This window comes from Arthrobacter sp. MYb221 (genome assembly GCF_002979835.1).
Lineage (GTDB): Bacteria > Actinomycetota > Actinomycetes > Actinomycetales > Micrococcaceae > Glutamicibacter.
The window spans coordinates 1-115343 of sequence record NZ_PCPW01000014.1 but is presented as its reverse complement, the minus strand read 5'-3'; the positions used below and the strand labels follow the sequence as shown (position 1 = coordinate 115343).

The window sequence follows — 115343 nt, the reverse complement described above, 5'->3', positions numbered from 1 at the left end:
AGCGCGTCGTCAATATTCAGCGGTTCGTGACGGGCAGCACGCCCGGAAATCAGTTCGATCGCACGGTGCAGCACCAACGCGGCCCGCAATTCTTCGGCGTTGAGCAACGCATTGCGGCTGGACAGCGCCAGCCCTTCGGGGCTCCTTACGATCGGCACCGAGCGCAGTAGCACCGGGTAGTCCAAATCTGCGACCATCCGCCGGATGAGCGCCAACTGCTGAGCGTCCTTCTGCCCGAAATAGGCGCGGTATTCGCCTTGCCGCGGATCTGCCAGGTGAAGCAGCTTGGCCACCACCGCCAGCATCCCGTCGAAATGCCCCGGGCGGGAGGCCCCCTCGTACATTTCGCCCAGCACCCCGCTGTTCAGCCGGATCAACGGCATCCCCGCGTGGTAAATTTCCTCGGCGCGCGGCGCGAAGACGATATCGACCCCGGCCTGCGCGGCCAATTGCACATCGGCATCTAGGTCACGCGGGTAATTGGCATAGTCCTGTGCATCATTGAATTGCAGCTCATTGACGAAGACCGAACTGACCACCAACTCGTTTTCGGTACGCGCCTTGGCAAAAAGTCGCGCGTGCCCCTCATGCAATGCCCCCATGGTGGGAACAAAGCCCAGAGTTTGCGGGTTGGCCTGAGCGATCGCTGTCTTCAGCTCATCGCGGGTTTGAACAATCATCGGGGTCTTCACGCCCTCTATTCTAGAACCTGCAGCAGTTCTTGAAGTGTTCCCGGCGAGATCCGCCCGAGTGCCGCCGCGCGTTGCGCGGTAGCCCGCGAGAGGCTGCGGTAGCTGTCCACGGTCTCGGTTTGGTCCTTGGCCATCGCGGCCAGATGCGCCCTGACGGTTCCCACGTCGCCCCGGGCTACCGGCCCGGTCAAGGCTCCGGCTCCCGAACGCAAGGCGTTGTCCAGGCTTGCGCCCATCAACGCACGCAGCGTAGCCGCCGGATCTTGCACCCCGATCCGGCGTAGCATATCGGCCGACTGCGCGGTAATGGTGTTCAGATGATTTGACGCATGGGCCAGCGCCGCGTGATAGCTCACGCGGTCTGCCTCGGCGATCACCACCGGCTCTCCGCGCATCTCCACCACGAGCGCCTGAGCCACGGGGAGCATGATTTCATCCGCGGTGACGGCGAAAACGCAGTCGGTAAGCCGTTGCAGATCCAAGCTCATCCCGGTAAAGGTCATTGCCGGGTGGATGGCCAGCGGGAAGGTTCCGGCGGCTCGCGCGGGCTCCAGGATCCCGGTGCCGTACCGTCCGGCGGTGTGGGCAACCAGCTGGCCGGTCACAAAGTGCCCAGCGGCGGCCAAGCCCTGGACCAGTTCGCCGAGCACATCATCTGGGACCGCGAAGAGCACCAGCTCGCTGCGCCGCAGGATTTCGGCCGGATCCAGGATCTCCACGCCGGGCAGCAACACCTCGGCACGGTCCCGCGACGCTTCGGAGACTGCATGCACGCCGGTGATCCGGTGTCCGGCGGCCGCCAACGCGGCCCCGAGGACCGCTCCGACCTTGCCGGCGGAGATGATTCCAATGCCTAAGCGGGGTGCCTCCATGGATCTACCTCTCAACCTGTCGCCGCGCTTGCGCCGCAAAAAATTCTGTCGCTACCTGCTCATCGAGCTGATGCATGTAGCCCATGATCGAGCCACCGGCGCTGTACAGGCGGATCCCCGCCAACTCCCGGCGACGCTCCCAGGGGCCCTGCTGCAGCACCATCCCCTGGATCCGCCGATGCGGCACGAAGGCCGCGCTGCGCGAAAGCCAACCGAAGCGGGTGATCACGCAACTGCCGGTGCTCAAAAACGCCTGATGCTTCCAGGCCCCCGGAGACAAGGCCTTGGCACGGGCCGGTGAGCTGGTGAAACCGTGGTCGGTTCCGCTGGTGATGGCGGTATGCAGCACCGCGCGCTGGTTCTCGACCCCCAACTCGGGCAGCAAGATCCCCATCACCTGGGTGACCGCTTCGAAGTCCCCGACGGGCAGCACCAGCAGATTCGACATTTCTTCTTCACCGACACCGAGCGCGTTGACCTCCACCCGGTACCAGCCGAGCAGCCGCCAAAAGGCCGGCGAACTGATCTGGATCGACTGCACCCGGCCGGCCGGCAACGACTGCTGCTTGGTATCGGCCAGCCCGTGGCTGATCCGCAGGCCGGTATCCGTGGCGCTCGCACTGAAGTTCCATGAGTTGTTCAGTTCCTTGTAGAACCAGCCGCCGAAGCCGAGCAGCATCGGCACCAGGCCGGCAACCAGCACGCCAACCCCCGAGAGGCTCAGGATGCCCAGAACCAACGCCAAGAGCACGCCAATCACCGTGGGAAGCCGCAGGAACATGGAGGCGAGCAGGCGTCCGGCTGGCACCTTGGCCATCAGCGGAACCGGCTGCGCGGCTTCTTCCTGCACCGGGATCTCGCCTTGGGCCAGCGCCAGGATCTCGGCACGCAGCTGGTGGGCGTGCGCCTTGCGCAGGAAGGACAGGCGCATGACCGAAGCCGAACCGTCGGCCACATCGAAGCGCAGTTCGGCCAAGCCGAGCAGCCGGGCCACCAGGGGCTGGGCGATGTCGATGCCCTGCACCCGGTCGATGCGCGCCTGCTTTTGGCTGCGGAAGACCATTCCGGCGTTCACATAAACGTGGGTTTCGCTGATCCGGTAGCGGGTGAAATACCAGGACAGCGCGTAGAAGATGAGCACCAGCGCCAGCGCCGCCGAGCCGATGCCCACGGTCCAGGCCAGCCGGCTGCCGGTGAAACGTTCCGCCCAGGAAATGTCATCGGTATTCTGCCAGTACACCCAGGCCAAACCGACGATGGCCAGCCAGCCGTGCACAAAGGGGCTGGCCGGGTGGACCCGCTGCCATTCGTTCACAGCAGGTTCGCTTCGCCGGCCGCGACCAAGCGTTCGCGCAACGCCTGCCCGGTGTCTTCGCGCAGCCCGGGGATGACCGCGGTGGCAGACCCGGCGGCGGTGTTCAGCGTCAGCTTGCACAACCCATAGCGGCGTTCCAGCGGCCCGCTGGTGACCTCGACATATTGCATCCGCCCGTAGGGGATGACAAGTTGCTTGCGCCAGAGCACCCCGGAACGCACCAGCAGGTCTTCTTCGCGTTCCCGGTAGCCCAGCGCCCGCACCTGGCGGCGCAGCATGCGCAGGATCGGCAAGGCCAGGCCGAGGACCAGCACCGGCGGGAGGATGACCAACCACCAGGGCACGGGGAGGCCGAACAGGCGCAGGATCAACGGCAGCAGCGCCACCAGCAGGTAGCTGCCGGTCTGGATCAGCCAGGTGGCCAGCTTGACCTTAAAATAGTCGGGGTCCACCGCGGTGAAGTTATTCGGTGACGATTCCATCGGTATTTTCATCGGTGTCCTCGGGCGGTAGTTTGCAAAGGTGCTGGACAAGGTAGCCGATGACCACCATCAGGATCCCGGCGCCGGTGAGGACCATCGCGCGGGTGAGCGTGGGGCTCGAGCCGGAGGCGAACAGCAAGGTCAGCAGCGGGGCCAGATGCCAGCCGGTAATCAGTGCGCCGGCGTAGGCGGCCGCCTGCGCGAGCACCAGCGTGCGCGCGGCGGCGATCGGGTCGATATGGCCGCGGCCCAGGGTTGAACGCTTGACCCGGATGCCGAGGAAGAGGACCACCGCGCACACCGCGCCCAGGGAGAACAATGCGGCGTAGTCGAGCACCGGGGAGAACCTGCCGGCGGCCGTGAGCAGGCGCAAGGCAACCCAACCGGTCACGCCGCCAAGCAGCGTGCACCAGATGAGCGTGCGCAGCTTGAGCCGGTTCATAGCCTGATGATGTCCGCGGTGTCCGCCGCTTCGGCCGCCAGCCGGGATACCAGCTGTCCGTTGAGCACCGCGTCGGCATCCATCCAGCTCCACGGGGCGAGCACGAACCCGCGGGTGTGGGCGCGCGGATGCGGCAGGGTCAGCAGTTCCTCGTCCAGGCGCAGCTGGTCGAAGGTGATCAGATCCAGGTCCAGCGTGCGCGCCTCCCAGCGCACCTCGCGGGTGCGCTCGTGGTTGGCCTCGATGCTTTGGCACAGCTCAAGCAGCTCGTACGGGCCCAGCGTGGTGCGCACCTCGATGACCTGGTTGGTGTAATCGGGCTGTTCGGGCGGGCCGCCCACCGGCTTGGTGAGCGCTACCGGGGAGGTCCGCAGCACCTCGAGGTGCTCGCGCAGTTCCGCGATGGCCGAGCGCAGCGTCGCGGCGCTGTCCCCGAGGTTGGCACCCAGCGCGATAATCGCGGTATGCACGCTCTGCTGCCGGGTCAGCGAGATGCTCACATCGGAAAAAGGCACCGGAATCGGAGCCTGCGGCTTGTGCACCATCACCTCCACGGTGGCCACCGAGCGCCAGGCGGCGAGGATCGCCTCGGCGATCTGCGCTCCGAGCTTTTCGATCAGGTCCCAGGGTCCGGCCTGGATCTGATCGACCACCAGCTGGCTGACGGCCCCGTAGTCCACGGTGTCAGCCACGTCATCGCTCAGCGCGGCCCGGGTGATGTCCACATGCAGCACCACGTCGATGCGGAATTCCTGGCCTTCGCGCTTCTCGTGGTCGAAGACCCCGTGATAGCCGGTGGCGGAAATCCCCTGGATGCTAATGCGATCCATAGGCCTGCACGACTTCCAACGCGTCGCGGCTGGCCGCCACATCGTGCACGCGCACCGCCCAGGCGTTGTCCCGGGCGGCGAGCACGGTGGTCGCGGCGGTGGCCACGTCGCGGCCCAGCGGTTCGCGCGGGTCCTTGCCGTCGGCCAGCAGTTCGCCGAGGAAACGCTTGCGGCTGGTGCCGACCAGCACCGGGTGGCCCAGCGCCGCGAAGGCCGCCAGGTTGGCCAGCAGCGCCCAGTTGTGCTCGGCATTCTTCGCGAAGCCCAGGCCCGGGTCGAGGATCAGCTGTTCGGGCTTCACGCCCTTGGCCAGGAACTCGTCGCGCAGGGTGCGCAGCTCGGCGAGCACCTCGGCCACCGGGTCCCCGTAGTTCGCCTCGTGCACCATATTCGCGGCGGTGCCGCGGCGGTGCATCAGCACGTAGGGGACCCCGGTTTCGGCGATCAGTTCCGCCATGCCCTGCTCATAGGTCAGCCCGGAGACGTCGTTGACCAGCTGCGCCCCGGCGGCGATGGCCGCGCGGGCGGTGGACACGTGCATGGTGTCCACGGAGATCACCGCGCCGGCCTTAGCCAGCGCCTCGATCACCGGGATGATGCGCGCCTGCTCCAGGGCGGGATCCACGTCCTTGGCTCCGGGACGGGTGGATTCCCCGCCCACGTCGATGATGTCGGCTCCGGCGTAGAGCAGCTTCAGCCCGTGGTCCAGCGCCTTGTCGGTGCCCAGGAACTCGCCGCCGTCGGAGAAGGAGTCCTCGGTGACGTTCAGGATCCCCATCACCAGGGTGCGCCCGGTGGGCAGGTCCGCGAAGCTCTTCCGCTTCGACTTGCGGATCACGGTCAGCGGGCTGGTGGCCGGGCCGGTGCCCGGGATGGCTCCAAGTGACATAATTGCTACCTTCCGAGGATCAGGCTCATGGCTTCGGCACGGGTTGCGGTCTCGCGCAGCTGTCCGCGCACCGCACTGGTGACGGTCTTCGCGCCGGGCTTGCGCACCCCGCGCATCGACATGCACATGTGCTCGCATTCGATCACGACGATCGCGCCGGTGGGTTCGAGGTGTTCGACGAGCGCATCGACGATCTGGGTGGTCAAGCGCTCTTGCACCTGCGGGCGGCGGGCGAAGACCTCGACCAGGCGCGCCAGCTTGCTCAGACCGGTGACCTTGCCGCCGCGGCCCGGAATGTAGCCGATATGCGCGGTGCCGTAGAACGGGACCAGGTGGTGTTCGCAGGTGGAATAGAACGGGATGTCCTTGACCAGCACCAGTTCGTCATGTTCGATGTCGAAAGTGGTGGACAGGTGTTCGGCGGCATCCTGATGCAAACCGGCGAAGAATTCGGCGTAGGCCTTGGCTACCCGCTTCGGGGTGTCCAGCAGGCCATCGCGGTCCGGATCTTCGCCGATCGCTTCGAGGATTTCGCGGACCGCCGCGGCAATGCGCGGCTGGTCGATCTCATTGACTTCAATCACGACTTCGATCCTAGTCGGTCGAACGCGCCGCGCGCTCCTTGGGGCTTAATACCGGGCCTTGTTCGTGGACCGGACGCTCGTCGTTGCTCAGCCACACGTCGCGCTTGTCGCGCTTGACCAGATCGACGAAGAGCTCGGCGATTTCCTTCTGGTTCAGCGTTTCGTGCTCCAGCAGGGCCAGCGCGAGGCGGTCCAGCACGTGGCGGTTGGCGGTCAGCGCCCAGTAGGCGTCGTCGTGCGCCTGCTCGATGAGCGTGCGCACCTCCTCGTCGACCAGGTGGGCCATCTCATCGGAGTAGTCCCGGCTCCCGGTGCCCATGCCCTGTGCGGCGGCCGAGGAGGCCAGGCGCACCGCGCCGATCTTCTCGCTCATGCCGTATTCGGTGACCATCTTGCGTGCGGTGTCGGTGGCCTTCTCGATGTCGTTGGACGCGCCGGTGGAGGGATCGTGGAAGACGATCTCCTCGGCCACGCGGCCGCCCATGGCGTAGGCCATCTGGTCCAGCAGTTCGTTGCGGGTGATCGAGTACTTATCGGACTCCGGGACCACCATGGTGTAGCCCAGGGCGCGGCCGCGGGGCAGGATGGTGATCTTGGTGACCGGTGCGGTCTGGTTCATCGCCGCGGCCACCAGCGCGTGGCCGCCCTCGTGGTAGGCGGTGACCTTGCGCTCGTGCTCGTCCATCAGCCGGGTGCGCTTCTGCGGCCCGGCCATCACCCGGTCGATCGCTTCGTCCAGCGCGCGGTCATCGATCAGGTTGGCGTTCGAGCGGGCGGTGAGCAGCGCGGCCTCGTTGAGCACGTTGGCCAAATCCGCGCCGGTGTAGCCCGGGGTCTTCTTCGCCACCGCGTTCAGATCCACCGTGGCGTCCATCGGCTTGCCGGCCACGTGGACCTTCAGGATCTGTTCGCGGCCCTTCAGATCCGGTGCCTCCACCGGGATCTGCCGGTCGAAGCGTCCCGGGCGCAGCAGCGCCGGGTCCAGCACGTCCGGACGGTTGGTCGCGGCGATCAGGATGACGTTGGTGGAGGCGTCGAAGCCGTCCATCTCGACCAGCAGCTGGTTCAGCGTCTGCTCGCGTTCGTCGTTGCCGCCGCCGATTCCGGCGCCGCGGTGCCGGCCCACGGCGTCGATCTCATCAACGAAGATGATCGCCGGGGAATTGGTCTTGGCCTGTTCGAACAGGTCGCGCACGCGCGAGGCACCCACGCCGACGAACATCTCGACGAAGTCGGAACCCGAAATCGAGTAGAACGGGACCGCCGCCTCGCCGGCCACGGCCTTGGCCAGCAGCGTCTTGCCGGTGCCCGGAGGGCCGTAGAGCAGAACGCCCTTGGGAATCTTCGCGCCCACGGCCTGGAATTTGGCGGGCTCCTGCAGGAACTCCTTGATTTCGTGCAGTTCCTCCACCGCCTCTTCGGCGCCGGCCACGTCCACGAAGGTCACCTGCGGCATATCCTTGGTGATCAGTTTCGCCTTGGACTTGCCGAACTGCATCACCTTCGAACCGCCACCCTGGCTGCGCGCCAGGATGAACCAGAAGATGCCTGCAATCAGGATGAAGGGGATAATGATGCCGAGCATCGAGAGCAGCCAGTTGTTTTCCACCGGCTGATCGGTGAACTTGCTCAGCTGCGCGTCGTTCATCGCGTCGACCACCTGGTCGGCGCGGGGTACGGAGTAGTAGAAGGAAATCTTCTTTCCCTTGTCCACTCCGTCGACGTTCAGCGCGTCGCGCAGGGTCAGGTCTACTCGTTGATCTCCGTCGAAGATCTTCGCTTCGGTGGCGTTACCGCTGGTGAGTTGGTTCAGGCCCACGGAGGTATCCACTTGTGCCGAACCGTTGCCGAATACCATCGGCAGGAACAACACCATCGCGGTCACACCGACCAGGACCCAAATGATCCAGCTGTTAAAAATCTTCTTAGTTTTCATCGACCCGAAAGGTCCCGTACCTTTCGCATCCCCCTCACGCGTTCTGCCGGCGTCCGGGCAACGCCACCTTCGATTCAGTTCAACGCCTAAGCGGCGTTAAAAGTTCCCTACTCGTAGATGTGCGGAGCCAAGGTGCCCACGCAGTCCAGGTTGCGGTACTTTTCCGCGTAGTCCAAGCCGTAGCCGACAACAAATTCGTTGGGAATGTCCATGCCGACGTATTTCACGTCGATTTCCACCTTCGCCGCTTCCGGCTTGCGCAGCAGGGTGCAGATTTCCACCGAGGCCGGGCCGCGGGATTCCAGGTTGGCCTTCAACCAGGACAGGGTCAGGCCCGAGTCGATGATGTCTTCGACGATGAGCACATGCTTGCCCATCAAATCGGTGTCCAGGTCCTTGAGAATACGCACCACGCCGGAAGACTGGGTTCCGGAACCGTAGGAGGAGACCGCCATCCAGTCCATGGACAGGTGGGACTTCAGCGCGCGGACCAGATCCGCCATGACCATCACCGCACCCTTGAGCACGCCGACAACGAGGATGTCGCGTCCCTCGTAATCCTTGTCGATCTGTGCGGCCAGGTCATCGATGCGAGCCTGGATTTCTTCCTTGGTATACAGTACGTGCGCGAGATCGGCCTTGACTGTGTTCGAATCCACGAGGGTTCTCCTGATTCTCAGAGGTGGGGTACTCAACTAGAGTGCCACATTTAGTTTAGTGTTGTTGAGCTTGTGGTCGTGAAAACTATCACCGAGGAGCGCCGCAACGCACTGATCTTGCCTTCGAGCTGCACCGGACCGGCCGAACGGGACTTGCTCGCCCCCACCCCGGCCAGCGCGCACAGGGCCGCCGTGCGCTCGCTGCCCAGATTCTGCGCCCCGGCCTCGGCGGCGGCCAGGCGCAGCACCCTGGAGGCGATGGCTTCGGGAAAAGTGGCAAGAATCCGCAAGTCCACCCCGGCGGCGCTGCGCGCCTGCGCCCACGCCCGCCCGGCCCAGGAGTCCAGCGCGTCTGCGTCCGCCGCCGCCAGCGCCGCGGTGCGGGCCAGCGCCTCGGTCAGGTGCCCGCCGAGCTGCGCACGCAAAAACGGGAGCACCTCGTGGCGGATGTGGTTGCGTCGGTAGGCGGTGTCCGCATTGCTCGGGTCTTCCCAGTACTCGACGCCGGCCCGCGCGCAGATGTGCTCGGTGTCTTGGCGGGTCAGCTCCAGCAGCGGGCGGGCGTAGGGGCCGCGCGAGACGGGTATTCCAGCCAAGGACCTGGTGCCCGAACCGCGCAGGATCCCCAGCAGCACCTGTTCGGCCTGATCGTCTTTGGTGTGCGCGAGCAGCAGGCGTTGCGCCCCGGTCTGCTCCATGGCCTGCTCGAAGGCCGCATATCGGGCGGCCCGGGCGGAGGCCTCGTCCCCGGCGGTGTGCACCGTCTTGAGCAGCACCTCCTCCAGGCCCAGCGCCTGGCATTGCGCGGCGGCGCGCGCCGCCACCGCGGCGCTGCCCGCTTGCAGGCCATGGTCCACGATCACCACGGCGAAGCGGATCCGCTCGCGCAGCTGGCTGGCGGCAACGGCCAGCGCCAGGGAGTCGGCCCCGCCCGAAACGCCGAGCAGCGCGAATTCTCCGGCCTGCGCCGCCACCGCGTTGCGGGCCAGGTCGATCGGCCGGCTCATCGGGTGCGGGCCAGCCAGCGTGCGGGGTTGTCGAGTTCCGCGGAGCTGGGGAACAGTTCCCGGTCGGTGAAGATCTCGTTGAAGCCGGCATAGCCGATCTCGTCCACCAGGTGGCGCACGAACTTCGCGCCGCGCTCGTACTGGCGGGCCTTGGCGTCCATGCCCAACAGCTTGCCGATCCAGCTGGCCCAGGGCGAACGGTTCTTGCCGCGGGCGGCGAAGCGGTTGCGGATGGTCTTGATCGTGCGGATCGAGCTGACATCGTTCATCACGACCATTGCGTGGCCTTCGAGCACCGACATGATGCTGGTCAGCTCGCCGACCTCGCTGCGCATGGTTTTGATCCGCGCCCCGATGTCGTTCATCGAGTTGGTCTTCCCGCCCAGCGGCTCGAAGACCTCGGCCAGGGTCTGCTTCATCACCCCAGGGATCCATGGCGCATGTTCGAACTGCAGCCGGTGGGTCTGCTCGTGGGTGGCGATCCACAGGTAGAAGTCCCGCGCGTTCAGGTTCAGCTCGCCGCGGATCTGGGTGATCGTCGGGGCGTTGAGCAGCAGCCGGGGGCCGGCGAACGGGTCGAATTGCCCCAGCACCCGGGGGCCGAGCACCGAAAGCACCGCACCGAGTTCCGCCCCGGCGATCAGCGGCAGGGCGGTGGGGGTTTTGGGCAGCTCGGGAAGCATTGCGGCGAAGTTCTGGCTGACCGCCTTGGCCCATCCGGCGCGGTCCACCACCAGGGTTTCGGAGGGTGCGGTGGAGGTCAGCTGCGAGATCCGTTCGGCCTCGGTGAGCCCCTGCCCGCCGGCGATGCGCAGTTCTTCCACGATCCGCACCGCCTGTTTGCCGCTCAGCGCCGGCCCGGCGGGCATCAGCGTTTTTGCGGTGCTTACGGCGAGATCCCAATCGATGAACTGGCTCATGTAATTCTCCTACCGGCACCCACAGCCGCGCAGGGCGGTGACTGCCTGGTCGATGGTTGGTTTATGTGGTGCCAGCGCCCCGTTGGGCTGTGCGGCAAAGATGCTGAAAGCGATCAGCCGCCCGTCTTCGGTCAGCGTCATCCCGGTCAGCGTGGCCACCCCGGTCAGCGAGCCGGTTTTCGCCCGCACCAGCCCGAGGGTAGCGGCCGCATCGAGCCGGTTCATCAGGGTGCCGTTGTATCCGGCGACGGGCAGCGAGTAGACCAGTTCGCGCAGTTCGGGTTTTCCGCTAGTGGCCGCGGCGCGCAGCAGCGTGGTCAAAGCGGCCGGTGAAATTTGGTTGGCTGCGGCCAGCCCGCTGGTATCCACCAAGGATATGCCGGTGGCGCCATATGTTTGTGCAACCTGCTGCACGGCCAATCCGGCCTGCTTCGGGTCCAGGCCCTGGCGCACCGCTACCAGCCGGCCCATGGCTTCGGTCAGGTAGTTGTCCGAGACCAGCAGCATGTGCTTGATCTGCACGCGCAGCGGGGCGGAGAGCACCTCGGTGAGCTGTTCCCCGCCCTCGTAGGCGCCGCGTCCGCCCGTGCTGACCTTCACCTGCTTGCCCAGCTCGGCGGCGAAAACCTTGCGCACCTGCTGGGCGGGGTCTGACTGATAGGCCGAGCGGGTGCTTTCGGCGGCGCGTCCGGCGTAGTGCGCGATCGGGTATACCGCGCCGATGTTATTCGAGGTGAACAACGACTTATCCCAGGCCGGGTTGACCTGCGCATCGCCGAAGAGCGAATCGTCGAGCCAGAGCTCCACCTCGCCGATGCCGCGATCCTCCAGCGCCTTCGCGGTTTGCGCCGCGAGAGTGGCTAGGCCCGCGTAGCCCTTGGGGTGCGCGGGGTCGGACTCGCCGTCGCCCAGCAGCACATCCCCGCCGCCGCGCAATACCAGGGTGTTACCGTCTAGCCACACGCTGGTGGACAGTTGGTGCTCCCCGCCGAGGGTATCCAGCGCGGCCAGCGCAGTGGCCACCTTCAGGCTTGAGGCCGGAGTTCCGGGAGTTTGCGCATTCTTGTCGTAGAGCACCTTGCCGCTGGCCACGTCGACCACCTGGGCATTGAAGGAGGTCTGATCCCCCTTGGTGCCCAGGATCGCATCCAGTTGCGCGGCGAGCACCGCGCTATCGGGCAGGGGAGCTTCGGGATCCAGATCCTTGACGGTGACCGGCGCGGCGTCCGGAGCGGTTGCGCTGGCACGGACGTAGTGCGCCTGCGGTTCACCGGTGAAGCTGCGCGGCGCGCTGAACATCGCCACGGCCATGCCCACCACTGCCAACAGCGCCACCGCAAGCGTCAGCACGCGTCTTACGGCAGTGTTCATGTGAGCATGTTCCTCTCGCGGGTTTAGCTACTTATGCCCCCGGGGGCGATACGCTTATTAGCGGATATCCCTAAGACTAGTTTAGGAGTGTGCTTTTTATGAGCCACGACGTGACCATCGAGATCCCAACCGGATCACGCGTCAAGTACGAAATCGACCACGAGACCCATCGCTTGCGCCTGGATCGAGTGCTCTTCACCTCCATGCAGTACCCGACCCACTACGGCTACTTCGACGACACCCTGGGCGAAGACGGCGATCCATTGGACGCCATGGTTTACATCCCGGGTGTCGATTTGATCCCGGGCGTCATCGTCGAGTCCCGCCCCATCGGCGTTTTCAACATGACCGACGATGGCGGTGGCGACGCGAAGCTGCTGTGCGTGCCGACCGACAAGCGCTTCGACCACATCAAGGAACTCGAAGACATCGATCAGTGGCTGATCAAGGAAATCGAGCACTTCTTCACCCGCTACAAGGACCTGGAACCGGGCAAGTGGGTCAAGGCCGAGGGCTGGGAGGGCCGCGCGGCCGCCGAGGCCGAACTGGCTCGCTCCATCGAGCGCTTCAAGGCCTAGTTCTCCACCGGTGTTGCCGCTTCGGCGGCAATGGGGTCCGATTCATCGCTTCCAAGCGGTGGCCGGGCCCCATTTCCGCTTAAGCCGGCAAGTGCCCGGGCTTCCGCGCCGCGTAACGCACCTCAGGCCACCGTCTTCCAGGCTTCGACCAACTGCGGCACAGCCCGAGCCAGGCTTTCGCCATCGAGGGCGTAGGGCACGCGCAGCCAGTGGTCCAGGCCGTGGTCCTGAACGGCGAAGGTGGCCCCGGGACTCAGCAGCAATCCCGCCTTCCGGGCCTGCGCCGCCAGGGCCGCGGACCTGGGCGCCGGGAGATTGCACCACAGCGACATTCCGCCGCCGGGTTTCTGGATCTTCCACTCGGGCAGTTCGGCTCCCAAGGATCCGTGGAGCCAGTCACGGCTGGCGCGCAGACTGGCGCGCGTCGGCTCGTCTAGGCCCGCCCGTTCGGTGATGAGCATGCTCAGCACCAGCTGTTCCAGCACCGGTGCGCCGAGGTCGATGGTGGCCCGGACCTGGTTGATGGCCCCCACCAGCGCTCGCGGCGCCCTGATCCAGCCCAGCCGCAGGCCGCCCCAGTAGGTTTTGCTGGCGCTGCCCACGGTAATCAGGTTCTCGCCGAACTTCGCCATCGGAAATACCGGCGGCCGCTCGTCCAGCCACAGCTCGGCGTTCGTCTCGTCGATGATCCCCTGGACGCCGTGGCGGGCCAACGCCCGGGCCCAGCGCTCGCGTCCCTCATTCTCCAGCAGGGTACCGGTCGGGTTGTGGAAGTCCGGCAGGCACAGCATGGCGCCGATCCCGCCGCGGGCCAGAGCGGCTTCGATGCCCGCCACGTCGCTGCCCTCGGGTCCGATGGGCATCGCGAGCATGCGCGCTCCGTGCTGCCGCAGGGAGTTCACGGAGTTCGGGTAGCTGGGGCTTTCGGCCAGCACCCGGGCTGAGCGGGCCAGCACCGTCCGGGCGGCGGTGGCCACCCCCGACAGCGCGCCGGCGGTCACGATGATCTGCTCGGGGCCGGTGGGCAGGCCGCGGCGGGCGTAGTCTTCGGCGATCGCCTCGCGCAGCAACGGAAGGCCCAGCGGGTAGTAGCCCATCCCGCCGATGTAGCCGGGCAGCTGATCGAGGGCGCGTTGGTAGTAGCTGGCCAGGCCCAACGGAGCAGTAGGCGCCCCGCAGGTGAGGTCGATTCCACCGGGCGGAAGCGTTTCCTGCACGCCCACCGCCAACGGCTCGGCGCCTCCCCCGATCTCCCCGCCGGGAATCCGGATCCTGGTCCCCGAGCCCTGCCGGGCCTCGGCGAAGCCGCGTTCGCGGAGCTCCTGATAGGCGCGCGTGATTGTGGTGCGGCTCATTCCGAGCTCGGCCACCAGCTCGCGCTCGCTGGGCAGCATGGTTCCATGAAGCACCCGGCCGTTGACCACCAGTTGCCGGATTCCCTCCGAGAGCCAGCTGTAGGCCGATTGCTCGCCCGCCCGCTGTCCGAGCATCCCGCTCAATCGCCGGGCGGGCAGATGGCGTTGGTTCACTGTCATAGGTCCAGTGTGCACTAATTGGCACTTTTTTTGAATGCCATTTGCCGAGATGATTGATTCATGGCAACTTTCAGCTCCCCCAAATTGGCCCGCCTGACACCCCTGGCGCAGCTTCGCGCCGGGCGGCTTCCGCGGCGCCTCATCCAGCTCTTCGTGGGCCTGACCCTTTTTGGCCTGGCCATGGCGGGCTTTGTCCGTTCGGGACTGGGCCTGGCCCCATGGGATGTGCTCCATTACGGCGTGACCCTGCACACCGGCCTCAGCCTGGGCACAGTGGTGATCCTCTTCGGCTTCCTCGTGCTGCTGCTCTGGATCCCGCTGCGCCAGATGCCCGGCCTGGGCACCATCGCCAACGTCATCTGGATCGGCGTGGCCGCCGACATCGGACTGGCCGTGATTCCGCAGGCAGATTCCCTCCCCACGCAGCTGGCCCTGTTCGCCGGCTCCCTGCTGGTGAACGGGTTCGGCGGCGGGCTCTATATCGGCAGCCAGCTTGGCCCGGGGCCGCGCGACGGACTGATGACCGGGCTGCATGCGCGCACCGGAGTCAGCCTGCGCCTGGCGCGCACCGGAGTCGAAGTCAGCGTGCTGGCCATCGGCTGGCTGCTGGGCGGCATCGTCGGCTTCGGAACCGTTTTGTATGCGGTGGCCATCGGACCGGTCACCCAGCTCTTCCTGCGCTTCTGCATCGTCGAGCTGCGCGCGGAGCACCCCGCCGAGGAAGCGCCCACGCCCGCCGCTTAGCGGGAGGTGACCGGAGTTTCGCTGCATACTTGGGATTGTGAATCGCCTACCCTGGATCGGCGCGGCGGTTCGGCCCCTGATTTCTTGAAAGGTTACCCATGCTCGCCACGCTCGACCTGCCCACGCCGCTGAACTCCGAGGTGCTGCTGCGCCGCGCCGAACCGGCCGACCTTCCGGCAATGCGCCAGCTCTTGGCCGACGATGCGCTTGGCGCCGCGCGCGAAGCGACGGCCGATTCCGCGGGCTATGCGCAGGCCCTGGAGCGGCTGCTGGCCGATCCGGGCAACGATCTGGTGCTCGGCGAACGCGCCGGCGAGGTGATCGCGATGCTGCAGTTGACTTCCATCCCCGGGATCTCCCGGGGCGGATCCGTCAGGCTGAACGTGGAGGCGGTCCGCGTGCGCTCCGATTCCCGCTCGACGGGCCTGGGCTCGGCGATGCTGCGCTGGGTGATCGACGCGGCGGCGCCGGCCTGCGCCGCCGGGCTGGTCCAGCTCACCTCGGATGCCTCGCGGGCAGAGGCGCACCGCTTCTACGAGCGGCTGGGCTTCACCGCCTCGCATCTCGGATTCAAGCTGCGGCTGGACCGCTAGCGCCCGAGCGCCTGCTCCAAAACCGGCTCTTCGGGCAGGCTTTGGACATCCTTCAACCTGCGTTCCACCGCCCGGGTTCGGGTTCCGGCTTCCTTGACCGTGTTCTGCGCGGTGCTCAACTGCTTCTCCAGCTTGTCCCATACGTCCCCGTACTTGCGGAACTCCGCCTTCGCCGCGGACAGCACCTGCCAGACCTCGCTGCTGCGCTTTTCGATGGCCAGGGTCCGGAAGCCCATCTGCAGCGAATTGAGCAGGCTCATCAGCGTCGTCGGGCCGGTGACCAGCACCCGGTGTTCGGTTTGCAGCCGGCTGGCAAGTCCCGGGCGGCGCACCACCTCGGCGAAGAGCCCCTCGGTGGGCAGGTACATGATCGCGAAGTCAGTGCTGTGCGGCGGTTCGATGTACTTCTCGGCGATCTTCTTCGCCTGGATGGTGATGGCCCTATCCAGCGCCTTGCTCGCCGCATCGAGCTGCAGCTTGTCGCCCGATTCCTGGGCGTCCAAAAGCCGCTCGTAGTCTTCCTGCGGCAGCTTCGAGTCGATCGGCAGATACACCGGCTTCTCCTCACGCCCGGGCATGATCACCGCGAACTCGACGCTGTCGCGGCTCTCGGGCCGAATCACCACGTTCTGCGCATACTGCTCCGGGGTGAGCAGGTCTTCCAATTGGCGCGAGAGCTGCACCTCACCCCAGGTGCCGCGGCTCTTCACATTCGTCAGCACGCGCTTGAGCCCGCCGACGTCCGCGGCCAGATTCTGCATTTCGCCCAGCCCCTTTTGCACCTGCTCCAAGCGCTGGCTGACAAGCTCAAAGGATTCACCGAGCCGCTTCTCCAAGGTCCCTTGCAGCTTCTCGTCGACCGTCTCGCGCATCTTCTCGAGCTTCGACTCGTTGCCCACGCGCAAGCGCTCTAGTTCTTCGCGCAGCGCACTGTGCAGCTGGCGGTGCATGTGCTGGTTCGATTCGTTCAACGCGGTGATCTTCGCGTCCACGGTGGCGCGGATCGTTTCCAGCCGCTGCTCGCTGTCCCGGCGCACCTCGTGCAGCGAATCGCGCAGTTCGGCGCGTTGCGCACCCAGGTCCTGGCGCAGCTCGCCATGGGTTGCGCGCACCGCCGCGGCAATCTGCGCCTGGTCGTTCGAACCGGTCCGCCGCACGATCAGCAAGAGCGCGCCGACAACGAGCAGGATATTGAGTAGCACAAGCACCAACAGCACAATAGTCATAGCTCAAGAGCTATCAGCACCATCGGACATAATAGGCCGCAACCGGCCTCAGCGCTGGCTTTCAAGAGCTTTGAATAATTCGGATTCCACGCCCATGATGATTCGATCTCCCGGGTGCGTATCGCGTAGAAATTTCTCCACCGTAGCCAGATCCGTGGAGATGCAACCCCAGGTTTCGCGCAGTCCCGCATGGAGGAATATCGCGAAGCTCCGCCCGTGCACCGGCCGAGCGTCGGGCGCTCGGTTGTAGTTGACAACGGCTGCCTGCTGGTAGTCCCCGGCCTGCATATATCGCCAGAGCGGTTCGTCGGGAAACTCGCCCGCTCCCTCAAAATAGCTGTTAAAGCGCCGCCCCTCGCGCCCACTCCAATAGGAATCCTCGGTGAGCTTCCGGTAGCCAAGGTTCGTTCCCGGATTGCTTCGACCAAACGCTTCGGTGACGCTATAGGACCCGGTTGGTGTCTGCAGCGAATTGACATACACGGGACCGGGTCTGGCAAAACCGGCCCTGCCGGCAAAGCCCCGGGCATTCCACTGCTGCGTGTAACCATCGCGGCCGAGCAGACAATTGGTGATGGTTACCTCGGTTTGTCCATAGGCCGGTGCCAGCACGAAGGTGACGCGCTGGCTCAGTTCAAGTTCCGGCTTCAACCGGTGGATCGATGCGCAGGGCTCGCTTTGGGCCGGCGACCGGTCCGGCAAATCGCGGTGAGGAGCCCCGGCTGCCAGCGCAAGCATGCCGACCAGCAGGGCACTCATCAACCGTTGTTGTAGCTTCATGCAATGATCTTCGCAGAACCAGGGGCCATGCTGTGCACGTAGCGGCCGCTGTCGAATTTGGAGGAACTTCTCAGCTCTGCTGGCCACCAAAAGGAAATATTCATCTCACTAGTACGGATGGCCTAGGGTGAATGCCTGCTGATCGAAATTATTTGAATGCTCAGCCGCTCCGAAGCCCGCCGCGAGCGCGCCGAGTTGACGCACGCGGCAAATAATTGCAATGATTTTATTTAGTGGCTCACGCCAGTGGAGGCTCCTGACCATGGGGATGGGCAGGAAGAGTTCCACGCGGCGCGAGTTGGCTTCGCAGAGTTTAACCACCGGCGAAGCGCGATTGCTGGGGAGCAATCGCCCGGAGCCATTCCGGTTCACAACATAACAATGATCCTTGGGGGAAAATTGATCGATTGGGACTATTCCGCGCGCTCCGGCGCCTCGTCGGACGTTATTCCGGCAGCACACAAATTTGACTCCTCGATAGTCGAGAATCCGGCGGACAGCGAAACAGCACTCTTTGCGAGCACCGCACCGGCTCCCGCGCGGACCCTGGTCGATATCATCACCACGACCATGGAGGTCTACCCTTCGGCGCTGGCCCTCGACGACGGAACCTGTGCGCTGAGCTACGCCCAGTTGCGTGTTGAAACCGAAGAATTAGCCAAACGACTGTGGGCCATGGACATCGGCGCCGGGGACCGCGTCGGGGTGCGGGTGCCTTCGGGTTCCAAGAATCTCTACGTCGCCATTTTGGGCACCCTCTTCGCCGGGGCGGCCTACGTCCCGGTAGACGCCGACGAGCCCGAGGATCGCGCCACCACGGTGTGGGAGGAAGCCGGAGTCTGCGTGGTCATCGGCGAGAACCTGGCCATCACCCACCGCGCGGGAGTGCGCACGCAAGGTTATAGCCCGTTTCCCACCCCGGTCGATGACGCGTGGATCATCTTCACCTCCGGTTCCACCGGAAAGCCCAAGGGCGTGGCCATCACCCACCGATCGGCGGCCGCCTGGGCCGATGCGGAGGCCGAGATGTTCCTCCAGGATGCCCCGCTGACCCGCGGGGACCGGGTGCTGGCCGGACTTTCTGTCGCCTTTGACGCCTCCTGCGAGGAAATGTGGCTCGCCTGGCGCCACGGGGCCTGCCTGGTTCCGGCGCCGCGGGACATCGTGCGCTCCGGCGCCGACCTCGGCGACTGGCTCGGCGAGCGCAAGGTCACCGTGGTCTCCACCGTTCCCACGCTCGCAGCCCTGTGGCCGGCGGAAACCCTGGAGAATATCCGCCTGCTGATTTTCGGCGGCGAAGCGCTCCCGCCGGAGCTGGTCGAGCGCCTGGCCGGTCCGACCCGCGAGGTTTGGAACACCTACGGGCCGACCGAAGCCACGGTGATCGCCTGCGGAGCGCCCGTGGCTGGCGGTGGTCCGGTCAGCATCGGCTTGCCGCTGCGCGGCTGGGACCTGGCCGTGGTTGACGCCGAAGGCTTTCCGGTGCCCTGGGGCTCGGAGGGTGAGCTGATCATCGGCGGCGTGGGCCTGGGACGCTACCTCGACCCGCAGAAGGACGCGCAGAAGTTTGCCCCGATGCCGACCCTGGGCTGGGAGCGGGCCTACCGTAGCGGGGATATGGTCCGCGCCGAGCGCGACGGGCTGCTTTTTGTGGGCCGCGCCGACGAGCAGGTCAAGCTCGGCGGGCGCCGCGTGGAACTCGGCGAGATCGACGAGGCGTTGGCGGCGCTGCCCGGCGTGGCCCAAGCGGCCGCGGCGGTGCAGTCCACCCCGAGCGGAAATAAGGTGCTGGCCGGCTATCTGGTTCCCGACGCCGGCGCCGCCCTCGACCTGGCGGCCTGCCGATCCCGGCTCGCCGAATTCCTGCCCGCCCAGCTGGTCCCCGCGCTGGGGCAGGTCGCCGAGCTGCCGCTGAAAACCTCCGGCAAGGTGGACCGCAAGGGGTTGCCCTGGCCGCTCCATGGCGCCACGGAAGAACCGATTGGGCATCGGCTCACCGGCACCGAAGGCTGGGTTGCCGAGATCTGGACCGAGCGGCTCGGCCCGGTGGCTTTGGATGCGGACAGCGACTTCTTCGCCGCAGGCGGCGCCAGCGTGGCGGCGGCCCAACTGGTTGGCGTGCTGCGCACCCGCCACCGGCAGGCGTCCATCGCCGATATCTATAACCGGCCCACCCTCGGCGCGCTGGCGGCACATCTGGATGCCCAGGGAACCACCGAGGCAACGGTCCGCGAACAGCGGCCAACCGGATGGTGGATCGGGTTGGTGCAGGCACCAGTCATCGGTGCCCTGTACTCGATCATCGGTTTGCGCTACGTCACCGGCATGGCATTGGTGTGCTGGATCCTGTTCAACTTCATGGATGCCAGCTGGGTTCCCAACCCGCCGCTGATCCCGCTCCTGGCGGCCTGGGTGGTGCTCTACACCTTGCCCTTCCGGGTGCTGCTGGTCGTGGTTTCGGCCCGCCTGCTGCTCGCCGGGGTGCACGCCGGTGCATACCGGCGCGGCGGCGGCGTGCATCTGCGCCTTTGGGCGGTGGAGCGCATCGTGACCTTCGCAAAAGTCGAAGCGCTGATGGGCACGCCGCTGGCACCGTGGTACGCCCGCGCCCTGGGCAATAAGATCGGCAAGAATGTGCACCTCGACGCCATGCCTCCCGTCACCGGGCTGGCCCGCATCGGCTCGGACACGGCCATCGAATACGAGGTTGACCTCGCCGGGCATTGGCTCGACGGGGACACTCTGCGCATCGGGCAGATCGACATCGGCCAGCGGGTGCGCATCGGCACCCGTTCAACTATTAACCCCGGCGCGCGGATCGGCAACGGGGCGGAGATCGAGGGCGGCAGCAGCGTGGACGGAACGGTTGGGCCCAATGAGCTCGTCTCGGGCTCCCCGCTGGAATATGCAGGCGTCGCAGGCGATAGCTGGCCGCAGGCCGAGCCCCGCGCACCGCGCCACGGCTTCCGCGTCGGCCTCGGCGGGCTCTACGCGCTGGGCCTGGGCTATCTGGCCCTGCTCCCGATGCTCTCGGTGCTGCCCGGCGGGCTGCTCCTGTTCTCGCTGATCGATGGCGGCTCCGCGCTGGGCGAAGTGCTCTGGCAGCTGGCCGCTTGGGCACCGGTGTTCATCGTGCTGATGGTGCTCAGCTTCGCCGGCCTCACCGCGCTCAGCGTCCGGCTGCTGGCCCGCTTGCTGACTCCCGGCTTCCACAGCGCCCACGGCCTCACCGCCTGGGCCTGCTGGCTGAGCAACCTGCTGCTGGCCAAGTCGCTGATGTCCCTGTACCCGATCTACGCAAGCATCATCACCCCGCTGTGGCTGCGGATGCTCGGCGCCAAGGTCGGGGCGCACACCGAAATCTCCACCCTGGAAACCATCCCGCACCTGACCACGCTGGGCGACCGCTGCTTCATGGCCGATCACTCGTTGGCCTCCCATCGGCGAGTTCGCGGCCAGTGGCTGCAGCTGGGGCAGGCAACGGTCGGGGCGAAGTCCTTTGTGGGCAACTCGGCCATCGTCGGGCCGGACACCGTGGTGCCGGCCGATTCGCTGATCGCCGTGCTCTCGTCGGCTCCGCAGGACATGCCGGTCGCGTCAAACTGGTTTGGCCGCCCGGCCATGGAACTGCCCCGCCCGATAGACAACGCCGAATCCGCGCTGACCTACAATCCATCGCGAGGGCTGATGGCCGCCCGCGCCCTGGTCGAGCTTTGCCGCATCTTGCCGATGCTCATCACCAGCTGGCTGGCGCTGGGCACCGTCTGGATACTCTCGGAGATCTTCGACCGGTCCGGGCTGGCACTCACCTTGCTGCTGTCCGGTCCGGTGCTGCTGGGCTCGGCGAGCATCGCCGCATTGACCGCACTCATCGCCAAGTGGGCGCTGGTCGGCCGTTTCCGGGCCGAGGAACATCCGCTGTGGACCTCGTTCATCTGGCGCAACGAGCTGGCAGACGTATTCAGCGAGTCGCTGGCCGTGGCGGGAGTGGTGCGCATGAGCCTGGGCACCCCGATGCTCAATTTATGGTTTCGCCTGCTCGGCGCGCGCATTGGCCGCCGAGTCTGGTGCGAAACCTGGTGGCTGCCGGAGCAGGACCTGATCAGCATCGGCGACGGAGCAAGCATCAACCGCGGCACCGTGCTGCAGACCCATCTCTTCCATGACCGCATTATGCGCCTGGAGGAGGTGCACCTCGGCGCGCAGGCAACATTGGCACCGAACGGGGTGATCCTGCCCGGTAGCCGGATTGGCGATGCGGCGGCAATCGGCCCCTGCTCGCTGGTGATGCGCTCGGAACAGGTTCCCGCCAACGGGCGTTGGCGCGGCAACCCGATCCGCAGCTGGTCCTGAACCGCTTCCCCACATCGAATTTGGAGAGTTATCACATGCACCAGCAGATCGAGCGCGCCCCGAACCCGGCGCCGCAGTCGCGGCTCGCGGGGATCGACGCGGCCCGCGGCCTAGCCCTGTTGGGCATGATCGCCATCCACGTGCTGCCAGCCAGCAGCGAAGCCTTCGAACCCACGCTGATCTGGCGGATCGCCGCGGGCACCTCCGCGGCCCTGTTCGCGCTGCTAGCCGGGGTCGGCCTGAGCCTGGGCGCAAGAACTGCGGGCCAATCGGCGCTCGAACTGGCCGGGGCGCGGGCCGCGCTAGCTACCCGCGCGGCATTCATGCTCTGTTTGGGCCTGCTGCTGGCGCTCATCGATATGCCTGCGTTCATCATCCTCGGCTATTACGGGGTGATGTTTGCCCTGGCCATCCCGTGGGTCTCACGCAGCGCGGCAACCCTCGGCTTCGCGTGCCTGGGCTTTGCTACCCTAGGCACCATTTTCACTTGGCAGCTGGGCGCTTCGCTGCCCCACCTGGATGGCATCGATCCGTCGCTGACCACACTCTTCACCGAACCCGGGGCGACGCTCAGCGCACTGCTGTTCACCGGAACCTACCCGGCGGTGCCGTGGATGAGCTATATCTGCGCCGGCATGGCACTAGGCACGCTGAACTTACGCTCCAAGGATCTGCAACTGCGCCTGCTGCTGACCGGGCTGGGCCTCTGGCTAGCAACCTGGGCCAGCTCGGCGCTGCTGCTCGGCCCCTTGGGCGGCAGGTCTGCGCTGATCAAGTCGACCGAAGGTTGGCTGAGCGCCGCCGAGGTCGATGAATCACTGAGCTTCGGGCTGCCCTCAGGGGTTCCGCTAGATTCCGCCTGGTGGCAGGTGGCGCTCGCCCCGCACTCGAATATGCTCTTCGAAACGCTCAACACCCTTGGCGTCGCGCTGCTGGTTTTCGCCGTCGCCCTGATGCTCGGCCAACGAGTCGCCTGGCTGCTGCGCCCGCTGGGCATCCTCGGCTCGATGACGCTCACGCTCTACACGCTGCACCTGCTGTTGCTGGCCACCGGCTTGGGCGCGCAGCATCCGGCGATCTCCTGCTCCCTGCAGATCGGCGGCGCACTGCTGTTCGCGGTACTTTGGAAGAACGTTTCGGGGCTCGCCCAGGGCCCCTTGGAGCACCTGGTCGGTTCACTGGCCCGAAACGCTCGCTCCCGGGCGCGCCGACGCCGGCGCGTGGCTCCGTAGCGAAGACGCGCAACGTGTCAAGGATTGCACCGCACCGTGCGGGTAGGCGATACTCGGAGCCGTGGATACCGAACGCGAGCTCGCCGGCCAGGCACTGTATGAAAGCCGGCTCAAGACACTGAACGGGCTGATGATGCCCGATGCCCCGGCCTGGCAGGAACTGAGCGACGAGGTCCGCGAACGCTGGTGTTCCTACGCGGATGCCGGGCAGAGCTGAACGGCAACCCATGCGCATCCTGGTCACCGGCTTTGAGCCCTTCGGAACCGACACCCACAACGCCAGCGCCGAGATCGTGCGCCGGCTGCCGGCCACGGCCGGCGAACACCAGATCGTGACCGGACTCCTGCCGGTGTCCTTCTCCCGCGCATTCCCGACCCTGGGCGAGTTACTTCGCACACACCAGCCCGACGCGCTGGTGCTGCTCGGCGAGGCCGGCGGACGCACCGAGATCAATCTGGAGCGCTGGGCGGTCAACGAGAACAATGCGCGCATCGCCGATAACGACGGCCACCAACCGGCCGGCGAGCGCATTGCCCCCAACGGTGCACACCGCCGCGAAGCAACGCTGGAAACACCTAGTCAACTTCGGGTCAGCGAGGATGCCGGCAGGTTCTTGTGCAACCATATCGCCTACCACGCCTACGGTTTGGGGATCCCGGCGCAATTTATCCACGTCCCCGCATGGCGCCCCGGCAACGCGCGGGCGCTGGTTGGCGCGGAGACCGATGACGCCGCCGGGCAGCGCAGCGCTCTGGGCCTGGCGGAGCTGGTCGAGTCGCTCACCGAGTACTTGTTGGGCCTCCGCTTTCGCGGCTAGGCCCGGCACTGGCTACCGTTGAGCCTATGAGCTTGACGAACCTATCCCCGCGCCAGCAGTTTGCCGCCGGCCGGGTCCCGCTGCGCCTGGCGAACCTGTTCGGCGGGCTGCTGCTCTTCGCGTTGGCGATGGCGCTGATGGTGCGCGCCGATCTGGGCGTGGACCCGTGGAACGTCTTCCACCTGGGCATCACCCACCACGTACCGCTGTCCTTGGGCACCGTGGTGATCCTCGTGGGCGTTCTGATGCTGCTGACCTGGATCCCGATGAAGCAGTGGCCGGGGATCGGCACCGTGGCCAATGTCTTTGTCATCGGCCTGGCCCTGGACCTCTTTCTGCTCATCCTTCCGCAGGTCTCCGGGCTGGGCTGGCAGATCCTCACGCTGCTCGGCGCGATCGCAATCAACGGGCTGGGCGGTGCGATGTACATCGGCAGCCACTTCGGCGCCGGGCCGCGCGACGGGTTGATGACCGGGCTGCACCTGCGCACCGGGTTGAGCATCCGGCTGGTGCGCACCAGCATCGAGCTGCTGGTGCTGGGCATCGGCTGGCTGCTCGGCGGCCCGGTGGGCCTGGGCACGGTGGCCTATGCGCTGCTCATCGGTCCCGCCACGCAGTTCTTCTTCCGCTTCACCATCATCAAGCTAGGCGCCACCGGCGCGCGGATCTGAGGCCAGTTCGCCCAGCGCCGCGATGACCATGGCTTCCACGCCGCGGGCCAGGGTCGGCTCGATCAGCGGGGCGAAATGCGGCGAATGGTTCGCCGCCGCCTTGCCTTCCGCGTAGGCCTGCGGGTCCATTCCGCCGAGCAGCCAGTAGCTGTAGGGCACGCCGAACGCGTCGGGGATCCGGCTGAAGTCCTCCGAGGCGCTCTGCCGGCTGGCGTTGCCCACGTGGCCGAAATACGCTTCGAAGGCCGCGCTCACCCGCGCGGTGACCGCCTCGTCGTTGGCGGTCAGCGGGAACTGGTCGTAGTACTCGAACTCGGGTTCCACCGGGGAGCCGGCCGCCGCGCACTCCCCGCGGACGATCCGCTCCACCGCGGCGATCAGCGTTTCGCGCACCGCGTTGTCGTAGCTGCGCAGGTTCAGCAGCAGCGTTGCCTTGTCCGCGATGATATTGGACTTCGTGCCCACCTGCACCGAGCCGATGGTCAGCACCGCGAATTCGCCGGGCTGCACCTCGCGGGAGACCACCGACTGCAGGCGCAGCACGATCGCCGCGGCCAGCACCACCGGGTCAACCGACAGCTGCGGCATCGAACCGTGTGCCCCCTGGCCGTGCACGGTGATGCGGATCGAGTCCCCGGCCGAAAGCACCGGACCGGCGATGGTCTGCAGCGTCCCGGCCGGCTGCGCCATCACATGCTGGGCGAAGGCCACATCGGGGGCGGGGATCTTGTCCGCCAACCCGTCGGCGAGCATCGCCGCGGAGCCCTGCGCGGTCTCCTCGGCCGGCTGGAAGAGCGCAAGGTACGTGCCGGCCCACTGTTCGCGGTGGTCGGCCAGCAGCTTCGCGGCGCCCAGCAGGGCCGCGACGTGCACATCGTGCCCGCAGGCGTGCATCACCCCGTCATTTTCCGAGGCGTAGTCCAGCCCGGTGGCCTCGCGCACCGGCAGTGCATCCATCTCCGCGCGGGCCAGCACGGTGCGCCCGGGGCCGTTGTCCAGCACGCCGACCACCCCGGTGCCGCCCACCCGATGCACCCGGTAGCCGAACTCTTCCAGCTTGCGGACCACCAGCGCCGAGGTGCGGGTTTCCTCCAGGCTCAATTCCGGATGCCGATGCAGGTCACGATAGGTCTCATGGATCCATTCCAGTTCCGGGTCGAGTTCGGCCAATACCTTGCGTGCGGCGTCCATGGGGCTCCCTTTCAGCAGACAAGACCCAATATATGCCCCGCGGCGACCCTGCGGAAAGCATATGTCGCGCTCCCCGGTTGCACTGCAAAACCACCAACTCAAGCAATGCTTGAACCATGTACTCCGATTCGGCTCGTCCCGTCGAGGTCAAGCACTACAAGGTCCACGTGGCCGGCGGCCAGCGCCTCGCGATCGTCATTTTCGCCGGTTGCACGACAAAACCACCGGCTCAGGCAATACTTGAATCATGTTTGTCCTTGCGCTCAGCCCGAAGCCGCGCTCCGTCACCGACGTGCAGGCGGCCGCCGAACTCCTCTGGGACCAACTAGAGCACGTGCACGCCCATGCACCGTTCATGGCGCTCAGCGGCCAGCTCTTGCTTGGAGTGCCGCATGACGCACAGTCGGCTATCGACGCGATCATGCGTTGCGCCCGGTTGAATTTCTGCCACATCGGCCTAGGGATAGGCACGCTCTATGAGCCGGTCCCGGACCAAGCCGACCTCATTGAGGGCATCGCCCAGCGCCGCGCCCTGGGTGCGCTGGAGGCCGCCACGCACCGCGGGGAACGCGTGCCGATCAGCGTCTCCTGCGGCGATCCGGACCTGGACCTCGAGCTCGAAGGCCTGCTGCGCCTGCTCGGCCATTCGGTGCGCACCCGCACCGAGGCCGAATGGGCGGTGGTCGACCTGCTGACCCCCGGTGTGCGCGGCCAGCAGAAGGCCATCGCCGAGGTCCTGGACATCACCCCGCAGGCGGTCTCCGCCGCGATCGTGCGCTCCGGCTACCACGATGAGATCGACGCCCGTGGTGGCATCGCAAGGCTGCTGGAGCTCGCCGATCAGCATTAAAACCACTATATTCGAAGACATTTTCGAACTAATGCGGTAGAATTATAGTATGTCCGAAGCAATGGTGCGACGACATCGCCCACCAACACCGGCGCTGCATCAGGATCTCGAATCGCTGATGGGTCGGCTGCAGAGCAAACTGGCGTGGATCGAAGAACACGGCAGCGAAGCGGAATGCGCCCAAGCCATTGAGGAACTCGAAGAGCTCATCTCCAGCTACCGCTATCACCAGGCGGCCCTCTCGCACCAAGTCGAAAAGGAAGTTGTGCGCCAGCATGAGTTCCAGGGAACCTGCTCCGCCGATCTCACCCGGGGAGCGGCCAGTACGATCGCCTTGGCCCGGAAGCAGTCACCCAACGGATACCGCAGTTATCTGGTCAACTGCCGGATCTTGGCCGAAGATACCCCCTACCTCGCAGAGTGCTTCTCTCGCGGCGAACTCACCGAAGCCCAAGTCCTGGCGGTTCTTACGCCCCTGCAAGAGGTCAAAGCCGAACGCCGGACCGAATTCGACGCCACCTTCCGTGACAACCCGGACATGTTCGAGTCCCAAGGCCCCAAACAGCTCACCGACACGGTGCAACGCTTCACCTTGGCCCATGCCTCAGATGATCAGTGCCGGAAAATGAAGCAAGCGGACACCAAACGCCATGTCCGCTTCTCCAAAGGAAAGAACTGCGTACGCATCAGCGGCACCTTGCCCGTCGTCGCCGGCACAGCACTGCAAATGCATCTGCGCCAAGAGTCATTCCGTCTGAAGAAACAAGGCGATCTGCGTACCAGGGAGCAGATCAAAGCCGACCTGCTCTGCACCTACTTGCTGGCCGGCCGGCCGGAGAAGTTGCCGTTGCAACTGCACGTCGGGCTGATCATGACCGATAAGACCCTCCTCCTCGGCGAACGCGAACCGGCCTATATGGAAGGCTACGGATACGTTCCGCCGCAATACGCGCGGGAACTAATCGCCGGAAATTCCATTGGCAATGAGCAGAGTTTCGCCGAAATGGAATCCGCCAAAGCTCAGGAGCATCTGGATCGCCTAGAGACCCTGGTCGACGTGACGCGACTCTACACCGCCCCAGGGGACGGGGAATTGATCGCAATGGACTCCAAGGCCCGCGCCTTCCCCGAAAAGCTTCGCCGCTTCGTGAGGATTCGAGACCGGCACTGCCGCACCCCATTCTGCGATGGGCTGGTCGAAGAGACCGACCACGTACTTCAGCATCACCTAGGCGGCCCTACGGATAGCGACAATGCGGCAGGGCGCTGCCCGACCTGCAATAAGGCCAAAGAAAAACCCGGTTGGCTTGAAGTCGTAGCGCTCAAGGGACCGCACACCATGCGAGTGAACCCGGGCTCCTCGATGATGTATCTATCGACGGCCCCGCCGGCGACCGGATACCTGCACAAACCATTTCCGCAACTACTGCGTGATTCAAAATGGGTGCGAGGCGTCAAGCTCCGGCTGATAAATCAGGAATCCAGCGGTCCCGGACCATAGCCCACGCTCCGTAGGCAGTGCTTACTCCCAGCTAGCGCTGCAACAGCCGTTCTAGAACGATCGCCAAACCATCTTCGTCCACCGAAGCGGTTACCTCGTCTGCGACGATTTTGACCTCGTCGGGGGCTTGGCCCATCGCGACCCCGAGGCCGGCCCACTGGAGCATCTCAATGTCGTTACGACCATCGCCCACAGCGATTGATTGAGCCGATTCGAACTTCAGCTCGGTGCGCAACCGCTCAAGCCCACTGGCCTTGGTGACACCCTCGGCGGCGATATCCAACCATGCGGTCCAACCCACCGAGTAGGTGACGCCGGAAAGGCCCAGACCGTGCACGGCCTGGCCGAAGTCTTCGGCCGTCGCATCGGTGGAGAAGACCACCACGCGGACAGCCCTGCTGCGTAGCAATTCGTCAAAGTCAACGACCTTGGATTCGGCACCAAAACTCGCATCGGTAAAAACATCGCTGGACAAGAATTCACCGCGTTCATTCTCCACCGCATATTTCGCGTTCGGCAGCTGACGCATCAACGCCGCCAGTGCGAGCGACGGGTCAAAGACCTCGCGGTGCAGTACTTCTACCTTCTCGCCCTGCACGCGGGCGAGCACGCCACCGTTGCTGGCCACGACAAAGCCGTGGTCGATGCCTAGCTCGCTCATAATAGGCAGTGCCGCACCGAGCGAACGCCCGGTGGAGATCACGACCTCATGCCCGGCGGACACCACCGCGCGGGCAACGTCGCGCACCCGGGCGCTCATCAAACCTTGGTGATTGACGATCGTCCCGTCGACATCCAGGCAAATCATCAACTTTTCGTTCTGCAGCCGGTCGTCGTTGCCGGTCTTAGTCAAAATAGTCATGATTCAAGTGAACCACCGCTGCGTGGATATTGCGATGATCCACGGCACAATGGCAGGTGAACTGCGGATTAAAAGACAATCGACCGGCCTTTGCGGGGCCGGTCGATTAGCTTACTTCAGGACTTCAAGCCCACCCAGGTAGGGTTGCAGCGCCTTAGGCACGTTGACCGTGCCATCCGCGTTCTGGTGGTTTTCCAGAATCGCAACGATCCAACGGGTCGTGGCGAGTGTGCCGTTCAGGGTGGCTACCGCGCGGGTCTTGCCAGGCTTGCCGTCGACGATCTCGCGTTCGCGGATATTCAACCGGCGGGACTGGAAGGTCGTGCAGTTCGAGGTCGAGGTCAGCTCGCGGAAGGTCTCCTGCGATGGCACCCAAGCCTCGCAGTCAAACTTACGCGCCGCACTCATCCCCAGATCCCCGGCGGCGGTGTCGATGACACGGTATGGAAGCTCCATGCGCTTGAGCATTTCCTCCTCCATCGCCAGCAGACGCTCGTGTTCCGCCTCGGCCTGGTCAACCGTGGTGTAAATGAACATTTCGAGCTTATTGAACTGGTGCACGCGGATGATGCCACGGGTGTCCTTGCCCGCGGAACCGGCCTCGCGGCGGTAACAAGTCGACCAGCCGGCGTAGCGAATCGAGCCTTCGGTCAGGTCCATGATCTCGTTGGCATGGTAACCGGCCAGCGCGACCTCTGAAGTGCCGACCAGATACAGGTCGTCACGTTCCAGCTTGTAGATCTCATCGTCGTGTTCGACGTCGAAGCCGGTACCCTGCATGGTTTCCGGGCGGACTAGGGTCGGGGTGATCATTGGAATGAATTCGCGTTCGACCGCGAGCTCCAGCGCCATGTTCATCATCGCGATTTCCAGGCGCGCGCCGATGCCCTTCAGGAAGTAGAAGCGTGATCCGGAGACCTTCGCACCGCGTTCCATGTCGATCGCGCCGAGCTTCTCGGCGATCTGCAGATGGTCCAGCGGTTCGAAGCCTTCGGCGGCGAAGTCGCGCGGGGTGCCGACGGTCTTCACCAGGGCGAAGTCGTCTTCACCGCCGGCTGGGATACCGTCGATGATCAGGTTTGGGATGGAGCGCTGCAAGGAGGTGCAGGTAGCGGCCGCTTCGTCGGAGGAAGCCTGGGCAGCCTTGACGGCCACCGCAAGCTCCTTGACCTCCGCAAGCAGTGCTGCACGTTCCTCGCCCTTGGCGGCGCCAACCTTCTTGGAGAACGCATTCTGCTCTGCGCGCAGGCGTTCGTAGGTGGCTATGGTTTCGCGACGCGCCGAGTCAGCCTCAATCAGCTGGTCAATCAGCGCTTCGTCGGCACCGCGCGCGCGTTGCGAGGCGCGGTACTTATCCGGATTATCGGTGAGCATTTTCAGGTCGATCACATCTTAAGCGTAGCAATCTTGAGTACGATGAGAGCACTATGCAGAGAAACCGCGTGATCTTATTATCCGTAGCCGGTGCCGCAGCTGTGCTCGCGGCCGTAACCGGGTATTCCGTGCGTAAGCTTTCTCAGGACGGGAAACCGATGAGCCAGCACCCTTCGGCGAAGGAGCAATCCGAGTCGAAGAAGGTTGGGCTGGTCATCAATCCATCCAAGTCAGGTGCCGACGAAGCGCGTGATGCGGTGGCCCACGTGTGTGCCGAGGCCGGCCTCGAAGAGCCGCTGGTTTTCGAAACGACACCGGAGAACGCGGGTCAAGAAGCCGCCCAAAATGCGCTCGATGCCGGATGCGACACAATTATTGCCGCCGGTGGCGACGGCACGATTCGCGCCGTCGCAGAAGTACTCGAAGGCACCGAAACGACTCTCGGGTTGCTGCCGCTGGGCACCGGCAACCTGCTGGCCCGAAACGTCGAGGTGCCGCTCGACGACCTGCACACCGCGGCGCTGGTCGCCGTGCGCGGCATGGTGCGACGCATCGACGTGGGCCATATGAAGCTGAAACTGCTGGATGGCAGCAGCGCGGACCACGCGTTCTTGGTGATCGCCGGGGTGGGTACCGACGCGGACCTGTTCGACGACACCGACGAGGAGCTGAAATCCAAGGTCGGCTGGCTTGCCTACTCGGAGGCCGGGCTGCGCCAGCTGCCCGGGCGGCGCAAAAAGGTCGAGATCAAGCTCTCCAACGACGACGCCTGGCAGACCCGTAAGGTCCGCTCGGTGCTCTTCGCCAACTGCGGCAAGCTGCAGGGCGTGGACTTTGTCCCGGATGCGAAGATCGACGACGGGGTGCTCGACGCGGTGGTGCTCTCGCCGCGTTCGGCCGCCGGGTGGGGCTGGATCCTGTTGAAGACCGCATTCCGCTCGCGCAACAAGATCCCGGTGATGAGCTTCTACCAGAGCACCGACATCTCATTGCGCTGCGTGGAACCGATGAACACGCAGATCGACGGGGATCCAACCGGCCAGGTCAACGAGCTGCAGGTCTCGGTCAACCCGTCCTCGCTGCGCATTCGCACGCCCTAGAGGCGGGCCTTCAGCTTGAGCACCCAGTCCCGGGCATCGCTGAACGCACCGTCTGAATTGTGCGTGTCGATGAACGGGCGGGTGCCCTGCGCCGCCGGGTAGGACCCCAAGAAGCGCAGCTCCGGGCAGAGCCGGTGCAACCCGGCAAGGGCCGCGGAGACGCGCTCTTCGGCGATGTGCCCCTCGACGTCGACGGAGAAGAAGTAGCGCCCCAGGCCCGCGCCGGTGGGGCGGGATTCGATGCGCGAGAGGTTGACCCCGCGCGCGGTGAATTGCTCCAGAATTCCCATCAACGCGCCCGGCCGGTCCTCGGAAAGCGGCAGAATCAGCGTCGACTTATCCACACCCGTCGGCGCCGGGATCGCCCCCGGCGAGGTGACCAGGATAAAACGGGTGACCGCCCCGGCGTTGTCTTCCACGCCACGCACCAGCACCTTCAGGCCGCGCGCCTCGGCAACCAGCGGTGAGCAGATCGCCGCGTCGTGGTGCTGCTCCGGGTCCAGCAGTCCCAGCGCGCCGGCGGCCGTGGAAGCAGCCGGGGTGAAAACCGCGGCCGGGATATTCGCTTCGGCCCACAACCGGCATTGCGCCCAAGCGTGCCCGTGCGTGGAAATTTCGCGGATCTGCTCCAGCGCGCCGATATTCGCCCGGACCGCCAGCACGAAGCTGATCGGCACCAGCACCTCGGCGACGATCTGCAGGGATTCTCCGGCGGCGATGGCGTCCAGGGTGGCCGACACGCCGCCCTCCACCGAGTTCTCGATCGGCACCATCGCGGCGTCGGCACTGCCCTCGCGGACCATCGCCAATGCGCTATTAACGCTGCTGGCCGGAATGCGCTCGGAATCGAGCGCCCCGGGAACCTGCAAAAGTGCCGCCTCGGTGAAAGTTCCGGCAGGGCCTAAATAGGCGTATTTCATCGAACGGTGGGTTCCTGACCGTTATCCGCTTCCATCGGGAGCTTGGCTTCGAGCCACGCGTCCGAGCCACCGGCGATGTTGAACGCCGTGTAGCCCAGGCCGGTCAGCCAGGCCGCCGCCTGCGCCGAGCGTCCACCGGTGCGGCAGATGACGTAGGTGTCAACATCCGGGTCCAGCTCTTCCACGCGGGTCGGCAGCTCGCCGAGCACGATGTGCTTGGCTCCAACGGCGCGGCCGGCCTCCCACTCGAAGTCCTCGCGCACGTCGAGAATCAACGCGTCCTTCGGTACGTCGGTGACCTGAACAGTCTCAAAGTCGCTCATGGTTGGCATTCCTCTCTGGTTGGGTGTTTGCTTATAAGACTAGTCATTCCCCGCCTCGAAAGCAGATATGAAGACGAGATCCGCCCTGAAATTGCGTGATGAGCTGGCCAGTGGAGAGCGTTCCAGCCGCGAGGTGACCGAACACTATCTGCGTCGCATCGATGAGCTCGACTCGCTTGGCGCATTTGTGTACGTGTCTCCCGACGCGATGGATGCGGCGGCGGCGGCCGATGAGAAGCAGGTGCGCGGGCAGATCGGCCGGTTGCACGGGCTGCCTTCGGCATTCAAGGACCTGAACGAGGTGGCCGGCATGCCCACCACCTACGGATCCGCCGCTATGGAGCACCAGCTCGCGACGGCGGATCACCCGCTGGTCGCGCGGTTGCGCTCCGAGGGCGTGGTGATCACCGGCAAGACGCAGGTTCCGGAATTCGGACTGAGCAGCTACTCGGAAAATCTCGTCGCTCCGCCCTCGCGCAATCCCCTGGATCCGCGGCTGACCTCAGGGGGTTCCTCCGGCGGCCAGGCGGCGGCGGTCGCCGCCGGGATGATTCCCGTAGGCCCGGGCTCCGATGGCGGCGGGTCGGTGCGGATCCCCGCCGCAGCCTGCGGCCTGGTGGGGCTCAAGCCCTCGCTGGGCCGGGTGCCCAGCGACGTGGTCGACGGCTACCTGGACGCGTTCGGCGCACCGAAGATGACGGTTTCCGGACCGTTGGCCCACGATGCCTTGGATGCGGCGATGCTGCTCGATGCGATGCGCGGCAGCGACCACTTTCTGCCGCTGCTGCGCGGCAGCTACCCCGAAAGGCTCAAGGGGTTGCGCATCGGCTACAGCACCCTCTCCCCCTTCGAAAGCGCCTACCCGATCACCCTGCAGGCGCCCGCGCGCGAGGCCTTCGAACGCGCCAAGCGGCTGCTGGAGGCCAGGCACCGGGTGGAACCGGCGGATCTTCACTACGCGGGCGACTACCCGGAAACCTTCGCCCGGGTGTGGACCAATGGATTGCGCAATATTCCGGTCGACGATGAGAGCCTGCTCGGCGAGTTGGCCAGAGACTTCCGCCGGCGCTCCACCGCGCGCAGCCTCGAGGTGAGCCTGCAGGCGGCATCCCGGCTGAAGCAGATCGCTGCGGATTTTGTGCGACAATGGTCCGCCCATGACGTGATCCTCACCCCGGCGATGGCTTCGACTCCGCCGGAGATTGGCTATTTCACCCGCAAGGATGCGGATACCGACTATATGCTGCAGTGCCAGTACACCCCCTATACCTCGATGGTGAACGTCTCCTCGGTCGCCGCAATCACGGTTCCGATCACGAATTCGAGCTCCGGAATGCCGATGAGCGTCCAGCTGATCTCGCCGCGCGCCGATGAGGGACTGCTTTTGGCGTTGGCCAAACAATTGGGCAAGTGAGCCGGGAAATTTACCGTTACCAGCAGTATGGGTAACATGTGAAATAGATCGCAAAAGTGGGCACTTGCCCAAGGAAAAGCGAAAAATGTTACGCATGTCTACTGTTACTTCGAGCACCCCGGGTACCAATAAAACTTTCTTTGGCCATCCGCGTGCGCTCGCAAACCTCTTTAGTGTCGAAATGTGGGAGCGCTTCTCCTTCTACGGCATGCAGGCTCTGCTGGCCTACTACATGTACTACTCGGTCACCGATGGTGGCCTGGGCATGGATCAAAGCTTGGCGCTGTCGCTCGTCGGCGCCTACGGCGGCGCCGTCTACCTGTCCACAATTCTTGGCGCCTGGCTCTCGGACCGCCTCTTCGGCTCCGAACGGGTGCTGTTCTTCTCGGCGATCGGCATTATGGCCGGCCACGTCGCCCTGGCGCTGCTGCCGGGCTACCTTGGACTGACCTTGGGCCTGATCCTGGTGGCCGTCGGCTCCGGCGGATTGAAGGCCAACGCGGTGGCCTTGGTCGGTTCGCTGTACTCCAAGGAAGACTCGCGCATCGACGCGGGCTTCTCGCTGTTCTACATGGGCGTGAACATCGGCGGTCTGCTCGGCCCGCTGCTGACCGGCCTGCTGCACCAGAAGCTCGGCTTCCATTACGGTTTTGGCGCCGCGGCCGTCGGCATGGCCCTCGGACTGATTATCTACACCAAGGGGCGCAAGAACCTCCCGGACACCGCGGGGCAGGTGGCCAACCCGCTGCCGGCCAACGAGCGCAAGCGCTACGCGGGCATCTTCGCGGGGATCTTGGCGGTGATCGTGCTCGTCTTCGCGCTGAAGATCGTCACCCCGGCAAACCTTGCAAGCACCATCGCCTACGTGGTGATCGCCGCCAGCGTGGTGTACTTCGTATTGATCCTGCGCAGCAAGAAGGTCAGCGCCGTCGAACGCAAGCACGTCTGGGCGTTCATCCCGTTCTACATCGGCTCGGCGGCCTTCTGGGCGCTGTTCCAGCAGCAGTTCACCTTCATCGCGGCCTACTCCGATAGCCGCTTGGATCGCACCCTGGGCGGCTGGGAGATGCCGGCGAGCTGGGTGCAGTCGATCAACCCGGTATTCATCATCTTGCTAGCCAGCGTGTTCGCCGCCATGTGGACCAAGCTGGGCAAGCGCCAGCCGCGCACCTCGGTGAAATTCGGCCTGGCTCTGGTCGTCGTGGGTGCCGCGTTCTTGTGCTTCATCCCGCTCGAATCCCTGGAGATGACTCCGCTGCTTGCGATGGTCGGCATCCTGTTGCTGTGCACCATCGCCGAGCTGCTGCTCTCCCCGATCGGGCAGGCGGTTGCCACCAAGCTGGCTCCGGCGGCGTTCGGGACGCAGATGATCGCGCTGTTCTTCCTCTCGGTATCCCTGGGCACCACGCTTTCGGGCGTGCTGGCAGGCTACTATGTTGCGGGCAACGAAATCCCGTACTTCCTCGCGATGGGCGGCACCGCCATCGTGCTGGGCGTGGCAATGATCGCGGCCACCCCGGCGCTGAAGAAGCTCATGGGCTCGGTGCTCTAAGCTCCGAATTTTTGGCAGGCCTCCGCATCCATGCGGGGGCCTGCCTTCGTTTTAAGCCAAGACCAGCAGTTCGCCGATCTCGCAGTCGAGCGCTTGGCAGATCGCGACGAGAGTGGAGTAGCGGATCGCCTTCGCTCGGTCATTCTTGAGAATCGATAGATTCACCACCGAGACATCGACGAGCTCACTGAGCCGTGCGAGGGTCATCCCTCGCTCCGCGAGCAAGTCACCAAGCCTGCAATGCACGCTGCCCATGGGCCTACACCAGCCCATCTGTATCTGCTTGGAGACGCTGGTTCTGCGTAGTCAGCGTCAGGCCAACGGTGACGAGCTCGGCGACCACCAGAATGCCCAGAGCCAAGAACAGCGCACCGAATTCGAAGTAGATCGCGAAGGTCGGTTCGGGCCAGGGGGTGGCGGCGCTAAATTCTTGAGCCGCGCTGGTGAATCCGTCGATCCGCAGGGTTTCTTCACCGGCAAGGCTACTGCCAAAGCCATTCAAGAATTGCCCGAGGGTATTGCCCAGGGCAAGGATCGCCGCTACTAGCCAGCCGGCGCGGCGCAACCGCGGGGTAAACGCCACCCCGGCGCGAAGCCGGTTGCATAACAGGATCACCGCGAGAATCACCGCGCAGCCGGCCAGCCCCTCGAAGATGGCCCCGGAGGCGAGCAGCAGGCGGACACCCAGGCTCAGGTTGCTCGCGGTCACCAGCACTTCGTTGATTTCCGCGGCGACAGCTTCGCCGTGTTCCGGAGTCACGTCCGTGACGTTTGGGTATTCCGGCCAATATGGCACCACCGGAACCAAGACTTCAACCGGGCCGCCGAAGATCAAGACGGCAGCTGACGCGATCGTGGTTACCCCGACTCCGACAAGTCCGATGATCGCTACGATGCGGGTGAAAGCAACAACCGAGGGCCCACGCTTCGAGCCGAAAACCACGATGAGCAGCAGGGCGAGAGCCCCAATAGCGAGGACTGCTGCGAGTCCGAAGGCTGAGCCCAACATGGCCGATCCTATCGATAGTCGTTAACAACGAATATCGTTATGCTAACTCGGAAGCTTGATGAATACCAGCGGCCTAGGCGAACTCGCTCAGGCCCGAATAGTCGACTTCGTAGTTCTCGATCACCCCGACGGAGAAAACAACCAACCAGATGATGAACGCATAAAGCAATACCGCGATCACCAGGCCGACCCACGAGGTAATCAAGCCGGCCAAACTCAGCCCGCGGCTTGACGGTTCACGGCGCTGGGCCAGATGGCCGGTGATTACCCCGGCCAAGGGAACTAGGATGATTATGCAGAAGCCGAGCATCGAGAGGATGCCCAGCACGAGCGAAGCCGTCGAAAGCCCTGCGGGCTCTCGCGGTTGCTGATACGGATTATTCGGATAGTAAGTCATCGATTTCGATTATTCTATGAACCCGGCCAAAATGCACGAAGACAAGAGGGACCACATGGCACACGAACGAGCCGGAGCGCCTGCGCGCGAGGCAGATCTCATCGACCTGGACGCGGTACTCGACGCGTACGCCTCGATCCTCCCCTCGCCGGAGAACCCGGACCAGGCGGTCATCTTCGGCACCTCCGGGCACCGGGGAAGCTCGCTGAACGGAACGTTCAACGAGCTCCACATCGCGGCCATCACCCAGGCGGTCGTGGATTACCGCAAGTCCGTGGGAATCACCGGGCCGATGTATGTGGGCAAGGACAGCCACGCGCTCTCCGAACCCGCCTATTACACCGCTCTGGAGGTCTTGGCGGGCAATGGCGTGCGGGTTCTCGCCGATGCCGGCCTGACCCCCACCCCGGCGGTCAGCCACGCGATCCTGGTCCACAATGCCGCGGCCGGCGAGCTTGCCGACGGACTGATCATCACCCCTTCGCATAATCCACCGGCCGAGGGCGGCATCAAGTACAACCCACCGCACGGCGGGCCGGCGGAATCCGAAATCACCGGACCGATCGCGGCTCGGGCCAATGAACTGATGGGCAGCGGGGAGATCCTGCGCGGGGTCGCGAACGCGGAGGACTTCGACTTCCGCGAGCTGTACATTGCGGATTTGGCCCAGGTGATCGACTTCGAGGCGATCGCCGCCTCGGGGATCTCGATCGGCGCGGATCCGCTCGGCGGCGCCTCGGTGCACTACTGGGGTGAGATCTCACGGCGCTACGGGCTGAACCTGAGCGTGGTGAACGAAGAGGTGGATCCGCGCTTTGGCTTCATGACGCTGGATAAGGATGGCAAGATCCGCATGGACTGCTCCTCGCCGCATGCGATGGCCTCGCTGGTCGCGAACCGGGATAAATACGATATCGCCACGGGCAACGATGCGGACGCCGACCGGCACGGAATCGTCACCCCGGATGGCGGCTTGATGAACCCGAACCATTTTCTGGCCGTGGCCATCGACTATCTGCTCACGCACCGCCCGCAGTGGCCCGCCGACGCGCAGATCGGCAAGACGCTGGTCTCTTCGGTGCTGATCGACAAGGTGGTCGCGGCGCATGGGCGCGAACTACGCGAGGTGCCGGTGGGCTTCAAATACTTCGTCGAACCACTGGCCTCCGGCAAGGTGGCCTTCTGCGGTGAAGAATCGGCCGGGGCGAGCTTCCTGGACTTCAACGGACGGGCGTTCAGCACCGACAAGGACGGGCTGATGCTCGCGCTGCTTGCCAGTGAAATCCGCGCGGTGACCGGCAAGAGCCCGAGTCAGCGGCATGCGGAGCTGGTCGCCACGCACGGGCAAAGTTTCTATGACCGCTTCGATGCCCCGGCAACCCGGGCGCAGAAGGCCGTGCTGGGCAAGCTGGACCCGCAGGCGGTCACCGCGACCGAGCTCGCCGCGGATCCGATCACCGCGAAGCTCACCGAGGCCTCGGGATTCGCCATTGGCGGGCTGAAGGTTTCCAGCGAACACGCGTGGTTTGCCGCACGCCCCTCGGGGACCGAGGACATCTACAAGATCTACGCCGAATCCACCCGCTCGGCCGAGCACCTCGCGCAGGTATTGCGCGAGGCCCAGCTCATAGTTAATGCCGCACTGGCCGCCTAGCGCAGGTTCCAGGGGTCGATTTTGACCTCCGGCTGCTTGCGCGTCTTCCACCAGTGGCCCGCCCAGAGCAGCAGGAAGAGCGGCAGCCCGATATAGCTGGAGAGCACCTCCAGCACCCGGCCCTGGATCACCGCCTCGTAGTTCTGCCCGGCGATCACCACGATCAAGATCACGAAGGCGAGGATCGGGCCCAGCGGGAAAAGCGGCGCCCGGTAGGGAAGCTTGGCCAGGTCCTGCCCGCTGGCGATGTATGCCTTGCGGAACTTGTAGTGGCTGACCGCGATGCCCACCCAGGCGATAAATCCGGACAGGCCCGAGACGTTCAGCAGCCAGGTGTAGGCCGAGCCTTGCCCGATGAGGGCAGTGAGGAATCCGAAAAGGCCCACCGAGGCGGTTAAAAGCATGGCCGGCACGGGCACTCCGCGGCGGTTGAGGCGACCGAAGATCTTCGGCGCCTTGCCGTCGCGGGCCATCGAATAAAGCATGCGCGCAGAGGCATACAGTCCGGAGTTGCCCGCCGAAAGAATCGCGGAGAGGATCACCGCGTTCATCAGTGCCGCGGCGAAGGCAATGCCGGCGCGCTCGAAGACCATGGTGAATGGCGAATTGGCGATATCCGACTCACCGCTGGCGAGCAGGGTTGGGTCGGTATATGGCAGCAGGGTGCCGATGATGAAGATTGCGCCCACGTAGAAGAGCATGATGCGCCAGAAGATCGCCTTGATCGCCTTGGGGATATCGCGCTGCGGATTCTCCGCTTCGCCGGCGGCCACACCCACCAGCTCGGTGCCCTGGAAGGAGAAGCCGGCGATCATGAACACCGAGACCACCGAGAGCCACCCGCCGACGAACGGCGCGTCTCCGGTTGACCAGTTGCTGAAGCCCGGGGAGTTGCCGCCCATAATGCCCAGCACCATGGCTACGCCGCAGATGAGGAACACGATCACCGTGATGACCTTGATCATCGCCAGCCAATATTCGCTTTCGCCGAAGGCCTTGGTGGACAGCGCGTTCAGCGCGGTGAGCAAGAGCAGGAAGATCCCGGCCCAGATCCAACCGGGGACATCCGGCAGCCAGTAGGACATCACGATGCCCGCGGCAACCAGTTCCGCGGCTACGGTAATGGCCCAATTGAACCAGTAGTTCCAGCCGATAGCGAAGCCGAAGTGGCGGTTGACGAAGACCGAGGCATAGGTCTGGAAGGATCCTGCCACCGGCAAACGTGCGCTCATTTCGCCCAAGGACTGCATCAGGAGCAAGACCATCAGGCCGATCAGCCCGTAGGCGAGCAGCGAACCGCCCGGGCCTGCCTGGGCGATCGTGCCGCCGGAGGCGACAAAGAGTCCGGTGCCAATCGACCCGCCGATGGCGATCATCTGCATATGGCGCGCTTTGAGGCCACGCTTCAAACCATCGGTGGACGGTGCGGGCTCGGTCATGCAAATGCTCCTGAAGTAAGGTTTTTGGGCCTTAACAATCATTCCACTTGGAAAGCTTCAGCAGCTATGAACCGCGCTACAGTAAGCGATCAATAATCTTTCGCTTAGCCCATGTATATGGAGGATATATTGCGCTCAAGGTGTCAATGACCGTCGTTTTGCTGAGTTCTGAGCGGATTTGCGAAAGCCGATCGAAGCCATACTTGCCGTGATAGGACCCCATTCCACTGGCCCCCACCCCGCCGAAGGGCAGGGACGGGACTACCGTCTGGGCCATGGGCGCATTGTGCACAATCGCGCCGGCGCGCACTCGATCCGAGAAGATCGACTGCAGCCGCGGGGACTCGCTCATCAGGTAGGCGGCCAACGGGGAGGGGCGCGAGGCGATGAATTCAAGCGCCTCGTCGAAGGAGGCCACCTCGATGACCGGAAGGATCGGACCGAAGATTTCTTCCTGCATCAGCTTCGAGCCGAGGTCGACATGGCGCATGATGGTCGGGGCGATGCGCAAGGTGTCCGCGTCGTAGTCGCCGCCGTGGACCACCTCACCCGAATCGAGCATGCCCACCAGCCGGTCGAAATGCTTCCGGCTGACGATTCGGCCATAATCCGGGTGGTTGATCGGGTCTTTGCCGTAGAAGCCGGCAATTGCCTGGCCAAGCCGTGAAATTAGCGCGTCGGTGTCCCCGAAAGAGAGCACATAGTCCGGGGCCACGCAGGTCTGTCCGGTATTCATGAACTTCGCATAGGCCAGGCGCTTGGCGGTGGGCAACGAGTGGTTGTCTACCACCGCCGGGCTTTTGCCGCCGAGTTCCAGGGTGGTGGGCGTCAGCTGCTTGGCGGCCGCTTCGGCGACCACCCGCGCGACCTGCTGTCCACCGGTGAAGAAGATGTGGTCCCAGCGTGCGGCGAGCAGCTCGGTGGCGGTGTCGACGCCGCCCTCGATGACCGCGTAGACCCGGGCGTCCAGGTACATCGGGAGCAGTTTCGCCAGCACCCCCGAGGTGGCCGGTGCGAGCTCCGAAGGCTTGAGCACCGCGGCGTTTCCGGCGGCGATCGCGGCGACCAGTGGAGCCAGCATCAACTGCAAGGGATAGTTCCACGGCCCGATGATCAGCACGACCCCCAGCGGCCGGGGTTCGACCTTGGCCATGGCCGGCTGCAGCGCGAGGGGAACCTTGACGGCGGTTGAATCCATCCACTCCGAGAGATGCCGTTGGGCATGGTCGATTTCGGAACGGACCACGTCGATTTCGCTGAATTTCGCCTCGGTGGCGCTCTTGCCAAGGTCCTCGGCGAGCGCGTCGAGGAATTCTCCCGTGCGTTCGGCCAGCATCTTTTCCAGGGCACGCAGCTGCTGGGCGCGAAAGCGCCGCGGGTGCGTAATGCGGGTGTCGGCGGAGCGGCGCAGGTGCCCGAGGACCTCGGTGATGCGCGAGGGGTGCTCGTCTACCGGCGGTGCGGCGTCGCCGACGGGATCTGGAAGCGGATTTGAGGTAAAGAGACCCATGGCTCGATGCTACTTCATTGATTCCCCGGGATATTCCATTTGTATCAGGTGTTTGATACATTAGTTTTTCAACTTACGGAGGTAATTATGGATCAACTCTCCACCGCCGCGTTCAGCATGGCGATCGGCGCAGCCCTGATCTACGCGTGGCTGCGCACGGTTGCCCGTCAAGACAACAGGCCCGCACTGCTGCGGGCGAGATCCCACTCCTTCTGGTGCGCGTTGATTGCCTTCTTCGTAAGCAGTTCCGGCGGGGTGAGCAACCAGCAAGCGGTCAACGCCGACGCCGGCGAATCCCTGTGGGCCAGCGACCTGCTCGCCGCCACCGGTCCGGCACTCTGGCTGCTGTCGATCTATCTGATCGGCCTCTACTCCTGGCCGTCGTCGGTGGCGAATGTGCGCGCGGCCTCCCTGGAACCTCGCTCGGTGATGACGCCGTTGCCTAAGGCCTTGAGTGCCGTGGCCGCGCTGGTACTCCTCGGCGCCGGTCTTACCCTGTGGATGATCCGCGACGTCACCGGGGTCCCCCCGCAATATGCGGTTGCCTCGTCGGACGCCTACGGAAGCACCTGGGTTTCGCAGTCCGCGACCGACGGGCTGCGTGCGGCGGACCAGATGCTGGCCCTGTTTGCCATCAACCTGGCCTCCCTGGCGCTGGCCCTGCTCATCGCGATGCTCTTCATTTTGCTGCGCAAACCGCTTGGTTCGCTCAGCCCCCACGATAACCAGGTATTGCGCGAAGTCTGGCTCAACCGGCTGCTGCGCACCTCGACCCTGGCCTTTGCGTCCGTTGGAGCCTCGGCGCTGCATTACAAGGCCTCGTGGCTTATGTCGCTGGATCGCACCATGTATCAACCCTGGCAAAACACCGCTAACGTGGCCATGCTCATCACCTTCATCGCCATGGCATTGTGGAAGCCACCGGAAAATTTTGCCAGAACCACTAGCCCAAAGCCAGCCTCCTCTTTTTTGCGGATGCGCGAAAATTTGCTTGCCATTGGATTCCTCACCACCGCACTCACACTCATCGCACTGGCCTGCTCCTCCTCGCTTGTGCAGACCGAGTACGCGGACAATGCGCGCCCCGGTGAGAACGCCCCGCAGGCAATTGTGTCGCTCCTGGTGGTAGCCCTCTTGTTCTTGGTGCTCAATGCCGGGTTCCTGGGCTACCTGCACCTGAAGTCCAGGGGAACCCATTCACTGGCTCGGCACAGCGCAGACCTGCCGCGCTATGTCTATGTGCTCGCCGGGCTCTTGCTCATCGGCGCCACATACCTGCTGATCAATCCACCATTCGAATATTTTTGGGGTCTAGTTCCGGTCAAACCGGTCTTCGCGCTGGGTGCGCTCCTCGCGTTGCTTGCCGCTACCGCCTGCCACATCTGGTGGGTTCGGCGTGCGGCCTTGCCTTGGGATGTCACCGTGGAGCAAGAAATTTGGTACCGCCAAGTCCACGAACTACGCGCCCTCCGCGTAGTCACCGCGGCGGCCGTCACCATGCTGGCCTGGGGTTACGAGGCAGGTCCCTACGTTTCGGCCGTGGGGATCATCGTCTTCTGCTGCCCGGCAGTGATCATTTTGGCCCGCCCAGAAGCTCGGGTGCCGCAGCGCGTATGAGCCACCATATTTTCGTGGACCTGGACGCGGCGGTCCCGCCCTATGAACAGATCCGCACACAAATCTCATCGCTGATTTCCTTGGGCGAGCTGCCGGCGGGAAGCAAGCTGCCTACGGTGCGCGCACTGGCCACCGATTTGGGGGTCGCTTCCGGGACGGTGGCCCGCGCCTACAAGGAACTCGAGGCCACCGGCCTGGTTTCCTCCCGACGGCGTGCCGGAACGGTGGTGAACGCCGGAGCGGATATGGAGAAATCCTCCGGTGATCTGGTTCAAGCGGTGGATCGGGTGTGGGAATTAGCCCGAGCTCAGGGAATCGACGAGGCCACCGTCAGGGCGCTGGTGCAACGCCGCGCACGGCAATAATTTGTTCTTCCGCGGCTTTGGTGAGTACGCTCTAGCCAGTGACACGGGGTGTCGGATTCACCGACTGAGATGAGACCCGTCGAACCTGAACTAGTTCAAACTAGCGGAGGGATGTCGCATGACCCTGACTTCCGTTGCCCGGAATTATCGGCAACAATCCCCTTTGGTGTTTTGCCTGACCAATACCGTGGTCGCCAACTTCACCGCGAATGCACTGCTGGCCTCCGGGGCGGCTCCGGCGATGACCAACCTGCCCGGCGAAGCCGGGCCATTTGCCGCGGTGGCCTCCGCGGTCCTGGTGAACCTGGGCACCCCGAGCACCGAACAGCTGCGCGCCATGGACGAAGCGGTCCATGGTGCGAACCAGGCCGGCACCCCCTGGGTGCTGGACCCGGTGGCCGTGGGCGCATTGCCGGTACGCACTGACTTCGCGCGAAATATCGTGGCCCAGCGCCCCACCCTGATCCGCGGCAATGCCTCGGAGATTCTGGCGCTGGCCGGGCGCAGCTCGACCGGGCGCGGAGTGGACGCGCAGGACACCGTGCACGCGGCCATCGAGGCTGGACGCGAGTTGGCCATCGAATATGGTTCGGTGGTCGCGATCTCCGGAGCGGCCGATGCGATCATCGATGCCAAGCGCACCACGCTGGTGCACAGCAACGGGATCGGCTTGACCGGGATTACCGGCGGCGGCTGCGCCCTGGGTGCAATCTGCGCCGGGATGCTCGCGGTGAGCGAAGACCCGTTCGACGCGGCCATCGCAGCCCACGGCCTGTACGGACTGGCCGCCGAAAAGGCCCTGGCCATCGGCCGCGGCCCGGGTAGTTTCGCCGCGGCCTTCCTCGACGAACTCTCGCTGCTGGACCCCGACGAATTGCACAACCTGCGCCTTGAGGAGGCAAATAATGCGTGATCTGGGAATCTACCTGGTAGCCAACACCGAAAGCTGCCAGCCGCGCAGCACCCTGGAAGTCATCGAAGGCGCGGTGGCCGCGGGAGTGCAGTGGGTGCAGCTGCGGGCCAAGAACGAGACGGCCCGCGAATTCTTCGAACTGACCTGCGCGGCGGCGGAACTCACCGCCGGCAAGGCCGAGCTGTTGGTCAACGACCGCATCGACGTATTCCTCGCCGCACGCGCCGCGGGGGCCGCGGTCACCGGCATCCATATCGGGCAGAAGGATATTGCGGTGCGCTACGCCCGCGAAATCATCGGCGAGGGAATTATCGGGCTCAGCGCGTCCACCGATGAACAGCTGGCCGGGGCCAACGCCGACGCGAAATACCTCGATTACCTGGGGGTCGGGGCGATCCGCGCGACGCCCACGAAGAAGGACCATCCCACCCCGCTGGGCATCGATGGATTCCTGCGGGCCAATCGGCTCACCGAGCTGCCCTGCGTGGCCATCGGCTCGCTGACCGCCGCGGACGCCGCGGCGCTGCGCGGCGGCGGGGCCGCCGGCATGGCGGTGGTCCGCGCAATCTGCGCCGCGGAGGATCCACAGGCGGCGAGCGCCGAACTGCGCAATCTCTGGGAAGGCGCCAAATGAGTCCCAACATTCTTTCGATCGCCGGCTCCGACCCCTCGGGAGGTGCGGGAATCCAGGCAGACCTGAAGGCCATCGGCGCCAACGGCGGCTACGGCATGGCCGTGATTACCGCGCTCACCGCGCAGAATACCCTCGGCGTGGATGCGGTGCAGGCCGTCGACGCGGGGTTCGTGGCCAAGCAGCTGGAATCGGTGTCCGCAGATGTGCGCATCGACGCGATCAAGATCGGCATGCTGGCCAATTCACAGATCATCACCGCGGTGTCCCGGTGGCTGGAAACGGTGCACGCTCCGGTGGTGCTGGACCCGGTGATGATCTCGACCAGCGGGGACCGGCTGCTGGCCGATGGTTCGGCGTTGGACGCACTGCTTTCCCGGGCGGATGTGCTCACCCCGAATACCGCAGAGCTTGCGGCCCTGCTCGGCGAGCAACCGGTGCGTGGCTGGGAGGAACTGCTCGAACAGGCCCAACGCCTGGCGGCCAAATACGAGGTGCTGGTGATCGCCAAGGGCGGCCACCTGCCCACCGAACGCTGCCCCGACGCGCTGGTGGGCCCGGCCGGGGTGATCGCCGGCTATGACGGCCCACGCCACGCCACCGCCAACACCCACGGCACCGGTTGCACGCTATCCAGCGCGCTGGCCACGCACTATGCCCGCGGCGGGGATTGGGCCACCGCCCTGGGCGCGGCGAAGGAGTACCTCTTCGCGGCGATTGCCGCGGCCGATGAATTGCAGGTGGGCAGCGGGCACGGACCGGTGAACCACTTTGCCGGGCTCTTCGCGGGGCACAGCGCGGATCCGATGGCCGATTGGTGGGAGCGGATCGCCGAGTTGCGCGGTGGAATCGATGAGCTTCAGTTCATCCTCGAGCTCTCCGCGGGCACGCTGGAGCGCGAACGCTTCGAGTACTACCTGGCCCAGGACGCCCTGTATCTGCAGCGCTATGCGCAGGTGCTCGCGCGGGCCAGCGCGCTGGCCCCGCAGCTCGAGGCGCAACGCTTCTGGGCCAAGGGCGCGGAAGGAATCCTGGAGGGTGAGCTGAAGCTGCACCGCAGCGAGCTACTGGACCTGGCCCCCGAGCCGAGCGCCACCACGTTGAACTACGTCAACCACCTCAGCTCCTGCGCATCCAGCTATCCGGAGCTGATCGCCGCGATCCTGCCCTGCTATTGGATCTATCAGGACATCGGCAATCGGCTGAGCGCCGCGAATCATGCCGGGCACCGGTATGAGAGCTGGCTGGCCACCTACAGTTCGGCGGAGTTCGACGAGGCCACCGCGGCGGCCATCGAGCTGGTCGCCGCCGCCTGGCGGCTCGCGGATCCGGCGCTGCGCGAGCGGATGTGGGATGCATTCCGGCGTTCGGCCGAGCACGAGCTGTCTTTCTTCGCCCAAGCGCACGCGAAGGGCGTAGACTTCTCTACGGCCTAAACGCGGGGCCAGGAATTCTGGAGGAACGCATGAATTGGAGCATTCACGGCAACGGGAAGACCATCACCGAAGGTGAGGTCGTTGCCCCGGATGAGCGGCTGCATTGGCCGCAGACCATTTCCATCGGAGCCCAGCATATTCTGGCGATGTTCGGCGCCAGCATCCTGGTCCCGACGCTGACCGGTTTCCCGGTGACCACCACGCTGCTGTTCACCGGCGTCGCGACGATCATCTTCTTGCTGATCACGAAGAACAAGGTGCCCAGCTACCTGGGGTCCTCCTTCGCGCTGATCGCCCCGGTGATGGCCTCGAAGGTCGGCGACGACTTCTCCGCGGCGCTGGGCGGCATCGCGATGACCGGCGCGGCGCTGTTCATCGTCGGCGCGATCGTGGCGAAGACCGGCACCCGGTGGATCCACGCGTTGATGCCGCCGGTGGTTATGGGCACCATCGTCGCGCTGATCGGCTTGAACCTCGCCAGCGCCACGCTGGCTCCGATGCGCGATTTCCCGGCGACGACCTTCCTCACGGTGCTCGCCGTGGTGCTGTCCACCGTCGCGTTCAAGGGGCTGCTCGGGCGCCTGTCGATCCTGGTGGGCCTGGTGATCGGCTACGCGATTGCGCTCCTCCAGGGCCAGGTGGACTTTGCCGCCGTGGGTCAGGCGGGCTGGATTGGGCTGCCGCAGTTCCATGCCCCCAGCTTTGACTTCAACGTGGCGTTGATGTTCCTGCCGGCGGTATTCGTGCTGATCGCGGAGAATATCGGCCATGTGCGTACCGTGGGCATCATGACCGGCAAGGACCTCTCCGAATTCAATGGGCGGGCGCTGATGGCCGATGGCGTCGGAACCCTGGTGGCCGGCATGGGCGGCGGCTCGGCGACGACCACCTATGCGGAGAATATCGGCGTGATGGCCGCCTCGCGCGTCTACTCCACCGCGGCCTATTGGGTCGCGGCGATTGCCGCGATAGCGCTGGCCTTCCTGCCGAAATTCGGGGCCTTGATCAATACCATTCCGGCCGGGGTGATCGGCGGGCTGGGGATCGTCCTGTACGGAATGATCGGCATTATCGGTGCCCGGTTGTGGATCGAGGCGAAGGTGGATTTCCAGAACCCGGTGAACCTGATGACCGCCGGAACCGGACTGATTATCGCGATTGCGGTCACCACCGATCTGACCTTCGGCCAGTTCCAGGTGGGCGGCATCGCGCTGGGCACCATTGCGACCCTTGTGGTTTACCACCTGATGAATACCGTGGCCAAGCTGCGCAATAGCACCCTTGAACCGGTTGAGCGCTAAGCCAAGACCGAAGAACCAGCCGGCATTGTGACGAAGCTCACGATGCCGGTTTTCTTTTGCCCTCCTGGAGAGGCCCGGCCTCGGCACCTTACCCGATTTGCGCGGGATTTCGGGGCTGGGTTGCGCGGATCCCCGAACCGCCCGAACACCTATTGTAAGGATTCTTTCCAAATTATGGCCAAGGTCGCATAAGCCGGCGGCCCGCGCGGGCATAAAACCCGCTGGAAATGTTTTGCGCCCCAGCCCAATCCGATAGCATGGCTCCTTGTGACTGCGACTACATCTGACGGAAAGATATCCGCTCGACTCATCCTGATCGCCCTCGGGGCTGCCCTGGGTGGGTTCGTTTTTGGATATGACTCATCAATCGTTAACGGCACCGTGGACGCTGTCGAGCACGAGTTCGGGCTCAACGCGCTAACCATCGGTTTCACCGTTTCCTGCGCCCTGCTTGGCGCTGCGCTCGGCGCCTGGATCGCCGGAATGGTCTCCGAACGCATAGGCCGCGTGCGCACCATGGTGATCGCCTCCGCGATGCTGCTGATCTCCGCGCTGGGCTGCGGATTGTGCTTCGGCGCGTTCGACCTCATCATCTGGCGCATCGTCGGCGGCATCGGCGTCGGCTTCGCCTCGGTGATCGCCCCGGCCTACATCGCCGAGGTATCCCCCGCCAAGCACCGCGGACGCCTGGGCTCCATGCAGCAGATGGCCATCGTGCTCGGTATCTTCGTCGCCTTCCTGGTCAGCGCGCTGCTGGTCTTCGTGATGGGTTCGGCCGACGCCATCGGCTGGTTCGGCCTTTCGGCCTGGCGCTGGATGTACCTCTCGCTGGCCATCCCGGCGATCCTCTATGGCGTGCTGGCTATGCGCCTGCCGGAATCCCCGCGCTATCTGGTCGAGCGGGGCCGCTACGTCGAGGCGGCAACCGTACTGACCCGCGATATGGGCATGGTCCCGGGGGCCGAAACCGAAGCCAAGATCGAGGAAATCCGCAACACGGTCCACGTCGAGCGCCGCCAGGTGTTCAAGGACCTGCTCGGGCGCTTCGGCTTCCACCCGCTGGTGTGGGTGGGCATCCTGCTCTCGGTCTTCCAGCAGTTCGTGGGCATCAACGTAATCTTCTACTACTCCACGACGCTGTGGAAGTCTGTCGGCTTTGCCGAATCCGATTCCTTCACCATCTCGCTGATCACCTCGATCACCAACGTGGTGGCCACGATCGTTGCGGTGCTGCTGATCGACGTGCTCGGCCGCAAGCTGCTGCTGTTGATCGGCTCGTCCATCATGACCGTGTCATTGGGCATGATGGCCATCGCCTTCGCCCAGTCGGTCACCATCGACGGCGCAGTTTCACTGCCCGGCAGCTGGGGCATCGTGGCGCTGGTCTCCGCGAACCTGTTTGTGGTTGGCTTCGGCGCGACCTGGGGTCCAGCCGTCTGGGTGCTGCTCGGCGAAATCTTCCCGAACTCCATCCGCGCGCTGGCGCTCGGCGTTGCCGCCTCCGCCCAGTGGATCGCCAACTTCGCCGTCTCCACCACCTTCCCGACCCTCGCCGAGGCAGGCCTGGCGCTGGCCTACGGCATCTACGCGTTCTTCGCGCTGCTTTCGCTGATCTTCGTGATCTTCATGGTGCGCGAAACCAAGGGACGCCAGCTCGAGGAGATGAGCCTCTAGGACGCAGGAAACCTTCCACCGCTAAGGACGTCGGGCGGGCACCCAGTGGGTGCCCGCCCGACGTGTCTTGGCTACCAGGGCTTGTTAGGCACCTCGGCACCGGCCTCTCGTTGCAGCGAGAGCACATGCTCCAGGCTCGGACGCCCGGAGAGCTGCGGCCCCTGATCGCGCAGGGCCACCCGGTGGCGCTGGCCGGTCTGCAGCACGATCTCCTCCCCGCGCACCCAGAGACTTTGCGGCTCCCGGCCGGTGAGCGAGAATTCGATTCCGCTGGCATCGAGCAGCACCTTGATCACCGAACCGTTATAGGCCAGCTGGAATCGCAGGGATCTGAAGCGCTCGGGCAGCCGCGGGTCGAAATGCAACCGTTGGTCATCGTCGCGCAGCCCGGCGAAGCCGTTGACCAGCGCGGCCCACACGCCACCGGTGGACGCCACATGCACCCCGTCGGCGGTATTTCCATGGAGGTTTTCCAGGTCGACATTCAACGCATGTTCGAAGTAGTCGAAGGCCAGGTCACGGTAGCCGACCTCGGCCGCAAGGATTGACTGCACGGTGGCCGAAAGCGTCGAGTCCCCAGTGGTCAATGGGTCATAGTAGTTGAAATCGGCGAGTTTCTGCTCGGCCGTGAAATCGCTGGAGCGCAGCCACAGCGCCAGCACCGTATCGGCCTGCTTGATGACCTGGAAGCGGTAAATCACCAACGGGTGGTAATGCAGCAGCAGCGGACGTTTATCCGGGCCGCTGGCCTCGAGATCCCAGACCTCGCGATTCAGGAAATGCTCGTCCTGCGGGTGGATTCCCACGGCCTTCGAATACGGGATATGGATTCGTTCGGCCGCCAGCTGCCAGGTGGAGATCTCCGCTGAATCTATCCCCATCCGCTCGGCCAGCTCGGCATAGAACTGCGGGCGCCGGGCGGCCAGCTCGCGGATCAGCTGCGCCGAACGACGCAGGTTGAAGCGCGCCATCACATTGGTGTAGGTATTGTCGTTGACCACCGCGGTGTACTCATCCGGCCCGGTTACCCCGTGGATGTGGAAGCTCCGCTGATCCCCGGAACCGCGCCAGAAGCCCAAAGAGGCCCACATCCGGGCGGTTCCGACAAGAATTTCTGCGGCGCCCGCCTCGAGGAACTCGTCATCGCAGGCGGCATCGAGGTAGCGGTTGAGCGAATACACCACGTCGGCGTTGATGTGATATTGCGCGGTACCCGCCGGGTAGTACGCGCTGGCTTCCTCGCCGTTAATGGTGCGCCAAGGGAAAAGCAGCCCCTCCTCGTTCATGATGCGTGCCCGGCGCGTCGCCGCCGGGATCGTCGAGATCCGCGCGCGGAGCGTATTTCTGGCCCACTGCTGGTTCGTGTAGGTCAAAAACGGCATCACATAGATTTCGGTATCCCAGAAGTAGTGTCCGGAATATCCGTTGCCGCTGACTCCCTTGGCGCTGATCCCCAAACCGTCTGCGCGGGCCGAGGCCTGGGCGAGCTGGAAGAGGTTCCAGCGGATCTTGCGCTGCAGGCTCGGATCGTCGCTGTCCACCAAGACGTCGCTGCGTTGCCAGTAATCCTTCATAAATGCGCGCTGCTCCCGGAAGTGCTCGTCGATCCCCCGGGGCACCAGATGATTCAGCGCGCGGCTCGAACGCTGCAGCATTTCTTTGGCCGGGTGCCGGCGCGAGGAGTGGTAGGCCGCGAACTTGGCCACGCGCAGCCCCTGTCCCGCTTCGAGGTTCGCGCTTGAAACCTCGTCGGCACGATCGGGCTTCGCCGAACGCTCCGTTTGAATCTGGGCGCTGGCACCACCGGTGGTATTCACCAGGTGTTCCACGACTGCCGACACGGACATATTGGATCCCGCCACGGTGTAGGAAAGCCCAAGACGGGTTCCTTCCGCTATCTGGCCGGCCGGGTGCAAAGGATTATCCGAGGACTCGTCGGACTTGCGCGGGTCCTGGCCCGCGTCGAGATCGGCCGGAGAAGACACCTCCGGTTCGGAGCGATAGCCGATCACCGAGGACTGGACCAGCACATGTGCCGGTCCGTCGAGCAGGCGCACATGCAGATCTTGGAGCGCCAGATGCCGGTCGCTGAAGGAAATCATGGTCCGTGCCGTGACCGCCACCCGATGGCCTTCTGCGGTGCGCCACAGGGTCTGTGAAATCAACGTCCCCTCGCGGAAGTCCAAGCGCAAGTCATCGCGGAGCATTTCGGTTCGCCCCACCTCCAGCGCCTCGTCGTTGATGAACACACGCAGGGTCCGGAAATCTGGGGCGCTGATCATCGTCTGCCCGGTTTCGGCAAGCCCGAACGCGCTTTCTGCGTGGCGGATCTGCCAGGTTTCGTGCAGCCCGTTGAGGAAAGTCCCGGCGACTTGCTCGCCCAGGCCCACCTGGGCCGAACGAGCGCCAAGGAAGCCGTTGCCCAGGGCGAAGACCGTGTCTTGGGCGCCCGTCTCATCGCGTTCGGCTTCCCGAGTGATGGACCAGGGGTCAAAGTTCCAGGCCTGAACCGCGGAGGCTGAAACCAACTCGCTGAGGTCCTGGACCACAAAGAGCGCACCGGCATCCAATAGCTGCTGCTCATTGTCTTCACGTGCCACCCCGACGACCATGAAGCCGCCTTCCTGGGCGGCTTGCACGCCGCTGGTGGCATCCTCGATGACCACGCACTCTTCGGGGCGCCAACCGAGGTCCTTGGCGGTCGCCAAGAACGTGGCGGGCGATGGCTTGCCAGGCAGCTCGCGTGCCGCTGCCTCGTGCCCGCCCATGATGGTGGTGAAGAACCTGTCCAGCCCCGCGGCTTCCAGTACCGAGCGGGCATTGCGTGATGAGGAGACCACGGCTACATCCAGCCCTGCCTCCAGGACCTGTTGCAGGTAGTTGCTGGACCCGGAATAGGGCGCAATCCCATCACGCTCCAGCACCGTGGTGAAAACCGAATTCTTCAGATTTCCCAGCGCGCACACCGAGGTGTATCCCGCAGGGTCCTTCGGGTCTCCCCAGGGCAGCGCTATTCTCCGGGACTCGAGTACGGCGCCGACGCCCTCATAGCGTGGCCTGCCGTCGAGTAACTCGAAATAGTCCGGATCGGTATAGGGCGGCACGCCCGGGTGTTCTTGAGCGAAGAATCCGGTAAATAATTCTTTCCAAGCCGCACGGTGCAATAGCGCGGTAGGTGTGAGAACACCATCCAAATCAAAAAGGACGGCCTTGAAATCACGGTGGCGGTACGTCGGGCGTGTAGCGTTCACGATCGAAATCCTTCGTCGAGGAGCAATTATTGGCCGTAGACCCAACGGTAGCAAGTGATCCCGCTTGCATCGACATACTACGATTGGGATTGTGGCTCAGTGGATAGATGAATGGAATAGCGACCAATGGCGTGAGTCTGCCGCCTATTGGATCGATGAGGCCTGCGCGGCCTACGGCATCGAGCGTGTCGCGGGACCGGATTTTTGGCCGGCCTCCTTGGACCAGGTTTCGGCGCTGGTTGGGACCGACGCAGCCGATCTGGTGTTTAAGGCGAATGCGCCGGGATTGGCAGCTGAGGCAGCGGTGACGATTACCGCCGGCGGACTGCAGCCCGAACGTGTGGTGATGCCGCTGGCAATCGACCGCATGGCCGGCTATATGCTCTCCCCTGATTTTGGTCACACCCTGGCGGATTTGGGCGACAGCGCCGAGAACTGGCAGCTGGCGCTTGCCTCGCTCGGCTCCTTCCAGGTGGCTTTGATGGGCAACGAAGAGGCCTTCTTCGACGTCGGCATGCCGGTGGTGGATCCGCAGTTCCTCCCAGAACAGTTTGAGCAGGCATTGACCATGCATGTTTCTCTCGAGGCAAACCATCCGTTGCATTTGGACCCGCAACAGGCCGACGCTTTGCATGGCCAACTAAAGACCCTTTCCGACGCCTGCGAAGCCTTGCATCGCGGTCCCATCCCGCTGAGCCTGGAACATGGCGCCTTCGATTTGGCGCAGACGGTGGTGCCCTCGGAAAAGGGCCAGCATGCGCGGATCACGAACTTTGCGACGGCCCACTGGGCTCATCCGTTTTCTTCGCTGGCGGCCCCACTGGCGGCAATGACCCAGTCGTGGAAATGCCGGACCGACGACGAGCGTGTTATGCGTGCCCTGGGCGCCTACCTAGGTGAGTTCGCCGCATACGGCAGCGCCGACGAGCTCTATGACTTAGTCGCCCCCGCATGCCTAGTGGCTCCGCTATCCCAGCATGAGACTTGGTTGCGGCTGCTGCTTGACGCGGACGATGAGCATCTGCAGGAAAACGCCGCATCTGTCTTGGACACACTGTTTATAAACTAAAAAGCCTGGCAGGGAATTAAACATTCCCCGCCAGACTTATATTCAGATCAAACCGTGTGTTTGCTATTCAACGGCAGAGCGCATCTCGTTCAACGCGTTGGTTGCCGCATCTTGCGGCGACTGCCGCTTGAAGAAGATTTCCATCTCGTAGCGGTACAAAATGTCTTGGATCTTGCTAAATCCCATGGGTGGAATTGGTTCAGACCCTGCCAGCTCAGTTTCAATTCCGGTGACGAACTCCGCTGAAGCGGCCTCGATTGGCTCAAGGTCGGACACTACCAAGTCGCGAATCTCAGTGTTGGCCGGCAGCCCGCGGTCCATTTTGTTCAGCTCGCCAGCTTCTTCGGAATTCACCATGAAGTCAATGAACTTCTTGACCTCTTCGGGATGCTTGGACTTGCTGTACCCGGACATCATCATCGATGACTTGTACCAAAGCCCGTTGTCTTCGGCTTCGCCCGTGGAGCTAGGCAGGCGCAGGGGCACCAGGTCAACACCGGCCGCTGCGGAAAGTGAACCGAGCTGGTTACTCCACCACATGCCAAAGGCCGAAGTGCCGGTACCGGTCATGGAACGATCAGGCCCGGCATTCTGATTCTCGGCTAGAACTGAGGCCACTGGATAGGATCCGCTATCCAGTAAGTCCTGGTGGTGCTGGAAATAGCCGGCCAGATCCTCAACGGTCAATCCAAGCTCTCCGGATTCAGTGGTTAAGTGCTTATCCGATTGCCTCAGCCAGGACTGCAATCCAGCGGGTTCATTCGGCGCCTCGGAACCGTATTTCCCTTCGGCTTTTTCGCTAACGGTTTTGGTGATTTCGCGATAATCGTCCCATGTCCAAGTCTTGTCGTCCGGGATATCCAGCCCAGCTTCCTTCAAAACCTTGGGGTTTGCGGTCAATGTAAACGAGTTAATTCCCGTCGTGATGCCAACCAATCCATCTTCGGTGGTGCCGTTGGAAACGGAAACCTCTTCAAAGTTGGAGACGTCAACACCGTCAAGATCGAGAAGCGCGCCGCGGTCGGCGTATTCGCGAAGGTACTTGTCGTCCATCTGGATAATATCCGGGGCATCATTCGAGGCAACTTGGGTAGCGAGCTTGTCCCAATATCCGCTCCAGTCCGAATACTCGCCCTGTACGTCGATATTTGGATTCTCTGCCTCGAAGGCCTCGATGATCTCGTTGGTAGCCTGCGCCCTTGAGTCCGAACCCCACCAGGCGAATCGCAAACTCACCTTTCCATCGGCGCTGTCAGCCGCGTTCCCGCCTCCGCCGCACCCCGTCAATGCCAGCGCTGCGACTGCGGCTATGGCAAGGGACTTGGTTAGTCGCTGACCGGCAATGCGACGTATGCCTTCGGACCGTTGTTGATAGTTCATGGACTCCTCCTTGGATGGGCGAGAACTCGCGAGGGTTTACTCAGTGTCGAGACATCTGTGCGCCGACGCGAATGGAAAGCGCTTCCCAAGTAATCTAGATGTGATTCAGCTCACGAGTCAAGATCGAAGTGGGAATATGTCGATGACACCTTTGAATCGAATGATTCCAAAAAGGTATCGACGGATCAACGGCTCTCGGTGCTTTCCCGCAAAACCGGGGTTCCCGAAACAACCAGCAGCTTCGAATCACTATGCGCGAGAACCATCTCGCCGGCCATGCGGCCCATTTCTTCGAGCGGAAGGCGGGCGGTAGACACCGACGGGGTGACATCAATCAGCGTTGGGATGTCGTCGAAGCCGGCAATCGCAATATCGTCGGGAATCCGCAAGCCGTGCTCGCGAATTGCGCGAATCGCCCCCAGCGCCATGACGTCAGATACGCAGAAGACGCAGACCGGATCGGTGTTTTCGGTGGATTGATACCCTCGCAAGTAGTCGCTCATGACCAAATAACCCCCCTCGCGCGAGAAAGCTCCGTGGAGCACTTCCTCAACCGGCACGCCGGAGCGCTCAAGCTTGGACACAAACCCGTCGGCACGATGTTTCGCGGTCACCAAGTTCGGGTTGCCGGCCAAAACGACAAAACGGCGATGACCGGCTTTGAGCAGTTCCCCGGCCAGGTCGCTAGCGGTCCCGGCGTTATCGACCTGAATTCCGCCCGTTGCGGGAAAGGTTTGCCCAATCATCGCCACTTGGCCACCGTTGCTCTGGTAGCTTTCCAGCAATTCCATGAGCTCCTGATCGCCGCTCAAGCGCCGGGTTCCAGAAATGATAATAGCGTCGGTCCGGTGTGACATGAAGGCGCGAACGGCAGCTATTTCCCGGTCATGTTCCGCGCCAGTACTAGTCAGCAGCAGTTGGATGCCACTGGCGTCCAGCCCGCGCTGCACCCCGCGGGCAATGGACGAGAAATACGGGTCGGCAATGTCGTGCACCACGAGGCCCACCAGCTTAGTCGAGGATCGGGCAAGCGCTTGCGCCTGAGCGTTGGGGAAATATCCCAATTTCTCTGCCGCCGCACGAACTCGGAGGGAGATTTCCTCGGCAGGCTTGCGCGCCGACCCGTTCAGTACGCGCGATGCGGTTGCCAATGAAACTCCGGCTTCATTAGCCACGTCAGTTAGTCGAATAGCCACATGAAATCCTTATCACCCATTGCAATTTTGAACAAGCTTATCTCCCTGAACGGAGATGGTTGACACACTAATTGGGCAACACTATCGTGGAAAGCGCATTCCCAATTCCTTTCTTAACAATCCCTTGCACGAGGAGCACCCCCATGACAGAACCACGAGTACTTCGCATCGCCATGAGTGGCATCACCGGCCGCATGGGCTATCGGCAGCACCTGCTCCGCTCCATCCTGCCGATCCGTGATCAGGGAGGAATTACCTTGCCCGACGGTTCCAAGGTGACCGTCGAGCCAATTCTCGTTGGCCGCAACGAGGCGAAACTCAAGGAACTGGCCCAGCTCCACAACGTTGAGCACTACTCCACCGACCTCGACTCGCTAATCAACGACGACTCCGTCGACATCGTCTTTGACGCCTCGATGACGTCGCTGCGCTACGACACCCTGTCCAAGGCCATCACAGCCGGTAAGCACATCTTCACCGAAAAACCGACCGCCGAAACCCTTACCGAAGCGGTAGACCTGGCGCGCCAAGCCAAGAGCAAGGGCATTACCGCCGGCGTAGTGCACGACAAGTTGTACCTGCCAGGCTTGGTCAAACTGCGCCGGCTTGTCGACGAGGGCTTCTTTGGCCGGATCCTGTCCCTGCGCGGAGAATTCGGTTACTGGGTCTTCGAAGGCGAAATCCAGGAAGCCCAACGTCCGTCATGGAACTACCGGCTGGCCGATGGCGGATCGATGACCACCGACATGTACTGCCACTGGAACTACGTCCTCGAAGGCATCATCGGCAAGGTCAAATCAGTTACCTCCAAAACCGCAACTCACATCCCCACCCGGTGGGATGAAAAGGGTGCGCCCTACGAGGCAACCGCGGACGACGCAGCCTACGGAATCTTTGAACTTGAAACTCCTGCCGGAGATCAAGTTGTTGCCCAGATCAACTCCTCCTGGGCGGTGCGTGTCTATCGCGACGAGCTCGTTGAGTTCCAGATCGACGGAACTCACGGATCCGCGGTGGCAGGTCTGAACAAATGCGTCGCCCAACAGCGAGCCAACACACCCAAGCCGGTCTGGAACCCGGACCTTCCGGTCACCGAATCCTTCCGCGATCAGTGGCTGGAAGTGCCGGCCAACGCGGATCTGGACAACGGGTTCAAATTGCAGTGGGAAGAATTCCTGGCCGATGTCGTGGCCGGCCGCGAACACCGCTACGGCTTGCTGTCGGCCGCTCGTGGCGTGCAGCTTGCCGAGCTGGGCCTGCAGTCCAGCGCCGAACGGCGCACCATCGACATCCCGGAGATCACCCTGTGAGCCAGCAACAAACACAACCGACAATCATCCTGCCCAACGAGCACGGGGAACCCTACAGCTACACGCTCTCCGGCCCCGGAGATTTTCGCCGCCCCACCGCACCGATCAGCACACGCAAGGTCTACGCTGCGGCCCACGTAATTCCGCTGATGACCGCCGATAACACCCCGGGGGCACCGGCCTCCTTGGACTGGGAAGCAACCTTGGCTTACCGCCACGAACTGTGGTCCTACGGTTTAGGCGTCGCCGATGCCATGGACACCGCTCAACGTGGCATGGGCCTGGACTACGCGGCGACCAGGGAACTCATTCAACGTTCCGCCGCCGAAGCGGCAAGGGTAGTTGCCAGCAATAGCTATCCGGCGCTGACCGGGCGTAGCGTGCGAGACCTGCTGGCCTGCGGAGTCGGCACCGACCAGCTGGATCCGCTCAGCGTGCAGGCCGGCGACCTGGCCCGGGTCACAGACTCCTATTTGGAGATGCTGGGACTCGTCGAAGAGTCCGGGGCGAAGGTCATTTTGATGTGTTCGCGGGCGCTGGTCCGCGCCGCCGAATCGTCCGAAGACTACCTGAACGTCTACGGCACCCTGCTGGAAGCCGCCACCAAACCGGTGATTCTGCATTGGCTCGGGGAAATGTTTGATCCCGCGCTGGCTGGCTACTGGGGGGACACCGATATCGAGACGGCAACCGCCACCTTCGCCAGCCTGGTGGAGAACCATGCGGCCAAGATCGATGGCGTCAAGGTTTCGCTTTTGGATGCCGAGCATGAAAAGTATTTGCGCGCACGGCTGCCACAGGGTGTCCGGCTCTACACCGGTGACGACTTCAACTACCCGGAACTTATCCAAGGCGACGGCACCAGGCACTCCGATGCCCTGCTAGGCATCTTCGCTGCAATCTATCCGGCGGCCTCGACCGCGCTTCAGGCCTTCGACGCGGGAGATGGACAGCGGGCACGCACCATCCTGGATTCCACTCGGGATCTGGGACTGCATATTTTTTCCGCACCGACGTTCTACTACAAGACCGGAATCGCCTTCCTTTCCTGGCTCAACGGGCACCAAGCCGGTTTCCAAATGGTCGGCGGACTGCATGCCGGCCGCTCGATTCTCCATCTGGTGCGCACGTTTGTCCTGGCCGATCAGGCCGGTCTGTTGCTGAATCCCGAGCTAGCCGCTGAACGCCTGAATCAGCTATTGGAAATTAATGGCGTGTTCTCCCCCGTCCCAACTCTGACTGGAGTCGCATGAGCTTCGAACTGGCGCTGAACACCGGCACTACCCCTCGGCTGAATCTGCGCGAAGCAGTGCAGGCAGCGGCCGAGGCGGGCCTGAGCCATATTGGTCCCTGGCGCCACCTCATTAGCGACGTGGGCGGGGCAGAACCGGCGGCGAAGATCATCGGCGGCGCCGGGTTGAAGGCAAGCACGCTGTGCCGCGGCGGTTTCCTGACCAGCAATTCGGCTGCGGGGCGAAGCGAAGCGTTGGAATCGAACCGCGAAGCGATCCGCGAGGCTGCCATCATCGGCGCCAACGAGCTGATCATGGTTGTGGGCGGGCTTCCCGCCGCCGCGCATATCCTCGGTGGCCAGGGGGACGGGGCCGACAAAAACATTGTTGCGGCCCGCGACCGCGTCGCCAAGGCCCTGGGGGAATTGGTTCCCTACGCCGCCGAACATGGCGTGCGTCTGGTTCTCGAAGCCCTGCACCCCATGTACGTGGCCGACCGCGCGGTGCTCTCCACCTTGGGCCAGGCCCTAGACTTGGCCACTCCCTACCCGACTTCGGCCGTGGGTGTCGTGGTGGATACCTTCCACGTATTCTGGGATCCGCAGCTTCAAGCTCAAATTCAGCGGGCCGGTCACGAGGGTCGACTGGCAAGTTACCAGATCTGCGACTTCAACCTCCCGATCGCCCGCGATGCCCTGCAGTCACGGGGCATGATGGGCGATGGATACATTGAGTTCGCTTCCATTTCCCGCTGGGTCGCCCAAGCCGGATACCGCGGTCCCGTTGAGGTGGAGATCTTCAACGAAGAAGTTAATAATCAAGCCGCGGAGCTGACCATTCGCACCATGAAAGAGCGTTACGAGCAGCTAGTGCTCCCGCACCTCAATGAAGCTTCAGGGGTGCTGGAGGCGAGCACCGCCAACTAGCTCGTATCCTTATTTCACTTAGTCAACGACGTTAACCAAGGACGGGTATGACCGACTTATCGCAGCAAGGTGCCACGACAACGGATGCGCCGGATCACAGAGTACCGGGGATCGCGCTAATTGGGCTGAACGGGTTCGGACGCCAGCACCTGCTGAACATCCACCGCCTCGTTGCGCTGGGTAAAGCCAATTTTGTGGCCGGTGCCGGCCCCGACGATCCGGGGCCGGACATCCGCGGCGAAGATACCCCCATATTCGCCTCCCTTGATGCGTTGATCGACTCCGATATCAGCCCGGATATCATCATTGTTTCGACGCCAATCAACACCCACCACGAACTGGCGCTCAAGGCACTTATGACCGGCGCCGATCTGTACCTGGAGAAGCCTCCTACGGCTACCTTCGCGCAATACCAGGAACTGCTTTCTGCTGCCCGGGAGGCCGGAGGCCGGGTGCAGGTCGGTTTTCAGGCAGTTGGCTCCTTGGCTTTAGCGGCTCTCGAGGAGTTTTTTGTTGATGATGCGCGTGATTCACCCATCGGCGAGTTGCGCGCCGTCGGTGCCTCCGGTACCTGGCTGCGCACTCAGGGGTATTATGATCGGGCGCCTTGGGCCGGCCACCGAGTCCTGGATGGCATCCACATTGCCGACGGGGTCATCACCAATCCGCTGGCCCACGCGGTGATGAGTGCCCTGCACATTGCCGGGGCACGCCGAGCCGAGGATGTCGCCGCACTTTCCACCGAGCTTTACCACGCCCATGATATCGAAGCCGATGACACCTCGGTGCTCTGCCTGCGCACGGTGAAGGGGATCCCGGTGACTGCCGCGTTAACCGTGTGCGCGGCCGAGCAACGCGACCCGTGGGTCACCGTCTACGGGACCGAAGGTCAAGCAACCCTGTACTACACACGAGACGAGCTGGTGGTTCGCCCCAACCCGGATTTCGGCGGTGAAGAATATATCCGCAGCTTCGGTCGAGTTAACCTGCTCGAAAATCTTGTGGATGTGCGAAGCGGCGCAGCGCCAAAACTGCTGTGCCCCTTGGAAAATGCCGGAGCGTTCATGAAAGTCCTCGAACAGGTGCGGACCTCACCCGATCCGCAAGCGATCTGCCGCAGCGAGGTTTATGGCGTAGGCGAAGATGGAGAATATCATCCGGTGGTTCCAGACATCGAAAGGTTCATTGACCGCGCGGTGGCCGCGCAAACTGCGTTCTCTTCCCTAGGAGCCCCGTGGGCCAAGCCGGCACCCACTAGCGGAACTCTCCAGATCGCCCATCCGATCAGTGGCGATCCCGTGGAGGTTGCGCGGCTACGCACCGGAACGGACATTGCCCCGACAAACTCACCACGCCCATTCCTTGATCAGCTGCGCACGCTCGACGGTGTCACCGTCAGTGACCAGCAACCCCTGGACCACACCTGGCATCTCGGTCTGGGAGTCGCGCTGCAGGATGTCAATGGAACCAATTTCTGGGGCGGACGAACCTACACGCGCTCAGCTGGGCGTTATCTCTGGAAAGCTGACCATGGGCACATTCGCGCCGTCTGCGAGGAATTCAACGAATCCAATTCCGCTGTCACTTCGCATCTTGAATGGGTTGACCACCATGGACAAGTGCTCCTTGATGAACACCGTACCGTTCGAGCGGAGGCTTTTGAACGGTTGCAAATCCGAGGCTGGTCATTGGACTTTGAGTTTGCCCTGCAAGCGCGCGACCAGCAGGTATCGCTGGGGTCTCCTGGTTCCAACGGGCGGGACCAGGGCGGCTATGGCGGATTCTTCTGGCGCCTGCCGGCCGTGCATCGGGGCGAAATCTATACGGCAAATGCCTCCGGTGAATCGGCCGTGCATGGCTCCACCAGTGATTGGCTGGCATTTAGCGCAGTTTTTTCCGCCGATTCGGTGGGATTGAATTCCCGCGACCTGGGCCATGGGGCCGCAACGCTCATCTTCTGTTCCACAGCGCATGACCCATGGTTTGTTCGGTACTCGGGATATCCCGGCATCGGCGCATCGCTGGCGTGGGATAGCCCGGTGATTCTGGAGCCAAGCGCCTTGGCCAGCCGCAAGGTTCGGATTCTGGTCGTTGACGGAGCACTCTCCAAGCAGCAAAGTGCCCAGCTGGCCGAAACGTTCAATCAAGAATAACTTCCTACTCCATCTCGGCAGGAGAAGTATGCCCCTCAATGAATATAACCTCAAGCATGCCCAGCTGGTGGATCTGCTCGACGAGCTGGGCGCGGACGCTATCTTGCTGTCCACCGCGGGGTCGCTGTCGTGGTACCTAGCCGGCGCTCGAACCCATGTTTCGCTGGCGAGTCCTCCGGCACTGCGTGTGTTGGTGCACCGCGAAGGTTGTGAGATCGCCACGCCGCTGAGCGAAGCGGACCGCTTGCTTGCCGAAGAACTGCGCAAAGTCCCCGAGGCCCGGTTGCACATTCTGGACTGGTACGAGTCACTCGACGACTATGCGGCATGGTGCCCAGAGGTGCGTGGACTGGAGGTCTTGTCCGAGGCCCGAGTGGAGGTGCAGCTGCGAGGCTTGCGTACCGTTCTATGCGACGCCGAGGTCAGCAGGTACCGAGGTCTCTGTGTGGCTGTCGCCGGGATTTTCACGCAAGTGCTCGGTGAGGCGAGCCCCGAAGACTCCGAACGGGATATTGCTGCCAGGCTCAGTGCCGCAGCAATCAGCCTCGGCGGCGAAGTGCTCGTGGCATTGGTCTGCGGGGATTCTCGCTCGGCATTCCGCCACCCCCTGCCCACAAAGGCCCTGCTTGGGCGCAAAGCCATGGCGGTACTCTGCGTTCGCCGCGGTGGATTGATCGCCAATGTCACCCGGTGGGTCCGTTTTGGCGACCCGTTGCACGGAGAGCTGGAAGCAGAGCACGCGATTCTTCAGGTGGAGCACGAGATTTTCAGATCCTTGCAACCGGGCACCGAACTAAGATCGATGCTCCCCGTCGTTCAGGCCGCGTATCCTCTGCATGGGTTCGATCCCCAAGAATGGCAGAACCATCATCAAGGTGGGATTGCCGGTTACAACGGCAGAGATCCTCGCCTGACCCCAGATGCTACCGACCTCATCCGCGCGAATCAGGCTTTCGCGTGGAATCCCAGTGCGGTACAGGACGCCATGACCTTTAAAGTTGAGGATACCGTCCTGCTCATCGAGCATGGCGGTAAGCCAACCGTGGAAGTACTCAGCGTCGATCCCCGGTGGCCGGTGATTCGGGTAGGCAATTTGGATCGCCCCGCAGTGTTGGCGCGCTGAAACCGCAGAGCGAGAGGTGGGCTCCCGCAGGACCGGTTAGACCAGTTGTTTCAATTCGGTTCTCCAGCTGCGCTTTGGCTCCCAGCCGATGACGCTTCGAGCCTTCTCGATACTGAAAGCCGGAGAATCCCCGGTCAGGTTGGCCGCCAGCTCCGCCAGCTCTGGATAGATTTCCGGGATGAGCTCCGACAATGGGGAGGTAGCCATGGCGTCCTTGGCCCCCACAAAGAAGACCGAACCATTCTCCACTCGGTCAAAGCGTTCCAGCAGCAAGAGCAGAAAATCCGTGACATCCCGGGCGTCCACGTAGTTGAACAACGCCGGAGCCGAAAGTTTAGGATCGGCCAAGCGTTCGGCCACGGTGTGTCCCTGCTGCGTTATGGCACCAGCCCATTCCTCTTCGGCAATGACATAGCAAGGCCGGAAGGAGGCGAACTTGACCGTGCTTGCTGGGCCCATCTTTGCGGCGAACATTGCCCCGATCTGTTCGGCAACGTATTTGGAAAGGCCGTACGCGTGCCACGGGCGCGGGGTTTCGGTCTCGTCCAGCGGCAGCTTGCCAGGCTTCCAGCCGCCCGGGGCTCCGTAGCCCATGATCGATGGGCTGGAGGCCAGGACCACGCGGGTTGCCCCGGATTCCACGGCGGCTGAGGTGACGTTGTGGGCGATCGTTGCGTTGGTGCGCAGCAGCACTTCCTCCGGCGCCATAAAGGGCACCGCCATGGCCGCTAGGGAGACTACCGCCTGCGGGGTGGCTTCCTTGAACAATGCACAAGTGGCTGCGGCATCCAAGAGGTCCACGCTTCGGTAGTCGACACCGTCCAGAGGATCCTCGGGAAGGGTTCGGTCCAAGGACACAACATGGTGCCCCGCGTGGGCAAATCCGGCTACGACAGCACGACCTAGACGGCCTGATCCGCCAGTGATAATAACTTTCTCGCTCATTTTTCCGATTACACCTGAACCCGTTCCACGAGGGATAAATTAACACCAAGTCCGGCCTGTTCTACGGCTACCGCTTGACCAGATTCCAGGGATTGGTTGCCGCAGATTCCCACGGCGATAGCTCGCGCTCCATCGAGGAATCCGGCCTGCCGTGAATACCTGTCGACTGTGGTGCCGCGGAAGAGCTCCTCCAGCAGCAGTGCATCCCCGCCGCCGTGCGAACCTTCCCCGTTGATGATTTCCAGTTCCTCGGCCGGCCCCCAGTGGCGCTGGAGGACAAGCTTCTCCCCCTTGGAGCGCACCGCGGTATTCTGTCCGTCGTCCGAGAAGGACGGATCCACGGGATTTCCCCCTGCGGCAGGAAGCACCGCTGCTCGCTCGACCACATCCAATTCCAGGCGTCCTGCGGTGCCGTTGACTGCCACCCGGTACCCCTCCCAGGGGCTGTGCGCATTCAGAGAGTAGGACAGCACCGGGCCGCCTTCGTACTCCACCGTCAACGCCAGATTATCCTCAATCCCGATCTCGCCTGCGAATACTCCTTGGTCGCGGCGGTATCCGTCATGATGTTCGCTATCCAAGTACAGCTTCTCCAGGCGACGGTCGCTGCGTAGATCCAGGTCGAAGGGATCTGCCTCGCTGTGTTCGTGGGTTCCACGTTCACTGGCCTGCTGCCCGCGCCGCGCGGCATTATCCGGGCCGTAGAATTTCAACCCTCCGGCCGCAAAGACCCGTTGCGGGGTATCGGACAGCCACCAGTTCACAAGGTCGAAATGGTGACTTGATTTATGCACCAGCAGACCGCCGGAGTTCTCCTTGATCCGGTGCCAGCGGCGGAAATAGTCCGCACCATGCACGGTGTCGAGCACCCAACTGAAGTCGATGGAGGTTACCTCGCCGATTAATCCGTCATCGATGGCCTTCTTCAACGCGGTATTGCGCGGTGAGTAGCGGTAGTTGAAGGTGACGATGACTTCTCGGCCGGTTTCCGCAACCGCCGCCGCGATACGCGTGGTGCTTGCAGCGTCGATGGTCAGCGGCTTTTCAACAATCACATCAGCACCGGCACGGAGCGCGGCGCAAACGAGGTCTGCGTGGGTGTAGTCCGGACTGGTGATGATCACCCGGTTAATCTCGTGCTCGGCAACATAGTCGGCCAGTTGCGCCGGATCAAAGGCATCCAGGCGCTGCCCGAACGTCTGTTCCACAACGTCTTGGTAGTACTCGATCCGCCCGGGGTTTGGATCGGATAGTGCCACGAGCTCGGCGACGTCGCTGTGCTCGCCCAGGATCGCGGTGAGGTACATTTCGCAACGGTTTCCGGTGCCGATTAGTACGTACCGGGTACGGTTAGGTGCAGTCATCTGGGTGGGTCCTTAAGAAATCGTTGACCAGCGGATGGGCTCGAACGTTTCAGCCGAGCCCATCCCTTGTGGTTATTTGATGCCGGTAGTGGCGATGCCCTTGATCAGGAACTTCTGGCCGAAGAGGAAGGCCAAGAAAACGGGTACGAGAGTAATGATCGACATTGCGAACAACGCTCCCCAGTTCGATTCGCCGGTCGAGTCGATGAAGGCATTCAACGCCACCTGAACCGTGTAGTTACTTGGATTTGTCAGGTAGATCAGCGAGGTGAAGAAGTCGCTCCAGGTCCAGATGAAGGTGAAGATCGCGGTGGTAGCCAATGCCGGCACCATCAATGGCAAGATCACCTGCAAGAAGATGCGTGGGTGGCCCGCGCCATCGATGCGCGCGGCTTCATCCATGTCCTTGGGAATGCCACGGATGAACTGAATCATCAGGAAGATGAAAAATGCGTCAGTGGCTAGTAGTTTCGGAACGATGATAGGCCAGAAGGTGTTGACCCAACCGATCTGCGAAAACATGATGTACTGCGGAACGATGATGACGTGAATGGGAAGCATGATGGTCATCAGCATGAGCACGAACATGATCTTCTTGAACTTAAACTCCAGGCGGGCGAAGGCATAGGCCGCCATCGAACAAGAAACCAGATTTCCTAGGATGCAACCGAGCACGACGATGGCCGAGTTCATCAGGTATTTGCTGAATGGTTCCGACAGTGCGCTCCAACCGTTGGGATAGTTCTCCCATTCCACGCTCGAGATCACCAGACCGGCTTCGCGGAAGATCAGATCGTTTGGCCTGAAGGAACTGGCAATCATCCAGAGCAGCGGGTAGATCATGATCAGCGCGGCCAGAATCAAAATGGTGTGCTTGATGATCGCACGTGCGCGGGTTCGTGCGCTGGGGCGGTGGCCCTTGACTTTTTTCCCCTTGGAATCGGTTCCGCCCACGGGAGGCCGACCCCCAAACAGCGCTTCTTCGTCAAGTGCCGTCAATTTATTCGCGTCTAGTTCCTCGCGCGAAGTTGAAGTCTGATTAGTCATCGTAGAACACCCAATACTTAGAAACGAAGAAGTTCAGTGCTGTGAAACCACCGACGATCAGGACCAATAGCCAAGCCATCGCCGAGGCGTAGCCCATGTCAAACTGCTTGAAGCCCTGCTGATAGAGGTACAAGGTAAAGAACATTGTTGAATCCGCCGGTCCGCCAGAACCATTGGAGACGATGAATGCCTGAGTGAAGTTCTGGAAGGCGCCAATCACCTGCAGTACGAGGTTGAAGAAAATGATCGGGCTCAGCATCGGAAGAGTGATGCTGACAAATTGGCGCCATTTGGTGGCCCCGTCGATCGAAGCGGCTTCGTAGTACATCGCAGGGATCTGGCGCAGACCCGCCAGGAAGATCACCATCGGCGAGCCGAAGGTCCACACGTTGAGCAGAATGAGGCTGCTCAGTGAGGTGCTCGGATCGGAGATCCAGCCCATGCCTTCGATGCCCACGAGTCCCAGGAGCTGGTTAACCAGCCCGGTAGTTCCAAAGATCTGCTTCCATAGCACCGCGATGGCTACGGATGAGCCGAGCATCGAGGGCAGGTAGAAGATCGAGCGGTAGAAGGACAACCCGCGCATTCCGCGATCCAACAGCATGGCGACGCCGAGCGCGACGCCGAGCTGGAGCGGAACGCCGACCAGTACATAGGTAAACGTCACGCGCAGCGAATTGTGCAGCCGATCGTCGCTGAACATCCGTTCGATGTTGTCCATGCCGACGAATTCCGGGGCCTGCAAGAGGTTGTAGTCCGTGAATGACAAGTACAGGGACATTGCCATCGGGCCCAGCGTGATCAGGAACAGCCCGATAGTCCACGGCAGCAAGAAGAGGTGGCCGGCCTTGTTGTCTTTGGCGGGAGCCTTGCGGCCTTTGGTCTTGCTAAGTCTTGATAATTCAGCAATGGCACTCATTGACCAACGCCCTCGTTCGAAGGGGTGCGTTGGGACCCCTGGCGAGTGTGGACCAACATGGCTGACTCCTCGGTTTGATGCTTCCTAGAGAAGCTGAATAACTAATAGTTAGGAATGCGCTTTCCAAAGCGTATTCCCCCACGCTAAACTAAAAACCAACGTGAGGTCAACCACATTGAGCGCAGCAATTCAGTGAGCGGTTCCACAATTCACCAAAGGCTCATGCCCCGCACCTTGCCAAGCCGGAAAATCCCCCAGAGAAAATGAAAGATTGATGCATTGACTCAAGTCAACGAGAACTTAATGGATTACATTCAGTCTATTGAACTGCTTCTGATTTCCATGCCTTTCGAGGCCGGGCGCCAAGAACTCGAAGATTCCGATGTGGAATCAATCGATACGTTCAATGCATCGTCGCGAAATTTCACACACATGGAATCCCTGATGGTCAAGGTCAGTACCAAAAACGGGCTTACCGGATGGGGTGAAGCCTTTGGCCACAAATCGAACCCCGCCACATGGGCGGCGCTGCAAGAGATCGTCGGCCCATTTTTTATCGGCCGAGAAACCGGGATCGCCAATTCCATACCCGCGGCCGAGTATGCATTTCATGCCTTCGGGCGGACCGGGCCGGTGCATTACGCGCTCTCGGCTATGGACATCGCGTTGTGGGACCTCGAGGCACAACAAGCCGGAGCGACCTTGCGTGAATACATTGAGCCCGGCGCGCGAGACCAGATCCGCGCCTACGCCTCCCTGGTGCATTACGCCGAAGATCCGGATGAAGTTTCATCCCACGTGAAGCAGGCGCAAAGCCTGGGATTTACGGCCTTCAAACTGCATGAATCCAGCCGCGAGGCCATCGCAGCAGCCCGCCAGAGCATTGGCAGCTCGGCGCTCATGGTCGACGTCAACTGCGCTTGGGATCAGGACGGTGCCGCGCAGGCCATCGCACAGTTTGAAGCACTCGATCTGCTCTGGGTTGAGGAACCCGTCTTTCCTCCCGATTCCACGACGGCGCTTCGTGAGCTCAACGCCCGTTTCGCGAACATTTCCGCCGGGGAGAACCACTCGGGAGTTGCCGGGCTCATCTCAGCCATGGAGTCCAGTGCGCTCAGCTTTGCGCAACCGAGCGTCGGCAAAATCGGTGGCATCTCGGGAATGCTTGAGATCCGCCAGGCGGGCAAGCGGCTCGGCGTTCCGGTGGTGCCGCACAACTTCTATTACGGGCCTGCGCTACTTGCGAGCGCTCAAATTCTGGCGCTCGATCCACCCCAGGTTCTCACCAACGGGACCCCGCTTCCAGAGTTGGAGATTCCGTTTGTGAGATGGGCGCATACCTTGCACCCGCTGCACGCTCCGCATCAATCAGCCATGAATGGGGACGGAGCGATCCAGCTGCCGCACGCCCCCGGCCTGGGCTTCGAACCAGATGCGCAGGTTCTGGAGAAGTATCTGGTCAAACGCGTGTTGCTGAACTAACCGAGCACTTTGACCAGCAGTTCGGCCTCGTCGCTAATAATTGCATCCACGTTCTTCTCGATCAGCATTCGCATGCTCGGCTCATCATTGATGACCCACACATGAACCTGCACCCGCGCGCCGTGGACCGCACGGATAAAACGCGAGGTAACCACCGGCAGAAATCCTTGTTTGAGGGGCACCTGCACGGCCCAGAAGTCCTTAATCAGCCGTTTAGGCACGCGGCCCAGAACCATGGCGCACAACCAGATCAACGCCGTCTCACGAATACCGGGGGAACGTTTCATTTCCGTAGCAATGAGATGCTGCACCGCGGCACTGCGCGAGCTATCAAATGAGGCCAAGGCGATCTGCCGGTGGCAGCCCAGCTCTTCGATCAAAAGGGCAAGCGGCGCGATCACCGCCTCGTCCTTGACGTCGATATTCACCAACGCATCGGGAAAATTGCGCAATAATTCGGCGAGCGTGCACAACGGCTGCCCGCCTGCACGCACCGAAGCAAGTTCTTCGTCGGTGCGCTCGCCCAGCGGCCCGGTCGCATCCGTCACCCGGTCCAGGTTCTGGTCATGGAAGGCGTAAACGGTGCCGTCCTTGGAGGCTCGCACATCCGTTTCCAAGTGCGTAATGCCCAGGTCCCACGCGCGCTGGAAGGCGATCAGCGTATTCTCTTCGCCGTCTCGCCGGACGCCGCGGTGCGTGAAAGCGTAGGTCATTTCAGCAGATCCTCGATGACCTGCGCGACTCCGTCTGCCTCGAGGGTATCCGCGGTGTGCTGCGCGGTGGCCAAGGCCAGCGGGTGGCCCGAGGCCATCGCATAACCGTGGCCTGCGTATTCGAGCATCTCGAGGTCGTTGGGCATATCTCCGAAGGCCATGACTTCATCGGCGGTAATGCCCAGCTCGCGGCAGTACACATCGAGAGTGGTGGCCTTGTGGATGTCGACGTGGGCCATTTCCAGCAGCGAAACATCGAATGCGGAGTGAGTGACCGAAAGAAGCTTTTCCAGTTCCGGGGCGACGGCAGCGTAGAACTCATCGATGGGCAGCGTTTTGGAGCGGGCCAAAAACTTCACGATGCCTTCCTGGTCGATGGCTTCCGAGTCTAGATCCAATACCGACTGGCTGCCAAGGGTCCGGTGGCGTTCGGCAAAATTTTCGCCCAGGTGCAATCCGCGAGTGGTCTCGGCCGCAAAGGCGGCGTCCGGTTCATGCTTCAGAATAATTTCGGCCGCCATTCTGGCGGTGGCCGAGCTGAGCGTGCGGGACCAGATCACGCGGTCTTGCTCCAGGTCATAGAGCACGGCCCCATTGGAACAGATCACCGTCCCCATCCCGCCGAAGGCCTCGATGATGGGGGTGAGCCAGCGGAACGGCCGGCCGGTGACGAAGACGATATGAATTCCGGCCTCGCGGGCGTCCAAGAAGGCGCGACGGGTGCGGTCGCTGATGCTGCCATCGCGCGCCACGATGGTCCCGTCGAGATCCGAGGCGATCAGCTTGATCATGAAAGCTCCTCGCGGCTCGGCGGGTTCGCGCCGGCGCGTCCCACGGTGACCGAGGCCGCGCGGGCGGCAAAATCCAGGGCCTGGTCGAGCTGATCCACCGCAAGCCGGGCCAGCTTTTCACGGTTCGACGCGCCGATCAGCCCATGTTCGGCCAGCCAGCACAGCAGGGCGGCGGTGAAGGTGTCCCCGGCGCCCACGGTGTCCGTGACCTCGACGGCCTGTGCGGTGTGTTCCGATTCGCCCGCGCGCACCACTCCCCAGGAGCCGCGCGACCCGGCGGTTGCCACGACGATCGCCGGACCCATGGCCAACCAAGCGCGGGCCGACTCGTGCACCGTACGCATCGGGTAGAGCCATTTCAGGTCGATCCCCGAAACCCGAACGACATCCGCCTGGCCCACGAATTGCTCCACCTCGGCAACAGTTTGGGCGTGGTTGGTCACCAGCGAGGGGCGCAGGTTCGGGTCATAGCTGATGGTGGCGTGGCTCCGCGCGGCTGCCAGCAAGGGGAGCAGCTCGTCGGGGCTGAAGAGCGTGGCAATGGATCCGGTGTGCACCAGCTCGGAGTCCTGGGCCAGTTCGGGGCCGATGGTGGGCATCTGCCAGAAGGCGTTAAATGCGAAGGTCGCGCCGCCGGCGGGGTCCAGGATTCCGTGGGCGATCACCGTCGGCTCGTCGTCCGCGCCACCGAGGTACATGACCTCGTTCTCCGCCAGGAAGCGTTCGATTTTTGCGCCCTTTTCGTCCTGCCCCCAGCGGGTGATCAGGGTGCCCGGGTAGCCTAGGCGGGCCAGTGAGACGGCAACGTTCAGCGGGCTTCCGCCCACAAATTCTTGCGCCGGGGCAATTCCGGAGGCCAATACGTCGACCAGCGCCTCGCCTATGACCGTCGGGTTCATCATGCTCCTTTGTAGTGCAGCGGGTACAGCGCCTTGACGCACGCCTCCCACTGATGGCTGGACGGATCGATCCAAGTGAAATGGTCGCCGTCGAAAATCCGCAAGGAGTGTTGTTGGCCGAGTGCCGCCGCATGATCGGCCGCGCGCCGGGCAATTTTCACCGGGACATCCGCATCGGCCCGTCCATGAAAGATTACGACACGCGCCCCCGTCGGCCATAATTCCACGGGGTTCAGCGTGGACAGATCACAGTCGCCGAGCATTTCGTTGACCGCGTCGTTGCTCAGCCGCAGCGTCCGGGCAAGCTGCAGATCGAGCAGGCCGGCCTGCGAAATCACCTGGCTGACCCGCTCCTCATGGGCGGCGAGCAGGCAGGCGAGGTGCCCGCCGGCGGAATGCCCGATCAGGGTGATCGGGCCTTCCTCCTTGATCAATGCCAGCGCAAGCCGGGCATCGGCCAGCATTTTTGCCGCGCTGCCCGGCCCGCGCCGGTATTCGAGGTTGTAGGTGGGGAAACCGCGTGCTGCCAGATCCAAGGCCAGCGGTTCACCGAGCTGCGCGGTGTACTTTTCGCGCCAATATCCGCCGTGGATGATCATCACCGCACCGAGCGCGGTGGTCTCCTGCGGCGCGTAGAAGCGCAGCCATTGGTCCTGATGCGCCCCGTAGTGCATGGCTAGTTTCCGGGGAAGTTCGCGGCGCGTTTCTCAACGAAGGCCGCCCGGCCCTCTACGGAATCGGCGGTGTTAAAGGCCTCGTGGAAGCTCTGGGCCTCCAGCTCGAGAGCGTCATGGACGTTGACCGAGTCCATTTTGACCATGGCGCGCTTGGCGTTCGCCACGGCGGTCGGGGAAACCTTGGCCATCTCTTCGATGGTCGCGACGGCTTCGGTCAGCAGTTCTTCCGGGGCTACCAGGCGGTTAGCCAGGCCGATGCGCAGTGCCTCATCGGCCTTGATCCGGCGGCCGGTGAAGATCAATTCGCGGGCCATCGCATTGCCCACGCGGCGTGGCAGGCGTACCGATCCACCGAAGCCGGGCACCAGGCCGAGGGTGACCTCCGGCTGTCCGAAACTTGCCTTCTGCGAGGCGTAGATGAAGTCGCAGGCCAAGGCCAGTTCGCACCCGCCACCTAGGGCGAATCCGTTGACCGCGGCGATCACCGGCAACTGCAGCGACTCGAGCCGCTCGGTGACCTGGTGCATGCGTCGGCCATAGGCCTCGGCCGCAGTCGCGTCCATCGTATTCATCTGCACGATATTTGCCCCGGCCACAAAGGCTTTCTCTCCCGCGCCGGTGATGACCACTCCGCGGTGCTTGAACCCGCTGGCTTCAAGGTAGTCGACGGCCCGCTCGAGGTCTGCAACGACCTCCAGGGCCAGTGCGTTCATCGAGGCAGGCCGGTTGATGGTGATAATCAGGGCGCTGCCCTGGGTGCTCAGACTGAGGGTATCGAGTTGCTCCATATGGCCTACTCTCTCATGTCTCTAGCGTGGCTGACTAGGTTATTATCGGCGCTTGCGGGATTTAGCCCCGCCCGAGCGCGCTTTGGCCTTAGCTTGTTTTTCCTGCTTTGCGCGCAGCTTCGCCTTTTCCTTGGCCGCCGCACGCAGCTTGTCATTAACCGCCTTGGCTTCTTGCTGGGTGCTGCGCACCGAGGCCTGGCGGGAGGAGTTTGCGCTGCGTCCGCGGACGATGCCGATGAATTCGTCGACCAGTTCGGTGTCGGCCAGCCCGGTGGGCCAGGCGATCCCGATTTGCGTTCTCGCTCCGCCCTCGATGAGGCGATAGACCACGTCTTTGCGCTGGTACAGCCGGGCGATGCTCTGCGGAACGCGCAGCACCTGCGCGCCGGAGGCGACAACTTCCATCGCGATCGGGATCCCGCCGGCTTCTTCCGGGTACTCGGACAGGTCAAGCTGCGGGAATTTCGCCACTTCCTGCTCGTCGATGGTTTCCTCGTGGTATTCGACGTCGTGGTCTTTGGCCGCGCAGACGACCTCGAGCTCTTCGTAGAGCGGAATGAGATGCCGCGTGGCGTCCTTCGGCGAATCCCCGACGTAGCGCACGAAGACGGCATCGGCCTGATCGGTTGCCAGCAGGCCGAGGATGTCCTCGCCGTCATAACGCGAAGCCTGGAATTCGACCTGCGGGTAGCGTTCGGTGAAGCGATCCATCCACTTGCCCGGGGTGACGCCTGCTACGTAGGAAACTCGAAGTTTTTGCACGGTTAAAGCCTACTGGTCTTTTGCTGGGGTGCGGTGCGGTTAAAGCACTGCGGCGGGCCGGGAAAGATCCGTGCCCGCCGCAGTTCAAGCTTCGCTTACTTGTCGGTCTTGACCACAAGCACGTCGCATGGTGCCGAGTGGGCTACCGAGGAGGCGACCGAGCCGAGCACGCGGCCCAGACCCTTCATGCCCACGTTGCCGACGACGATCATCGATGCGCCGCGGTCGGTTGCATCGGCGATCAGGACGTCGCCTGGCTTGCCGTGGCCGGCAGCGGCGCTGATCTTCACGCCTGGCACCGCGTTGCGCACGTCATTTGCCACACGCTGGGCCAGCTTGCGAGCCTGCTCGGCGTCGTCGAGGATCCAGGTGTCGCTGCCGATGGAGACGACCTCGGTGTTGTCCGAGGCGTGAGCGGTGAGCACCACCAGATCGGCGTCGAGCTTCACGGCAAGTTCGGCGGCCCGGCGAGCTGCACGCTGAGCGGTTTCGGAACCGTCAACACCTACGAGGATGGTTTCAGACATTATTTCTCCTTGAGTTTTGGATTGCTTCGGAAGTATTCGAGGCATACACCAACTGTGATGCCTACCACTTTATGTGCTTAGTTGGCTTTTTGTCGCAAAAAGTCCACGGCGCGCTGCCAGGCGAGGTCCGCGAGCTGGGCGTCGTAGTTGCCCGCAGGGTTCTCGTCGTTGTGGAATGCGTGCTTGGCGTCGTAGTAGAAGTACTGCACCTCGGCACCGGATTCACGGCGGATCCGTTCCTCCTGGGCCTTGGCCTCGGCGGCCGGGTAGGAGTCGTCGAAGTTCGCGTAGTGACCCTGGATTGCCGCGCGCACGCCGCTGAATTCATTGGGCACACCCTGGCCGACACCGTAGAACGGAACCGCAGCGCCGATCTTTTCGCCCTGCTGAGCGGCCAGTTGCAAGACGAAACCGCCACCCATGCAGAATCCAATGGCTCCCAGCTTGCCGCTGGTGACATGGTCGCTGGCGAGCAGGTAGTCCACCGCACCAGAGAGGAGCTCTGCGCCCTTTTCCTCGGGCAGTTCGGACATCATCCTGCCGGCCTCGTCGCCATCATGGGTGATCGAGCCGCCGTAGAGATCCGGAGCCAAGGCGACAAAGCCCTGGTCGGCGAGCCGGTCTGCGATATCGCGAATATGGTCGGTGAGCCCCCACCATTCTTGGATCACGATGACGCCGGGGCCCTTACCGGACTCGGGAAGCGCAAGATAGCCGTGCGCCTGCGTTCCGGACGATTCGAAGGTTACGTTCTGGTGCGGGGTTTTGACTGCCACTTCGCCTCCTGAGCTGTATTTATCTCCAGTCTATGCATGGCGGTGCGCTTTGGCATTGACTGTCATCACAATTAGCTGGATTTTGCCGAAACTACGCTGTTAGCTCGACCTCACCGATTCGCTCCAGGGCGTCGACAACTAGATCCCAGAAGCGTTCGTGATCCAGATCCACGGCCACCGAGGTATGGCAATCGGCCGAGGCCGGGGCACGGAAGTCAGCTACCGTCATCCCCAGGGTCAGTTCGCCGCGCAGTTCAACGCTGACCGGCGCGCGCAGGGTACGCACCACGGTTGGATCGATCACATATGCCACGGCGCAGGGATCATGCACCGGCGGGGCGTCGAAACCCTGGTGGTCATGATAGGCCTGAGCGAAGAAGTCCATAAGCTCGCGCACGAACTTCGCCGGGCCGGTGCCGATTTGCTCGATGCGCCGCACGACGTCCTTGGTGGCCAGCGCCTGGTGCGTGAGATCCAGGCCCACCATGACCACCGGCCAGTTCTCATTGAAGACGATATGCGCCGCTTCGGGGTCGATCTTGATGTTGAATTCGGCCACGGCGCTCCAGTTTCCGGTGTGGTAGCCGCCGCCCATCAGCACAACCTCGCGCACGCGCTCGACGATGCGTGGCTCGCGGCGCACCGCCAACGCGATATTGGTCAACGCTCCGGTAGGTACCAGCGTGATCTCGCCCGGTTCGTGCGACATGATCGTCTCGATGATCAGGTCCACCGCATGGCGCTCGTCCAATTCGATGCGCGGCTTAGGCTGGGCCGGGCCGTCCATCCCGGAGTCACCATGCACCTGGGGAGCGGTTTCGATATTGCGCACCAGCGGGCGCGGGCACCCGGCAGCGAATGGCACCCCGGTGATCCCGGCGATGGTGCCCACCGCCAGTGCGTTGTCGGTGACTTTTTCCAGCGTCTGATTGCCGACGACGGTAGTTACCGCGAGCAGCTCGATCTGCGGATTTCCGTGAGCCAACAGGATGGCGACCGCGTCGTCGTGCCCTGGGTCGCAGTCAAGGATGATCTTACGTGGTGTGCTCATTTGCGCCCTTGATCCGCCCGATAGCCGGCTATCGGGAGTTCGATGTGTGGTTACCCTTGATTCTTCCTCGGATAACGCAAAGCGTCAAGCGCTTAACTCCCGACGTTGCGCATGCTCGACGGCGCACTAGGATGGAGCCATGAACAATGGTGATTCGCCGAAGCAAACCCAGCCAGCGCGCAAGGTCACCGCTGCCCTGGTCGCGGCCCATGCTGGAGTTTCCACGGCAACTGTCTCGCTGGTGGCGAACGGCAAGTCCAGCGGCCGAGTCTCCAAAAGAAATGAAGCCCGAGTTCGCGAGTCGATTCGCGAACTCGGATACTACGTAGACAGCATCGGCAGCTCGCTGGCACGCGGGGTCAGCTCGCTGGTCATTCTGGTGGCCCCGGATATTTCAAACCCCTTCTTCGCCAAGCTCATCGCCGGAGTTCGCGGGGTCCTCGGGGAGGACTACCAGCTGCTGCTTTCGGTCACCGACGCCGGCCTATCGCCGAGCGCCGCCGAAACCCGGCGCCTGCTGGGCTTGCGCCCGGCCGGATTGCTCGTCCATGCACCTACACCTGAATTCCTTGCCGAGCTATCCAGCCCCCTGCCAATGATCGCCCTCGATGCACCGGATGCGCCAGAAAATGTTCCATCGGTAAATTTTGACGTGCTCCAAGGCGCACGGGACGTGGCGGCGCACCTCGCCGCACAGGGTCACCGCAAGGTTGGCTATCTGGACGCAAACACCGGAACCGCCACCCTGCGCACGCGGCGCGAAGCCTTTCTGAGCGCGGCGGCCGAACACGGCATGGAAGTTCCGGCGGACGCAATCAGGTCCTCAACCATTGAAATGGGAGACGCGGCAGCGACCTTCTCCGCGAACTGGAAGCAGTGGAAACACGCGGGCATCACGGCGTTGGCCTGCGCCACAGATACGCACGCCTACGGCGTATTGCATGGAGCAAGCGTCGCGGGAGTGCGGATCCCCCAAGAGTTGGCGGTCACCGGCTTCGATGACCTGCCTTTCTCTGCCACCTCAAACCCTTCGCTGACCAGCGTTCGCCTCGACGCCGAGGCCGTAGGCATTGAGGCCGCCCAGGCGTTGCGCACCCTGATCGAGGGCAAGGACCTCGAGCGATTCCAATTGCTGCTTTCCAGTGAACTGATGGTTCGCGCCTCGAGCGGTGGGGCCCAATAACTACTCGATGAGCTTTCCGCTCTTGGCAACTTCCGGATCGGTGCAGGAAGACAGGTCAAAGCAGCAGGGGCGCCGCTTGCCGTCGCGCAGCTTGGAAATGCTGACCTCCACCCGCCGCTGACGCGTCGCGGCGTTCTTCGTCGATTTGACCCACCGCGCCCATTCCCATCTGGCCATGGGGGTCAGCCCTTCCCAGGTGTCCTGCAGATCGCTCGCGTCCTCAAGGGCGCCGGCTAGATCTTCCGGGAGGGTTACCTCGGGCCACTGCTCGGCGATCGTCACGTGCAATATGGGTCTCTGCCCGAGTTCAAGACCAAGCTGTTCGGCAGGCAGCCAATGTCCACGCCGCCCATCTGGCTCCACGACGACACTTTGGTTTGAATCCACCAGCGACACAGCCACCTGGCCGCGACTGGGAAGTTTTTGACTGGATTCTTGATCGAAGCGCAATACCAGTCGATCCTCGACTTGGTGCACAGTTCCGGCTAGTTCGATGCTTTGGTTAGTGCCTGCCATGATGCCCCCACCGTTTCGGTAATCCAATGAATCCGATTCTATGCGATGGGCGGTGAAGGAAATCTGTCCGGGCAGAAGGCCGGGAAAAGTGGTTCTTCCCACGCCCGGCGAATAATTTTTCTCGGTTCGGGAGAATGGCGCAGATAACGTGGAGCAAATCCGTGCGACGTTTTGCTCGGCTCGCTGGGAGTTGGGCATTCGCACCCCCAAGGAGCCTCCAGCTGCTATTTTGCGTCTTGAACCAAAGCCAAGATCGCCCTGCGAGTTAACGAAAAGAACCCCTCACTTCGTCTTTTCAGACTAGTGAGAGGCTCTTTTTCCCATGTGCGCGAGGGGGGACTTGAACCCCCACGCCCCGAAGGGCACTGGCACCTGAAGCCAGCGCGTCTACCAATTCCGCCACTCGCGCATGATTCCCGCTCTCGCGGCAACAAGAAATAGCTTACACGCACTTTTCGCCGTTCGCCTAATCAGAGGGCCCACATGTGCTTAGCGCCACATGAAACCTTTTGGGCCGTTGGGGCGTTGAATATGATGCTAGTCGTTCCTTCAAGGATATTTCCGGGAATTGCACAGCTGTAAACAGTAAGATCGATAATGAAGTTCTGTGTCTCGAAGGCATCAGACTAAGACCGCAAGGCCTTGAAACGCCGTGGACTACAGGAAAGGAGCACACGCAATGAGCTTTCTCGACAACGTCGAACGAGGCTTAGAGAAGGTCGTCACCAGCTTCTTTCGTGGCACCAGCACCGCAGACATCAAGCCGGTTGAACTCACCAGCGCCCTGCGCAACGAAATGGATCGTGGAATTCTTGCGATCAGCGAGGGCCGCAGTCTTGCTCCGAACGATTTCATCGTCTCGTTGAGCGACAAGGATTTTGCAACGGCCAAGTCGTGGGGCTCACCCGTAGTCAACGAGATGGCTAAGGTGACCGCGGAACATGCCGTAAGCCAAGGCTATTCGGTCCAAGGAAACATCATGATTCATTTCGTGAATTCCCAGGAGCTCAAGCCCGGCGAAATGGAAGTTTCCGGTTCCATCAAGGACTCCAGCGCTAACCCGGTAGCTTCGGCTCCGGTCAAGGCAAAGGCCCCCAAACCGCAGCAGGACCAGGGCGCCGCAGCTGCGGATCCCAAAACCACCGCACAACCACGCCCTACTCCCCCACCGGCGGCGCCGGCAGCCGCCCCGCTTCCCAAGCAGGCGGTGGTCGAGGTCAATGGGCAACGCTTCGCGCTTCATCACCATTCGATCGTGCTTGGGCGCTCGGCGAGCACCGACATCCCCGTGGATGACACCGGCGTTTCGCGGCAGCACGTCCGTTTCGAAACGAAGGGCAAAGGCGCCTACGCCGTCACCGATCTAGGTTCAACCAACGGCACCTATGTGGACGGTAAAAAGATTTCGGGCGAGACGCGTATATTGGACGGTTCGATCATCACTATCGGACAGACCAAGATAGTCTTTCGCCTAATTACGCCTAGCAACGGAGGCCGTGCATGAATGATCTGGTTCTCAACCTGTTCCGACTTGGCTTTCTTGTCTTGATTTGGCTGCTCGTGCTGAGCATCGTCGGTGCGATGCGCCGTGACTTGGTGATCGGCACGCGAGCTCGAACCGGAGCACCTAGCGCCCGGGCACTGAAAAAGAATCCAGAACTTGCCGAACCAGAGATCAGCACGCGCAAGGCAGTACATACCCTACAGATCGTTGAAGGCCCCCTGGCCGGGCGCAGTATCCCGTTGCAGGGCCAGCCGATCCTGTTCGGTCGCGCCCAGGATGCCACCGTGGTACTTGAAGACGACTATGCCTCGGGCCGCCATGCCCGACTTTTCCCACAGGGTTCGCGTTGGTTCATCGAAGACCTTGGCTCCACCAACGGCACCTTCGTAGGCGACAGCCAGCTCACCCGCGCGCAGCCGGTCGAACCGGGACAGCGCATCCGCATCGGGAAGACTGTCCTGGAATTGAAGGCCTAGCCAATGGCTTTAAAGTTTAAGTTCGCGGCGATGTCCGATGTCGGACGCGTGCGCAAAAAGAACGATGACTCCGCTTACGCGGGAGAATATCTTGCGGTACTCGCCGACGGCATGGGCGGACACGTCGGTGGCGATGTGGCCTCGGCATCCACCGTGCTAGATCTGGTGCATCTTGACCATCGATACACGGCAGACCCGCAAAATGCGCTTCCCGATGAAATTCAGGCGGCTAATCTGGTTCTCAACGAACTAGTGGGCGCGAACCCGAAGCTTTCGGGAATGGGCACCACCGTCACCTCGCTGTTGCTCTCTGGCCAGACCCTGCACATGGCGCACATTGGCGACTCCCGCGCATACCGGCTGAAAAACAACGAGTTTGAACAGATCAGCCGTGACCACACGTTCGTGCAGCGGCTTGTCGAAGAGGGGCGCATTCAACCCCACGAGGCGGAGACCCACCCGCATAAGAACGTGCTGTTGCGCGTGCTCGGCGATTCGGATGCCTCCCCCGAACTGGATGTGCAACAGCTCGAGGCAACCGCCGGCGAACGCTGGCTGCTGTGCTCCGATGGGCTAACCGATGCGGTAGCCGTGCCCATTATCGAACAAATCGTGCGTGGCACCGCAGATATGGATGCGGCCGTCAATGAACTCGTGGCCACGACCTTGCGCAATGGCGCCCCGGATAACGTCACGGTGGTGCTCTTTGAGCTGGTCGAGGTCGATGAATCCGAAGATGCCGAACCCTCGGTTCTCGAGCCGGCCCCGGATACCGGACAGCTGACCATCGCCGCCGAAGGCGATGTTGAGGCGAGCGCGTCGGTCCTGCGCCATGAAATTTCCCAGCGCCCCCACCTCCTGGTCGGAGCCGCGCAGCTTGCCACACAGACCGGGCAGATACCAGTGGTCACCCAGCACACCGGTGAGCGTCGCGCCGCCGCGTTGCTGACGCACCGCTCCCCTGCTGCCGGCGAAATCCTCGATCCGCTCGAGTCGCGGGTTCCGCACCGCCGTTGGATCATGCCATTGCTGCTGACCATGATCACCCTTTTGGTGATCGGGCTCGGGGTCTGGGGTTATCTGTGGACACAAACCCAGTTCTACGTTGGCGCTGTCGGAGATAAGGTCGCCATCTACAAGGGCGTACCGCAGGAGCTTGGCCCCATCTCACTATCCGAGGTTGATACGGTCAGCAATATCCCGCTCGAAGCCTTGCCAGAGTATTCGCGTCAACGAGTGGAATCTTCCATTCCGGCAGACAGCCTTGAACACGCAAGCATGATGATTCAAGAGTTGCTGGTGACAGCGAAACAGAATTGTCCGGTCTTGGCGCCAGGTACAGACGGTGCCAGCGACGACCTTCCACTTCCGCCAGCCTACTGTCAGGAGATCATGCGATGAGCGAACTGCACACCGCACCGGTTCCACGGCGCAACCTTGAGCTGGTCCTGTTGCTGCTGGCCTTGAGCGTCGGCGCCGCTGCCTTCTTCCTCGTCGGAAGTTCCTCGGACAGCGACGACACTAAAGACTTCTTTGTGCAGACCGGGGTTTTGGCTGGACTCGCGCTGTTGCTGCACATCATGCTGCGCATCTTCGCTAAATATGCCGATCCGGTAATACTTCCCATTACGGTGGCCTTGAACGCTCTTGGCCTGGCCATGATCCACCGTATTGACTTGGCCAAAACCACAAGTCAGTCGATGCGGCAGCTGCTTTGGACCGCCATCGCGGTCATCATCGCCGCCATCGTTCTGTGGGCGATTCGCGATCATCGAGTGCTTCGCCGATTCACCTATATCGCCTTGTTGGCATCCATCATCTTGCTGCTGCTGCCGATGATTCCCGGGTTCGGCGTGACCATTAACGGTGCCCGCATTTGGGTTCGGCTCGGCGCATTCTCGATGCAGCCCGGTGAGCTGGCAAAGATCACCTTGTCGATCTTCTTTGCCGGATATCTTTCCTCCAACCGAGATCTGATCTTGATGGCCGGGCGTAAAATCGGCCCGTTGCAATTGCCGCGCCGTCGCGATATGGCCCCGATGGTGGTGGCCTGGATCTTGTCCATCGGAGTGCTGGTGGTCCAGCGCGACCTAGGTTCCTCGATTCTCTTCTTCGGCCTGTTCATTGTGATGATCTATGTGGCTACCGCGCGCATCTCCTGGGTGCTGATCGGCTTGCTCATGGTCGCGGCCGGCGGTGTCTTCGCAGCCACCACGATGAGCCACGTGACCCGGCGCGTCGATGTTTGGCTAAATGCCTTCGACCCGGAGATCTACCAGGCCAGGGGCGGCAGCATGCAGATTGTCGAAGGGCTATTCGGCATGGCCGATGGTGGCCTCTTCGGCACCGGCTTAGGCGAGGGATCCCCATACCGGGTGCCGCTAGCGAACTCGGATATGATCATCGCTTCCTTCGGTGAAGAGCTCGGCCTGATCGGCCTGACGGCAATTATCCTGCTGTACATGCTGCTGATCAGCCGCGGTTTACGTGCCGCGTTGGGTTCGCGTGATACCTTCGGCAAGCTGCTTGCGGCGGGGCTGTCCTTCACCCTGGGGCTGCAGTGCATCGTCATCATCGGCGGCGTAACACGTTTGATTCCACTGACCGGTCTGGCCACTCCATTTATGGCTGCCGGCGGCTCCTCCTTGCTCGCCAACTGGATCATCATCTCCTTGCTGCTGATGATTTCGCATAACTCGCGCCGACCGATGACCGGCGGCGTGGGACCAACCGACGAGATTGCGACCCCGGGAGCCACGACCCCTAAGGCGGTGAAGAACGTATGAATCAAGCCATTAAGCGCGTCTGGATCGCGCTGACCATGATGTTTGTAATTTGCCTGGCGGGATTGAGCTACATCCAGTTCTTCAGCTCCGAGAAACTTGCCGAGAACTCGTTGAATAAGCGTCAGCTCTTCCGCGAGTTCGACCTGCCGCGTGGTGCCATTTTGGTCGATGGCAAGCCCATTGCCGAATCGGTACCCACCGACGACGGTCAATTCACCTATCAGCGTCGGTACAACGACCCCCAGCAGTACGCTCACCTAACCGGTTACTACTCCTTGGCCAATGGCAGCACACACCTGGAGTCAGAGCTCAATGACTGGTTGACCGGCAGCAGTTCCGACCTCGTCTTTGACCGGCTCACCGCGATGTTCACCGGACAGACCGCGGAAGGCGCATCGGTCGAGTTGACCATCGACGGGGAACTGCAAAAGCAGGCCTACGAGATGATTCCCGATGATTTAGAGGCCACTATTGTGGTGACAGATCCGAAAACCGGAGACATTCTGGCCATGGCTTCGAAGCCAAGCTACGATCCAAACGATCTGGCGGTGCATTCGACCTCTGCTGCGGCGGAGAACATGAAGGAGCTGACCAGCGTTTCAGGCCTCAGCCCTTACGTCAACCCGGCGATTGATACGCCTATCTGGCCCGGTTCGACCTTCAAGATCCTCAACGTTGTGGCGGCCCTGGAGTCTGGGGAATACGATCGAACCACAGAACTACAAAATCCGAATAGTCTCGACGTGGGCAGTGGACCACCGCTAACAAACTTCTCTGCGGGCATTTGCGATCGAAGGCCAACTGCCACACTGGACTTCATCTTCACGCAGAGCTGCAACACCCCGTTTGGTGCGATGCTTCTAGATCTCGGCGAGAAGCCGTTTTCCGACGTAGCCGAACGCTTTGGCTTTGGCCAGCAGCTTGAAATTCCGCTCTCCGTTCGCCCGAGCACATTCCCGGAAAACCGCACAAAGGATCAGTTTGCACGTGCTGTCATTGGCCAAGATGATACCAAGGCAACGCCCTTGGAAATGAACATGGTTGCCATGGCAATCGCAAATGACGGCGTCATCATGCAGCCAAATTTGGTCAAGAAAGTGGTTGCTCCTGATTTGCGTGTAATCGAAGAACCCAAACCGAAGGCGTTCTCGACGGCGACGACGCCCGAAATCGCTAACGAAGTTGCGGACATGATGGCCGGGCCGGTTGCTTCCGGCACGGCAATGAATGCACGCGTTCCGGGGGTCGATCTGCGCGCCAAGACCGGTACCGCGCAGACCGGGCGTGAAGACGCCAACGGAACTGCGTTGTTCAATTCTTGGATGACCGGCTTTGCCCCGGGAGACGATCCGCAGGTAGCGATCACTATCGCAATTCACGATGTACCTTACAACACCGGCCACAACACGGCCGGGTCACTGATGAAGAAGATGACAGAGGCGGTGTTCAACAAGTGAGGCCAGTAACGGGCACCACCTTGGGCGGTCGATACAAGCTGACCGACCGCATCGCGATCGGTGGCATGGGCGAGGTCTGGAAGGCACGAGACCAGGTTCTCGGGCGTCTAGTAGCGATCAAGATCCTTAAAGAGGAGTACACGGACAACGAGAGTTTTTTGACTCGTTTCCGCGTCGAAGCGCGCCACACGGCGCTGCTGAACCACTCGGGCATCGCCGGAGTCTTCGACTACGGCGAGGAGCAAGGCTCCGCCTACCTGGTCATGGAACTCGTTCCGGGCCCGCCACTTTCGACGATCATCGAACGCGAGCGGAAGCTCGACGTGGACCGCACCTTGTCGCTGATCGCTCAAACCGCGCGTGCCTTGGCCGCAGCCCACGAGCACGGCTTGGTTCACCGCGACGTGAAGCCGGGAAATATCCTGGTCATGCCTACCGGCGTGGTGAAGATTACCGACTTCGGCATCGCACGTCTGGCCGACCAGGTCCCGCTGACCGCCACCGGACAGGTAATGGGCACCGCCCAGTATCTGGCCCCCGAGCAGGCTACCGGGCAGATCGCCACCGGCAGCTCGGATATCTACGCGCTGGGCGTCATCGGTTACGAATGCCTTGCAGGGCGTCGCCCTTTCACCGGTGAATCACAGATCGCCATCGCCTTGGCCCAGGTCAACGACGCGCCTCCGGCCTTGCCGGATTCACTTCCGGCGCCAGTGCGCCAGCTGATCATGTCGATGCTCGCCAAGAACCCGGCAGACCGTCCGGCGAACGCCAACGCGTTGGCCGACGCCGCCGAAGCGCTGCGCAAGGGGGACACCAACACCGCGACCATCTCCGTGCCCGGCATGCTGATCACCGGTGTGCAAGATGATGCCACCCAGGCGCTGAACATCGATGATGACGCCACCCGCGCGGTGACCCCGGTCGAAACCGCTCCGCCAATGACCGACGCCATGCCGACCGTAGTGGCACCGGCCGAAGCCGGGCTAGCCGCCGCAGGCTATGATGACGAAGGCTTCGACGAGCAACAGATAGACCGTCAAGACGACTATGCCGAGGAGAAGCGCAACCCGTGGATCATTCCATTGGTGGTTGTCATCGTCCTGGCCGCGCTCATCGCCCTCGGCGCTTGGCTGATTCCCAAGATCAATTCTTCAAATGAGGAGCCGACCGTTCCGCCGGCTAGTACCACGGCCTCTGTGGAAAGCTCCGAGCCGAGCGAGGAAACCACCGCGCCAAGCGACGAGACCAGCGAACCTAGCGAGGAGACCACCGAGTCAAGCGAAACAGCCCAGTTCGTCACAGTGCCCTCCGGATTGGTCGGTCAGGACATCGACACGGTGACCAGCGAGTTGAATTCGCTCGGATTGGAAGTAGCTGCCACGGCCACGGAAACTTCCGAAGCCGAGCCGGGCGAAGTCTTGTCGGTTTCCCCGACCGGCAGCGTTGAACCAGGTTCCACCATCAACGTCAGCTATGCCAAGGCTCCCGAAATGACCGAGGTTCCCGCGGTAACCGGCATGAGCTATGAGGCAGCGCAGAAGCTGTTGCAGGACTCCGGACTCGCCGTGACTAAGGGCGGGGAAGAGTACGACTCCTCCGTAGCGGGCACGGTGCTGAAGCAGACCCCTGTCGAAGGCACCCAGGTCACCCCAGGTTCGCGTGTCTCCTTGGTACTTTCCTTGGGCCCAGAGCCTGAGGAATCCCCCTCGTCGACGCCTAGCACCACACCAACGTCAAGCCCCACCGATTCACCAGCACCAGAAGAAACAGGCACAAGCGAAGCACCATGAGTGAATTTGATGCATTGCCGCCAGGCTTGCCCCGGCTGATCGCCGACCGCTACGAAATTCACTCGTTGATCGGCCGTGGAGGCATGGCCGACGTTTATTTGGCCACCGATCATACGCTCGCGCGCAAGGTCGCGGTGAAGGTCCTGCGGCACGACACAGCGGATAATCCGATGGTGGTCAATAGATTCCGTCGCGAGGCGAAATCGGTAGCCGGGCTGAGCCACCCAAATATCGTCGCAGTGTATGACACCGGTGAACTGCCGGCTACCGAACGCAGCAATTCCACCTCTCCGTATATCGTCATGGAATATGTTTCCGGACGAACCTTGAAGCAGGTACTGAGCGAAGAGCAAGTCGACGAACAGTATGCGGTCGAACTAATTCGCGGCGTATGCGATGCGCTAGATCATTCGCATATGAAAAATGTGGTGCACCGCGATATCAAACCGGCCAACATCATGTTGACCGATGAGGGCCACGTGAAACTCATGGACTTCGGGATCGCCCGAGCCATGGACACCTCAGCGACGATGACGCAGACCGCCGCGGTGGTTGGCACCGCGCAGTACTTCTCTCCCGAACAAGCGCGTGGTGAGTTGGTGGACTACCGTTCGGATATTTACTCCGCCGGCTGCCTCTTCTACGAGTTGATCACCCATCAGCCTCCTTTCACCGGGGACTCCCCAGTTTCAGTCGCCTACCAACATGTCGGCGAGAGCCCCGTTCCGCCGAGTGAGGTCAACAGCTCCCTGCCGGAAATCTATGACCCGGTGGTGCTCAAATCCCTGGCCAAGGAACGGGATCAACGCTTCCAGTCCGCCGGAGCCTTTGCCGCGGCCCTGGAAGATGCGCAAAACGGAATTGAATACCGAGATGAGTCGGCCACGATTCTCGCCGCTACCGTGCCCTTCTACGAGCGTGCAGAAGACAGTTCCCCACCTCGACACCCGGTCACCAGCGAGCACCCGGTCTTTTCCTCCCGTTCAGATGCTAGGGAGACCGAGCCCCGGGAGCATCGGTCGAATCGTGGCTTGATTTGGTTGTTGACCATCATCGCCTTGATCGCCGTGGGCATCGCCAGTTTCCTGGTCATTCGATCCCTGCAGGCGGAGGCAGAACAGCGCGCGCCAGTGGCAGTTCCCGAGGTTAAGAACCTCTCCGAGGAGGATGCGACGCGATTGCTGAATGATGCGACCTTCAAGGTGAACGTCGAACATGAATTCAGCGACGACATTGACGAGAATAAGGCCACTCGCACCGACCCGAATGACGGGACGGATCTTCCCAAGGACTCCACCGTGAAGCTTTTCATCTCCGATGGATCCGAGGATCGGGTTATCCCTGAGTCCTTGGAGAACCAATCCGAGGTAGCTGCCCGCGATGCAATCCGCGAAGCAGGACTGGTCGTAGGCGAAGTTAGCCGTGAAAACCACCCGAGCATCCCTACCGACTGGGCGATTGGTACCAGCCCTGAACTCGGCTCGAAGGTCAAGGCGGGCTCGACCGTTGACCTGATTCTTTCAACGGGTATGGTCAAGGTTCCAGACGTCACCGGAATGAGCCGCGATGAAGCGGAAAAGGCACTGACATCAGATGACGTCGGACTGCGCGCACAGTTCGTTGAGGTCGAAAGCGATGAAGAGCCAGGCACCCTCTTCTTGCAAGATCCTGTGGCCGGAACGGACGCCCCCCAGGGATCGCTAGTGAAGGTATCAGAAGCGATTAAACGAGCCGAGCCCACTCCCAGTGAAACTCCTACGTCTTCGGAACCTGCCGATGATTCGGAAGAATCCGAGGAAACTGACGAGCCAGAAGAAGCTACTTCTCCGACGCCGGAATCTTCAAAGCCTCCTCAGTCCACACGTGGACCGGGGAATGGAAATGGCCGGGGCAGAGGAAACCAAGAGGGGTAACTACTCGCCGCTAAATAGTGGACTAAGGGTTGCGGCTTTGCCGGCCGCGCCCTGCAGACCTACGAACTCCAACCAGTTGCCGAGCATCTGGTAGCCCTGTTCGGTGAGCACGGATTCGGGATGGTACTGCAGCCCCCACAGCGGCGCGCTGCGATGCGCCAACCCCATGATGACTCCCCCGGCGGTCTGCGCGATAATTTCCAAAGACTCCGGGATGCTCTCGCGTATGGCAGCGAGCGAATGGTAGCGCGTGGCGGTAAATGGATTAGCCACGTCCTTGAAAACCGGATGGTTTTCATGGCTGACCAATGAGGTCTTTCCATGCATCAGCTCTTCGGCATGCGTAACCGTGCCTCCATAGGCTTCGGCTAGGGCCTGGTGGCCCAGGCAGACGCCGAGCATCGGCTTGGCGTGCGTACCGCACCATTTGATCAGGTCGATGCTCACTCCAGCTCCAGCAGGATCCCCTGGTCCGGGAGAAATCAGTACACCGTCGTACTCGGAAGCAAGTTCGGTCGCCTGCTCGAGGCTGATCATGTCATTGCGGTACACGGTGGTTTCCGCGCCGAGCTCTTGAAGATAACCGACGAGGGTGTAGACGAAGCTATCGTAATTGTCGATTACGAGGATCTTGGTGGTACTCACAGGGTTATCTGGCCAATCGTAGAGTCGGTAAACGGGCTGTATTGCGACAGCCATGGGAAAACATACACCATCAGCAACAACACGACCGCGGCGATCAGGATCAATGCCTCAATAATGCGTAACCACACCGGTCCTGGCAGATTTCGAAAAATCCATGCGTACATTATTTCTCCCTAGCTTGTGGCGTCTGCAACGAGTTCCCGAATTTCCTTGGGCGGGCCGGCATCTAGTGGGCGCCAATCGGTCAGCTCGGAATAGGCAATGATGCGTTCACGAGTGCTAAATGGTGGGTGGCAGCTGGTCATCGTGAGAATTGATTCCGTGGGCTCAACGCCCCACTGATGGGGCGTTGGAAGCAGAACGTCGCCATTGGACGGAGCAACGATTTCAGTGTCAAACCAGGTGTAAGTGTAATAGCCTTCCTTGGTTTGCAAGTAGACATGGTCCCCATTATCTAATTTATCGATATCCCAAAAGACCTGCCCGTGGGTTTGGCGATGAGCGGCGACCGCAAAATTTCCTTTTTCTCCCGGCAACTGGGTATTCGGATAGTATCCGATTCCGAGATTATCGATCACGGAGCTCTGCACACCGTAGCTCACCGGATGGTGAGTCCCGTCTTTACCGAAGGTTGGGAAGTACATGATCCCGAAGGTGTCCCCCGGAGCAGCTTCGGCCGTCGGCGCTGGACCGTAATCGATATCCTCTTCTTCGACGCCTTCTTCGGGAATCACCACATCGCCTAGGTCTTGAACTAGGTTTTGTGTGACTTCTTTCTGGGCATTTGCAGAATCGATATTCGTCCACCAGAGTTCCCAGACGACATAAAGCATCAGGACGATGCCCAAGGTAATGAGCAGTTCACCGAGGAATCCAGTGACCCTGCCTCCGATAGTTTGCTTTTCACGGGCCATTCTTCGCCCGGGCGCGGACGCTACACGATTCACTACGGTGATGCTCCTTTGGGCGATCGGGCACTAAAAGTCGGGTGAACTTCCGTGAACCGTAAATCAATGGACAACGCACATTACGGCTAGTATGGAATCTACGCAGGAAATCGATGCGATCGTTCGTTCATTACCTGCCCCAAGCCTACCGGGAAGACCTGAGAGTCTCCCACATTTACTACACTATGCGGATGAAGCCGAGGGAGCGTTCTAGTGCCAGAGTCTAAGCCACGACGCAAGAACAAAACACAGTCCCAGCAGACAGCACAGGGCGCCCATGCGGTGGATAAGCCCATGCCTAGCTGGTACAAGCCAGTGATGTTCGGCTTGATGCTGCTGGGATTGGTTTGGATTATTGTTTATTACATTTCGCAGACACTATTCCCAATCCCTAGCATTGGCGGTTGGAACATTGTCATCGGCTTTGGCATAGCCATGGTCGGCTTTTTCATGACGACTGGTTGGAAATAGCATTTAGTGACTGACGGTTTTTAGGCCGATTACGCAGCCGATCAGCCCGACAATAAAGAACACTTTCAGCGCTGAGAATGCTTCTTGACCGGTCGCTATTGAATAGATGACAGTCAGAGAAGCCCCAATCCCCACCCAGACCGCATAAGCGGTTCCGGTGGGGATTTCTTTCATTGAGTAGGCTAGCCCGCCCATTGAAATCACTAGCGCAGTGAAAAAGATAATTGTTGGGACGAGTTTTGTGAGCCCGGAGCTCATCCCCAATGCTGTAGCCCAAACCGCTTCAAAAAGCCCCGAGATCACGAGAATTAGCCAATACATGCCAGTTACCTTACCGGCCGTCTTAGCTGTCGTTCCGGGTACGGCTCCCTCGTCCGGGAGTGGGCTTGCTGCCGACTCCCCCTCAGATTAGCAAATCGAGCCCGTTTTGCTCTGCGGCGTTGAGCAATATTGACCCGAGCCGGTCAAGCGCAGGTGAATCCACCGACCAGCGCTGCCAGTATAAGGGGACGTCGATGAACCAACTATCGTCAAGTACCTTCAGCTCCGGCGCTAAGCACAATTGTTGCTCAGGCACCATTCCCCAACCCATGCCGGCGCGTATTGCATGGACAAACTGCGAAGAATCCGGGACGTAATAAATAGTTCCAGTAGGTCGCTTCTTTGAGCTGTCAATACGCTCAAGCATTTGGTGCTGGAGCGGGTCTTCTCGATCAAAAAATACTATCGGCATTTGCGACAGATCCTGGGCAGTCCACGTGCTCAGTAAGTTTGGCGCGGCGACCGCACGGTATCGCATAGCCCCCAGTCGTTGGACGGAACATCCCTGCGCTACTTCTGGGCTGTTAGTCACCACGCCACTGACCCGTCCGGTGCGTAGAAGTTCCATGGTGAGATTTTCGTCGGTGCGTAGAATTTCGCAGCTAAGTTGCGGCCACCGAGTCAGTTCGGTGAATACGGGAGCAAACCAGGTCGCGAGAGAATCGGAATTTACGCCGATCGAGAGCGTTATTTTGCCCTGTAGCACCTCGTCTCGCATGAGTTCGTGGCTGAACTCTGTGCCCAACAAGGAAATCTGTCTAGCGTAGCGCAGAACTCTTGCGCCCTTCTCCGTTGGTTTCACTGGCCGACTGCGCACCAGCAATATTGAACCGAGTCGACTTTCCAAGGCTTTTATACGTTGGCTGATTGCGGACGGCGTCACACCAAGGTCGATAGAAGCATCGTCAAAGCTGCCTGCATCCACCACCGCAAGAAGCGTATCTAGGTGCTCGAGATCAAGATTCACATTAGAAATACTAATGCAGCATCAGTTTTTTAAGTTCGACAGCGAAGAAGAGTTTATTTTACGGTTACCCCATGATCCACACGTCAGCAATCCTCGGCTTCTCCACAGGGCTTTCGCTAATCATTGCCATCGGAGCGCAGAACGCCTTTCTTCTTCGCCAAGGAATCAGACGAGAACACGTACTACTAACGGTATGCATCTTCGCTCTGTCAGACATTTTGTTGATCCTTGCAGGCGTGTCCGGAATCGGGGCCATCATTGAGCGCGCACCATGGATTCTCACCTATGCGAGGGTAGGAGGGTTCATCTTCCTTGCTTGCTATGCAATTTTCGCGTTGCGTCGGGCAATTTCTCCGGGTGTTCTGAGTACATCGAACTCATCGGAGCCGACCGCCAGGATTTCCGTCGCACTAGCCACGTTGGCGTTGACTTGGCTTAATCCGCATGTCTATGTGGATACCGTGCTGCTGCTAGGCTCGGTGGCGGTAACGCAGGCCGAAGGGAAATGGCACTTCGCCGGTGGTGCGATAGCCGCCAGCATTACCTGGTTCGTCGCGCTTGGCTATGCCTCAAGGTTCTTAGCGCGAGTGTTCTCCAGCGCCAAGTCTTGGCGCGTTCTTGACGGGATCATCTGCGTTTTCATGGCCCTTTTTGCCGTCTTGCTAGTACTACCGCTTTTTGGCTAGGCACGTCAGATATCCACAGTATCAACAGCTTATCCACACACCCTGTGGAGAACAGTCGCGCTTACTTGTTCACAACTTTATCCACAGGTGGGGATAACACTGCGACCACTTGTACAAATCAAGAAAAAGGCCTACTCATGGCCGAATAAAGACTGTGGAATCACATGCTTGTAAGTTATTAACACTGTGGATTACTCGTGTGGACATCTTGCCCATATCGGCAATGTCCCCAAAATTGGCCGATTCGCTTAAAGATTCGAACAAGCAATCGCACCCCCTATGCACCTTCGTAATATCGCTATCTACAGGCCCTGTTTAAAAGTTATCCACAAATGTGGGTAAAGCTGTGCGTATTCAATACCTCGGATGGCATATCCGCGGAAGGTCAGGGGTTTCGGGGGAGGGGGGTCGGCCTCTAAGGGTGAGTTACACGGGTGTAAGTTATTAACAGTGTGGATAAATTGTGTGGATAACTCGGACCTAGAGAATTCGAACTAGCCCATCGGCCATTTGACCGCTGCCGCGGAAAGATATATCGCCAAGGCAACAAGTATCGTCATAATCCCCAACAACGTGAACTGAATCTTCGAACGTTGTGGATTACGAGGCACCAGGACGATGCAGGCGGCAGCTAGCGCGCCAATCACGGCGCCACCTAAGTGTCCTTGCCACGAGATCCCCGATACGACGAAGCCGAGCACAACATTTAGCGCCAGCACGATACCCATTTGCCGCAGGACTTGCTTGTTGGTACGGAAGACGACGAAGAGAGAAAGGAAAAGTCCCGCCAATGCGCCCGAAGCGCCCAAGGTGGCACTCAGCGCGGGGCTAAGCAACAAGATCCCCAATGAGCCGCCTAAAGCGCTGAGCAGATACAACCAGCCGAAGCGGGCCCGCCCCAAGCGAGGCTCTAGGAATACACCACAGAGGTAAACTCCGTACATGTTCATTGCTAGGTGGAAAATGGAACCAGTTGAGTGAGCAAATGCGCTAGTGATCAGGCGCCAGGGTTCCCAACCAGCCAGCGCGGGCACCAGCACCATACTCTCGGTGGTTCCGGGGATGACCCACTGGGCAATATATGCCAAGACGTTGAGTGCGATCAACGAATAAGTGATAATCGGGGCGCCTTGGCGTGCTCGTGCGCCGAACTCGGTGCGCTGTGTAGGAATGTTCCTGTTTGCTTCGTTGACGCATTCCACGCACTGTACTCCGACCGGCGCAGGAACCTGACAGCTTGGGCACACCGGGCGACCACAGCGGGTGCATGACACATATGAGATCGTTTCGGGGTGCCTAAAACAGGTAGGGGCGGTTTGGCCCGCGGGAGTCACTTGACCGTAAGACATCTATTTCAACCTTGATCTCATTAGCGCGTTTATCTGTTAAATACGTCGGCTCCGGCGACTCCACTAGGGAATCACCGGAGCCGACGTCGGTAAAGAGGGTGTTACAGGGTCTCGATATCTACCGAGTTGATAACAACATCTTCCGCTGGCTTGTCACGGCCGTCGGTGGCAACTGCGTTCAGCGCGTCGACGATCTTGCGTGATTCGGCTTCGGTCACTTCACCGAAAATGGTGTGCTTGCCCTGCAACCATGCGGTTGGGACGGTGGTGATGAAGAACTGGGAACCGTTGGTTCCACGGCCCATGCGGATACCGGCATTTGCCATGGCTAGCTTGTATGGCTCGTTGAAGTTCAGTTCTGGGTGGATCTCGTCATCGAACTGGTAGCCTGGGCCGCCGAAGCCCTGACCCAGTGGGTCGCCACCCTGAATCATGAAGTCCGAGATGATGCGGTGGAAGATGGTCCCGCTGTATAGCGGGGTGTTGGTCTTCTTGTCACCGGATTCTGGATGTACCCATTCCTGCTCACCGGTCGACAAGCCAACGAAGTTCTTTACGGTCTTCGGGGCGTGGTTGCCGAAAAGATCGACGACGATGTCGCCCAAAGTAGTGTGAATCGTGGCTTTATGCGTTGCGTTTGCGGTCATGGCTTTATTCTCCCATGAGTAGGGGCGAGGCCGCCAAAGCTGGGGTACGCGTTGAGTGAAACATTTGCGCGATTATCCGAGCGCGTATGTTGAACACTGGCCTCGCATCAGCTAACTGCCTAGTCTGGACGTAGCTGGTAACGAAAATTGATTCATTAGGGAGTAACCATGAGCAAGAAAAGTGCAGCAGGAAAACTATTGGCATTCGGCGTGTTCGTCGGACTCGTGGCCTTAGGCGTAGCCATGTGGAAGGCTTCAAGGCCAGTTGAGGACCCTTGGGAAAACGAACCAAAAATCGCAGAGCCGCAGCAACCTGTTGAATCTCGCGAAGCGGATGTCGCCGAAGTCCAAAATCTTATCTCCGAGGACTAAACCTCAAGTTTGGGCTTCGCCTGCCCACGCACTACTAGAACAAGTCCCACCAGAATAATCCCTAAACCCAGATAGGTCCCGACAGGAACCACCTGACCTAGGAGCAAAGCCGCGAGCAGGGCAGCGCCCGGAATCTCCAACAAGATCAAGGTCGAAACCGTCAACGGACCGAGAACACTCAACAAATGGTTCATCGCTGTATGCCCAAATAACTGTGCGCACACCGTCAGCAAGATGATCCCCAGCCAACCCCAGGCATCAAATCCCCAGAGCGGTTGGCCTGTAAACAAGCACATCAGTAGCAGCAAGATCGCGGTGACCGCATAGCAGATCGAGGTGTACCTGGACGTCGTCATGGTGCGCCGTGCCGCTGCGCCGGCGAAGGTATAAATAGCTGCAAGGATGCCACCGGCCAGTGCTAAGAGGTCTCCGAAGAATGCGGTGCGCCCCTGCCCCAAATCGAATCCGGTGATCGTCACTACTCCTAGAATCGCGACGCTCATGCCGATAATTACCGGGGAGCGGTAGCGAACTCCGCGCAGGGATTGAAACAAAGCTATCCAAACGCCCTGAATGCAAACTAGGGCGGTTGCCGCCGCCACACTGGTCATTCGGACGGCAAACATGAAACACACAAAGTGCAGGGCAAGCGCGCCGCCGGCCACGAGAAGATAAAACCATTCGCGGCGAGTGAATTGCAGGTACGCCCGAGGATTCTTCCTGATGGAAGGTCCGGCAAGAATGAGGGCCGCTGCCGCATTGCGCCAGAAGGCCATGGACATCACCGGGACGCTGGGAAATGCCGCGATGATGGGGCCAGATGCTGAAATGCCGAGTATTCCCACCGCGGCCAATAAGAACGTCACCCGGCTAAGTTTACAAGTTTGGGGTCACTGCCTTGAACCGTGCCTGAAGCCAGCCCGCAAAGATTCGTATTTATATATACGGATTTATGCATACACACAACTCAAATATCTATATATCGATTTATCCGCCCCTCATAAGAAGCAAATATGCCGCCATCGAAGACCCAATAATTTGCGCCACACTGAAAATACCGCGCCGGGAATTCTGGATTCCAAGGCGGTAGTCGGACTGATTGCTTCGGGTCCCTCCAGCAATTCAGCAATCCCTTAGCCAACGGCCAGCCCCAAGCAGTTGTGCACAATCCCCGTGAACAAGACTAATAAGCCAGCGACTCGGATAGGTCCAGCACATAGGGCGACGATAATCGGGGCGGCAAAGGAAATGGCGAAACATGAAATCCGTGGCAAGCGGGCAGCCTCACTGGAACTGGCTTATGCAAGAACATCCGAAGCAGCAGGCCGAAGGTCACCGGGATCGGTACGATCCTAACGACGGTTCTGGCCATCATGCCAGGGACTACCGGCAGGTGCTGTCCGGCGAACCAGCTGGCTACATTTGTCATCGCCACCGGCCAACCAAGCAATGGCACCACCGGAAGCGGCGATTCGAATTCCAAAGCGAAGTCAGGAAGTGACAAGGAGCGACCCTGCGGAACATGTTGACCATGAGCAGCGGATTGATCCACAAATTCAATTCGAGCAAGCACCCGGGGAAACCGGCCGCCTAAGCCGCCATGCCGAAGAAGTATCGGGAAACGCGAAACCGCGAGTCGAGAGTCTCGAGCTACTTTCTGTTCACCTCCAGGATCCATGTTCGGCGGCTGCTTAGGTAGAGACACCTTCGATATTTTTTCGGGGATATGACTCCCTGGCGAATGGCCGAAGCTAGAAGTTAATGAACGCTGTAGGGCACGTTAAGCTCGGCGTTACCCCGAAACCGCAGTATGGAGATGTGAAGGTTGCTATCGTTGCTGAATCGTTCCTGCCCCACGTCAATGGGGTCACCAACTCGGTCCTAAGGACCCTCGATCATTTGGCCCTCACCGGCCATAGCGCGGTGGTTATCACCCCGGCGGGCTCACTGTCCGGTGAGCTCAAGGGCCATAGCGTGCCACGGACGTACAAGGGATTTCCGGTAATCACCGTCCCTTCAGTAGCCATGGTCAGATATCCAGAAGTGCGCTTAGCCGCCGGAGGCTCAGGCCGGCTCAAAAAAATTCTGGCCAAGGAAGCTCCCAACGTAGTTCACCTGGCAAGTCCTTTCCTCCTGGGCTGGCGTGCCTTGCGCGCCGCGCAGGAATTGGATATCCCGACGCTGGCGATGTATCAAACTGAAGTGCCGACCTACGCGGCTCGTTATAAGATGCCATGGCTCACCGAGAGGCTCTGGGAACACGTCAGAGCCATTCACACGGCCGCGGACCTCACGCTGGTGCCAAGTTCCTTTTCTCGGCGTCAGCTCGAATCTCTGGGCGTCACACGGCTCGCGTGGGGGCGCAGGGGAGTAGACACCGTTCAGTTCACACCAGAGCGTCGCGATACTAAGTTCCGTACGGCTATCGCACCCAATGGTGAACGCATCATTGGCTATGTGGGTCGCCTGGCCGCAGAGAAGCAGGTGGCAGATCTTCGGGTGCTCAATTCGCTGCCGAACACCCGAATCGTGGTGGTTGGTTCCGGGCCTTTGGAAGACGAACTACGCAATGCGTTGCCCGATGCCCACTTCACCGGCTTCCTCTCGGGTACCCGTTTAGCGGAAGTCATTGCGTCTTTTGATGTGTTCGTTCATCCGGGCGCCTCGGAAACTTTCTGCCAGACCATCCAAGAAGCCATGGCTTGCGCTGTGCCGGTCGTAGCGGTGGGCAGGGGAGGGCCATTGGATCTAGTGGATTCCTCGCGCACAGGGTGGCTTTACGCCCCGGGAGATCTCAATGAGCTTCGCGCCCGGGTGAGCGACCTGATTTACGATGATGCCAAGCGGCTGGCATTTGCTCGAACCGCCTATCTGAGCGTGCAAGAGCGCACGTGGTTCAGTATCGGTGAACAATTGCTCGGCCATTACAAGAATGTGATGCGTGCTCGCGTCAGCCAGTAGTCGCATCGTTTGTTTCGTGGCTCTTGGGTAAAGCGAAAGGGCGGAAAGCTGATTGCTTTCCGCCCTTTTCATTCTGTGGAGCCTAGGAGATTCGAACTCCTGACATCCTGCTTGCAAAGCAGGCGCTCTACCAACTGAGCTAAGGCCCCGAAAAGCGTTAGGAAACCTTGTCGGTTACCTGTTGCCAGGTTTCCTTGATTTCCGAAGAATCCTTGACCTTCTTGATTAGGACTACCGCAGCAGCCGCAATCGTCCCGAGAATCAGGAGCTTTTTCATTCTACCCTCTTTCTCGCCGGTAAGGATTCCGTGGGCGTACCTGGACTTGAACCAGGGACCTCTTCGTTATCAGCGAAGCGCTCTAACCGCCTGAGCTATACGCCCTTACCTTTTTCATTCCCTTCGGAACGAAATAAAACTTTACCGGGGTTTGCAAGAAGATACAAATCGAGCCCGGGTGTCATGCATCACAGCACGAAACCCGGGCTCGACTAGCACGTTCTTAGTCGTCCGTGAGGGTAACTCCGACGCCGCCAACGAGCGAGGAGGCAATGTTGTACAACACCGCTCCGAGCATCGAGAGCACGGAGATCACCACGACGTTGATCACCGCGATGATCGTTGCGTACGAGGCTACCTGGCCCAGCGAGACGACATCTCGCAGGTCGAAGGTTCCCTCGGCACCGATTGCGTCACGCATCAGCTGATTGAAGGAATCGAAGGTTCCGGTCAAATCCAGCAGTGCCCAGATTGCCACGGATGCCACCACGGTGATCACACCGAAGGCTACCGATAGCAGGAAGGCAAGTTTGAGTACCGAGAACGGTTCAACCTTCGAAGCTAGCAGCCGCGCCTTGCGCACCTTCGCCTTCGGTGCCGGGCGGACGAGGCGTTCCTGCGACTGGGTTGGGCGCTGCTGACCGGTTCCCGGGCGCGGTGCTCCGGCAGCTGGGCGCGGTGCTCCGGCAGCTGGGCGCTGCTGGCCGGTCGGCGCCGGGCGGGCGCCGGTCGGCCGGTTGCCATTCGAGGTTGGCGCTGGGCGCTTTACCTGGGTAGGTCGCGGCGCTGCGCTCTTCGGGGCGCTGCCACTTGGGCGAGGCGTCGAGGGCGTGCTCATGCGTTACCTCCGTTATCGGTGTCATCGCTCTGTGCGTCCGAAGCGATTTCAGGCACAGCAGATGACTCATCTGTCATGTTTTCTGAATTCAACGTTACGGCATCTTCCTCCAAGTTCTCTTCGAGCTCCGTCTCAGAGTTCTTGGCAACCGCAATAATATGGTCCTTCTTATCTGGCTTCGCAAAGATCACGCCCATGGTGTCGCGGCCCTTGGAAGGGACCTGCGAAACTGCCGAGCGGACGACCTTGCCCGAGGCCATCACCACGAGCACCTCATCGCTGTTGTCAACGATCAACGCACCGACCAATTCGCCGCGTTCCTCGTTGAGTTTAGCGACCTTAATGCCCAAACCACCGCGTGATTGCACACGATATTCTTCGACCGTGGTGCGCTTCGCATAGCCCTCATTGGTGACGGTGAAGACGAAGGAGTCCTCGCGGACCACCTCGGCGGCGAGCAGTTCGTCGTGCTCGCGGAACTTCATTCCGGTCACCCCGGAGGTGGCGCGGCCCATCGGACGCAGCGCCGTATCGGTCGCGGTGAAGCGCACCGACTGGCCCTTGCGTGAGACGAGCATCACGTCATCTGATTCGCTAACGAGCTGCGCGGAGACCAATTCGTCATCCTCGCGCAGGTTGATGGCGATCACACCGGCGGTGCGGTTGGTGTCGTAATCCTCCAGCCGGGTCTTCTTCACTAGGCCGTTGCGGGTGGCGAGCATCAGGTACTCGGCATCCTGGTAGGTGCGCAGATCCAGCACCTGGGCGATGTGCTCGTCGGGCTGGAAGGCCATCACGTTGGCCACGTGCTGCCCCTTCGCGTCGCGTCCTGCTTCGGCCAATTCGTAGCACTTGGTGCGGTACACCCGGCCATGGTTGGTGAAGAACAGCAGGTAGTTGTGCGTGGAGGTCACGAAGAAGTGCTCCACCACGTCGTCCCCGCGCAGGTTGGCACCCTTGATGCCCTTGCCGCCGCGCTGCTGCGAACGGTAGTTGTCGATACGGGTGCGCTTCACGTAGCCGCCGCGGGTGATGGTGACGACCATTTCCTCTTCGGGAATCAGGTCTTCGACGTTCATATCACCGTCGAAGCCCATGAGTACCTTGGTGCGGCGGTCATCGCCGTGCTTGTCCACGATCTCGGCAAGTTCTTCCGAGACGATGGTGCGCTGGCGCTGCGGATCGCCGATGATCTCCTTGAACTCGGTGATCATCGTTTCCAGTTCGGCGTGGCGATCCTGGATTTTCTGGCGTTCCAGGGCGGCCAGCCGGCGCAACTGCATGTCGAGGATGGCCCGGGACTGGGCCTCGTCGATGTCCAGCAGTTCCATCAGCCCGTCGCGGGCTGCCTCGGTGGTGGAGGACCGGCGGATCAACGCGATCACCTCGTCCAAGGCATCCAGGGCCTTGAGCAGGCCGCGCAGGATGTGGGCCTCTTCTTCGGCCTTCTTAAGCCGGTACTTGGTGCGGCGCACGATCACTTCGATCTGGTGGGTCACCCAGTGGCGGATGAAGCCATCCAGCGGCAGGGTGCGCGGCACCCCGTCGACGATCGCGAGCATATTCGCGGAGAAGTTCGACTGCAGTTCGGTGTGCTTGTAGAGGTTGTTCAGCACCACCTTGGCCACGGCGTCGCGCTTGAGCACGATCACCAGGCGCTGGCCGGTGCGGCCGGAGGTCTCGTCGCGCATATCGGCGATGCCGGCGATCTTGCCGTCGCGGACCAGCTCGGCGATCTTCACCGCGAGGTTATCCGGGTTCGCCATATACGGCAGTTCGGTGACAACCAGGCAGGCGCGCCCCTGGATTTCCTCGACGTTGACCACGGCGCGCATGGTGATCGAGCCGCGGCCGGTGCGGTAGGCATCCGAAATGCCCTTGGTGCCCAGGATCATCGCGCCGGATGGGAAGTCCGGGCCCTTCACCCGCTGCATCAGCGCGGCAAGCAGTTCTTCGCGGGTGACCTCGGGATTCTGCAGGTACCACTGCACGCCCTCGGCGACCTCGCGCAGGTTATGCGGCGGAATGTTGGTGGCCATGCCGACCGCGATCCCCGAGGAGCCGTTGACCAGAAGGTTCGGGAACCGTGCCGGCAGCACCGTTGGTTCCTGGTTCTTGCCGTCGTAGTTGTCCTGGAAATCAACGGTGTCTTCGTTGATGTCGCGGACCATTTCCATGGCCAGCGGGGCCATTTTGGTTTCGGTGTAACGCTGGGCGGCGGCGCCATCGTTGCCCGGGGAACCGAAGTTGCCCTGGCCCAAAGCCAGCGGGTAGCGCATGACCCAGTCCTGGATCAGCCGGACCAGCGCATCGTAGATCGCGGTGTCGCCGTGCGGGTGGTACTGGCCCATGACCTCGCCAACCACGCGGGCGCACTTGTTGTACGAACGCTCGGGGCGGTAGCCGCCGTCGTACATTGCGTACAGCACGCGGCGGTGCACCGGCTTCAGCCCGTCGCGCACGTCGGGCAGCGCACGGCCCACGATCACGGCCATCGCATAGTCAAGGTAGGACCGCTGCATTTCGGTCTGCAGATCGATCTGGTCGATCTTGTCGTGGCCCTCAAGTGCGGGCACGATTTCCCCGTCCAACGGTTCGTTCCCCGGGGTTTGCTCGTCGCTCATTTCATCCCTTTACAAGTCAAAATTCGTTACTGGTTATCGTTTCGCTGCGCGGAGCGCGCGTTAGATATCCAGGAAGCGCACGTCCTTGGCGTTCTGCTGAATGAAGTTGCGGCGGGACTCTACGTCCTCGCCCATCAGCACGGAGAAGACCTCGTCCGCGGCGGCCGCATCGTCCATGGCCACCTGGCGCAGAACACGATGGGCCGGATCCATGGTGGTGTCCCACAGCTCCGAGTAGTCCATCTCGCCCAGGCCCTTGTAGCGCTGGATGCCGTTTTCCTTCGGGATGCGCTTATTCGCGGCGGCGCCCTTGACCAGGGCGTCATCGCGTTCGCGGTCCGTGAAGACGTACTCGTGGGCCGCGTTGGTCCACTTGATGCGGTACAGCGGCGGGCTGGCCAGGTACACGTAGCCGTGTTCGATCAGCGGGCGCATGAAGCGGAAGATCAGCGTCAGCAGCAGCGTGGTGATGTGCTGGCCGTCGACGTCGGCGTCGGCCATCAGCACGATCTTGTGATAGCGCAGCTTGGCCATGTCGAACTCTTCGCCGATGCCGGTGCCGAAGGCGGTGATCATCGCCTGCACCTCGGCGTTGCCCAGCGCGCGGTCCAGGCGGGCACGCTCGACGTTCAGGATCTTGCCGCGCAGCGGCAAGATGGCCTGGGTGTGCGGGTCGCGTCCACGCTTGGCCGAGCCGCCTGCGGAGTCACCCTCGACGATGAACACCTCGCACTCGGCGGGGTTCTTCGAGGAGCAGTCCGAGAGCTTGCCGGGCATGCCGAAGGATTCCATCGGCGACTTGCGGCGCGCATTGTCGCGCGCCTTGCGGGCCGCCATGCGGGCCTGGGAGGCGAGCTGGGCCTTGCGGATGATATCGCGGGCCACGTTCGGGTTGCGTTCGAACCAGTCGCCCAGTTCGTCGTTGACCACACCATGGACGAAGCCACGGGCCATCGAGTTGCCCAGCTTGGTTTTGGTCTGGCCTTCGAACTGCGGTTCGGAAAGCTTCACCGAAAGCACCGCCGTCAACCCTTCGCGGGCATCATCCCCGGAGAGGTTGTCGTCTTTCTCGCGCAGGATCTTGTTATCGCGGGCGTACCGGTTGAGCAGCCCGGTCAGCGCCGCGCGGAAGCCTTCTTCGTGAGTTCCGCCTTCATGGGTGTTGATGGTGTTCGCGTAGGTGTGCACCGATTCCGAGTAGGCGCTGGTCCACTGCATGGCGATTTCAACGCTGATGCCGCGGGCGGTGTCTTCGGCCTCGAAGGCGATGACCTCCTCGTGGACCAGCTCGACCTTCTTGGCGGAGTTCAGGTGCTTGACATAGTCCAGCAGGCCGTCCTTGTACAGGTAGTCGACCACGCGGGGCTTGACTACCTGGTTCTCACGCTCTTCCTCGACCTCTGCTTCGACCTCTTCGACGACGCGCTCATCGGTCAGGCGGATACGCAATCCCTTATTCAGGAACGCCATCTGCTGGAAGCGGGCACGCAGGGTTTCGAAATCGAATTCTACGGTCTCGAAGATCTCCGGGTCCGGGTAGAACGTCTGGGTGGTGCCGGTGACGTCGGTTTCTTCGCCCTTGGTCAGCGGCTGCGTGGTGACCCCACCGTTGGCAAAGGAAATCCGCCAGGCATGGCCCTTCTGGCGAACCACGGTATCGACGCGGCGCGAGAGGGCGTTGACCACGGAAATGCCCACACCGTGCAAACCGCCGGAAACCGCGTAGCTGCCTCCGCCAAATTTGCCGCCGGCGTGCAGGATCGTCATGACGACCTCTACGGCAGGTTTGCCTTCGGTTGGGTGCATGTCGGTGGGAATGCCACGTCCATTGTCCTCGACACGGACACCACCATCGTCCTGCAAGGTGATGTCGATGGTGTCGCAGTAGCCTGCCAATGCCTCATCGACGGAGTTATCGACGACCTCGTATACCAGGTGGTGCAGGCCTCGTGGACCGGTGGAACCGATGTACATGCCCGGACGTTTGCGTACCGCTTCGAGTCCTTCGAGGACGGTAATGTCCTGGGCGCCATAGGTGTGTTCGACTTTGGAAGTCATCGATTCCGCGGGTACTTGGCTTTCGGCCGGTTCCTGCGGTGAAGCGTTTTCGGTAGACACTTGTGCTACGAACTCCTCGAATTTGGCGCGCGATTCCCTGCCGCTCCTGAGTGAGGTGCGTATCAAGAAATCATGGTCGGGTGCAACGAGCGCAGGGCGTACCTGCACAACGCGCATTCACTACCGCTAATTCTACCGCGTTTAGCAAAATATATAGGGATCCTGAAGCTCAAATCGGCTGTAGCAGCCACAGAACCGTCTCTCTGAGCGGTTGAGGGCGATCCGGTGAGGGGGGAGTCAGCCACCGGGTCCGTTAGAGCGCCATATGCCGTGCCAGCATTTTTAGCCGTAGGTGTCTCGCGGTCCACGTCCGGCGACCGAACGCATTCCGTGCCGCCACGATGGAGCGTTTGGCCCCAGAACCTTGATGACAGTCACGATCCCAGGGCCTAGTTCGGCATCGATTTTCTTCAAAATTTGATGGCTGAGTAGGCGTAACTGCGTGGCCCAGGAAGTTGAATCGCAGCGCACGACGACGACCGTATCTTCAAAGGATTCTGGTTTGCAGTGCGCCGCAACGTTTTCTCCGACAAGTTCTGCCCACCGGCCAAGTACCGAACCGACGGCGACTTGCGTATTCCAGCCACGGGATTTGGACATTCTGTTGACGATTTCGCCGATGGCATGCGGGTCACGGGCAGATCCTTCGCTTGCGGTGCCCTTGGGAGCGGCAAATCCGCGACGAGCGGCCTGCCGTTTCTTCACCCGCTCCATTCGGGCCGCATCGATTCTCGGCTCTCCGCGTTCCTCGGCAAGCTTGCGCATGCGATTGAGCAGCGCCTTGGCTGAGTCGAGCTCTTCCTCAGACATCGCTGACCTGGCCGGGGCTGACTTGGAAAAAATGCCCCTTCAAAGCTTCGGGGACATCGGCGGCAACCGCGGCCGTGACAAGAACTTGTTCGGCACCGGACACAATATGAGCCAGCCTGTCTCGTCGAGTCGCATCCAGCTCAGCAAAGACATCATCGAGGATCAGGATTGGACCCGAGCCGGTTCGCGGATCGTCATCGCCAAAGACTCGGTAGGCTGCCAAACGCAAAGCGAGCGCAAACGACCAGGTTTCGCCATGTGAGGCGTAGCCCTTCGCCGGGGTCGCCCCCAAGGTCAAGGTCAGATCGTCGCGATGCGGGCCGAAGAGAGAAATTCCGCGATCCAATTCACGTGATCGGTTTGCCTCGATGGAATTCAGCAACAATTCCCGAATCTCGTCCTGGGCCATTGCCTCGAGATCGTTGGCGGGAAGCGAATTCTCATCGTTCTCTCCCTCGAGCGAGGAGCGATAGATTGCACCGGCGTGCTTCTTGCCATCGGCGAGGTCCGCATAGGCGGCCTCCATGTACGGACGCAGCAGCGCCAAGACGTTCAGCCGTCCCCGGATGAGGCGTGCCCCGCAGTTCGCAAGCTGCATGTCCCAAGCCTGCAGGGTACTTTCCTGCGAGGAATTCAATTTGGATTTCCCGCGGATCGATTTGAGCAACGCATTGCGCTGCTTCACGATTCGCTCGTAGTCGTTTTTGGTGCCGGCTTCGATGGGCCGCAGGGAGATGAGCATCTCGTCCAGGAAGCGGCGACGGTTCGAGGGGTCGCCCTTGATCAGGGCAAGGTCCTCGGGAGCAAACAGGACGGTTCGAACGAGTCCAAGAATTTCACGTGCTCGCACCGGATTGGCCCGATTGATTCGGGCACGGTTGATCTTGCCGCTGGTAATTTCGACCTCGAGCGAGGAGGTCTGGGAACCGCGGTGCAAGGTGCCGCGGATCAGTGCTCGTTCGGACCCGAATTGAATTAATGGGGCATCGCTACTGACCCGGTGCGAGGAAAGATTCGCTAGATAGCCGACGGCCTCAACAATGTTGGTTTTGCCCACACCGTTGGGGCCGACCAGTACATTAATGCCCGGGGCAAGTTGCACGTCGGCCTGCACGTACGAGCGAAAGCTCGTGAGGGAAAGCTGCGAGATATACACCGAGAGTCCTGGAAGCTGCGAAGCGGTGGATGGCCAGGCCATCCACCGCGAGGTTGTTGCTAGTTCGAGTTTGGCAATCGAACTGGCATGACCAGGTACCGGTACTGGTCCTGATCGTCTTCGTCGATCTGCTTCTGACCGGTGATCATCGCAGGTTTAGGTGCGCTGGTGAAGGAGAACCGCACGTAGTCGGTATTGAAGGAGCCTAGGCCCTCGCTCAGGAATGTGGGGTTGAACGCCACGGTGATGTCTTCACCCCGAAGCGAAGCAACGATCGCCTCTTCGGCCTGGGCATCTTCGCCGGTTCCCGCATCCAGGGTCAGCTGACCATCGGTGAAAGCCATGCGAACCGGAGTATTACGTTCGGCAACCACCGAGACGCGGCGTACTGCTTCGATTAGATCGCTGGTACGAACGGTCGCATGGATGGGGGTGTTGTCCGGGAACAGCGAACGAATCTTTGGATAGTCGCCATTGATCAGCAGCGAGGTGGTTCGGCGATTGGCGCTTTCGAAACCAATCATTTCGCCGTTAGGGCTGATAGCCAGCTTCAAATCACCGGCGCTCGAAAGTGTTTTCGCGACTTCACTCAAGGTCTTCGCCTTGATCAAGAATGAGGTAGAAACTTCTGGCTGGTTAGGGGACCAGTTCAGTTCGCGCATCGCCAAGCGGTAACGGTCGGTAGCCAGGAAGGTAATGAGATCGTTTACGATTTCTACCTTGATGCCGGTAAGAACCGGAAGAGTATCATCTTTGGACGCAGCAACGATGACCTGCGATACGGCTTCGGAGAAAGCTTGTCCATTAATGGTTCCCGCAACTTCTGGAAGCGCAGGAAGCGTCGGGTATTCATCCACGGGCATGGTTGCCAAGTGGAAACGAGAACGGCCGCAGGAAACCGTAATCTTCGTGCCATCGGTTTCCAGCGTCACCGTTGAATTAGGCAAAGATCGGGTAATTTCTGCAAGAAGCTTGCCAGAAACCAGCACTTCACCCTGTTCTGCTATATCGGCAGGTATTTCAATATGGGATGAGATCTCGTAATCAAATCCCTCAAGGCGAACGATGCCCTCATGGGTAGTGATCAAAATGCCAGCAAGTACTGGAGATGGTGGACGCTGCGCTAGAGACCTTGCGGTCCAAGAAACGGCGTCTGCCAATACATCCTTTTCAACGCTGAACTTCACGAAAAATCCGCCTTTCGGAACCCATAAGTCTTAAGTCAGGCCAAGAAGCTTGTTTCCCGCCAAGTTCTTAAGCATAGAGCAGGTAGCTACACGATATCTCCACTTAATCTTGCCACGACTTTCCTCATGAAGCTTCATAGAAGATTCCGAGGTGTGCAGTGCAGCGAACTTATGAACAAAAAATCGTTCAAAACGGGTGTATCGGGGAGAGGTCTCGTTATTTGGATGAATAAGTGTTTAAAGGAAGTAGTGTTAATAACCCCTGTGGATACTGTGGATAACCGCCGCGATCCCATAGATTGAACCAATTGTGCATGTGAACAATCTGTGACTGGGAGTGACACTCAGTTCCAGTGCCCTGTTGAAACTCAGTGTCACTCTTTTCGCAGTCCACACTCGAGGTGCTTGTTATGCGCAGGTTGTCTCCAACTACTCCACAGCCTTATCCACAGCTGTGGTTTTCGTGAATCAGTGCTCGCGCTGGCTTTGTTTGATGCGGTTTGTCAGTTCTGTCACCTGGTTGAAGATCGCACGACGTTCGGCCATCAGTTCACGAATCTTGCGATCGGCATGGATCACGGTGGTATGGTCACGTCCACCGAGTTCGGCACCGATCTTCGGCAGAGACATATCGGTCAATTCCCGCAGGAGGTACATCGCGATCTGACGTGCAGTGACCAGCGTTCGAGTACGTGACTTACTGTTGAGCTCATCAATGCTCAGTCCGAAGTATTCGGCGGTCTGCTTGATGATGGTTGAGGGCGTGATCTCCTGGGCACCGTCGGCGCTGATCAAATCCTTCAGAACGGTTTCGGCCAGGGCAAGGTCTACTTGCTGGTTATTCAATGAGGCGAAGGCCGTCACTCGAATGAGTGCACCCTCGAGCTCACGGATATTCGTAGAGATGCGTGAAGCAATGTATTCCATCACGTCGCCCGGGGCAGAAAGGTTCTCCGCATCCGCCTTCTTGCGCAAGATCGCAATTCGAGTTTCCAATTCAGGCGGCTGGATATCGGTAAGCAAACCCCATTCGAAGCGTGAACGCATTCGATCTTCAAAGCCCTGGAGCTGCTTCGGCGGCAAGTCGGAGGTGATCACTACCTGCTTGTTGTGATTATGCAGGGCATTGAAGGTGTGGAAGAACTCTTCTTGCGTCGCGTCCTTATTTGCCAAGAACTGAATATCGTCAATCAGCAGAATGTCGACGTTGCGGTAGGTCTGTTTGAAACTGGCACCCTCGTCATCACGGATGGAGTTGATGAAATCGTTGGTGAATTCTTCGGAATTCACGTAGCGAACACGAATGCCCTTGTAGAGGTGACGCGCGTAATGCCCAATCGCATGAAGTAGGTGCGTCTTACCCAAACCAGAATCGCCGTAGATGAATAGCGGGTTGTAGGCCTTCGCCGGCGCTTCGGCAACGGCAACGGCGGCCGCATGCGCAAATCGATTCGAAGAGCCGATCACGAAGGTATCGAATATGTACTTCGGATTCAGGCGACCGAACTCTTGGGAATTTGAGGGGGGAGTCGGCTGGGGCGCCGGCTGTGGGCGTGGGCCGGGAGTCTCCGGAACCGGGGCTGGGGTGGAAACAGGTGCTGGTTTTTCCTCGACCGGCTGTTCGACGTCTTCGGCCAGAGACAGGTCGACGCTTACCGCGCAACGAATATCGTCCTGGAAGACTTCGCGCAGTGCTTGATCCAGCGGCTCGCGTAGTTGAGTCTGCAGAATGTCACGGGTGAGGTCATTTGGCACTGCAACAAGAAGGGTACTTCCGATGAGACCCTGGGGCTTGGCTAAGGACACAAACGGACGGTGGCGGGCTTTAACCCGATCGTCGTCTTCGATCTTGCGGATGACTTGACGCCAGGAGCTCCCAATACTATTGGTCTCGTCGCTACTCACTAAGGGCGTCCCACTTCCATCATTTAATGCAATGTTGATCACACAAAACCCGATTTTCGGCTTTGTTTTCGCCATTCTGGCGACGCTATCACCACTGATTCTATCCACTATCCACATGGTTATGCACAGTCTGGTGGAAAAAGTTAGCAGTTTGGCTGTGGAAAACGTCTTTTCCCTTGAAATCTAGGCTTTTGAGGGCCGCTTTGACGTGGTTTTTCGCGTCAGAATGTGAGGTGTCTTTCGTTGAAAGCTGTCGTAATCCACAAGTTTGGGGTAGATTATTCACAGGCAGCGCTCTGATATTCACAGGGGCGCTGTTACCGCGCGCCAATTTGACCTACGGCTCAAATTTTCCTATCGTTATTCAGTCCTATGTGTGCGTTTTGTGACCTGCTCAGTTTTTAGAAGAGCCCGCGAAATCACGCATTTTATAAAGAACGAGCGTCAGCCTGTTGTTATCCAGCTAGCTAGTAGCGGGTACGGCGCATCACTTAAAATTCTTGGAGTGTCACCGTGAGCAAGCGGACTTTTCAGCCAAACAACCGTCGTCGTGCTAAGAAGCACGGTTTCCGTCTTCGTATGCGTACCCGTGCGGGTCGCGCAATTCTTTCGGCTCGTCGCGGCAAGAGCCGCACCGAGCTTTCCGCATAAATTTGTGGATCAGCTTTTGGCTGCATAGTTCTGATGGACTCAACTAGATCCGTCTAGGCCAAAAATGTTGCCAAAGAATCAGCGATTGCGCTTAGCGCAAGACCTTACAGTCACTGTACGTTCCGGCGCCCGAAGCGGACGCCGGAACGTCGTGCTATATGCACGCCCTCGCCCCGAAGGGGTCATGGGGGACCGGTTTGGATTTATTGTCTCCAAGGCAGTGGGAATTGCGGTTAAGCGGAACCTGGCGAAACGTCGCATGCGCGAAGTTGCCCACGAGCTTAGGCGCGTGGATGGAAACCTGGATATCGTCGTTCGTGCCCTGCCTGGAGCTGCTGAGCTCTCTTGGGAAGAGCTGCGATCACAGGTCAACACTGCTTTCGCATCCGTGCTTCGTAAAACAGAGGTCCGCTGATGCGTAAGGACTTAACTTTCCGAACCGGACCTGTGTGGTTCATCATTGATATTCCACGCAATCTTCTTATCGGGTTTCTTAAGTTCTACCGAAAGATCATCTCGCCAATTTATGGCGATGTATGCCGATACTTTCCTAGCTGTTCTGCCTATGGGCTCGAAGCGGTGACTCAGCACGGTGCCGTCAAAGGTATCGTCTTGACTGCCTGGCGGGTTCTGAGGTGTAATCCATTTTCCCACGGCGGCGTAGACCACGTTCCGGAGGGTCCACGGATTTGGCCCGAAGGTAAACTGCCGAGGATCATAGTTCTGAATCATCCTGTGATTCCCGACGATGAAGACGCCGCGGATAGCGGCCACAAGGAGCTTGACCGCTAATGAACTTTCTAGACACCATATTGACTCCGTTCACGTATTCCGTGTCGTGGGTCCTGTGGGCCTTCCACGAACTGTTCACCATCATGGGTATGGACGAGGGCTCGGGAGTGACCTGGACCTTGTCCATCATCTTCCTGGTTCTGCTCATCCGTACACTGCTGATTCCGGTCTTCGTCAAGCAGATCAAGAGCCAGCGTGCGATGCAGGCGCTGCAGCCCGACCTGCGCAAGCTCCAGGCGAAGTACAAGGGCAAGACCGACCAGATGTCGCGTCAGGCCATGGTGCAAGAACAGCAGGCGCTGTTCAAGAAGCACAAGACCAACCCACTGTCTTCCTGCCTGCCTCTGCTCGTGCAGATGCCATTCTTCTTCGCCCTCTTCCGCGTGCTTAACGAAGCTTCCCGTGCCAGCGATGACGGCCGTTCAATCGGTGCCTTGTCCGCTGACCATATCCGCAGCTTCGACCAGTCCTCGATCCTTGGGGCACCGCTTTCCGAGACCTTCTTGGGCACCATCAATTCCGGTGCCATCAACTGGGCAGTAATCATCGTTGCGGTCATCATGATCCTCGCGATGACCGCCTCGCAGTTCTTCACCCAGCGCCAGCTGATGACCAAGAACATGAGCCAGGAAGCCCTGCAGGGCCCGTTCATGCAGCAGCAGAAGATGATGCTCTACATCCTGCCTCTGGTCTTCGGCATCGGTGGTATTAACTTCCCAATCGGCGTGCTGATCTACTGGACCGCATCGAACCTTTGGACCTTGGGACAGCAGTTCTGGGTCATTCGCAACAACCCAACTCCAGGCTCTGAGGCAGAACGCGAACTCAACGCTCGTCGCGCTGCCAAGGGTTTGCCTCCTGTGGGACAGAAGAAGCTGGATGAGTCCGAGACCCCAGCGATCGAAGAACCTAAGGGCCAGCGCGAGCAGCCAAAGCGTAAGAATCGCCGGAAGAAGTAGTCATGACTGCAACTGAGAACACCGAAGTATCTGAGCTGACCGACCAGGTCGAGCAAAATGAAGAGGTAGTCGACGAAGGCGATGTTGCCGCGGACTACCTAGAGGAACTGTTGGATATTGCCGATCTCGATGGCGACATCGACATCGAAATCCGTGGCGGACGAACGTACATTTCCATCGTCGCCGAGGAAGCCACCACCGACCTGAACAGCCTCGTAGGCAAGGACGGTGAGGTACTCGATGCACTGCAGGAGCTAACCCGCCTGGCTGTTCTCAATGCCACTGGCGAGCGTTCACGCTTAGTCTTGGACATTGCCGGGTATCGCTCAAACCGTGCCGAAGAACTGCAGCAGTTAGCCACGGAAGCCATCGCCGAGGCGCGAAAGTCGGGACAGCCAGTACACCTCGAGCCGATGAGCGCGTACGAACGCAAACTTGTTCACGATGTCATTGCGGATGCTGGACTGCATTCGGAATCCGAAGGTGAATCCACCCGTCGCCACATCGTCGTATCGACGCTGGATAACTAAGTAATTCGCACCGCGCGTTTTCAATCGTTCAAAGGAACTATGCAATGACTGAGGACCTCAGCCTTACAGCAGCGGAGACCGTAGCTGCCGAAAAGATTTTCGGTGACCGACTGGATCTTGCTAAGCGCTACGTAGCGCACCTTGCTACGTCAGGCATTGAACGAGGGCTGCTTGGCCCGCGTGAAGTCCCTCGTCTGTGGTCCCGCCACGTGCTCAACTGCGCCGTGATCGAGTCGTTGATGGAGCGCGATGCTGAAGTAGCCGATGTAGGCAGCGGTGCGGGCCTTCCTGGCCTGTGCTTGGCCATCGCACGTCCGGATCTCAAGCTGACGCTGATTGAACCCTTAGAACGCCGTTGCATCTGGCTGACAGAAGTCATCGACGACCTCGGTCTGGACAATGTGACCGTGATGCGTGGACGCGCCGAGCAGATGACTGAGACCATCAATGCCCGTTACGTGACTGCCCGAGCGGTCTCGGCGTTGAGTAACCTCGCAGGCCTGACCATCCCACTGCTGCACGGGCAAGGTGACCTTATCGCCATCAAGGGACGTTCCGCCGCAGAAGAAATTGATAAGGCGCAGAAGGTCATCCGCAAGCTTGGTGGCACCGAAACTAAGGTAGTCACTGTCGGTGAAGACATGCTGGAAGAAGTCACCACGGTGGTTCAAATCAAGGTTGGCTAATACTTAGGCGTTAGTCTTTAAGTAGCTTTAGATGCGGAATAACCCAAGACCTGAGTATCTTTCGAGATTCAGCTTGAACGCATACTAAGACGTTTGTTTTCGTGTGTTTCACGTGAAACATCGTCGGTGGGTTCATGGATTTTGAACGCATCAATTCACGAGGAGGAGTTTCACCTTTGTCCAAGGCTAAAGGTTCGTCGAGCAACGTTTTTGACTTTAATGATTCTTCTTCGCCGTTAGCTAGTCAGCTGGCCAATGAACATAGGCGCCGCGAAGCGATTTCGGAGCGAGAAGTCCCAACGCCGCCGAAGACTCGATACCTCACTATCTCCAACCAAAAGGGTGGAGTGGGCAAGACGACGACGGCAGTTAACCTTGCGGCGGGTTTGGCCAAGAGTGGTCTGAACGTTCTGGTAATCGATATCGACCCGCAGGGCAATGCATCGACAGCTCTAGGTATTGAGCATCATTCGGAAGTCGATAGCATTTACGACGTACTTATCAATGATCTTCCTTTGGCAGATGTCATTGCGACTTGCCCTGAGCTACCCACATTGGAAGTGGCCCCGGCAACTATTCATCTTGCGGGTGCTGAAATTGAATTAGTTTCTTTGGTGGCCCGAGAGCAGCGGTTGCAGCGAGCATTGGATGACTATGCGCGCACTCGTCAACGCAAGGGACTTCCTCGTCTGGACTACGTATTCATAGACTGCCCGCCGAGCTTGGGCCTATTGACTGTCAACGCATTTGTGGCTGCCAGGGAAGTGCTCATCCCAATTCAGTGTGAGTACTACGCGTTGGAGGGTCTGAGCCAGCTTTTGAAGAATATTGAGATGATTCAAAAGCATTTGAATTCAAAATTAACTGTTTCCACGATACTGCTCACCATGTATGACGGCCGGACCAATTTGGCGGCACAGGTAGCCAACGAAGTGCGGGAACATTTCCCAGAGCAAGTTCTCGGCGCCGTCATACCTCGATCTGTACGCATCTCGGAAGCCCCGAGTTACCAGCAGACCGTAATTACTTACGACCCGAGCTCCACCGGCGCGTTGTCTTATATGGAGGCAGCCATAGAGATCGCCGAACGAGCGGTAAAATCCTAAGACAGAACGTTCTAGACAACAAGATCTGGAATTCACTTGTTTTTCGTTGTTTTTAGGATAGAAGTTTCATCTTCAATAGACCCATGACTCCCTAAAAGGAAAATTGTCAACATCCCCCTAGTTACTCACGTAAACAGTAGACTAGTCGTGGGTTGAGAATTTGGATGAAAAGGAGTGCCGCTATATGGCTGACAAGAAGCGTGGCTTAGGCAGAGGGCTTGGTGCGCTGATTTCCAGTTCGCCATCCGGGGCTGTGGCAGAGATTAAAGACGATGTTTCACGTGAAACATCGATACCTACCTCCGACCAGAGCAAGACGAAGACAGCTCGTCCTGTAGACATGTTCTTTGAGCCGGGACGCAAGTCGGCTTCCTCTGCGCCAAAAGCGGCACCTGCAAAGAGTGCGAAGAAGCCTCGGGCGGCGATGCCTGGACTCAACACGACCGTCGCTCCGCGCAAGACTGAACCTGTCCCGCAGAGTAACGACCGGGGAGGGGTGCTGGAGGAGCCGGCAAATGGCTTGGTAGACGTACCGGGAGCTCGTTTTGCTGAACTCAACGTTGACCAGATTCATCCGAACCGTAAACAACCCCGAACGAATTTTGACCAGGAACACATGGATGAACTCATCCATTCGATTCGGGAAATTGGCCTGCTCCAGCCAATTGTTGTTCGTCCCTCGCGAGAAGACAACGATGCACCATATGAACTGGTCATGGGTGAACGTCGTTGGAGGGCGACTCAGGCCGCAGGACTGTCTACGATTCCGGCTATCGTCCGAGATACGCTGGATACCGACCTACTTCGTGATGCACTCCTTGAGAATCTTCACCGTTCGCAGCTCAACCCACTTGAAGAGGCCGCGGCTTACCAGCAGCTTCTTGAAGAATTCAATTGCACTCAGGAAGTACTTTCGGATCGTATTGGGCGATCACGCTCGCAGATTTCGAACACAATCCGGCTGATGAAACTGCCTGCCCTGGTGCAGCGACGAGTGGCCGCCGGCGTATTGTCGGCCGGGCATGCACGTGCACTGCTCGGTTTATCCAATGGAGAAGCAATTGAGCAACTTGCTCAACGAATCGTCAATGAAGGATTGTCCGTTCGCGCTACGGAGGAGGCAGTGGCCCTTAGCGGCGACAAGCCAGCTAAGAAGACCGTTAAGGCACGTGAGAACCAGCGTAACGAGCGGCTGGATTTTTTGGCGACGTCGTTGGCTGATCGTTTGGACACTAGCGTCAAGATTCAATTGGGTACCAAAAAAGGTAAAGTCAGCATCGAGTTTGCCTCGGTGGAGGACCTAAATAGAATTATGGAAGTCCTAGATCCGGACTTGAAGAAGTAGCCACTTGCTCTTGCGGTGTCGGGTATGTTTCACGTGAAACATACCCGACACCATTTTTTTTATCCGCCTACGCGCAGCAAGCCGGATACACCGAATGATCCTTGTAAGCGCTTCAGCCGGTCGAACTGACCAGAATTGGAGGAGACCTCAGCCTAGGGCGTACATGGCTTCTGAGGGGCTGCGCACAGGCCATGCTGGGCACTTAGAAGGAAGGAGTCAACCAGACCAGAGATGCTGCAAGCATGTCAGTCGAGGAAACAGATCAGCGGTGACCCGTGAAAACACAAAAACGGAAAGGCGGAACACCGTGAACCGAATCAGTTCTTGCCCAGAATGCGAGCGTCACCCAAACTTGACCTCATTGAACCAGTAGTGACTTTCCTAAACCGAAAACGGTCCGATGTAACTTGTTTGATCTAGGAATCCTTGCAGCTGAATTCTCTTCTCATCCGGCGATGTTGAAACCGTTGATTTGATTCACGCAGATAATGGCTCAAGTGTTCAGCTTCGGATCTGACAGTAGCGTGCTCGTTGTTCGCGTAATTGTGGATATGCGAGAGCGGTACCTGCACCTCTGATTGAAGTAAGTTTCAGGGCCCAGAACTACTGCCATATCGAATGTCCTTGAACAAGGTCACCGGGCAGAAGGACCAGCGGTAACGAGCTAGGTTCTATGCCGACCAAGGTGCACTTGGAACAATCTGATGGTTGCTTCGGGCGTGAGCGCGTGGCGATGGGAGAAGCAATGAGAGTTCAAATCGTTGTCTGCTCTAATTTGGCCATGTCTGATAGATGCAATGAAAGGGGAGGCGCCGACCATCTGGGTGGCGCATTGCCTTCATATAATGAGACGGTCATCAGAAGTACCTTTGTTGAAGGTGGTCGCTAATAAGACGGCGGGCTTTGATCATTCACTCAGCGAATGCGGTGGTTTATTAGGATGTCGCATTAATTGTCCGCCAGTGGGCAATTTTCTGGCCGCACGTCGGCTGATCTCCATGCACGCCAACAGATTCCTGACGATTGAAGGCGTGCCAACGAATTGCCGGGCAAACGACGATCATGTTTTGAGAACTCGTTAGTGTTGAATATTAGTAGGTTTGGGGACCCCGCAACGTTGCCTATTGGAGCCAGCGTTATTGCCGTTGGGGACCAGCAGTCCCTTTGGAAAAGTAATTAGGGCTACGTAGTGAAAATATCTTGATTCGCGCTGGGGAAGTTTGCGGTTTATTGCCTTCGGGGTATCCCGTATTGTGAATTCGCCCGGTCGCGGTAATAGCCGTTGGAGACGGTTCCAGCAAGCTCGGGCAGGAACTAGCGGCACGATTGAATACCGCAGGAATGATGAATATTTGACTCTTTGAGAGCCACCAATATTGAGATTCAGAGCCACCCGTTATTGCAGTTCGGAGCCACCCAATA

General features: G+C 61.2%; 109 protein-coding genes, 3 tRNA genes and 1 riboswitch (1 of these 113 running past the window's edge). Of the genes, 48 read left to right on the top strand and 64 right to left on the bottom strand.

Features of this window, described 5'->3' with window-relative positions:
- From panC to CQ015_RS15500, 13 genes are all read right to left on the bottom strand, one after another.
- A protein-coding gene (panC, locus tag CQ015_RS15555; RefSeq protein WP_105650578.1) for a pantoate--beta-alanine ligase crosses the window boundary here: on the bottom strand, positions 1-680 show its 5' portion. The gene continues 175 nt to the left of window position 1, outside the view; 680 of the gene's 855 nt are visible here — the first part of the coding sequence; its start codon is at positions 678-680; the stop codon falls past the left edge of the window.
- Between the two features lie 17 nt (positions 681-697).
- Entirely contained in the window at positions 698-1564 is an 867-nt protein-coding gene (locus tag CQ015_RS15550) for a Rossmann-like and DUF2520 domain-containing protein (RefSeq protein WP_105650572.1), read from the bottom strand.
- A gap of 4 nt (positions 1565-1568) precedes the next feature.
- Positions 1569-2879 carry a PH domain-containing protein gene (locus tag CQ015_RS15545; protein ID WP_105650571.1) on the bottom strand — a complete coding sequence of 437 codons (1311 nt, stop codon included), beginning with the start codon at positions 2877-2879 and terminating at the stop codon, positions 1569-1571.
- Entirely contained in the window at positions 2876-3361 is a 486-nt protein-coding gene (locus tag CQ015_RS15540) for a PH domain-containing protein (protein WP_105554134.1), read from the bottom strand. Before CQ015_RS15540 ends, CQ015_RS15545 begins: the two co-directional genes overlap by 4 nt.
- A complete protein-coding gene (locus CQ015_RS15535; protein ID WP_105554117.1) occupies positions 3342-3803 on the bottom strand; it encodes a DUF3180 domain-containing protein in 462 nt (153 codons plus the stop codon). Before CQ015_RS15535 ends, CQ015_RS15540 begins: the two co-directional genes overlap by 20 nt.
- Positions 3800-4633: a 2-amino-4-hydroxy-6-hydroxymethyldihydropteridine diphosphokinase gene (folK, locus tag CQ015_RS15530; RefSeq protein WP_181150443.1), complete on the bottom strand. Its 834-nt coding sequence runs from the start codon at positions 4631-4633 to the stop codon at positions 3800-3802. The genes CQ015_RS15535 and folK overlap by 4 nt, the downstream gene beginning before the upstream one ends.
- Positions 4620-5522: a dihydropteroate synthase gene (folP, locus tag CQ015_RS19050; RefSeq protein WP_181148303.1), complete on the bottom strand. Its 903-nt coding sequence runs from the start codon at positions 5520-5522 to the stop codon at positions 4620-4622. Before folP ends, folK begins: the two co-directional genes overlap by 14 nt.
- Positions 5523-5527: 5 nt before the next feature.
- On the bottom strand, positions 5528-6106 hold the full coding sequence (gene folE, locus CQ015_RS15525) for a GTP cyclohydrolase I FolE (RefSeq protein WP_255248300.1): 579 nt from the start codon (positions 6104-6106) through the stop codon (positions 5528-5530).
- A 10-nt stretch (positions 6107-6116) separates the two neighbouring features.
- The gene (gene ftsH / locus CQ015_RS15520; RefSeq protein ID WP_105554115.1) at positions 6117-8042 is read right to left on the bottom strand and encodes an ATP-dependent zinc metalloprotease FtsH; all 1926 of its coding nucleotides are present in this window, start codon (positions 8040-8042) and stop codon (positions 6117-6119) included.
- Positions 8043-8149: 107 nt separating this feature from the next.
- The gene (hpt, locus tag CQ015_RS15515) at positions 8150-8701 is read right to left on the bottom strand and encodes a hypoxanthine phosphoribosyltransferase (RefSeq protein WP_105554114.1); all 552 of its coding nucleotides are present in this window, start codon (positions 8699-8701) and stop codon (positions 8150-8152) included.
- Between the two features lie 50 nt (positions 8702-8751).
- Positions 8752-9708 (bottom strand): tRNA lysidine(34) synthetase TilS, encoded by a 957-nt coding sequence (gene tilS / locus CQ015_RS15510; protein WP_105569297.1) that lies wholly within the window; start codon positions 9706-9708, stop codon positions 8752-8754.
- A complete protein-coding gene (locus tag CQ015_RS15505; protein WP_105650569.1) occupies positions 9705-10628 on the bottom strand; it encodes a zinc-dependent metalloprotease in 924 nt (307 codons plus the stop codon). The genes tilS and CQ015_RS15505 overlap by 4 nt, the downstream gene beginning before the upstream one ends.
- 9 nt (positions 10629-10637) lie before the next feature.
- A complete protein-coding gene (locus CQ015_RS15500) occupies positions 10638-11999 on the bottom strand; it encodes a D-alanyl-D-alanine carboxypeptidase/D-alanyl-D-alanine-endopeptidase (protein ID WP_105650568.1) in 1362 nt (453 codons plus the stop codon).
- Positions 12000-12097: 98 nt separating this feature from the next.
- Between CQ015_RS15500 and CQ015_RS15495 the strand changes: the two genes are divergently transcribed.
- A complete protein-coding gene (locus tag CQ015_RS15495; RefSeq protein ID WP_096282979.1) occupies positions 12098-12577 on the top strand; it encodes an inorganic diphosphatase in 480 nt (159 codons plus the stop codon).
- A 122-nt stretch (positions 12578-12699) separates the two neighbouring features.
- Here CQ015_RS15495 and CQ015_RS15490 read toward each other — a convergent pair whose 3' ends face one another.
- Complete coding sequence (locus tag CQ015_RS15490) at positions 12700-14112, bottom strand: PLP-dependent aminotransferase family protein (RefSeq protein ID WP_105650567.1); 1413 nt, start codon at positions 14110-14112, stop codon at positions 12700-12702.
- A gap of 60 nt (positions 14113-14172) precedes the next feature.
- On the opposite strand from CQ015_RS15490, the gene CQ015_RS15485 reads away from it, so the two are divergent.
- Together CQ015_RS15485 and CQ015_RS15480 are read left to right on the top strand one after the other, a co-directional pair.
- Positions 14173-14856, top strand: a complete 684-nt coding sequence (locus CQ015_RS15485; RefSeq protein ID WP_105554109.1) for a YitT family protein — start codon at positions 14173-14175, stop codon at positions 14854-14856.
- A 98-nt stretch (positions 14857-14954) separates the two neighbouring features.
- Positions 14955-15449 (top strand): GNAT family N-acetyltransferase, encoded by a 495-nt coding sequence (locus CQ015_RS15480; RefSeq protein ID WP_105554108.1) that lies wholly within the window; start codon positions 14955-14957, stop codon positions 15447-15449.
- On the opposite strand, the gene rmuC is transcribed toward CQ015_RS15480, so the two are convergent.
- The 3 genes from rmuC to CQ015_RS15465 all read right to left on the bottom strand — a co-directional run bounded on the left by rmuC (position 15446) and on the right by CQ015_RS15465 (position 17827).
- The gene (rmuC, locus tag CQ015_RS15475) at positions 15446-16675 is read right to left on the bottom strand and encodes a DNA recombination protein RmuC (RefSeq protein ID WP_105650566.1); all 1230 of its coding nucleotides are present in this window, start codon (positions 16673-16675) and stop codon (positions 15446-15448) included. The genes CQ015_RS15480 and rmuC overlap by 4 nt on opposite strands.
- Before the next feature lie 48 nt (positions 16676-16723).
- Positions 16724-17455, bottom strand: a complete 732-nt coding sequence (locus CQ015_RS15470; RefSeq protein WP_146114077.1) for a hypothetical protein — start codon at positions 17453-17455, stop codon at positions 16724-16726.
- A gap of 108 nt (positions 17456-17563) precedes the next feature.
- Positions 17564-17827, bottom strand: coding sequence for a hypothetical protein (locus CQ015_RS15465; protein ID WP_105569303.1), 264 nt, complete (start codon positions 17825-17827; stop codon positions 17564-17566).
- 9 nt (positions 17828-17836) lie between these two features.
- Here CQ015_RS15465 and CQ015_RS15460 point away from each other — a divergent pair, with 9 nt between their 5' ends.
- The 5 genes from CQ015_RS15460 (at position 17837) to CQ015_RS15445 (ending at position 24529) form a co-directional block, all read left to right on the top strand.
- Complete coding sequence (locus CQ015_RS15460; RefSeq protein ID WP_105650564.1) at positions 17837-21808, top strand: Pls/PosA family non-ribosomal peptide synthetase; 3972 nt, start codon at positions 17837-17839, stop codon at positions 21806-21808.
- A 35-nt stretch (positions 21809-21843) separates the two neighbouring features.
- Positions 21844-23040: a heparan-alpha-glucosaminide N-acetyltransferase domain-containing protein gene (locus CQ015_RS15455; RefSeq protein WP_105554103.1), complete on the top strand. Its 1197-nt coding sequence runs from the start codon at positions 21844-21846 to the stop codon at positions 23038-23040.
- A gap of 61 nt (positions 23041-23101) precedes the next feature.
- Positions 23102-23257, top strand: coding sequence for a hypothetical protein (locus CQ015_RS19045; protein WP_181148305.1), 156 nt, complete (start codon positions 23102-23104; stop codon positions 23255-23257).
- A 10-nt stretch (positions 23258-23267) separates the two neighbouring features.
- Complete coding sequence (locus CQ015_RS15450; protein ID WP_181148306.1) at positions 23268-23858, top strand: pyroglutamyl-peptidase I; 591 nt, start codon at positions 23268-23270, stop codon at positions 23856-23858.
- A 26-nt stretch (positions 23859-23884) separates the two neighbouring features.
- Positions 23885-24529 carry a YitT family protein gene (locus tag CQ015_RS15445; RefSeq protein ID WP_105650563.1) on the top strand — a complete coding sequence of 215 codons (645 nt, stop codon included), beginning with the start codon at positions 23885-23887 and terminating at the stop codon, positions 24527-24529.
- Here CQ015_RS15445 and CQ015_RS15440 read toward each other — a convergent pair.
- Entirely contained in the window at positions 24503-25720 is a 1218-nt protein-coding gene (locus CQ015_RS15440) for an amidohydrolase (protein WP_105650562.1), read from the bottom strand. The genes CQ015_RS15445 and CQ015_RS15440 overlap by 27 nt on opposite strands.
- A gap of 247 nt (positions 25721-25967) precedes the next feature.
- On the opposite strand from CQ015_RS15440, the gene CQ015_RS15435 reads away from it, so the two are divergent.
- Positions 25968-26570: a hypothetical protein gene (locus CQ015_RS15435; RefSeq protein ID WP_096282973.1), complete on the top strand. Its 603-nt coding sequence runs from the start codon at positions 25968-25970 to the stop codon at positions 26568-26570.
- A 49-nt stretch (positions 26571-26619) separates the two neighbouring features.
- Positions 26620-28071: an HNH endonuclease gene (locus tag CQ015_RS15430; protein WP_105650561.1), complete on the top strand. Its 1452-nt coding sequence runs from the start codon at positions 26620-26622 to the stop codon at positions 28069-28071.
- Positions 28072-28102: 31 nt separating this feature from the next.
- Here CQ015_RS15430 and CQ015_RS15425 read toward each other — a convergent pair whose 3' ends face one another.
- Positions 28103-28933, bottom strand: coding sequence for an HAD family hydrolase (locus CQ015_RS15425; protein ID WP_096282971.1), 831 nt, complete (start codon positions 28931-28933; stop codon positions 28103-28105).
- A 111-nt stretch (positions 28934-29044) separates the two neighbouring features.
- Positions 29045-30322: a serine--tRNA ligase gene (gene serS, locus CQ015_RS15420; protein WP_105650560.1), complete on the bottom strand. Its 1278-nt coding sequence runs from the start codon at positions 30320-30322 to the stop codon at positions 29045-29047.
- A 53-nt stretch (positions 30323-30375) separates the two neighbouring features.
- Here serS and CQ015_RS15415 point away from each other — a divergent pair, with 53 nt between their 5' ends.
- Positions 30376-31407, top strand: coding sequence for a diacylglycerol kinase family protein (locus CQ015_RS15415; RefSeq protein WP_258141579.1), 1032 nt, complete (start codon positions 30376-30378; stop codon positions 31405-31407).
- Here CQ015_RS15415 and pheA read toward each other — a convergent pair.
- Together pheA and CQ015_RS15405 are read right to left on the bottom strand one after the other, a co-directional pair.
- Positions 31404-32327 carry a prephenate dehydratase gene (gene pheA / locus CQ015_RS15410; RefSeq protein WP_105554095.1) on the bottom strand — a complete coding sequence of 308 codons (924 nt, stop codon included), beginning with the start codon at positions 32325-32327 and terminating at the stop codon, positions 31404-31406. The genes CQ015_RS15415 and pheA overlap by 4 nt on opposite strands.
- Positions 32324-32650: a rhodanese-like domain-containing protein gene (locus CQ015_RS15405; RefSeq protein WP_096282967.1), complete on the bottom strand. Its 327-nt coding sequence runs from the start codon at positions 32648-32650 to the stop codon at positions 32324-32326. The genes pheA and CQ015_RS15405 overlap by 4 nt, the downstream gene beginning before the upstream one ends.
- Positions 32651-32717: 67 nt before the next feature.
- Here CQ015_RS15405 and CQ015_RS15400 point away from each other — a divergent pair, with 67 nt between their 5' ends.
- Positions 32718-34064 carry an amidase gene (locus CQ015_RS15400; protein WP_105650558.1) on the top strand — a complete coding sequence of 449 codons (1347 nt, stop codon included), beginning with the start codon at positions 32718-32720 and terminating at the stop codon, positions 34062-34064.
- Between the two features lie 94 nt (positions 34065-34158).
- Entirely contained in the window at positions 34159-35616 is a 1458-nt protein-coding gene (locus tag CQ015_RS15395) for a peptide MFS transporter (protein WP_096282965.1), read from the top strand.
- Positions 35617-35667: 51 nt separating this feature from the next.
- On the opposite strand, the gene CQ015_RS15390 is transcribed toward CQ015_RS15395, so the two are convergent.
- From CQ015_RS15390 to CQ015_RS15380, 3 genes are all read right to left on the bottom strand, one after another.
- Positions 35668-35889 carry a helix-turn-helix transcriptional regulator gene (locus tag CQ015_RS15390; RefSeq protein ID WP_096282964.1) on the bottom strand — a complete coding sequence of 74 codons (222 nt, stop codon included), beginning with the start codon at positions 35887-35889 and terminating at the stop codon, positions 35668-35670.
- On the bottom strand, positions 35876-36625 hold the full coding sequence (locus CQ015_RS15385; RefSeq protein ID WP_105650557.1) for a hypothetical protein: 750 nt from the start codon (positions 36623-36625) through the stop codon (positions 35876-35878). Before CQ015_RS15385 ends, CQ015_RS15390 begins: the two co-directional genes overlap by 14 nt.
- Positions 36626-36698: 73 nt before the next feature.
- Positions 36699-37022 carry a DUF4190 domain-containing protein gene (locus CQ015_RS15380; protein WP_105554094.1) on the bottom strand — a complete coding sequence of 108 codons (324 nt, stop codon included), beginning with the start codon at positions 37020-37022 and terminating at the stop codon, positions 36699-36701.
- A gap of 55 nt (positions 37023-37077) precedes the next feature.
- On the opposite strand from CQ015_RS15380, the gene pgm reads away from it, so the two are divergent.
- Positions 37078-38676, top strand: coding sequence for a phosphoglucomutase (alpha-D-glucose-1,6-bisphosphate-dependent) (gene pgm, locus CQ015_RS15375; RefSeq protein WP_105650577.1), 1599 nt, complete (start codon positions 37078-37080; stop codon positions 38674-38676).
- Here pgm and CQ015_RS15370 read toward each other — a convergent pair.
- The gene (locus tag CQ015_RS15370) at positions 38673-40115 is read right to left on the bottom strand and encodes an amino acid permease (RefSeq protein WP_105650556.1); all 1443 of its coding nucleotides are present in this window, start codon (positions 40113-40115) and stop codon (positions 38673-38675) included. The genes pgm and CQ015_RS15370 overlap by 4 nt on opposite strands.
- 76 nt (positions 40116-40191) lie before the next feature.
- A complete protein-coding gene (locus CQ015_RS15365) occupies positions 40192-41625 on the bottom strand; it encodes an aldehyde dehydrogenase family protein (RefSeq protein WP_105650555.1) in 1434 nt (477 codons plus the stop codon).
- An 87-nt stretch (positions 41626-41712) separates the two neighbouring features.
- On the opposite strand from CQ015_RS15365, the gene CQ015_RS15360 reads away from it, so the two are divergent.
- The 7 genes from CQ015_RS15360 to CQ015_RS15330 all read left to right on the top strand — a co-directional run bounded on the left by CQ015_RS15360 (position 41713) and on the right by CQ015_RS15330 (position 49562).
- Positions 41713-43242, top strand: a complete 1530-nt coding sequence (locus tag CQ015_RS15360; protein WP_105650554.1) for a hypothetical protein — start codon at positions 41713-41715, stop codon at positions 43240-43242.
- Entirely contained in the window at positions 43239-43607 is a 369-nt protein-coding gene (locus CQ015_RS15355) for a GntR family transcriptional regulator (protein ID WP_105650553.1), read from the top strand. Before CQ015_RS15360 ends, CQ015_RS15355 begins: the two co-directional genes overlap by 4 nt.
- A 34-nt stretch (positions 43608-43641) precedes the next feature.
- Positions 43642-43736, top strand: a riboswitch (TPP riboswitch).
- Positions 43726-44520, top strand: coding sequence for a hydroxyethylthiazole kinase (gene thiM, locus CQ015_RS15350; RefSeq protein ID WP_105650552.1), 795 nt, complete (start codon positions 43726-43728; stop codon positions 44518-44520). (Overlaps the previous riboswitch by 11 nt.)
- Positions 44513-45154, top strand: a complete 642-nt coding sequence (gene thiE, locus CQ015_RS15345) for a thiamine phosphate synthase (RefSeq protein WP_105554088.1) — start codon at positions 44513-44515, stop codon at positions 45152-45154. Before thiM ends, thiE begins: the two co-directional genes overlap by 8 nt.
- Entirely contained in the window at positions 45151-46587 is a 1437-nt protein-coding gene (thiD, locus tag CQ015_RS15340) for a bifunctional hydroxymethylpyrimidine kinase/phosphomethylpyrimidine kinase (protein ID WP_105650551.1), read from the top strand. Before thiE ends, thiD begins: the two co-directional genes overlap by 4 nt.
- Positions 46588-46616: 29 nt before the next feature.
- A complete protein-coding gene (locus tag CQ015_RS15335; protein ID WP_105650550.1) occupies positions 46617-47888 on the top strand; it encodes a uracil-xanthine permease family protein in 1272 nt (423 codons plus the stop codon).
- A gap of 267 nt (positions 47889-48155) precedes the next feature.
- Positions 48156-49562 (top strand): sugar porter family MFS transporter, encoded by a 1407-nt coding sequence (locus CQ015_RS15330; protein ID WP_105554085.1) that lies wholly within the window; start codon positions 48156-48158, stop codon positions 49560-49562.
- Positions 49563-49633: 71 nt separating this feature from the next.
- Here the strand turns inward: CQ015_RS15330 and CQ015_RS15325 are convergent, their stop codons facing one another.
- Entirely contained in the window at positions 49634-52813 is a 3180-nt protein-coding gene (locus tag CQ015_RS15325) for an HAD-IA family hydrolase (protein WP_105650549.1), read from the bottom strand.
- A gap of 91 nt (positions 52814-52904) precedes the next feature.
- Between CQ015_RS15325 and CQ015_RS15320 the strand changes: the two genes are divergently transcribed.
- Complete coding sequence (locus CQ015_RS15320) at positions 52905-53882, top strand: hypothetical protein (RefSeq protein ID WP_105554083.1); 978 nt, start codon at positions 52905-52907, stop codon at positions 53880-53882.
- A 63-nt stretch (positions 53883-53945) separates the two neighbouring features.
- On the opposite strand, the gene CQ015_RS15315 is transcribed toward CQ015_RS15320, so the two are convergent.
- Positions 53946-55262, bottom strand: coding sequence for an ABC transporter substrate-binding protein (locus tag CQ015_RS15315; protein ID WP_105650548.1), 1317 nt, complete (start codon positions 55260-55262; stop codon positions 53946-53948).
- Between the two features lie 185 nt (positions 55263-55447).
- Entirely contained in the window at positions 55448-56458 is a 1011-nt protein-coding gene (locus tag CQ015_RS15310) for a LacI family DNA-binding transcriptional regulator (protein ID WP_219844320.1), read from the bottom strand.
- Positions 56459-56601: 143 nt separating this feature from the next.
- Here CQ015_RS15310 and CQ015_RS15305 point away from each other — a divergent pair, with 143 nt between their 5' ends.
- The 5 genes from CQ015_RS15305 to CQ015_RS15285 are packed head-to-tail and all read left to right on the top strand — an operon-like array spanning position 56602 to position 63202.
- Positions 56602-57768 (top strand): Gfo/Idh/MocA family protein, encoded by a 1167-nt coding sequence (locus tag CQ015_RS15305; RefSeq protein ID WP_105554081.1) that lies wholly within the window; start codon positions 56602-56604, stop codon positions 57766-57768.
- Complete coding sequence (locus CQ015_RS15300) at positions 57765-59021, top strand: dihydrodipicolinate synthase family protein (RefSeq protein ID WP_374955696.1); 1257 nt, start codon at positions 57765-57767, stop codon at positions 59019-59021. The genes CQ015_RS15305 and CQ015_RS15300 overlap by 4 nt, the downstream gene beginning before the upstream one ends.
- Positions 59018-59926: a sugar phosphate isomerase/epimerase gene (locus tag CQ015_RS15295; protein ID WP_105650547.1), complete on the top strand. Its 909-nt coding sequence runs from the start codon at positions 59018-59020 to the stop codon at positions 59924-59926. The genes CQ015_RS15300 and CQ015_RS15295 overlap by 4 nt, the downstream gene beginning before the upstream one ends.
- A gap of 47 nt (positions 59927-59973) precedes the next feature.
- Positions 59974-62079, top strand: a complete 2106-nt coding sequence (locus tag CQ015_RS15290) for a DUF6807 family protein (protein ID WP_105650546.1) — start codon at positions 59974-59976, stop codon at positions 62077-62079.
- A gap of 28 nt (positions 62080-62107) precedes the next feature.
- On the top strand, positions 62108-63202 hold the full coding sequence (locus CQ015_RS15285; RefSeq protein WP_105650545.1) for a Xaa-Pro peptidase family protein: 1095 nt from the start codon (positions 62108-62110) through the stop codon (positions 63200-63202).
- 36 nt (positions 63203-63238) lie between these two features.
- On the opposite strand, the gene CQ015_RS15280 is transcribed toward CQ015_RS15285, so the two are convergent.
- From CQ015_RS15280 to CQ015_RS15265, 4 genes are all read right to left on the bottom strand, one after another.
- Entirely contained in the window at positions 63239-64147 is a 909-nt protein-coding gene (locus tag CQ015_RS15280) for an NAD(P)-dependent oxidoreductase (RefSeq protein ID WP_105650544.1), read from the bottom strand.
- Between the two features lie 8 nt (positions 64148-64155).
- Complete coding sequence (locus CQ015_RS15275; RefSeq protein ID WP_105650543.1) at positions 64156-65511, bottom strand: Gfo/Idh/MocA family protein; 1356 nt, start codon at positions 65509-65511, stop codon at positions 64156-64158.
- A 72-nt stretch (positions 65512-65583) separates the two neighbouring features.
- Positions 65584-66558 (bottom strand): carbohydrate ABC transporter permease, encoded by a 975-nt coding sequence (locus CQ015_RS15270; RefSeq protein ID WP_096282944.1) that lies wholly within the window; start codon positions 66556-66558, stop codon positions 65584-65586.
- Positions 66551-67477: a carbohydrate ABC transporter permease gene (locus CQ015_RS15265; RefSeq protein WP_105554076.1), complete on the bottom strand. Its 927-nt coding sequence runs from the start codon at positions 67475-67477 to the stop codon at positions 66551-66553. Before CQ015_RS15265 ends, CQ015_RS15270 begins: the two co-directional genes overlap by 8 nt.
- A 303-nt stretch (positions 67478-67780) precedes the next feature.
- Between CQ015_RS15265 and CQ015_RS15260 the strand changes: the two genes are divergently transcribed.
- Positions 67781-68959 carry a mandelate racemase/muconate lactonizing enzyme family protein gene (locus CQ015_RS15260; RefSeq protein WP_096282942.1) on the top strand — a complete coding sequence of 393 codons (1179 nt, stop codon included), beginning with the start codon at positions 67781-67783 and terminating at the stop codon, positions 68957-68959.
- On the opposite strand, the gene CQ015_RS15255 is transcribed toward CQ015_RS15260, so the two are convergent.
- The 9 genes from CQ015_RS15255 to CQ015_RS15215 all read right to left on the bottom strand — a co-directional run bounded on the left by CQ015_RS15255 (position 68956) and on the right by CQ015_RS15215 (position 75943).
- A complete protein-coding gene (locus tag CQ015_RS15255) occupies positions 68956-69672 on the bottom strand; it encodes a glycerophosphodiester phosphodiesterase family protein (protein ID WP_096282941.1) in 717 nt (238 codons plus the stop codon). The genes CQ015_RS15260 and CQ015_RS15255 overlap by 4 nt on opposite strands.
- A complete protein-coding gene (locus CQ015_RS15250; RefSeq protein WP_096282940.1) occupies positions 69669-70463 on the bottom strand; it encodes an HAD family hydrolase in 795 nt (264 codons plus the stop codon). Before CQ015_RS15250 ends, CQ015_RS15255 begins: the two co-directional genes overlap by 4 nt.
- Entirely contained in the window at positions 70460-71365 is a 906-nt protein-coding gene (locus tag CQ015_RS15245; protein WP_308727287.1) for a carbohydrate kinase, read from the bottom strand. Before CQ015_RS15245 ends, CQ015_RS15250 begins: the two co-directional genes overlap by 4 nt.
- Positions 71362-72036 carry an alpha/beta hydrolase gene (locus tag CQ015_RS15240; RefSeq protein WP_105650541.1) on the bottom strand — a complete coding sequence of 225 codons (675 nt, stop codon included), beginning with the start codon at positions 72034-72036 and terminating at the stop codon, positions 71362-71364. The genes CQ015_RS15245 and CQ015_RS15240 overlap by 4 nt, the downstream gene beginning before the upstream one ends.
- Before the next feature lie 2 nt (positions 72037-72038).
- A complete protein-coding gene (locus CQ015_RS15235) occupies positions 72039-72827 on the bottom strand; it encodes an enoyl-CoA hydratase/isomerase family protein (RefSeq protein WP_096282937.1) in 789 nt (262 codons plus the stop codon).
- Between the two features lie 42 nt (positions 72828-72869).
- Positions 72870-73589 (bottom strand): LysR family transcriptional regulator substrate-binding protein, encoded by a 720-nt coding sequence (locus CQ015_RS15230; RefSeq protein WP_146112484.1) that lies wholly within the window; start codon positions 73587-73589, stop codon positions 72870-72872.
- Positions 73590-73684: 95 nt separating this feature from the next.
- Positions 73685-74116, bottom strand: coding sequence for a universal stress protein (locus CQ015_RS15225; protein ID WP_096282935.1), 432 nt, complete (start codon positions 74114-74116; stop codon positions 73685-73687).
- A 77-nt stretch (positions 74117-74193) separates the two neighbouring features.
- The gene (locus CQ015_RS15220; protein WP_105554071.1) at positions 74194-74892 is read right to left on the bottom strand and encodes a dienelactone hydrolase family protein; all 699 of its coding nucleotides are present in this window, start codon (positions 74890-74892) and stop codon (positions 74194-74196) included.
- 91 nt (positions 74893-74983) lie between these two features.
- The gene (locus tag CQ015_RS15215; protein ID WP_105554070.1) at positions 74984-75943 is read right to left on the bottom strand and encodes a nucleoside hydrolase; all 960 of its coding nucleotides are present in this window, start codon (positions 75941-75943) and stop codon (positions 74984-74986) included.
- Positions 75944-76082: 139 nt separating this feature from the next.
- Between CQ015_RS15215 and CQ015_RS15210 the strand changes: the two genes are divergently transcribed.
- The gene (locus CQ015_RS15210) at positions 76083-77126 is read left to right on the top strand and encodes a LacI family DNA-binding transcriptional regulator (RefSeq protein ID WP_105650540.1); all 1044 of its coding nucleotides are present in this window, start codon (positions 76083-76085) and stop codon (positions 77124-77126) included.
- Here CQ015_RS15210 and CQ015_RS15205 read toward each other — a convergent pair whose 3' ends face one another.
- Both CQ015_RS15205 and CQ015_RS15200 read right to left on the bottom strand, forming a co-directional pair.
- A complete protein-coding gene (locus tag CQ015_RS15205; protein ID WP_105650574.1) occupies positions 77127-77642 on the bottom strand; it encodes a YdeI/OmpD-associated family protein in 516 nt (171 codons plus the stop codon).
- A 325-nt stretch (positions 77643-77967) separates the two neighbouring features.
- Positions 77968-78051, bottom strand: a tRNA-Leu gene (locus CQ015_RS15200).
- Positions 78052-78321: 270 nt separating this feature from the next.
- Between CQ015_RS15200 and CQ015_RS15195 the strand changes: the two genes are divergently transcribed.
- The 7 genes from CQ015_RS15195 to pknB all read left to right on the top strand — a co-directional run bounded on the left by CQ015_RS15195 (position 78322) and on the right by pknB (position 87571).
- The gene (locus tag CQ015_RS15195; protein ID WP_105554069.1) at positions 78322-79146 is read left to right on the top strand and encodes a DUF3662 and FHA domain-containing protein; all 825 of its coding nucleotides are present in this window, start codon (positions 78322-78324) and stop codon (positions 79144-79146) included.
- The gene (locus CQ015_RS15190) at positions 79143-79622 is read left to right on the top strand and encodes an FHA domain-containing protein (protein ID WP_096282931.1); all 480 of its coding nucleotides are present in this window, start codon (positions 79143-79145) and stop codon (positions 79620-79622) included. The genes CQ015_RS15195 and CQ015_RS15190 overlap by 4 nt, the downstream gene beginning before the upstream one ends.
- Positions 79623-79625: 3 nt before the next feature.
- Positions 79626-81023, top strand: a complete 1398-nt coding sequence (locus tag CQ015_RS15185; RefSeq protein ID WP_096282930.1) for a PP2C family serine/threonine-protein phosphatase — start codon at positions 79626-79628, stop codon at positions 81021-81023.
- Entirely contained in the window at positions 81020-82408 is a 1389-nt protein-coding gene (locus tag CQ015_RS15180) for an FtsW/RodA/SpoVE family cell cycle protein (RefSeq protein WP_096282929.1), read from the top strand. The genes CQ015_RS15185 and CQ015_RS15180 overlap by 4 nt, the downstream gene beginning before the upstream one ends.
- Before the next feature lie 161 nt (positions 82409-82569).
- Positions 82570-83865, top strand: coding sequence for a penicillin-binding transpeptidase domain-containing protein (locus CQ015_RS15175; protein ID WP_258133918.1), 1296 nt, complete (start codon positions 82570-82572; stop codon positions 83863-83865).
- Positions 83862-85658: a protein kinase gene (locus tag CQ015_RS15170; protein WP_105650539.1), complete on the top strand. Its 1797-nt coding sequence runs from the start codon at positions 83862-83864 to the stop codon at positions 85656-85658. The genes CQ015_RS15175 and CQ015_RS15170 overlap by 4 nt, the downstream gene beginning before the upstream one ends.
- Positions 85655-87571 carry a Stk1 family PASTA domain-containing Ser/Thr kinase gene (gene pknB, locus CQ015_RS15165; protein ID WP_105650538.1) on the top strand — a complete coding sequence of 639 codons (1917 nt, stop codon included), beginning with the start codon at positions 85655-85657 and terminating at the stop codon, positions 87569-87571. Before CQ015_RS15170 ends, pknB begins: the two co-directional genes overlap by 4 nt.
- Here pknB and CQ015_RS15160 read toward each other — a convergent pair whose 3' ends face one another.
- Genes CQ015_RS15160 through CQ015_RS15155 form a run of 3 tightly spaced genes read right to left on the bottom strand, consistent with a single transcriptional unit; the run spans position 87572 to position 89163 of the window.
- Entirely contained in the window at positions 87572-88216 is a 645-nt protein-coding gene (locus tag CQ015_RS15160; protein ID WP_105650537.1) for an aminodeoxychorismate/anthranilate synthase component II, read from the bottom strand.
- Positions 88213-88380 (bottom strand): hypothetical protein, encoded by a 168-nt coding sequence (locus CQ015_RS19040; RefSeq protein ID WP_181148310.1) that lies wholly within the window; start codon positions 88378-88380, stop codon positions 88213-88215. Before CQ015_RS19040 ends, CQ015_RS15160 begins: the two co-directional genes overlap by 4 nt.
- A gap of 9 nt (positions 88381-88389) precedes the next feature.
- Complete coding sequence (locus CQ015_RS15155) at positions 88390-89163, bottom strand: class E sortase (RefSeq protein ID WP_105650536.1); 774 nt, start codon at positions 89161-89163, stop codon at positions 88390-88392.
- A gap of 213 nt (positions 89164-89376) precedes the next feature.
- On the opposite strand from CQ015_RS15155, the gene CQ015_RS15150 reads away from it, so the two are divergent.
- Positions 89377-89634 (top strand): cell division protein CrgA, encoded by a 258-nt coding sequence (locus CQ015_RS15150; protein WP_096282923.1) that lies wholly within the window; start codon positions 89377-89379, stop codon positions 89632-89634.
- 3 nt (positions 89635-89637) lie between these two features.
- Here the strand turns inward: CQ015_RS15150 and CQ015_RS15145 are convergent, their stop codons facing one another.
- Both CQ015_RS15145 and CQ015_RS15140 read right to left on the bottom strand, forming a co-directional pair.
- The gene (locus CQ015_RS15145) at positions 89638-89955 is read right to left on the bottom strand and encodes a multidrug efflux SMR transporter (RefSeq protein ID WP_105569324.1); all 318 of its coding nucleotides are present in this window, start codon (positions 89953-89955) and stop codon (positions 89638-89640) included.
- Positions 89956-90037: 82 nt separating this feature from the next.
- A complete protein-coding gene (locus CQ015_RS15140) occupies positions 90038-90922 on the bottom strand; it encodes an ArgP/LysG family DNA-binding transcriptional regulator (protein WP_181150442.1) in 885 nt (294 codons plus the stop codon).
- 71 nt (positions 90923-90993) lie between these two features.
- On the opposite strand from CQ015_RS15140, the gene CQ015_RS15135 reads away from it, so the two are divergent.
- Entirely contained in the window at positions 90994-91608 is a 615-nt protein-coding gene (locus CQ015_RS15135) for a LysE/ArgO family amino acid transporter (protein WP_105650534.1), read from the top strand.
- A 494-nt stretch (positions 91609-92102) separates the two neighbouring features.
- Here CQ015_RS15135 and CQ015_RS15130 read toward each other — a convergent pair whose 3' ends face one another.
- Entirely contained in the window at positions 92103-92810 is a 708-nt protein-coding gene (locus CQ015_RS15130) for a rhomboid family intramembrane serine protease (RefSeq protein ID WP_181150441.1), read from the bottom strand.
- Positions 92811-93058: 248 nt separating this feature from the next.
- Positions 93059-93604: a peptidylprolyl isomerase gene (locus tag CQ015_RS15125; RefSeq protein ID WP_105554059.1), complete on the bottom strand. Its 546-nt coding sequence runs from the start codon at positions 93602-93604 to the stop codon at positions 93059-93061.
- 168 nt (positions 93605-93772) lie between these two features.
- Between CQ015_RS15125 and CQ015_RS15120 the strand changes: the two genes are divergently transcribed.
- Positions 93773-93976, top strand: coding sequence for a hypothetical protein (locus CQ015_RS15120; protein ID WP_105650532.1), 204 nt, complete (start codon positions 93773-93775; stop codon positions 93974-93976).
- Here CQ015_RS15120 and CQ015_RS15115 read toward each other — a convergent pair.
- Both CQ015_RS15115 and CQ015_RS18810 read right to left on the bottom strand, forming a co-directional pair.
- A complete protein-coding gene (locus CQ015_RS15115; protein WP_105650531.1) occupies positions 93973-94842 on the bottom strand; it encodes a DMT family transporter in 870 nt (289 codons plus the stop codon). The two genes, CQ015_RS15120 and CQ015_RS15115, sit on opposite strands and share 4 nt — an antisense overlap.
- A 317-nt stretch (positions 94843-95159) precedes the next feature.
- Positions 95160-95480: a hypothetical protein gene (locus CQ015_RS18810; protein ID WP_146114076.1), complete on the bottom strand. Its 321-nt coding sequence runs from the start codon at positions 95478-95480 to the stop codon at positions 95160-95162.
- Positions 95481-95794: 314 nt separating this feature from the next.
- On the opposite strand from CQ015_RS18810, the gene CQ015_RS15110 reads away from it, so the two are divergent.
- Positions 95795-96937 carry a glycosyltransferase family 1 protein gene (locus tag CQ015_RS15110; protein WP_105650573.1) on the top strand — a complete coding sequence of 381 codons (1143 nt, stop codon included), beginning with the start codon at positions 95795-95797 and terminating at the stop codon, positions 96935-96937.
- 76 nt (positions 96938-97013) lie between these two features.
- On the opposite strand, the gene CQ015_RS15105 is transcribed toward CQ015_RS15110, so the two are convergent.
- The 10 genes from CQ015_RS15105 to dnaA form a co-directional block, all read right to left on the bottom strand.
- A tRNA-Ala gene (locus tag CQ015_RS15105) sits at positions 97014-97086 on the bottom strand.
- Between the two features lie 8 nt (positions 97087-97094).
- Complete coding sequence (locus CQ015_RS19135; RefSeq protein WP_217990318.1) at positions 97095-97214, bottom strand: DLW-39 family protein; 120 nt, start codon at positions 97212-97214, stop codon at positions 97095-97097.
- 31 nt (positions 97215-97245) lie between these two features.
- Positions 97246-97319, bottom strand: a tRNA-Ile gene (locus CQ015_RS15100).
- Positions 97320-97437: 118 nt separating this feature from the next.
- On the bottom strand, positions 97438-98052 hold the full coding sequence (locus CQ015_RS15095) for a DUF3566 domain-containing protein (protein WP_105554055.1): 615 nt from the start codon (positions 98050-98052) through the stop codon (positions 97438-97440).
- A complete protein-coding gene (gyrA, locus tag CQ015_RS15090; RefSeq protein ID WP_105650530.1) occupies positions 98049-100676 on the bottom strand; it encodes a DNA gyrase subunit A in 2628 nt (875 codons plus the stop codon). The genes CQ015_RS15095 and gyrA overlap by 4 nt, the downstream gene beginning before the upstream one ends.
- Before the next feature lie 60 nt (positions 100677-100736).
- Positions 100737-102734 (bottom strand): DNA topoisomerase (ATP-hydrolyzing) subunit B, encoded by a 1998-nt coding sequence (gene gyrB / locus CQ015_RS15085; protein ID WP_219843944.1) that lies wholly within the window; start codon positions 102732-102734, stop codon positions 100737-100739.
- A 342-nt stretch (positions 102735-103076) separates the two neighbouring features.
- A complete protein-coding gene (locus CQ015_RS15080; protein WP_105554053.1) occupies positions 103077-103604 on the bottom strand; it encodes a DUF721 domain-containing protein in 528 nt (175 codons plus the stop codon).
- Complete coding sequence (gene recF / locus CQ015_RS15075) at positions 103597-104760, bottom strand: DNA replication/repair protein RecF (RefSeq protein WP_105554129.1); 1164 nt, start codon at positions 104758-104760, stop codon at positions 103597-103599. Before recF ends, CQ015_RS15080 begins: the two co-directional genes overlap by 8 nt.
- 59 nt (positions 104761-104819) lie before the next feature.
- The gene (gene dnaN / locus CQ015_RS15070; RefSeq protein WP_096282911.1) at positions 104820-105947 is read right to left on the bottom strand and encodes a DNA polymerase III subunit beta; all 1128 of its coding nucleotides are present in this window, start codon (positions 105945-105947) and stop codon (positions 104820-104822) included.
- A 468-nt stretch (positions 105948-106415) separates the two neighbouring features.
- On the bottom strand, positions 106416-107852 hold the full coding sequence (gene dnaA / locus CQ015_RS15065) for a chromosomal replication initiator protein DnaA (protein ID WP_096282910.1): 1437 nt from the start codon (positions 107850-107852) through the stop codon (positions 106416-106418).
- 513 nt (positions 107853-108365) lie between these two features.
- Here dnaA and rpmH point away from each other — a divergent pair.
- The 8 genes from rpmH (at position 108366) to CQ015_RS15025 (ending at position 113921) form a co-directional block, all read left to right on the top strand.
- A complete protein-coding gene (gene rpmH / locus CQ015_RS15060) occupies positions 108366-108503 on the top strand; it encodes a 50S ribosomal protein L34 (protein WP_096257183.1) in 138 nt (45 codons plus the stop codon).
- Positions 108504-108567: 64 nt separating this feature from the next.
- Positions 108568-108918, top strand: a complete 351-nt coding sequence (gene rnpA, locus CQ015_RS15055; protein WP_105569330.1) for a ribonuclease P protein component — start codon at positions 108568-108570, stop codon at positions 108916-108918.
- On the top strand, positions 108918-109295 hold the full coding sequence (gene yidD, locus CQ015_RS15050) for a membrane protein insertion efficiency factor YidD (RefSeq protein ID WP_105569331.1): 378 nt from the start codon (positions 108918-108920) through the stop codon (positions 109293-109295). The genes rnpA and yidD overlap by 1 nt, the downstream gene beginning before the upstream one ends.
- Positions 109295-110254 (top strand): membrane protein insertase YidC, encoded by a 960-nt coding sequence (gene yidC / locus CQ015_RS15045; protein WP_105554051.1) that lies wholly within the window; start codon positions 109295-109297, stop codon positions 110252-110254. The genes yidD and yidC overlap by 1 nt, the downstream gene beginning before the upstream one ends.
- Positions 110255-110256: 2 nt before the next feature.
- A complete protein-coding gene (locus CQ015_RS15040; protein ID WP_105554050.1) occupies positions 110257-110784 on the top strand; it encodes a R3H domain-containing nucleic acid-binding protein in 528 nt (175 codons plus the stop codon).
- A gap of 44 nt (positions 110785-110828) precedes the next feature.
- On the top strand, positions 110829-111470 hold the full coding sequence (rsmG, locus tag CQ015_RS15035; protein ID WP_096282904.1) for a 16S rRNA (guanine(527)-N(7))-methyltransferase RsmG: 642 nt from the start codon (positions 110829-110831) through the stop codon (positions 111468-111470).
- Positions 111471-111604: 134 nt separating this feature from the next.
- Positions 111605-112576 (top strand): ParA family protein, encoded by a 972-nt coding sequence (locus CQ015_RS15030; RefSeq protein WP_258133632.1) that lies wholly within the window; start codon positions 111605-111607, stop codon positions 112574-112576.
- 184 nt (positions 112577-112760) lie between these two features.
- Positions 112761-113921 carry a ParB/RepB/Spo0J family partition protein gene (locus tag CQ015_RS15025; protein ID WP_105554048.1) on the top strand — a complete coding sequence of 387 codons (1161 nt, stop codon included), beginning with the start codon at positions 112761-112763 and terminating at the stop codon, positions 113919-113921.
- Positions 113922-115343: the final 1422 nt, after the last annotated feature.

Excerpts from the sequence above, each read along its gene's own strand:
- CQ015_RS15550 (WP_105650572.1), bottom strand. The coding sequence starts at position 1,564 with ATGGAGGCACCCCGCTTAGGCATTGGAATCATCTCCGCCGGCAAGGTC.
- CQ015_RS15540 (WP_105554134.1), bottom strand. The coding sequence starts at position 3,361 with ATGGAATCGTCACCGAATAACTTCACCGCGGTGGACCCCGACTATTTT.
- CQ015_RS15535 (WP_105554117.1), bottom strand. The coding sequence starts at position 3,803 with ATGAACCGGCTCAAGCTGCGCACGCTCATCTGGTGCACGCTGCTTGGC.
- folK (WP_181150443.1), bottom strand. The coding sequence starts at position 4,633 with ATGGATCGCATTAGCATCCAGGGGATTTCCGCCACCGGCTATCACGGG.
- folP (WP_181148303.1), bottom strand. The coding sequence starts at position 5,522 with ATGTCACTTGGAGCCATCCCGGGCACCGGCCCGGCCACCAGCCCGCTG.
- ftsH (WP_105554115.1), bottom strand. The coding sequence starts at position 8,042 with ATGAAAACTAAGAAGATTTTTAACAGCTGGATCATTTGGGTCCTGGTC.
- tilS (WP_105569297.1), bottom strand. The coding sequence starts at position 9,708 with ATGAGCCGGCCGATCGACCTGGCCCGCAACGCGGTGGCGGCGCAGGCC.
- CQ015_RS15505 (WP_105650569.1), bottom strand. The coding sequence starts at position 10,628 with ATGAGCCAGTTCATCGATTGGGATCTCGCCGTAAGCACCGCAAAAACG.
- CQ015_RS15500 (WP_105650568.1), bottom strand. The coding sequence starts at position 11,999 with ATGAACACTGCCGTAAGACGCGTGCTGACGCTTGCGGTGGCGCTGTTG.
- CQ015_RS15495 (WP_096282979.1), top strand. The coding sequence starts at position 12,098 with ATGAGCCACGACGTGACCATCGAGATCCCAACCGGATCACGCGTCAAG.
- CQ015_RS15490 (WP_105650567.1), bottom strand. The coding sequence starts at position 14,112 with ATGACAGTGAACCAACGCCATCTGCCCGCCCGGCGATTGAGCGGGATG.
- CQ015_RS15485 (WP_105554109.1), top strand. The coding sequence starts at position 14,173 with ATGGCAACTTTCAGCTCCCCCAAATTGGCCCGCCTGACACCCCTGGCG.
- CQ015_RS15480 (WP_105554108.1), top strand. The coding sequence starts at position 14,955 with ATGCTCGCCACGCTCGACCTGCCCACGCCGCTGAACTCCGAGGTGCTG.
- rmuC (WP_105650566.1), bottom strand. The coding sequence starts at position 16,675 with ATGACTATTGTGCTGTTGGTGCTTGTGCTACTCAATATCCTGCTCGTT.
- CQ015_RS15470 (WP_146114077.1), bottom strand. The coding sequence starts at position 17,455 with ATGAAGCTACAACAACGGTTGATGAGTGCCCTGCTGGTCGGCATGCTT.
- CQ015_RS15460 (WP_105650564.1), top strand. The coding sequence starts at position 17,837 with ATGATCCTTGGGGGAAAATTGATCGATTGGGACTATTCCGCGCGCTCC.
- CQ015_RS15455 (WP_105554103.1), top strand. The coding sequence starts at position 21,844 with ATGCACCAGCAGATCGAGCGCGCCCCGAACCCGGCGCCGCAGTCGCGG.
- CQ015_RS15450 (WP_181148306.1), top strand. The coding sequence starts at position 23,268 with ATGCGCATCCTGGTCACCGGCTTTGAGCCCTTCGGAACCGACACCCAC.
- CQ015_RS15445 (WP_105650563.1), top strand. The coding sequence starts at position 23,885 with ATGAGCTTGACGAACCTATCCCCGCGCCAGCAGTTTGCCGCCGGCCGG.
- CQ015_RS15440 (WP_105650562.1), bottom strand. The coding sequence starts at position 25,720 with ATGGACGCCGCACGCAAGGTATTGGCCGAACTCGACCCGGAACTGGAA.
- CQ015_RS15435 (WP_096282973.1), top strand. The coding sequence starts at position 25,968 with ATGTTTGTCCTTGCGCTCAGCCCGAAGCCGCGCTCCGTCACCGACGTG.
- CQ015_RS15430 (WP_105650561.1), top strand. The coding sequence starts at position 26,620 with ATGTCCGAAGCAATGGTGCGACGACATCGCCCACCAACACCGGCGCTG.
- CQ015_RS15425 (WP_096282971.1), bottom strand. The coding sequence starts at position 28,933 with ATGACTATTTTGACTAAGACCGGCAACGACGACCGGCTGCAGAACGAA.
- pheA (WP_105554095.1), bottom strand. The coding sequence starts at position 32,327 with ATGAAATACGCCTATTTAGGCCCTGCCGGAACTTTCACCGAGGCGGCA.
- CQ015_RS15405 (WP_096282967.1), bottom strand. The coding sequence starts at position 32,650 with ATGAGCGACTTTGAGACTGTTCAGGTCACCGACGTACCGAAGGACGCG.
- CQ015_RS15400 (WP_105650558.1), top strand. The coding sequence starts at position 32,718 with ATGAAGACGAGATCCGCCCTGAAATTGCGTGATGAGCTGGCCAGTGGA.
- CQ015_RS15395 (WP_096282965.1), top strand. The coding sequence starts at position 34,159 with ATGTCTACTGTTACTTCGAGCACCCCGGGTACCAATAAAACTTTCTTT.
- CQ015_RS15390 (WP_096282964.1), bottom strand. The coding sequence starts at position 35,889 with ATGGGCTGGTGTAGGCCCATGGGCAGCGTGCATTGCAGGCTTGGTGAC.
- CQ015_RS15385 (WP_105650557.1), bottom strand. The coding sequence starts at position 36,625 with ATGTTGGGCTCAGCCTTCGGACTCGCAGCAGTCCTCGCTATTGGGGCT.
- CQ015_RS15380 (WP_105554094.1), bottom strand. The coding sequence starts at position 37,022 with ATGACTTACTATCCGAATAATCCGTATCAGCAACCGCGAGAGCCCGCA.
- pgm (WP_105650577.1), top strand. The coding sequence starts at position 37,078 with ATGGCACACGAACGAGCCGGAGCGCCTGCGCGCGAGGCAGATCTCATC.
- CQ015_RS15370 (WP_105650556.1), bottom strand. The coding sequence starts at position 40,115 with ATGACCGAGCCCGCACCGTCCACCGATGGTTTGAAGCGTGGCCTCAAA.
- CQ015_RS15365 (WP_105650555.1), bottom strand. The coding sequence starts at position 41,625 with ATGGGTCTCTTTACCTCAAATCCGCTTCCAGATCCCGTCGGCGACGCC.
- CQ015_RS15360 (WP_105650554.1), top strand. The coding sequence starts at position 41,713 with ATGGATCAACTCTCCACCGCCGCGTTCAGCATGGCGATCGGCGCAGCC.
- CQ015_RS15355 (WP_105650553.1), top strand. The coding sequence starts at position 43,239 with ATGAGCCACCATATTTTCGTGGACCTGGACGCGGCGGTCCCGCCCTAT.
- thiM (WP_105650552.1), top strand. The coding sequence starts at position 43,726 with ATGACCCTGACTTCCGTTGCCCGGAATTATCGGCAACAATCCCCTTTG.
- thiE (WP_105554088.1), top strand. The coding sequence starts at position 44,513 with ATGCGTGATCTGGGAATCTACCTGGTAGCCAACACCGAAAGCTGCCAG.
- thiD (WP_105650551.1), top strand. The coding sequence starts at position 45,151 with ATGAGTCCCAACATTCTTTCGATCGCCGGCTCCGACCCCTCGGGAGGT.
- CQ015_RS15335 (WP_105650550.1), top strand. The coding sequence starts at position 46,617 with ATGAATTGGAGCATTCACGGCAACGGGAAGACCATCACCGAAGGTGAG.
- CQ015_RS15315 (WP_105650548.1), bottom strand. The coding sequence starts at position 55,262 with ATGAACTATCAACAACGGTCCGAAGGCATACGTCGCATTGCCGGTCAG.
- CQ015_RS15305 (WP_105554081.1), top strand. The coding sequence starts at position 56,602 with ATGACAGAACCACGAGTACTTCGCATCGCCATGAGTGGCATCACCGGC.
- CQ015_RS15295 (WP_105650547.1), top strand. The coding sequence starts at position 59,018 with ATGAGCTTCGAACTGGCGCTGAACACCGGCACTACCCCTCGGCTGAAT.
- CQ015_RS15290 (WP_105650546.1), top strand. The coding sequence starts at position 59,974 with ATGACCGACTTATCGCAGCAAGGTGCCACGACAACGGATGCGCCGGAT.
- CQ015_RS15285 (WP_105650545.1), top strand. The coding sequence starts at position 62,108 with ATGCCCCTCAATGAATATAACCTCAAGCATGCCCAGCTGGTGGATCTG.
- CQ015_RS15280 (WP_105650544.1), bottom strand. The coding sequence starts at position 64,147 with ATGAGCGAGAAAGTTATTATCACTGGCGGATCAGGCCGTCTAGGTCGT.
- CQ015_RS15275 (WP_105650543.1), bottom strand. The coding sequence starts at position 65,511 with ATGACTGCACCTAACCGTACCCGGTACGTACTAATCGGCACCGGAAAC.
- CQ015_RS15270 (WP_096282944.1), bottom strand. The coding sequence starts at position 66,558 with ATGACTAATCAGACTTCAACTTCGCGCGAGGAACTAGACGCGAATAAA.
- CQ015_RS15265 (WP_105554076.1), bottom strand. The coding sequence starts at position 67,477 with ATGAGTGCCATTGCTGAATTATCAAGACTTAGCAAGACCAAAGGCCGC.
- CQ015_RS15260 (WP_096282942.1), top strand. The coding sequence starts at position 67,781 with ATGGATTACATTCAGTCTATTGAACTGCTTCTGATTTCCATGCCTTTC.
- CQ015_RS15255 (WP_096282941.1), bottom strand. The coding sequence starts at position 69,672 with ATGACCTACGCTTTCACGCACCGCGGCGTCCGGCGAGACGGCGAAGAG.
- CQ015_RS15250 (WP_096282940.1), bottom strand. The coding sequence starts at position 70,463 with ATGATCAAGCTGATCGCCTCGGATCTCGACGGGACCATCGTGGCGCGC.
- CQ015_RS15245 (WP_308727287.1), bottom strand. The coding sequence starts at position 71,365 with ATGATGAACCCGACGGTCATAGGCGAGGCGCTGGTCGACGTATTGGCC.
- CQ015_RS15240 (WP_105650541.1), bottom strand. The coding sequence starts at position 72,036 with ATGCACTACGGGGCGCATCAGGACCAATGGCTGCGCTTCTACGCGCCG.
- CQ015_RS15235 (WP_096282937.1), bottom strand. The coding sequence starts at position 72,827 with ATGGAGCAACTCGATACCCTCAGTCTGAGCACCCAGGGCAGCGCCCTG.
- CQ015_RS15225 (WP_096282935.1), bottom strand. The coding sequence starts at position 74,116 with ATGTCTGAAACCATCCTCGTAGGTGTTGACGGTTCCGAAACCGCTCAG.
- CQ015_RS15215 (WP_105554070.1), bottom strand. The coding sequence starts at position 75,943 with ATGAGCACACCACGTAAGATCATCCTTGACTGCGACCCAGGGCACGAC.
- CQ015_RS15210 (WP_105650540.1), top strand. The coding sequence starts at position 76,083 with ATGAACAATGGTGATTCGCCGAAGCAAACCCAGCCAGCGCGCAAGGTC.
- CQ015_RS15205 (WP_105650574.1), bottom strand. The coding sequence starts at position 77,642 with ATGGCAGGCACTAACCAAAGCATCGAACTAGCCGGAACTGTGCACCAA.
- CQ015_RS15195 (WP_105554069.1), top strand. The coding sequence starts at position 78,322 with ATGAGCTTTCTCGACAACGTCGAACGAGGCTTAGAGAAGGTCGTCACC.
- CQ015_RS15190 (WP_096282931.1), top strand. The coding sequence starts at position 79,143 with ATGAATGATCTGGTTCTCAACCTGTTCCGACTTGGCTTTCTTGTCTTG.
- CQ015_RS15185 (WP_096282930.1), top strand. The coding sequence starts at position 79,626 with ATGGCTTTAAAGTTTAAGTTCGCGGCGATGTCCGATGTCGGACGCGTG.
- CQ015_RS15180 (WP_096282929.1), top strand. The coding sequence starts at position 81,020 with ATGAGCGAACTGCACACCGCACCGGTTCCACGGCGCAACCTTGAGCTG.
- pknB (WP_105650538.1), top strand. The coding sequence starts at position 85,655 with ATGAGTGAATTTGATGCATTGCCGCCAGGCTTGCCCCGGCTGATCGCC.
- CQ015_RS19040 (WP_181148310.1), bottom strand. The coding sequence starts at position 88,380 with ATGTACGCATGGATTTTTCGAAATCTGCCAGGACCGGTGTGGTTACGC.
- CQ015_RS15145 (WP_105569324.1), bottom strand. The coding sequence starts at position 89,955 with ATGTATTGGCTAATTCTCGTGATCTCGGGGCTTTTTGAAGCGGTTTGG.
- CQ015_RS15135 (WP_105650534.1), top strand. The coding sequence starts at position 90,994 with ATGATCCACACGTCAGCAATCCTCGGCTTCTCCACAGGGCTTTCGCTA.
- CQ015_RS15125 (WP_105554059.1), bottom strand. The coding sequence starts at position 93,604 with ATGACCGCAAACGCAACGCATAAAGCCACGATTCACACTACTTTGGGC.
- CQ015_RS15120 (WP_105650532.1), top strand. The coding sequence starts at position 93,773 with ATGAGCAAGAAAAGTGCAGCAGGAAAACTATTGGCATTCGGCGTGTTC.
- CQ015_RS19135 (WP_217990318.1), bottom strand. The coding sequence starts at position 97,214 with ATGAAAAAGCTCCTGATTCTCGGGACGATTGCGGCTGCTGCGGTAGTC.
- CQ015_RS15095 (WP_105554055.1), bottom strand. The coding sequence starts at position 98,052 with ATGAGCACGCCCTCGACGCCTCGCCCAAGTGGCAGCGCCCCGAAGAGC.
- gyrA (WP_105650530.1), bottom strand. The coding sequence starts at position 100,676 with ATGAGCGACGAGCAAACCCCGGGGAACGAACCGTTGGACGGGGAAATC.
- gyrB (WP_219843944.1), bottom strand. The coding sequence starts at position 102,734 with ATGACTTCCAAAGTCGAACACACCTATGGCGCCCAGGACATTACCGTC.
- CQ015_RS15080 (WP_105554053.1), bottom strand. The coding sequence starts at position 103,604 with ATGTCTGAGGAAGAGCTCGACTCAGCCAAGGCGCTGCTCAATCGCATG.
- rnpA (WP_105569330.1), top strand. The coding sequence starts at position 108,568 with ATGTTGCCAAAGAATCAGCGATTGCGCTTAGCGCAAGACCTTACAGTC.
- yidD (WP_105569331.1), top strand. The coding sequence starts at position 108,918 with ATGCGTAAGGACTTAACTTTCCGAACCGGACCTGTGTGGTTCATCATT.
- yidC (WP_105554051.1), top strand. The coding sequence starts at position 109,295 with ATGAACTTTCTAGACACCATATTGACTCCGTTCACGTATTCCGTGTCG.
- CQ015_RS15040 (WP_105554050.1), top strand. The coding sequence starts at position 110,257 with ATGACTGCAACTGAGAACACCGAAGTATCTGAGCTGACCGACCAGGTC.
- rsmG (WP_096282904.1), top strand. The coding sequence starts at position 110,829 with ATGACTGAGGACCTCAGCCTTACAGCAGCGGAGACCGTAGCTGCCGAA.
- CQ015_RS15030 (WP_258133632.1), top strand. The coding sequence starts at position 111,605 with ATGGATTTTGAACGCATCAATTCACGAGGAGGAGTTTCACCTTTGTCC.
- CQ015_RS15025 (WP_105554048.1), top strand. The coding sequence starts at position 112,761 with ATGGCTGACAAGAAGCGTGGCTTAGGCAGAGGGCTTGGTGCGCTGATT.